The sequence below is a fragment of the Propioniciclava coleopterorum genome, assembly GCF_011393335.1.
Classification (GTDB): domain Bacteria; phylum Actinomycetota; class Actinomycetes; order Propionibacteriales; family Propionibacteriaceae; genus Propioniciclava; species Propioniciclava coleopterorum.
The window spans coordinates 1,637,279-1,751,725 of the sequence record NZ_CP049865.1; the positions used below are offsets into that span (position 1 = coordinate 1,637,279).

105 protein-coding genes, 6 pseudogenes and 1 riboswitch (2 of these 112 only partly in view) are annotated in these 114,447 nt (G+C 69.8%); of the genes and pseudogenes, 63 read left to right on the top strand and 48 right to left on the bottom strand.

What is annotated here, in order from left to right; all coding sequences use genetic code 11:
• The 14 genes and pseudogenes from G7070_RS18550 to G7070_RS07990 form a co-directional block, all read right to left on the bottom strand.
• On the bottom strand, positions 1-956 hold the 5' portion of the coding sequence (locus G7070_RS18550; protein WP_284690966.1) for a helix-turn-helix transcriptional regulator. The gene continues 517 nt to the left of window position 1, outside the view; 956 of the gene's 1,473 nt are visible here — the first part of the coding sequence; its start codon is at positions 954-956; its stop codon lies beyond the left edge, outside the window.
• Positions 839-2,188 (bottom strand): winged helix-turn-helix domain-containing protein, encoded by a 1,350-nt coding sequence (locus tag G7070_RS17725; protein ID WP_206080023.1) that lies wholly within the window; start codon positions 2,186-2,188, stop codon positions 839-841. Before G7070_RS17725 ends, G7070_RS18550 begins: the two co-directional genes overlap by 118 nt.
• Before the next feature lie 433 nt (positions 2,189-2,621).
• Entirely contained in the window at positions 2,622-3,497 is an 876-nt protein-coding gene (locus G7070_RS07935) for a hypothetical protein (protein ID WP_166233290.1), read from the bottom strand.
• A complete protein-coding gene (locus G7070_RS07940; RefSeq protein WP_166233291.1) occupies positions 3,494-3,805 on the bottom strand; it encodes an ATP-binding protein in 312 nt (103 codons plus the stop codon). The genes G7070_RS07935 and G7070_RS07940 overlap by 4 nt, the downstream gene beginning before the upstream one ends.
• 47 nt (positions 3,806-3,852) lie before the next feature.
• Positions 3,853-4,638: a hypothetical protein gene (locus G7070_RS07945; protein WP_166233292.1), complete on the bottom strand. Its 786-nt coding sequence runs from the start codon at positions 4,636-4,638 to the stop codon at positions 3,853-3,855.
• Positions 4,635-5,279, bottom strand: a complete 645-nt coding sequence (locus G7070_RS07950) for a response regulator transcription factor (protein WP_166233293.1) — start codon at positions 5,277-5,279, stop codon at positions 4,635-4,637. Before G7070_RS07950 ends, G7070_RS07945 begins: the two co-directional genes overlap by 4 nt.
• Before the next feature lie 108 nt (positions 5,280-5,387).
• Positions 5,388-5,717, bottom strand: a complete 330-nt coding sequence (locus G7070_RS07955; RefSeq protein WP_166233294.1) for a phospholipase D-like domain-containing protein — start codon at positions 5,715-5,717, stop codon at positions 5,388-5,390.
• The gene (locus tag G7070_RS07960; RefSeq protein ID WP_166233295.1) at positions 5,624-6,826 is read right to left on the bottom strand and encodes a phospholipase D-like domain-containing protein; all 1,203 of its coding nucleotides are present in this window, start codon (positions 6,824-6,826) and stop codon (positions 5,624-5,626) included. Before G7070_RS07960 ends, G7070_RS07955 begins: the two co-directional genes overlap by 94 nt.
• A 28-nt stretch (positions 6,827-6,854) precedes the next feature.
• Positions 6,855-7,400 carry an HdeD family acid-resistance protein gene (locus G7070_RS07965; protein WP_166233296.1) on the bottom strand — a complete coding sequence of 182 codons (546 nt, stop codon included), beginning with the start codon at positions 7,398-7,400 and terminating at the stop codon, positions 6,855-6,857.
• 31 nt (positions 7,401-7,431) lie between these two features.
• Positions 7,432-8,430 (bottom strand): YhjD/YihY/BrkB family envelope integrity protein, encoded by a 999-nt coding sequence (locus tag G7070_RS07970; RefSeq protein ID WP_166233297.1) that lies wholly within the window; start codon positions 8,428-8,430, stop codon positions 7,432-7,434.
• Positions 8,431-8,432: 2 nt separating this feature from the next.
• Entirely contained in the window at positions 8,433-9,320 is an 888-nt protein-coding gene (locus G7070_RS07975; protein WP_166233298.1) for a DMT family transporter, read from the bottom strand.
• 126 nt (positions 9,321-9,446) lie between these two features.
• Positions 9,447-9,617, bottom strand: a complete 171-nt coding sequence (locus G7070_RS07980) for a hypothetical protein (protein ID WP_166233299.1) — start codon at positions 9,615-9,617, stop codon at positions 9,447-9,449.
• A gap of 31 nt (positions 9,618-9,648) precedes the next feature.
• A pseudogene (locus tag G7070_RS07985) lies at positions 9,649-10,662 on the bottom strand (IS481 family transposase); the annotation flags it as partial.
• A gap of 187 nt (positions 10,663-10,849) precedes the next feature.
• Complete coding sequence (locus tag G7070_RS07990; RefSeq protein ID WP_166233300.1) at positions 10,850-11,191, bottom strand: hypothetical protein; 342 nt, start codon at positions 11,189-11,191, stop codon at positions 10,850-10,852.
• 267 nt (positions 11,192-11,458) lie between these two features.
• On the opposite strand from G7070_RS07990, the gene G7070_RS07995 reads away from it, so the two are divergent.
• Together G7070_RS07995 and G7070_RS08000 are read left to right on the top strand one after the other, a co-directional pair.
• Positions 11,459-11,662 (top strand): CopG family transcriptional regulator, encoded by a 204-nt coding sequence (locus G7070_RS07995; RefSeq protein WP_166233301.1) that lies wholly within the window; start codon positions 11,459-11,461, stop codon positions 11,660-11,662.
• Positions 11,659-12,021 (top strand): type II toxin-antitoxin system death-on-curing family toxin, encoded by a 363-nt coding sequence (locus tag G7070_RS08000; RefSeq protein WP_166233302.1) that lies wholly within the window; start codon positions 11,659-11,661, stop codon positions 12,019-12,021. The genes G7070_RS07995 and G7070_RS08000 overlap by 4 nt, the downstream gene beginning before the upstream one ends.
• Positions 12,022-12,209: 188 nt before the next feature.
• Here the strand turns inward: G7070_RS08000 and G7070_RS08005 are convergent, their stop codons facing one another.
• On the bottom strand, positions 12,210-12,755 hold the full coding sequence (locus tag G7070_RS08005) for a hypothetical protein (RefSeq protein ID WP_166233303.1): 546 nt from the start codon (positions 12,753-12,755) through the stop codon (positions 12,210-12,212).
• Positions 12,748-14,271: an RNA-directed DNA polymerase gene (locus G7070_RS08010; protein WP_166233304.1), complete on the bottom strand. Its 1,524-nt coding sequence runs from the start codon at positions 14,269-14,271 to the stop codon at positions 12,748-12,750. Before G7070_RS08010 ends, G7070_RS08005 begins: the two co-directional genes overlap by 8 nt.
• A 1,182-nt stretch (positions 14,272-15,453) precedes the next feature.
• Between G7070_RS08010 and G7070_RS08015 the strand changes: the two genes are divergently transcribed.
• The 16 genes from G7070_RS08015 to G7070_RS08090 all read left to right on the top strand — a co-directional run bounded on the left by G7070_RS08015 (position 15,454) and on the right by G7070_RS08090 (position 29,804).
• Positions 15,454-16,236 (top strand): hypothetical protein, encoded by a 783-nt coding sequence (locus tag G7070_RS08015; RefSeq protein ID WP_166233305.1) that lies wholly within the window; start codon positions 15,454-15,456, stop codon positions 16,234-16,236.
• 82 nt (positions 16,237-16,318) lie between these two features.
• On the top strand, positions 16,319-16,513 hold the full coding sequence (locus tag G7070_RS08020) for a hypothetical protein (protein ID WP_166233306.1): 195 nt from the start codon (positions 16,319-16,321) through the stop codon (positions 16,511-16,513).
• 314 nt (positions 16,514-16,827) lie between these two features.
• A complete protein-coding gene (locus G7070_RS08025) occupies positions 16,828-17,355 on the top strand; it encodes a hypothetical protein (protein WP_166233307.1) in 528 nt (175 codons plus the stop codon).
• Between the two features lie 27 nt (positions 17,356-17,382).
• Entirely contained in the window at positions 17,383-17,634 is a 252-nt protein-coding gene (locus G7070_RS08030; protein ID WP_206080024.1) for a hypothetical protein, read from the top strand.
• Position 17,635: 1 nt separating this feature from the next.
• A complete protein-coding gene (locus G7070_RS08035; protein WP_166233308.1) occupies positions 17,636-18,433 on the top strand; it encodes a hypothetical protein in 798 nt (265 codons plus the stop codon).
• Between the two features lie 9 nt (positions 18,434-18,442).
• The gene (locus tag G7070_RS08040) at positions 18,443-19,921 is read left to right on the top strand and encodes an Asp23/Gls24 family envelope stress response protein (protein WP_166233309.1); all 1,479 of its coding nucleotides are present in this window, start codon (positions 18,443-18,445) and stop codon (positions 19,919-19,921) included.
• 27 nt (positions 19,922-19,948) lie between these two features.
• On the top strand, positions 19,949-21,454 hold the full coding sequence (locus G7070_RS08045; protein WP_166233310.1) for an SCO6880 family protein: 1,506 nt from the start codon (positions 19,949-19,951) through the stop codon (positions 21,452-21,454).
• Positions 21,451-22,956: an ATP-binding protein gene (locus G7070_RS08050; protein ID WP_166233311.1), complete on the top strand. Its 1,506-nt coding sequence runs from the start codon at positions 21,451-21,453 to the stop codon at positions 22,954-22,956. Before G7070_RS08045 ends, G7070_RS08050 begins: the two co-directional genes overlap by 4 nt.
• A gap of 8 nt (positions 22,957-22,964) precedes the next feature.
• Complete coding sequence (locus tag G7070_RS08055) at positions 22,965-23,993, top strand: lytic transglycosylase domain-containing protein (protein WP_166233312.1); 1,029 nt, start codon at positions 22,965-22,967, stop codon at positions 23,991-23,993.
• Between the two features lie 165 nt (positions 23,994-24,158).
• Positions 24,159-24,326 carry a hypothetical protein gene (locus G7070_RS08060; RefSeq protein ID WP_166233313.1) on the top strand — a complete coding sequence of 56 codons (168 nt, stop codon included), beginning with the start codon at positions 24,159-24,161 and terminating at the stop codon, positions 24,324-24,326.
• 5 nt (positions 24,327-24,331) lie between these two features.
• Positions 24,332-25,519 (top strand): ArdC-like ssDNA-binding domain-containing protein, encoded by a 1,188-nt coding sequence (locus G7070_RS08065; RefSeq protein WP_166233314.1) that lies wholly within the window; start codon positions 24,332-24,334, stop codon positions 25,517-25,519.
• Positions 25,520-25,544: 25 nt separating this feature from the next.
• Complete coding sequence (locus G7070_RS08070; RefSeq protein ID WP_166233315.1) at positions 25,545-25,934, top strand: hypothetical protein; 390 nt, start codon at positions 25,545-25,547, stop codon at positions 25,932-25,934.
• Positions 25,931-27,283 (top strand): hypothetical protein, encoded by a 1,353-nt coding sequence (locus G7070_RS08075; protein ID WP_166233316.1) that lies wholly within the window; start codon positions 25,931-25,933, stop codon positions 27,281-27,283. Before G7070_RS08070 ends, G7070_RS08075 begins: the two co-directional genes overlap by 4 nt.
• 18 nt (positions 27,284-27,301) lie before the next feature.
• Positions 27,302-27,736: a hypothetical protein gene (locus tag G7070_RS08080; protein ID WP_166233317.1), complete on the top strand. Its 435-nt coding sequence runs from the start codon at positions 27,302-27,304 to the stop codon at positions 27,734-27,736.
• A complete protein-coding gene (locus G7070_RS08085; protein WP_166233318.1) occupies positions 27,733-29,181 on the top strand; it encodes a type IV secretory system conjugative DNA transfer family protein in 1,449 nt (482 codons plus the stop codon). Before G7070_RS08080 ends, G7070_RS08085 begins: the two co-directional genes overlap by 4 nt.
• Positions 29,178-29,804 (top strand): hypothetical protein, encoded by a 627-nt coding sequence (locus G7070_RS08090; protein ID WP_166233319.1) that lies wholly within the window; start codon positions 29,178-29,180, stop codon positions 29,802-29,804. Before G7070_RS08085 ends, G7070_RS08090 begins: the two co-directional genes overlap by 4 nt.
• 201 nt (positions 29,805-30,005) lie before the next feature.
• On the opposite strand, the gene G7070_RS08095 is transcribed toward G7070_RS08090, so the two are convergent.
• From G7070_RS08095 to G7070_RS08105, 3 genes are read right to left on the bottom strand one after another with little or no spacing between them, the layout of a single operon-like run.
• Positions 30,006-31,025 (bottom strand): ImmA/IrrE family metallo-endopeptidase, encoded by a 1,020-nt coding sequence (locus G7070_RS08095; RefSeq protein WP_166233320.1) that lies wholly within the window; start codon positions 31,023-31,025, stop codon positions 30,006-30,008.
• Positions 31,022-31,876 carry a hypothetical protein gene (locus G7070_RS08100; protein ID WP_166233321.1) on the bottom strand — a complete coding sequence of 285 codons (855 nt, stop codon included), beginning with the start codon at positions 31,874-31,876 and terminating at the stop codon, positions 31,022-31,024. The genes G7070_RS08095 and G7070_RS08100 overlap by 4 nt, the downstream gene beginning before the upstream one ends.
• Positions 31,877-31,924: 48 nt before the next feature.
• Positions 31,925-32,284, bottom strand: coding sequence for a hypothetical protein (locus tag G7070_RS08105; protein WP_166233322.1), 360 nt, complete (start codon positions 32,282-32,284; stop codon positions 31,925-31,927).
• A gap of 259 nt (positions 32,285-32,543) precedes the next feature.
• Here G7070_RS08105 and G7070_RS08110 point away from each other — a divergent pair, with 259 nt between their 5' ends.
• Complete coding sequence (locus tag G7070_RS08110) at positions 32,544-33,767, top strand: IS256 family transposase (protein ID WP_166233323.1); 1,224 nt, start codon at positions 32,544-32,546, stop codon at positions 33,765-33,767.
• A gap of 73 nt (positions 33,768-33,840) precedes the next feature.
• On the opposite strand, the pseudogene G7070_RS18555 reads toward G7070_RS08110, so the two are convergent.
• The 7 genes and pseudogenes from G7070_RS18555 to mobF form a co-directional block, all read right to left on the bottom strand.
• Positions 33,841-33,997 (bottom strand): annotated as a pseudogene (locus G7070_RS18555) (IS30 family transposase); the annotation flags it as partial.
• Positions 33,998-34,193: 196 nt separating this feature from the next.
• Positions 34,194-34,316, bottom strand: a pseudogene (locus G7070_RS19850) (IS30 family transposase); the annotation flags it as partial.
• A 31-nt stretch (positions 34,317-34,347) separates the two neighbouring features.
• Positions 34,348-35,580 (bottom strand): helix-turn-helix domain-containing protein, encoded by a 1,233-nt coding sequence (locus G7070_RS08115; protein ID WP_348981493.1) that lies wholly within the window; start codon positions 35,578-35,580, stop codon positions 34,348-34,350.
• Entirely contained in the window at positions 35,577-36,107 is a 531-nt protein-coding gene (locus tag G7070_RS08120) for a hypothetical protein (RefSeq protein WP_166233325.1), read from the bottom strand. The genes G7070_RS08115 and G7070_RS08120 overlap by 4 nt, the downstream gene beginning before the upstream one ends.
• Positions 36,108-36,441: 334 nt before the next feature.
• The gene (locus G7070_RS18560) at positions 36,442-37,746 is read right to left on the bottom strand and encodes a toprim domain-containing protein (RefSeq protein ID WP_246227519.1); all 1,305 of its coding nucleotides are present in this window, start codon (positions 37,744-37,746) and stop codon (positions 36,442-36,444) included.
• On the bottom strand, positions 37,665-38,453 hold the full coding sequence (locus G7070_RS18565; protein WP_246227531.1) for a hypothetical protein: 789 nt from the start codon (positions 38,451-38,453) through the stop codon (positions 37,665-37,667). Before G7070_RS18565 ends, G7070_RS18560 begins: the two co-directional genes overlap by 82 nt.
• Positions 38,450-41,935, bottom strand: coding sequence for a MobF family relaxase (gene mobF / locus G7070_RS18570; RefSeq protein ID WP_246227534.1), 3,486 nt, complete (start codon positions 41,933-41,935; stop codon positions 38,450-38,452). The genes G7070_RS18565 and mobF overlap by 4 nt, the downstream gene beginning before the upstream one ends.
• Before the next feature lie 108 nt (positions 41,936-42,043).
• Between mobF and G7070_RS19855 the strand changes: the two genes are divergently transcribed.
• Entirely contained in the window at positions 42,044-42,472 is a 429-nt protein-coding gene (locus tag G7070_RS19855; RefSeq protein WP_431977924.1) for an NAD(P)-binding domain-containing protein, read from the top strand.
• An 88-nt stretch (positions 42,473-42,560) separates the two neighbouring features.
• Positions 42,561-42,806, top strand: coding sequence for a hypothetical protein (locus G7070_RS08135; protein WP_166233326.1), 246 nt, complete (start codon positions 42,561-42,563; stop codon positions 42,804-42,806).
• Here G7070_RS08135 and G7070_RS08140 read toward each other — a convergent pair.
• Positions 42,784-44,169, bottom strand: a complete 1,386-nt coding sequence (locus G7070_RS08140) for a DUF6880 family protein (RefSeq protein ID WP_246227537.1) — start codon at positions 44,167-44,169, stop codon at positions 42,784-42,786. The two genes, G7070_RS08135 and G7070_RS08140, sit on opposite strands and share 23 nt — an antisense overlap.
• A gap of 39 nt (positions 44,170-44,208) precedes the next feature.
• On the opposite strand from G7070_RS08140, the gene G7070_RS08145 reads away from it, so the two are divergent.
• The 12 genes from G7070_RS08145 (at position 44,209) to G7070_RS08195 (ending at position 62,412) form a co-directional block, all read left to right on the top strand.
• Positions 44,209-44,517, top strand: a complete 309-nt coding sequence (locus G7070_RS08145) for a hypothetical protein (protein ID WP_166233327.1) — start codon at positions 44,209-44,211, stop codon at positions 44,515-44,517.
• Positions 44,514-44,966, top strand: a complete 453-nt coding sequence (locus tag G7070_RS08150; protein WP_166233328.1) for a hypothetical protein — start codon at positions 44,514-44,516, stop codon at positions 44,964-44,966. Before G7070_RS08145 ends, G7070_RS08150 begins: the two co-directional genes overlap by 4 nt.
• Positions 44,963-45,712, top strand: coding sequence for a hypothetical protein (locus tag G7070_RS08155; RefSeq protein ID WP_166233329.1), 750 nt, complete (start codon positions 44,963-44,965; stop codon positions 45,710-45,712). The genes G7070_RS08150 and G7070_RS08155 overlap by 4 nt, the downstream gene beginning before the upstream one ends.
• Before the next feature lie 124 nt (positions 45,713-45,836).
• The gene (locus tag G7070_RS08160) at positions 45,837-51,005 is read left to right on the top strand and encodes a DEAD/DEAH box helicase (RefSeq protein ID WP_166233330.1); all 5,169 of its coding nucleotides are present in this window, start codon (positions 45,837-45,839) and stop codon (positions 51,003-51,005) included.
• Complete coding sequence (locus G7070_RS08165) at positions 51,002-53,812, top strand: DUF8741 domain-containing protein (protein WP_166233331.1); 2,811 nt, start codon at positions 51,002-51,004, stop codon at positions 53,810-53,812. Before G7070_RS08160 ends, G7070_RS08165 begins: the two co-directional genes overlap by 4 nt.
• 5 nt (positions 53,813-53,817) lie before the next feature.
• Positions 53,818-56,973 carry an Eco57I restriction-modification methylase domain-containing protein gene (locus G7070_RS08170; protein ID WP_206080026.1) on the top strand — a complete coding sequence of 1,052 codons (3,156 nt, stop codon included), beginning with the start codon at positions 53,818-53,820 and terminating at the stop codon, positions 56,971-56,973.
• Positions 56,974-57,090: 117 nt separating this feature from the next.
• Positions 57,091-57,711, top strand: coding sequence for a hypothetical protein (locus G7070_RS17730; RefSeq protein WP_206080027.1), 621 nt, complete (start codon positions 57,091-57,093; stop codon positions 57,709-57,711).
• Positions 57,708-58,568: a hypothetical protein gene (locus G7070_RS08175; protein ID WP_166233332.1), complete on the top strand. Its 861-nt coding sequence runs from the start codon at positions 57,708-57,710 to the stop codon at positions 58,566-58,568. The genes G7070_RS17730 and G7070_RS08175 overlap by 4 nt, the downstream gene beginning before the upstream one ends.
• Positions 58,561-60,705, top strand: coding sequence for an AAA family ATPase (locus G7070_RS08180; protein ID WP_206080028.1), 2,145 nt, complete (start codon positions 58,561-58,563; stop codon positions 60,703-60,705). The genes G7070_RS08175 and G7070_RS08180 overlap by 8 nt, the downstream gene beginning before the upstream one ends.
• Positions 60,680-61,603: an McrC family protein gene (locus G7070_RS19210; RefSeq protein WP_166233333.1), complete on the top strand. Its 924-nt coding sequence runs from the start codon at positions 60,680-60,682 to the stop codon at positions 61,601-61,603. The genes G7070_RS08180 and G7070_RS19210 overlap by 26 nt, the downstream gene beginning before the upstream one ends.
• Positions 61,546-61,875 (top strand): 5-methylcytosine restriction system specificity protein McrC, encoded by a 330-nt coding sequence (locus G7070_RS19215; protein ID WP_166233334.1) that lies wholly within the window; start codon positions 61,546-61,548, stop codon positions 61,873-61,875. The genes G7070_RS19210 and G7070_RS19215 overlap by 58 nt, the downstream gene beginning before the upstream one ends.
• A gap of 297 nt (positions 61,876-62,172) precedes the next feature.
• The gene (locus G7070_RS08195) at positions 62,173-62,412 is read left to right on the top strand and encodes a helix-turn-helix domain-containing protein (RefSeq protein ID WP_166233335.1); all 240 of its coding nucleotides are present in this window, start codon (positions 62,173-62,175) and stop codon (positions 62,410-62,412) included.
• Between the two features lie 33 nt (positions 62,413-62,445).
• Here the strand turns inward: G7070_RS08195 and G7070_RS08200 are convergent, their stop codons facing one another.
• Positions 62,446-63,555 (bottom strand): tyrosine-type recombinase/integrase, encoded by a 1,110-nt coding sequence (locus G7070_RS08200; protein ID WP_166233336.1) that lies wholly within the window; start codon positions 63,553-63,555, stop codon positions 62,446-62,448.
• A gap of 553 nt (positions 63,556-64,108) precedes the next feature.
• On the opposite strand from G7070_RS08200, the gene G7070_RS08205 reads away from it, so the two are divergent.
• From G7070_RS08205 to G7070_RS08220, 4 genes and pseudogenes are all read left to right on the top strand, one after another.
• Positions 64,109-65,911 (top strand): type I restriction-modification system subunit M, encoded by a 1,803-nt coding sequence (locus G7070_RS08205; RefSeq protein WP_246227539.1) that lies wholly within the window; start codon positions 64,109-64,111, stop codon positions 65,909-65,911.
• Between the two features lie 151 nt (positions 65,912-66,062).
• Positions 66,063-67,312 (top strand): IS3 family transposase gene (locus G7070_RS08210; protein ID WP_166233337.1). Its coding sequence is split into 2 segments (ribosomal slippage): positions 66,063-66,399 and positions 66,399-67,312, totalling 1,251 coding nucleotides; the frame shifts between segments, so codons are not numbered across the junction.
• Between the two features lie 44 nt (positions 67,313-67,356).
• Positions 67,357-67,824, top strand: a pseudogene (locus G7070_RS08215) (transposase); the annotation flags it as partial.
• Between the two features lie 365 nt (positions 67,825-68,189).
• Positions 68,190-69,566 (top strand): IS256 family transposase, encoded by a 1,377-nt coding sequence (locus tag G7070_RS08220; RefSeq protein WP_166233338.1) that lies wholly within the window; start codon positions 68,190-68,192, stop codon positions 69,564-69,566.
• 96 nt (positions 69,567-69,662) lie between these two features.
• Here the strand turns inward: G7070_RS08220 and G7070_RS08225 are convergent, their stop codons facing one another.
• Both G7070_RS08225 and G7070_RS08230 read right to left on the bottom strand, forming a co-directional pair.
• Positions 69,663-70,712 (bottom strand): tyrosine-type recombinase/integrase, encoded by a 1,050-nt coding sequence (locus G7070_RS08225; RefSeq protein WP_166233339.1) that lies wholly within the window; start codon positions 70,710-70,712, stop codon positions 69,663-69,665.
• A 229-nt stretch (positions 70,713-70,941) separates the two neighbouring features.
• Complete coding sequence (locus G7070_RS08230; protein WP_166233340.1) at positions 70,942-72,249, bottom strand: ISL3 family transposase; 1,308 nt, start codon at positions 72,247-72,249, stop codon at positions 70,942-70,944.
• 536 nt (positions 72,250-72,785) lie between these two features.
• On the opposite strand from G7070_RS08230, the gene G7070_RS08235 reads away from it, so the two are divergent.
• A complete protein-coding gene (locus G7070_RS08235) occupies positions 72,786-73,460 on the top strand; it encodes a JAB domain-containing protein (protein WP_206080029.1) in 675 nt (224 codons plus the stop codon).
• Here G7070_RS08235 and G7070_RS08240 read toward each other — a convergent pair.
• The 7 genes from G7070_RS08240 to G7070_RS08270 all read right to left on the bottom strand — a co-directional run bounded on the left by G7070_RS08240 (position 73,444) and on the right by G7070_RS08270 (position 83,307).
• Positions 73,444-74,478 carry a restriction endonuclease subunit S gene (locus G7070_RS08240; RefSeq protein ID WP_166233341.1) on the bottom strand — a complete coding sequence of 345 codons (1,035 nt, stop codon included), beginning with the start codon at positions 74,476-74,478 and terminating at the stop codon, positions 73,444-73,446. The genes G7070_RS08235 and G7070_RS08240 overlap by 17 nt on opposite strands.
• 165 nt (positions 74,479-74,643) lie before the next feature.
• Positions 74,644-76,074: a class I SAM-dependent DNA methyltransferase gene (locus G7070_RS08245; RefSeq protein WP_206080030.1), complete on the bottom strand. Its 1,431-nt coding sequence runs from the start codon at positions 76,072-76,074 to the stop codon at positions 74,644-74,646.
• Complete coding sequence (locus G7070_RS08250; RefSeq protein ID WP_166233342.1) at positions 76,071-76,811, bottom strand: nucleotidyl transferase AbiEii/AbiGii toxin family protein; 741 nt, start codon at positions 76,809-76,811, stop codon at positions 76,071-76,073. Before G7070_RS08250 ends, G7070_RS08245 begins: the two co-directional genes overlap by 4 nt.
• Before the next feature lie 267 nt (positions 76,812-77,078).
• Entirely contained in the window at positions 77,079-77,507 is a 429-nt protein-coding gene (locus G7070_RS08255) for a type IV toxin-antitoxin system AbiEi family antitoxin domain-containing protein (protein WP_206080031.1), read from the bottom strand.
• 77 nt (positions 77,508-77,584) lie between these two features.
• A complete protein-coding gene (gene hsdR / locus G7070_RS08260; RefSeq protein ID WP_206080032.1) occupies positions 77,585-79,999 on the bottom strand; it encodes an EcoAI/FtnUII family type I restriction enzme subunit R in 2,415 nt (804 codons plus the stop codon).
• 170 nt (positions 80,000-80,169) lie between these two features.
• Positions 80,170-82,296 (bottom strand): GmrSD restriction endonuclease domain-containing protein, encoded by a 2,127-nt coding sequence (locus tag G7070_RS08265; RefSeq protein WP_166233343.1) that lies wholly within the window; start codon positions 82,294-82,296, stop codon positions 80,170-80,172.
• A 6-nt stretch (positions 82,297-82,302) separates the two neighbouring features.
• Entirely contained in the window at positions 82,303-83,307 is a 1,005-nt protein-coding gene (locus G7070_RS08270) for a DUF4268 domain-containing protein (protein WP_166233344.1), read from the bottom strand.
• A 555-nt stretch (positions 83,308-83,862) separates the two neighbouring features.
• On the opposite strand from G7070_RS08270, the gene G7070_RS08275 reads away from it, so the two are divergent.
• Both G7070_RS08275 and G7070_RS19860 read left to right on the top strand, forming a co-directional pair.
• Complete coding sequence (locus G7070_RS08275) at positions 83,863-84,174, top strand: hypothetical protein (protein ID WP_166233345.1); 312 nt, start codon at positions 83,863-83,865, stop codon at positions 84,172-84,174.
• Between the two features lie 74 nt (positions 84,175-84,248).
• On the top strand, positions 84,249-84,707 hold the full coding sequence (locus tag G7070_RS19860; RefSeq protein WP_431977925.1) for a TraM recognition domain-containing protein: 459 nt from the start codon (positions 84,249-84,251) through the stop codon (positions 84,705-84,707).
• A gap of 411 nt (positions 84,708-85,118) precedes the next feature.
• Here the strand turns inward: G7070_RS19860 and G7070_RS19865 are convergent.
• The 3 genes and pseudogenes from G7070_RS19865 to G7070_RS19225 all read right to left on the bottom strand — a co-directional run bounded on the left by G7070_RS19865 (position 85,119) and on the right by G7070_RS19225 (position 87,698).
• Positions 85,119-86,086, bottom strand: a pseudogene (locus G7070_RS19865) (formylglycine-generating enzyme family protein).
• A gap of 146 nt (positions 86,087-86,232) precedes the next feature.
• Complete coding sequence (locus tag G7070_RS19220) at positions 86,233-87,024, bottom strand: ADP-ribosylglycohydrolase family protein (RefSeq protein ID WP_250645995.1); 792 nt, start codon at positions 87,022-87,024, stop codon at positions 86,233-86,235.
• Complete coding sequence (locus tag G7070_RS19225) at positions 87,021-87,698, bottom strand: ADP-ribosylglycohydrolase family protein (RefSeq protein ID WP_250645996.1); 678 nt, start codon at positions 87,696-87,698, stop codon at positions 87,021-87,023. The genes G7070_RS19220 and G7070_RS19225 overlap by 4 nt, the downstream gene beginning before the upstream one ends.
• 96 nt (positions 87,699-87,794) lie before the next feature.
• Here G7070_RS19225 and G7070_RS08290 point away from each other — a divergent pair, with 96 nt between their 5' ends.
• From G7070_RS08290 to G7070_RS18590, 3 genes are read left to right on the top strand one after another with little or no spacing between them, the layout of a single operon-like run.
• On the top strand, positions 87,795-88,421 hold the full coding sequence (locus G7070_RS08290; protein WP_246227557.1) for a VOC family protein: 627 nt from the start codon (positions 87,795-87,797) through the stop codon (positions 88,419-88,421).
• A 19-nt stretch (positions 88,422-88,440) separates the two neighbouring features.
• Positions 88,441-88,782, top strand: a complete 342-nt coding sequence (locus G7070_RS08295; protein ID WP_166233346.1) for a PadR family transcriptional regulator — start codon at positions 88,441-88,443, stop codon at positions 88,780-88,782.
• 33 nt (positions 88,783-88,815) lie between these two features.
• Complete coding sequence (locus G7070_RS18590; RefSeq protein WP_246227559.1) at positions 88,816-89,109, top strand: DUF6408 family protein; 294 nt, start codon at positions 88,816-88,818, stop codon at positions 89,107-89,109.
• Between the two features lie 468 nt (positions 89,110-89,577).
• Here the strand turns inward: G7070_RS18590 and G7070_RS08305 are convergent, their stop codons facing one another.
• On the bottom strand, positions 89,578-90,072 hold the full coding sequence (locus tag G7070_RS08305) for a phosphoribosyltransferase (protein ID WP_166233347.1): 495 nt from the start codon (positions 90,070-90,072) through the stop codon (positions 89,578-89,580).
• A 175-nt stretch (positions 90,073-90,247) separates the two neighbouring features.
• Between G7070_RS08305 and G7070_RS08310 the strand changes: the two genes are divergently transcribed.
• The 4 genes from G7070_RS08310 (at position 90,248) to G7070_RS08325 (ending at position 95,147) form a co-directional block, all read left to right on the top strand.
• On the top strand, positions 90,248-91,408 hold the full coding sequence (locus G7070_RS08310) for a Gfo/Idh/MocA family protein (protein ID WP_166233348.1): 1,161 nt from the start codon (positions 90,248-90,250) through the stop codon (positions 91,406-91,408).
• 198 nt (positions 91,409-91,606) lie between these two features.
• A complete protein-coding gene (locus tag G7070_RS08315; RefSeq protein ID WP_166233349.1) occupies positions 91,607-92,455 on the top strand; it encodes a sugar phosphate isomerase/epimerase family protein in 849 nt (282 codons plus the stop codon).
• Positions 92,456-92,575: 120 nt separating this feature from the next.
• Positions 92,576-94,051, top strand: a complete 1,476-nt coding sequence (locus G7070_RS08320) for an MFS transporter (RefSeq protein WP_166233350.1) — start codon at positions 92,576-92,578, stop codon at positions 94,049-94,051.
• Between the two features lie 103 nt (positions 94,052-94,154).
• Entirely contained in the window at positions 94,155-95,147 is a 993-nt protein-coding gene (locus tag G7070_RS08325; protein ID WP_166233351.1) for a LacI family DNA-binding transcriptional regulator, read from the top strand.
• A 10-nt stretch (positions 95,148-95,157) separates the two neighbouring features.
• Here G7070_RS08325 and G7070_RS17735 read toward each other — a convergent pair whose 3' ends face one another.
• Together G7070_RS17735 and G7070_RS08330 are read right to left on the bottom strand one after the other, a co-directional pair.
• Entirely contained in the window at positions 95,158-95,586 is a 429-nt protein-coding gene (locus G7070_RS17735; protein WP_206080033.1) for a hypothetical protein, read from the bottom strand.
• Entirely contained in the window at positions 95,520-96,881 is a 1,362-nt protein-coding gene (locus G7070_RS08330) for a glycoside hydrolase family 3 protein (RefSeq protein ID WP_206080034.1), read from the bottom strand. Before G7070_RS08330 ends, G7070_RS17735 begins: the two co-directional genes overlap by 67 nt.
• A 289-nt stretch (positions 96,882-97,170) precedes the next feature.
• Here G7070_RS08330 and G7070_RS08335 point away from each other — a divergent pair, with 289 nt between their 5' ends.
• The 4 genes from G7070_RS08335 to G7070_RS08350 all read left to right on the top strand — a co-directional run bounded on the left by G7070_RS08335 (position 97,171) and on the right by G7070_RS08350 (position 101,452).
• Positions 97,171-98,559, top strand: a complete 1,389-nt coding sequence (locus G7070_RS08335; RefSeq protein ID WP_166233352.1) for an MATE family efflux transporter — start codon at positions 97,171-97,173, stop codon at positions 98,557-98,559.
• Between the two features lie 85 nt (positions 98,560-98,644).
• Complete coding sequence (locus G7070_RS08340) at positions 98,645-100,255, top strand: acyltransferase family protein (protein ID WP_166233353.1); 1,611 nt, start codon at positions 98,645-98,647, stop codon at positions 100,253-100,255.
• Positions 100,213-100,731: an SGNH/GDSL hydrolase family protein gene (locus tag G7070_RS08345; RefSeq protein WP_166233354.1), complete on the top strand. Its 519-nt coding sequence runs from the start codon at positions 100,213-100,215 to the stop codon at positions 100,729-100,731. The genes G7070_RS08340 and G7070_RS08345 overlap by 43 nt, the downstream gene beginning before the upstream one ends.
• Positions 100,724-101,452, top strand: a complete 729-nt coding sequence (locus tag G7070_RS08350; protein ID WP_166233355.1) for a hypothetical protein — start codon at positions 100,724-100,726, stop codon at positions 101,450-101,452. The genes G7070_RS08345 and G7070_RS08350 overlap by 8 nt, the downstream gene beginning before the upstream one ends.
• 13 nt (positions 101,453-101,465) lie before the next feature.
• Here the strand turns inward: G7070_RS08350 and G7070_RS08355 are convergent, their stop codons facing one another.
• Both G7070_RS08355 and G7070_RS08360 read right to left on the bottom strand, forming a co-directional pair.
• The gene (locus G7070_RS08355) at positions 101,466-101,909 is read right to left on the bottom strand and encodes a DUF2231 domain-containing protein (protein WP_166233356.1); all 444 of its coding nucleotides are present in this window, start codon (positions 101,907-101,909) and stop codon (positions 101,466-101,468) included.
• Positions 101,910-101,911: 2 nt separating this feature from the next.
• The gene (locus G7070_RS08360; protein WP_166233357.1) at positions 101,912-102,328 is read right to left on the bottom strand and encodes a COG4315 family predicted lipoprotein; all 417 of its coding nucleotides are present in this window, start codon (positions 102,326-102,328) and stop codon (positions 101,912-101,914) included.
• Positions 102,329-102,594: 266 nt separating this feature from the next.
• On the opposite strand from G7070_RS08360, the gene G7070_RS08365 reads away from it, so the two are divergent.
• Both G7070_RS08365 and G7070_RS08370 read left to right on the top strand, forming a co-directional pair.
• Positions 102,595-103,164, top strand: a complete 570-nt coding sequence (locus G7070_RS08365; protein ID WP_166233358.1) for an RNA polymerase sigma factor — start codon at positions 102,595-102,597, stop codon at positions 103,162-103,164.
• Between the two features lie 393 nt (positions 103,165-103,557).
• Positions 103,558-103,962, top strand: coding sequence for a hypothetical protein (locus G7070_RS08370; RefSeq protein ID WP_166233359.1), 405 nt, complete (start codon positions 103,558-103,560; stop codon positions 103,960-103,962).
• Positions 103,963-103,996: 34 nt separating this feature from the next.
• Here the strand turns inward: G7070_RS08370 and G7070_RS08375 are convergent, their stop codons facing one another.
• Positions 103,997-104,842: an Imm1 family immunity protein gene (locus G7070_RS08375; RefSeq protein ID WP_348981498.1), complete on the bottom strand. Its 846-nt coding sequence runs from the start codon at positions 104,840-104,842 to the stop codon at positions 103,997-103,999.
• Here G7070_RS08375 and G7070_RS08380 point away from each other — a divergent pair.
• Entirely contained in the window at positions 104,784-104,993 is a 210-nt protein-coding gene (locus tag G7070_RS08380) for a hypothetical protein (RefSeq protein WP_166230680.1), read from the top strand. The genes G7070_RS08375 and G7070_RS08380 overlap by 59 nt on opposite strands.
• A gap of 67 nt (positions 104,994-105,060) precedes the next feature.
• Here G7070_RS08380 and G7070_RS08385 read toward each other — a convergent pair whose 3' ends face one another.
• Positions 105,061-105,621 carry a dihydrofolate reductase family protein gene (locus tag G7070_RS08385; protein WP_166233361.1) on the bottom strand — a complete coding sequence of 187 codons (561 nt, stop codon included), beginning with the start codon at positions 105,619-105,621 and terminating at the stop codon, positions 105,061-105,063.
• 41 nt (positions 105,622-105,662) lie between these two features.
• Positions 105,663-106,393: pseudogene (gene cobA / locus G7070_RS08390) on the bottom strand (uroporphyrinogen-III C-methyltransferase).
• Positions 106,394-106,494: 101 nt separating this feature from the next.
• A riboswitch (cobalamin riboswitch) is annotated at positions 106,495-106,621 on the bottom strand.
• A 46-nt stretch (positions 106,622-106,667) separates the two neighbouring features.
• Here cobA and cbiB point away from each other — a divergent pair.
• The 9 genes from cbiB to G7070_RS08440 form a co-directional block, all read left to right on the top strand.
• The gene (cbiB, locus tag G7070_RS18595; protein ID WP_246227562.1) at positions 106,668-108,485 is read left to right on the top strand and encodes an adenosylcobinamide-phosphate synthase CbiB; all 1,818 of its coding nucleotides are present in this window, start codon (positions 106,668-106,670) and stop codon (positions 108,483-108,485) included.
• Positions 108,482-109,249 carry a CpaE/TadZ family protein gene (locus tag G7070_RS08405; protein WP_166233363.1) on the top strand — a complete coding sequence of 256 codons (768 nt, stop codon included), beginning with the start codon at positions 108,482-108,484 and terminating at the stop codon, positions 109,247-109,249. Before cbiB ends, G7070_RS08405 begins: the two co-directional genes overlap by 4 nt.
• Positions 109,246-110,658, top strand: a complete 1,413-nt coding sequence (locus G7070_RS08410; RefSeq protein WP_166233364.1) for a TadA family conjugal transfer-associated ATPase — start codon at positions 109,246-109,248, stop codon at positions 110,656-110,658. Before G7070_RS08405 ends, G7070_RS08410 begins: the two co-directional genes overlap by 4 nt.
• Complete coding sequence (locus G7070_RS08415) at positions 110,655-111,515, top strand: type II secretion system F family protein (protein ID WP_166233365.1); 861 nt, start codon at positions 110,655-110,657, stop codon at positions 111,513-111,515. Before G7070_RS08410 ends, G7070_RS08415 begins: the two co-directional genes overlap by 4 nt.
• Complete coding sequence (locus G7070_RS08420; protein WP_246227564.1) at positions 111,512-112,387, top strand: type II secretion system F family protein; 876 nt, start codon at positions 111,512-111,514, stop codon at positions 112,385-112,387. The genes G7070_RS08415 and G7070_RS08420 overlap by 4 nt, the downstream gene beginning before the upstream one ends.
• Positions 112,388-112,479: 92 nt before the next feature.
• Positions 112,480-112,677: a hypothetical protein gene (locus tag G7070_RS08425; RefSeq protein ID WP_166233366.1), complete on the top strand. Its 198-nt coding sequence runs from the start codon at positions 112,480-112,482 to the stop codon at positions 112,675-112,677.
• Positions 112,674-113,045 (top strand): TadE/TadG family type IV pilus assembly protein, encoded by a 372-nt coding sequence (locus tag G7070_RS08430; protein ID WP_166233367.1) that lies wholly within the window; start codon positions 112,674-112,676, stop codon positions 113,043-113,045. The genes G7070_RS08425 and G7070_RS08430 overlap by 4 nt, the downstream gene beginning before the upstream one ends.
• Positions 113,042-113,692, top strand: a complete 651-nt coding sequence (locus tag G7070_RS19870; protein ID WP_431977926.1) for a TadE/TadG family type IV pilus assembly protein — start codon at positions 113,042-113,044, stop codon at positions 113,690-113,692. Before G7070_RS08430 ends, G7070_RS19870 begins: the two co-directional genes overlap by 4 nt.
• Positions 113,692-114,447, top strand: partial view of an AfsR/SARP family transcriptional regulator gene (locus tag G7070_RS08440; protein WP_166233369.1) — the 5' portion only. The gene runs 2,265 nt beyond the window's last position; 756 of the gene's 3,021 nt are visible here — the first part of the coding sequence; the start codon lies at positions 113,692-113,694; its stop codon lies off the right edge, out of view. Before G7070_RS19870 ends, G7070_RS08440 begins: the two co-directional genes overlap by 1 nt.

A 114,447-nucleotide genomic window follows, 5' to 3' on the forward strand; every position in this document is an offset into this window, starting at 1 on the left:
CTGGCAAGCAGCAGCCGCCCCCGCATGATGGTGAGCGCGTCCGCCTCCGTGGTGGCTGCGGGCAACCGGGCATCCCCGCTGGCCTCGGCCTCAGCCCAGGCCTGACGCCAGGCGTGTTCGCGGTCGTCGTGCTCGGCGAGCAGCCGCTGCGCGGAATCGAGGGGGTCACCGCCCTCGGCCGCCATCCGCACCTCCAAGGCCGTGCACAGCCGACTGGCGTAGACCAGCCCCGGGTGCTCCGTCAGCAGGGCTCGGGCCCGGGCGAGTTCCCGCACCGCGGCGGGGCGCTCGCCGCGGAACAGCGCGCTGACGAACCGGAGCAGGTGCAGGCAGACCCGGGTGAAGGGGTCGGTCGCCTCCGCGACGGCCCGCTCCGCTGAGGGCAGGATGCTCTCCAGCTCGTCGGGGGTGTGACGCAACTGGGCGACGACGGCGAGCGCGATCCAGGCTTGCGCGGTGTGCGCGGTGACCGGTCGTCCCATCTCCTGCGCCACCGTGACGATCCGCCGGGCCAGAGCCAGGCCTTCGTCCTGGCTGCCCTGGATCACCAGGGCGAGCGCCGTGTGGGAGCCGTGGGACAGTTGCGCGTAGTCGGTGAAGGGGCTGGCCGGGTCGATGTCCCGGCTCTCCTGCAGGGAGGTCACCGCCGCCGTCGGGTGACCCGACCACAGGTGTCCGATGCCGACCAGGGTGTGCGGCAGCCCCCGGTAGGCGCACCAGCCGGGCGCATCGTCGGGCTCAAGGCCGGCCAGCAGGTGGGTGGCGAGCAGGCCCGAGCGGGTCACCTGCAAGGCATCTCCCTGGAGGCGGGCGATCATGGCCCGCACCACATGGATGTTCACCAGCGCGATGGAGCGCCGCGGCTCCGGGAGTGCGTCGATGAGGGGTTCGGCACGGGCGGCCAGTTCGCTCGCCGCCGCGTGATGGCCGCGACACTGGGCCTCGACGGCCCGCAGTGCCAGCATCTCCGCTCGCAGCGACGGCCCGTCGGGGGGATCCGCGCGATGGACCGGCACAGCGGTGTCTTGTCCCCGACGACGAACTCGACGGTCGCCGATCGGAGTGCCACCTGGACGGCCAGGGCGGCGTCCCCGCTGTCAATGGCGTGGTCCAGTGCGGTCATCGCGTCGCCTTGGCGTTCGAACCAGGCGGCGGCCCGGGAGTGCAGGTCGGCCAGCAGGGCGGGGTCGTCGCGTTCCAGCCGCGAACGCAGCATCTGCTGCAGCAACGGGTGGTACCGGAACCAGCCGGAGTCGGTGAGCTGGGCGACCAGGGGGGCCTCCCCGAGCCGCGTCCACAGTTGCGCGGAGAGCCCGGCGTCCCCGGTGAGCGCGATGGCGAGCGGCGCGTTGATCCGGTCGGTGACGCAGGTGCGGATGAGGACGTCGAACAGGTCGCTTCCCAGGCTGCGTTCGAGTTCCTCGGTGAGGTAGCCCTCAACCAGCGGCTGGGCACCGTTGAAGGAACCCAGCACCCCCCGCGGATCGTCGGTGCCCTCCATCGCCAGCAGCGCCAGCCGCAGACCGGCCGCCCAGCCGCCCGTCACCCGCTGCAGGTCGTCGAGGAGGGCGTCGTCCGCCACGGTGCCGAGCTTCGCCGCGAGCGGGCGGACCTCCTCGTGGGTGAACGCCAACTCGTCGAAGCGCACTTCGCTGAGGCGGCCGGCGAGCCGGTGCCGGTTCAGCGACAGGGCGGGCGGATGCCGGGACACCAGGACGGTGTGCAGGCCCTCGGGCGGCGCGTGAAGCAGTTGGTCGAGTCCGGTCAAGACGTCGGGAACCGCCTCGTGCACGTCGTCGATCACGAGGACGACATCGTGGCCGTCGAGCCGGTCGCGCAGCGTCGCGATGAAGTACTCGTCCACGGCGGGCGGGGGGTGCAGCCCGCCGAGGGTCTCCTCGCCGAGGGCGTCGTTGAGGGACGCGATGATCGCTGCCCAGGCGCGCGGCGCGGTCCGCACCGCGCGGTCGATGCCCACCCAGGCGACCGGGCCGGGACCGCGGTTCTGACGCGCCCAGTCGGCGACGGCGTCGGTCTTCCCCGTTCCCGGGCCGCCGGTGATGAGGGTCAGCGGTCGCGCGACGGCGGCGTCCAAGAGCGCGGTGACGCGGGGACGGGGCACGAAGTCGGCGGATGCTTCGGGGGGCGCGAGCCGGGCGCTGCCCAAGCGCGTCACTTTGTTCAGCATGACTGTGGTCCTCCCCCCCCCTGGAACGCGAACGGACGTCGATGGTTCTTGCTGGGAGGGCGATCGTGAGTCTAATCGCACGGGGGCGTCCCGTCGGACTTCGGTCAGGAGGCGACGTGCCCGGTTGCACGGGATGCCGGAGGGTGCGCCGCAGCGCTCGGGGCAGTGATCCGGGGCGCGCGAGCGTCACCGCTTCCCGCGGTGGCTTGCTGCGGGCCCCGACCACTCTCAGTGAACCAGGGGCGGGAGGAACCGGCGGAATCGGCCCCGGAGATTCCCCACATGTGGGGACAGCGGGCGGGACCGGTGGTCTCACGGATCGGTCACCGCCGCTCACGCGGGGGCGCCCCCAGGGAGAACCGGTGCGATTCCTCGCCGGAACTCACCACGACGGAGACGGCGGTGCTCCGCCCCGGGGGATGCTCACGCACCGTCACGGTGCCGTGCTCGACGCGTCCCAGGATGTCGGCGACGTCGAGGGCGAGGACATCGCCCAGGGGCGAGGTGGTCGACTCGGTGCCCAGCAAGGTGACGTTGACCCCCGCAGCCGAGCCTCCCGGACGGCCGCGTCGAGGCTCGGGTGCCGGAGCCCAGGGGAGCGGATCCGATCGCGGATGCCCTCTTCGGTGGCGGCGATGAGGCGTGCCTCCGGCTCGCCGATAGAAACGCCGCGCCGGAGTTCCTCCAGCACGGGGGCGGCCTCCGCCCGGACATCGTCGATCAGGGTCTGGTCGCGTGCGGTGGCGGCTTCGGCCGCCTGGGTGGCCAGCGCCGCGGCCGACGCGACGGCCAGGTCGCGTCGTTCGTGCTCCAGCGCGGACGCGATCGCGACCCGCCACACGATGCCGACGATGAAGGCGACGATCGGCAACGCCACGAAGGCGGCGATGGCCGCGGCATCCGCCCCGATGGACGCCCCGAACACGATTCCGGACACGATCAGGAGGCCGCCGCCGCCGACGCCGAGGCGGACGTTGCCACGGGTGGTCAGCAACCCCAGCAGGTAGGTGGGGAAGTTGAACGACCACGAGTCGGCGGGAGGACTGGCGGTCGGCACTGCCAGCAGGGCCGCGGCGACCGCGGCGGCCGCGCAGAACGCGGCCCGCGGCACCGACAGCCGGCCTTGTCCCGGCGTGGTGAGGACCAGCAGGCACCAGGCCTGCAGCGCGGTCGCCACCGCGATCGCCACTGCCTCCCCGGGGAGGGTGTCCACCAGCGTCGACCACAATCCCAGCGTCCACACCACCAGCAGCGTGTACCGCGCGCCCCGCGTCCCCAGCCCCGCCGCCTGCGTCCCGGTGTCGCTCATGCGCGCCAGTTCAGCGTCACGACGGTGGGTCCGCCGGGCTGCGAGGCGACCGTCGCGGCGCCGCCGGGAAGGCCGCGCATGCGTCCGACGATGCTGTGACTGATGCCGAACGATCCCGGCGGGACCAACTCCGGGACGAACCCGCGTCCGTCGTCGCGGATCTCCGCGGTCAGTGTCGTGGGCGCAGCATGGACGACGAACGAGCGCCGGGCGTCGGAACCCGCGTGCCGGACGCTGTTGCGCAGCGCCTCCCGCGCCGCGCCCAGGACGCCGTCGGCCACCCCAGCCGGGATCATGCCGTCGGTCACGGTGGCCTCCACCCGGCAGGACGCGTCGATCGCGGCTGCGGCGGCGGTCAGCCGTGCGACCGCGGCCCGGCAGTCCTCGCCTCCTGGGGAGGGACGCGCCAGGGGGCGGCCAGGAGGGCGAGCGCCCCCTCGGCGCTGCCGCGGAGTTCCTGCGAGGGGGCGCCTCGCGTGCGCAGCGCGGCGGTCAATACCGACAGCACCTCGTCGTGCAACATCCGCGACACGTGCTCGCGGTGCTCCGCCTCGACGCGGGCCGTGGTCTGCCTGGCTTGTCCCTGCGCCGCGGCCCGGGCGGCCGACCGGGTGGCGATCATCTGCGCCCGGATCCCCACGAAGAGGGCGATGAAGCCGATGTTGCTCATGTGGACCGGCATCGCGGCCAGCACCACCTGCGGGATGCCGCCGGTGAACAACAAGGCGGACACCGGCACGAGGACGGCGATGACGAGGGTGCCGGCGGCCGCCACCCAGGGGGTCAGCCACAGCATCAGGTAGGCGCTGAGGGTGGCGTCGAAGGCCAGGATCCACGGAAGCTGCTGGGGATCCTGGGGACCCCGGTAGCCGAGGAAGGAGGTCAGCATCAGGATCATCCCCACCGTCGGGGCGGCCCGCCAGCAGACGGCGAGCACCCGATGGGACAGCGCCCATCCCGCCCCGGCCAGGAACAGCACGGTGGCGGCCAGCAGCCCGACCCCGACATGCCACCACATCGGGTAGTCGGCGCGGGCCACCAGGAAGAACGGCGCTTGACCGAGCAGCAGGACGGCGCCGCCCAGCGACATGATCCAGCCGATGCGGCGGTCGATCCGGTGGAGATCCTCCTGGTCGATCACGGGGCCGGGAAGTCGGCGTCCAGCAAACCGTCCTCGACGGCTCGGACGAACAGGTCGTGTTTGGTTCGGGCAGGGCGGCCGGACGCCGCGTACTTCTCACGGATACGCCGCACATGCTCGATGACGGTGGAGCGGGAGACGTAGAGGAGCGCCCCGACGCGCTCGGCCGTCTCGCCGGACGCGTAGAGCGCCAGTACCTCGGCTTCCCGCTCGGACAGGTGCGCCGAGACGAACGCCTGGTCGTCCTCCACGGCGGCCGCCCAGTCGGCCGAGGCGACGGTCTCTCCACGGCCCGCCGCATGCAGGGCCGCGAGGATCGCGCGCGTCCCTTCGCTCTTGCGGATCATGCCGATCGCGCCCGCCCGGGCCGCCTCGCGGATCAGGGCGGGCCGGTCGCCGCTGGTGAAGGCGAGCACGGGGACGCCCCGGTCGGTCAGGAACCGGATGTTGGAGGTGGGGGTGGACTGGTCGTCAAGATGCAGATCCAGCAGCACCAGGTCGAGGTCGGGGTCGTCCTTCATCAGGCCGCGCACCGTGGCGGCCGCGCACACGACCACCACCCCGGGGTCGGCGGCCAGGACCCCGGCTGTTCCGGCGATGACCACGGGATGGTCGTCGACGATTCCGACTCTGACCCTCACGGCGTCCTTTCGGTGCGCTCACGCACGGGCGCCCGCCTCATTATCGCCGACGGCACACCCCGGCGAGGACGCTTTCCGTGAGCCGCCCCCGAGGGGCGGTCACGCCGCTCACAGCAGGTTGGACAGCAACCTGGCCGCCGAGTTGCGCAGCCGGCGTCCCCGGCCCCACGCCTGCACGTCCGCCAGGGTGAGTTCGGTGCAGTCGCGGAGGTCGTCGAGGAAGATCTGCTCGTGCCGTGCGGCCACCTGCGGGTCGTACACCCAGACCATGAGTTCCTTGTTGATGCGCAGGCTGCGGACGTCGAGGTTGAGCGTCCCGACCGCGCAGGAGGTGCCGTCGATGGTCAGCGACTTGGCGTGGAAGAAGCCCTTGTCCCACTGCCAGATCCGCCCCCGGCCGCCAGGAACGGCTTGAAGAAGGACTCGGCCGCCCACCACGGGATCTTCTTGTCCAGCCATGCCGTCGTCATCAGGTCGACCCGGACGCCGCCGGCTGCGGCATTGACGAGGGCGTTCATGGTGCTCTCATCGGGCACGAAGTAGGGCGACTGCAGCCGGATGCTCTCCTTCGCCCCGGAGATCGCCAGCTGGTAGGAGCGGGTGAGGGCGTTCCAGGGGTCGTCGTAGCCCTGGTGCACGGTGTGTACCAGGATGTCCCCGGCGTCCAGCGTCGGGTCGGGGTAGTAGCGGGCGTCGAACAGGTCCTCGCCGTGTGCCTCGAGCCAGCGCATGTCGAACAGCTTCTCCAGGTCCGCCACGCCGGCGCCGGTGAGCCGCAGGCCGGTATCGCGCCACGCGGGGAACCGGGAGCCGCCGTCGATGTACTCCTGCGCGACATTGAAGCCGCCGGTGTGGCCGATCTCCGCGTCCACGACGGTGATCTTGCGATGGTTGCGGTAGTTGAGCCGGGCGAGCCCTGTCATGTCGGCCTTGACGATGGCGCCCGCCTCGGCGAGGCGCTTCATCTCGTCCTTGGGGTGCTTGAGGCAGCCCAGATAGTCGTTGAGGATCCGCACCTCGACGCCGGCCGCCAACCGATCCAGCAGCACTTCGGTGATGCGGGCCGTCAGCGCGTCCTGCTTCCAGATGAAGTAGCTGATGTGGATGAACCGCTGGGCTGCGGCCAGGTCGGCGATCAGCGCGTCGAAGTACTCCTGCCCGGTCACGTAGAAGTCGCAGGTGCGCACCGGCAGGGGCGGGGTGGCGATCTTCTGGTCGGCGAGGTGGACGTTGCGCTGCACCCATGGGCGGGGATCGTCGGCGACGGCCGCCTCAACGCGTTGTCGGTGCGGCGCGTAGACCGTGGGCATGAACCGGTCGACGGCCGCGTGAACGCGTCGGGTGACGGGGGAACGTTGGGTGATCTCGGGCCAGTTCCGGCCGAAGAAGAAGTAGATGACGAGCCCGAGCACCGGGAGCGCGATCAGGAGGAGCAGCCAGGCGAGCGCCGAGGTGGGGTTGCGGTCCTCGCTGACGATGAAGACCGCGACGCAGACCCAGTACGCCAGCAGGACCACGTCGAACAGCAGCCACCACGTCAATTCCATGGGATTCGCCTCGTCGAGGGGGCCGGGATCACGCGGCGCGGGTCGCTTCGACCTTCCGGATGCGGCCGACCGCGACGAGGGTGAGACCTTCCAGGATGGTCTGGATGGCGAGCAGGGTGCCCAGCAGGGTGACGGTGGCGGCACCCAGGTTGAACAGCACGAAGAAGCCCAGGCCCACCGAGATCAGGCCGCTGAGGAACATGACGATGCGCGAGCCGGGCTCGCGGAAGGCGAGCGCCATGCGGGTCAGGCCGCTGGCGAAGAACGCCATGCCCGCCATCAGGGTCAGCGCCACCGCGCCGATGATGGGGTTGCGCAGGATGAACAGGCCCATCACGGTGAGGAACGCGCCGCCCAGGACGGCGGAGAAGAACCCGCCCGACCGGATGCGGAACAGGGCGCCGATGAGCAGTGCGATGCCGGAGACCAGGTTGATCCAGCCGATCACCAGCACCTGGACGGCCGTGGCGAGAGCCGTGTTGCCCATCAGGGCGACGCCGGCGACCACGAGCAGCAGCCCGAGGATGACGTCCCAGGCGGTCCGCTTGGCGACGGGGGTGGTGGTGGAGGACATGTGTGTTCCTTTCAGTGCGCGCGCGGACAACCTATCGGGGGTCCGCGGGGGCCGGGATCACCCACTTCGGGTGACTACCGGCCAGGTCGGAGGGGTCAGGGGCGTCCTCGGGGTCCGGGGCGTAGGCGTCATTGGCGGGGTGGGTGGCGATCCAGGCGGCCACGACGAGCACGAGCCCGGCAAACATGTTGAGGAACAGCATGAGCACGATGACGCTGCCGAACACGGCGACGGCGGGGCCGTCGGCGAAGCCGCCCAGCAGGAAGCCTGCGGCGTAGTCCATCGCGGCGAGGCCGATGGCGCCGATGGACGCGCCCTGGACCCGCACGATGGTCGGAGGGCGGTTCTCCGGCATCACGGTGAACAGGAACCAGAACAGGGCGAAGGCGCCGCCGACGGTCACCAGGAGCGACACGACGATGGTCCCCACCTCGGGGGCCGGGACGCCGATCCAACTCAGGACCCCGGCCGTGAAGCGGCGCAGCACCGTCACCAGGCTGCTGGCGACGAAGGTGAGCGCGACGAGCAGGAACAGGCCGAACAGGATGCCGAGTTCCCGGCCGAGCCGCCAGAGGAAGCCCAGCATCTCGTGGCGCACGTCGACGACATCCACCTCGGGCTGGGCCTCGAAGGTGGGCCGCAACTGCATGCGGACGCCGATCTGCAGGTGCATCACCCATTTGGCGCCCGCCCACGCGGCACCGGCCAGGCCGACGAGGCCGACGGCCTGCCAACTGTGGAAGGCCTGGTCGATGATCGCGACGATCTGGTCGCCGAGAACCCCGCCGCCGTCGATGTCGAGGTTGGTGGCGAGCCAGCCTTGGACGCCCTCGGCGAAGTTGGGGCGCAGCAGGGTGGCGGTCAGACCCAGCGCCGCGAACGCCACCATGAGGATCGGCACCATGGACAGCACCGAGAAGTAGGTGATGGCCGCGGAGAACTGGACCCCGAAGCGTCCGAAAAAGCGCTGGGCGGCAAGGCTGGCGTGGTGCACGAAAGGCCACTCCATGGCGGCCTCGACCAGCTTCATGATCAAGAGGCCACCGGGGGCGAGACCTGGCTCTCGTTCCGGGACAGGAGCGCGACGCCGGACATGGACACCGCGGCGGCAGCGAGCATGAGGACGACCCCGAGCACGGTGTAGTTGACGCCCTCGCCCAGGACGGCGACACCGAAGATCACCGCGGCCAGCGGGCCGACCACGTTGACCGCGCCCACGACGGCCTCGGCCGACCCGGTGGCGTAGCCCTGCTGCACGAAGGCCGTGCCGATGAGGGCGCCCAGGATCACCAGCAGGGCGAGCACCCAGAACACGACCGATCCGCGCCAGTCGCCGCGGGCGGCGTACTCGCCCAGGGCCTTCACCACACCGGCCTCCAGGCCGAAGATCGCCGCCCCCGCCGACGCCCACAGGAAGCTGCGCAGGCGTTGGGGGCCGAAGCGTCCCAGCAGGGCGATGCCGCTGGCCAGGAGGTAACCGACGATGGTGCCCGCGATCAGCCCCGTCTCCACGAACTCCTCGTGGTCAGGGCCCTGCCAGATGGCCAGCAGCGCGAACGCGACCGTGCCGGCGCACGTGAGGGCGACGGCGGTCCACGTCGGGCCGCTCACTGGTGTGCGGTGCAGCCGGCTGGTCAGCAGCACCGTCCACGGGACGGCCAGCACGGCGAGCGGCTGGGTGATCGTCACCGGGGCGAGCAGGAGGGCCGCCACCGCGACCAGGGCGCCGACGCCGTTCGCGGCCAACCCCAGCCACCAGCGTGGCGAGCGGATCAGGGCCCGGAACTGGTCCCCCTTGAGTTCGCCGGTCGTGCCCGAGCCCTGTTCCCCGACGGCCTGATGCTGGACGGTGGCTGCGATCGCGATGAGGAGCGACGAGACCACCATCAGCGCGACGGCGAGGGGGATGTTCTGCGGCATGCGTGTTCCTTGTGACGACCGGACCGAGACGTTGAAGCGGGCACAGAACAGGGACTGTGCCGTGCCATGCTCCCAGGAAGGAGCGGGCGTCGGATCCCCCTACCGGGTGGATCCTCCCGCGGGACGTTAGCAGTTGCTGGGGCGTTGCCCCGCCTGCACCGCGTCCGTCCAGGCGAACAGGTCGTCGATCAGGGGGGCGCCCTCGGCGATGACGCCCATGTGCGTGCGTCCGGGGTACTCGTGGGTCTCGACGACGCGTCCGGCCGCGCACAGCCGCGCGCTCAGGGTGCGCTGCATCGTGATGGGGACGACCTCGTCGTCGGTGCCCTGTGTAGTTACTCATGACGTTGGTGACGCCCGTCTGGAGGCGTGAGGCTGGGGGCTGGTCACCGGCAGCGCTGTGGGGTCGATGGTAGTTGTAGTGCAGGTTCCAGGTCGCGATCGCTTGGCGTCGGTGTTCCTCGCTGGTCCAGGGGCGGGCGTAGAGCAGTTCGTTGGCCAGGGTCCGCTGGTATCGCTCGACCTTGCCGTTGTGGCGGGGCGTGTAGGACTTGGTTCGCTGATGGCGTGCGGCGAACGAGTAGACCGCGCGGGTGAAGTCCTTGGCGCGGTAGCAGGAGCCGTTGTCGGTCACGATCCGGGTGAACCGGGTGATGCCGTGGGCGGCGAACCAGACGCGGGCGCGGAAGAGGAACCCGATCGCGGTCTTCGCGGTCTCGTCTTGGAGGGCCTCGGTGTAGGCCAGTCGGGAGAACCCATCGACCGCGGAGTGGAGGTACACGTAGCCGGGTCGAGCGCCGCGTACTTTGGCCTTGGCGGTGGCCCTGGCTGCGGCGCGGGCTTGGTCTGAGTTGATGCCGTGGATGCGCCAGCCGCCGCCGTCGGGGATGCGGCCGACCTTCTTCACATCGATGTGGATCATGTGCCCGGGCCAGTGCGCGGTGATCTTGCCGTGCTTGCGGAGCGGTTGGCCGTCGACGTCGAGGTGGTCGAGTCGGTGCAGGCCGAGTTTGTGGAGCCAGCGGGTGACGGTCGCGACCGAGATGGTGATGTCGGTGGACGCGAGTTCGCGCACGATCCGGCGCGCTGACCACTTGTTCTTCCGCATCAGTGCGATCTGCTCGACCACAGCGGTCGGGGTCTGGGTCGGGCGACATCTGGGTGCACTCGAGCGATCGTGGAGGTCGGCTTCGCCGTGCTCGCGGTAGCGGGCCACCCACTTGGCCAGGCACTGGCGTGAGACGCCTGCTTCGGCGGCGATGTGGGCGATCGGGCGATGCTGACAGCGGAGCACCAGACGCAGGCGGCCTTCGGGGGTCAAGGGGGCATTACGGTGGGTCACAGGGCAGGTCCTTCGGATCGGCGACGGTTGTCTTGGTCGACTTCCATCTTTGCCGCCGGGGACCTGCCCGTCCCTCACCCATCGCCGGGTGACACCAACCTCATGAGCCGCAACAGCTAGCCTTGAGGTGAGGGGCCGGTGGCCGGTGTCTCCCGGGGGTGGGTTCAGACAGGCCGCCGGCTCCCTTTCATTCGCGTAGCCGCTTGCGTCTCCGGGCCACCGAAGCCGCTGTTCGACCCAACAGCTGGGCCGCCTGTCGAGCCGTCAGGTCGGGACGCAACACCAGCGCATCCTCTTCCGGGGTGAAGGTTCCCGATCGGGTCGCAGCCACACGATCCGCTGCCGCGGCAGCTCGAGCAGCAGCGTTGATCTTGTCCCGCTGCGTGTGGCTGTAGATCACCGCGCGACGGTTGTTCCGGTCCCGGTTCTCCTCCGCATACACACGGTCCCGAGCCACCGCAGCAGGGTTCCGGCGTCGCCACCGCTTCATCACCACCGCATGCACCGACCGGCCCACAAGCTCGGCCACCTCGACATCACTCGCAGGGCCGTCCAAGAGGGCAAGCTCGTCCGGAGTCCACCTCTGGCGACTCACAGCAACACCCGCCGGACGAACAGACGCACTGCACAGCGGACCACGGTCGGCTCCTCGGAATTGGGGGCGTCAGCCAGAAGAGACACCAACAGGGTAGGCCCATCAACGAGAACGCCGCGCGAGACTGGGTGCGAGCCAACACTGACCGTCAGTCGCTCATCGCGGCATGAGCGAGTGATACCAGACTGGTAGCATGGCGTCATGGCCATGACGTTGCGACTGGAACCCGAGGACGAGAAGGCACTCGCCCTGCTCGCCGAAGCAGAGGGCGTCAGCAAGCAGGAGGCGACCGTTCGAGCGATCCGCGAGGCCGCCGCTCGGCGCGTCCGCGAAGACAAGGTGAGCCGGCTCTCTGCAGCCGCACGCTCACGTTACGCCGACCTGCTGGACCGACTCGGCCAGTGATCGAGTACCTGTCCCTCGAGGACGTCCTGACCCTGGTCGACGACCTTGGTGTCGGCCCCCTCCGCGACATCGGCCTGCTCGACTCTGCGGTGCACCGACCTCGCGTCACTGTGTTCGGACGCGACGCCTACGCAGGCTTGGACACCAAGGCAGCGGTCCTGCTGGAATCAGTGGTCCGAAACCATGCCCTGGTTGACGGGAACAAGCGTCTGGGTTGGCTCGCCGTCGTGGTGTTCGACGGCCTCAACGACGTTGTTCTCGACGCGCCCGATGACGAGGCCTACGACCTCGCCATCGCCATGGCCAGCGGCGCGGTGTCCTACGAGCAGGCAGCATCCCTCCTGGCCTTCTGGCACTGACGAACCCGCACAGTCCGCGCGACCGGCGGCAGATCCGCGCGGTGACGTGGCTTCGCCGAAGACCCGATGCGGTACATGAAGACGAGTCCCACCGATCTAGGCGTCAAGCGTCACGACATCGGTAACGACCGGAGGCCGCGGGAGCACCGGGGTATCAGTCCCACGATGCTTATCCGTCGCCGGGGAATTCACCGTGTGGTTGCGTCCAGTTCTTGTACGCACTGCACGCACACTTCGGCGCAGGAGCGCACGGTGTTTCCATTGACCACGATGCGGTATCCGACCCGCTCGATCCGGGCGGCCATGAGCCGCGCGAAGATGCGCTGGTTACGCTGCGAGTCGGTAAGTTCTCCGCGCCTATGCATGATTGCGTTCCGGGCTTCATAAAAGCCTCTCATGAGTGTGAACGATGGGCAAGTACCCATGTCCTCTATGTCTGCATTGAAAGTGACCTTCCATGCCCGAGGCTTGTCACCCCAGGTCTTGATCTTCATGGGATTGCAGCCGGCCGCCAAGAGCATCTGCTCAGCGTAGTGCTCGACGATGCCCGCAATGTTCGCCACGGCCAACTGTGTCGCACGGTCTCCGTAACCCGAATTCCTACCGCCAAATCGGCCCACCGCGGTGGTCTTCACCGACTCTGCGCGAGTTGCGAGATAGTCCCGAGCGATTATGTGGATGTCGCCCACCGCCTCCTCCGCGAATTCGCTCAGTTCTCGCAGGGGGTCAGGCATCCTTCCGTCCCAACTCAAACGCCCACTTGATCCAATCATCTTCGACAAGAAGCGTCGCGGCTGCGGTGTCATCGGCAGGCGCTATTGCGCCGATAGCGCGAGCCACGAACGGACGTCCGGTATCGGTCATGGACTCATAGACCTGCATCAATCCCTTCACATCGGCGAGGCCCTTCTGTGCAACCGTGAACGCAATTCCAGCGATCACTGGCTCGGGACATGACGGATTGCCCCAGACCGATTCGAGCCAGCGTCGCTGGGAGGACCCCTCGGCGTAAGACCCGTCGACGGCCCGGAGGGCTGGGGCCACCCACCAAGCTTGCCAGGGTGTTAGGTACGGGTTCTCATTCAAGAAGTCCTCGAACCAGGCAATCGTCGCGACCGCGTCCGTCGTCTTGCCTAGATACTTCGCCACCAGCGGCGTGAGGTTCTGTTCCGTTCGGAGGATCTGACCGCACGCAGTCAGCAGTTGTTCATCGGTTTCCTTCCCTCGCAGCACAGACAGCGCCCAACGCAGCAGATCGGTGAGCGCCAGTCTCTTTTCCTGCTCCTTCTGGGTTAGCGTCTGTTCTGGGCTGGGAGATAGCATCTTCTCCTGAAGGCCGAGCCACTCGGCCACAACGTTTCGCGCTGCTCCGTCTGCCACGTCGTCCTCCGCCGGCTCGATAATGATCAGGTCGTAAGGAGTAATCACCACCTCGGTCAAGTCGACCTCGACCTCCTCGGAAATCTCTCGCAGCATCTCCTCTCTGCGGCTGGATACCGCCTTGTACGTCCCGCCCTTACGGATTACGGTCTTGAGGTCGTTGAGGGCGAGTCCCACGTCGCGGCACGCGCGTTCAAGGGCGTCAACGGCATTCAATGCGGCGCTCCATGAATCCACGGCGATTCGGAAATCGTCGTTGTATCGCCAAACCGTGAGTCCCTGTCGGAGGAGCCGTCGTTCGACGATGGACAGATATGCGTCAGCCAGCACGTCAGAGGACTCGGACTGCTGCGGCAGCCCGAACGATCTACCCATCAGACCGGCGAGCAGATCGGTCAAAGCCTCGACTGCATCGGCGTCGCCTGTTCGCGCAAGAACCTCGCGAGCCAGTATCCCGTGGTCGATGTACTCATAGCACGCAGTCACGTCAGATGACACAACATACTGAGGTGGCGAGATTAATCCCAAGGGCGCTTGGAGAAACTTTTCATACGCCCCTGATGAGCGATCCGGCTTGGGAAGAACATCAGTCCACCTGCGCACGAGTGAGCGGTATAGCACACGGTCCCGCACTGACAGTTCTGCCACCGGCCGCACCCCATGGCCACTCTTTCTTACAGTCACGATCTGACCTGGTATCGGCACGAACTCCCCCATACTACGGCGGCGGGCCCAATCAGCTGCACCCGCATGGATGAGAAGCCCCTCCATGCCTGGGTCTTCCGGGATAAGCCCACGACTGGCCCAGAACTCACACTGCAGCGCGTCGTCGAGTAGTTCAACGGTTAGCAGGCCGGGCGCGATCCTCATGCAGTGATCACACCACACAAGTCGGTTGAACAGGTCGAGTTCTGGACCCTCCATCTGCCGCCCGGTGTGCTGATCGAAGGCATCTGCGGACATCCGCCTCTGGGCATGTCCGCGAGATTGCGCGCAATAAGGCTGGGCGGAACGATGAACCCTCGAACACCTTGGCGGCGCGAGGAGCTTGCGCTGTTGGACTCGTGGTCCGGCATGGCCGCCGTGCTCGCACAGCTGCTTGGACGCTCGGTTCAGGCCATCCGCAATCAGATAAATAAAGCAGCGGGCGTACGCCCAAGGGAGGGGGGCGCGACTGGCGCACTTCCGCGGGCGCATCCAACGGGAGCAGCTCAATGCTGACGCCCGGGGCAGGGCAGCGGCAGCGCGAGCGGCCGCTACAAGTTTGGTCCGTCTGGGCCCGAAGAGGACGCAGTCGTCCTGCGAGTCGACCTTTCGATCGAACCGTCGCCACCAAGATCGGCCGGACGCCCGACTCGGTCTGCAATCGGCGTCGACTGCTGCTCAGCCGGGTGGATCCCGGTGGTGAACGGACCTGACCGAGGTCACAGTTGGTCTCGTCGGTGAACAGGTAGACGGTGCCAGCCGTCTGGTCGTTTGCCTTCGCGATGCGGCCGTTCCTCAGCGGCCATAGGTTCGGTGCTCTCCGGCTGCTGCGCCCGAGGTCGGACTCGGACATCTCCTGTCGGACAGCCCAGGGCTGGGGTAGTCGGTCACCAACAACGCGGTCACAACGCTCCTCGCTGTACGGAGGCGCACCGTTGTGCCGTCCATGGACCCAGGTTCACCAAAGTAGGCGCTGCGGCCGTGGGGAGAGTCGGGACCCCGGGGACCTTCCCTGCGGCGATGTCCGACGATTGTCCCCTTTGTCGCCGACCATTGTGCCCGATAACGGACGGCGGCTTTTCGTGACCTCTGGTTGTCCGCAGAATCTGCCGCTCGCGGGGACATGGAAGGTGACACCCCTCAGTTCCCTGGGCGTCCAGCCCGACTTGGGGGACATGGGGGGACATCGCAGGGACATCCTCTGACAAGGGGGAACAACTCTCCGCGTCAAGGGGGCAGCCCGATTCTGTGGATGGAAATGCCGGTAGCACCGGTTCTGGGGACAACTCGTGGTACATCGATTTGATCCCTTTTCGTTGTGTTCATCCGCAACGGAAAGGTCTGATCATGAGCGTCGAATCCGAATTGGGTCTCGTCAGCAACCTGGAATCAACGATCGTCGCAGCGTGGCCGTCTTGGTCGATCGCCCAGCCCGTCCTCAACTTGGTGGACGACCCCCGCCGGCTGCGGGAGTGGCTGCAGGAAGCGGACCCCGCAGACGCCGACGACGTGGTGTACGGGATCGCCTGGTTGGCCTCGACCGAGGGTGGTCGCGACTGCGAGGCCGCGCAGACGTTGGCGTGGCTGCTGGTGCCCGGATCCGCTTTCCTTGCCAGCCGACTGCGGACCCTGTCGGTCGACATCGACCATGTGGTCGCCGCCGAACTGTGGCTGCTGGTGTGCACGTTCCCGCTGCAACGCCGCAAGGTGATCAGCAACCTGATGTGGGACCTGCGCGCCAACGTGTTGGCCGCCTGCGAAGCCCCCGCGACCCTGCAACGCAAAGACCCCACCTGGTACGCCACGGTCGCTTTCGCCGACAGCGACCTGATGGCCGCGATCGTCGACGAGCCTGACCCCTCGTCCTTCGACGAGTTGGTGGGCGTCCTGGACTGGGCGTGCGACCACCACGTCATCGCGGCCGCGGACCGGGAGCTGGTGCTGATGCTGGTGGAGGCCTCCCAGCATCTACGACTGCGGCAGACCCCCAGTCATGGCCTGCTCGGCAATGACGCGACCACCACCGTCGCCGCCTTGCTCGGCGTGTGCGACCGCACGGTCCGTCGCCGCTTCCGCCGCACGATTCGCGCCCTGACCGAGGCGGCACCCGCCTACACCCGTGCCGCCTGAGGCTCCTCCGCCGGATTCCCTGCAACCAGGTGTCCGTGGACGGCGTCCTTTCTCACTTCTGGAGGGTGAGGTGAATGTGCACATGACCAAGGACCTGAGGGCAACAGCGCGGCTGTTCGACGTCGCCAACACCGACGAAGAGGTGATCGACAGCCTGGAGCGGCTGCTCGACACCCTGAAGCGAGCGCGACAGGCGAAGGCCGAGCTGGCCGGGCTGCCGCCGGCCGAACTACGCGCGACGTTGATGTTCCGCGCCAACCGGCGGGCGTCCCGATGACCGCCCAGACGACCCGGCCGGTCGGGGTGGAGGAACTCCTCCGCGCTTGGCACGCCGTCCAGGACGGCGCCTTCCGTCACCCAGCCCGGCCACAGGCCGTCGCCCCGGCGGCTCCGCCACTCGCCACGGTTGGAACGCCGAAGCCCGCTGAGCGTTGGACGCCAGCGTCCGGCGAGTTGGTCGTGCCGGTCTTGGGCGCGGCGGGATCGTGCGGCGCGACCACGGTGGCGCTAGCCCTGGCGACAGTGGTCGAAGGGCGAGCGCGGGTGGTGGAGTGCGCGTCGGCGTCGACGAGTGGGCTCGCCGCCGCCAGCATGACTGAACTCGGTGTCGACGACCACGGCTGGGTCCACGGCGCCCGCGACCAAGTCCGTCTCGACCGGGCGGCCGGCGTCCGCACACACCCGGACGCCGTCCCGACACCCTCGCCGATCGACACCCCGGTCGTCACGGTCATCGACGTCGGCTGCCCAGTCGAGCGGCTCCTGGACGGGCACGACTGGCTGACCAGCCTGCTCATCGACGCAGGCTCGGTCGTGGTCGTGGCTCGGGCCACGATCCCGGGCTTGCGGCGCCTCGAGTCGACCCTGCACCTGCTGGACGCCGAGCGCACGATCGCGGCAGTCCTGGGTCAGCCGCGCCGCCGCTGGTCCCGCGCGGTGGCCCACGGTATTGGGGGTCTGACCGCGGCGTTGGTCGCCGACGGTCGCCTCGTCGAGATCCCTGAGGACCGAACCCTCGCCCTCCACGGCCTCACCCCGGCCCCGTTGCCCGCCAGGTTGCTCACCGCCGCCGGCGTGCTGCTCTCACTGATCGAAGGGAACCCCCACCATGCCCGCTGACTTCACCCTGCTGCTGCCGCTCGAGGTGTGCCCGGTCGCCCCGGGGACGCCCAGAAGTACATCGACCAGATCACCGGCTACGTCTTGTGGGGCGTCGGCGTCCTGTTTCTGCTGGCCATCGTCGTCGGGGTCGGCGCCATCGTGGCCGGCAGGTTGTTCTCAATGCCGCACGCCTCCCGGGTCGGGGTCATCTCCGTGGTCGTGGTGTTCGTCGCCGCGATCGCCTACCTCATCCTGCCGGGCATGCTCACCGGCCTCCTTGGCGTCGGGTGCATCTGACATGACCCAGCGCGAGATGGGCACGTGGCCCCGTTGGAAGCTGTACGTCTTGGTCGTCGCTGCCCTGATCAGCGCGATGGCCTTGTGCTTCGGTCTCGGCCTCGCCCTGTGGGCGATGATCCTCCCGGCTAGGGTCCCCCCGGCACCGGTGACCCCGGTGCCGGCCTCCGGCGAACTCCGCGGCGATGCCTGGCGCGACCAGCTCGCCGCCCAACCGATGCTGCAGGTCCCGGGGGCCGCGGCGTCCAACTCCGGGGTCTCGACGAAGTTGGCGCCGGTCCTGCTGGTCCCGGCCGCGGACGCCGTCGGCCCGGCCGGCGTGCCCACTGGGTTCCCGCACACCCCCGGGGGCGCGGTCGCCCAACTCGCCGCGATCGAGGTGACGGTCCTCGAGGCGATGAGCATCCCCACCGCCCATGATGTTCACGCCGCCTGGTCCCTGCCCAACGGGGTGAGCCCCGCGGAGTGGGCGATGACCCGCAACGTGCAGTCGTTCCTCACCACCCTCGGCGATCAGGGCAACGCCAAGGACGACAGTGTCCTGGTCAGCGCCACCCCGGCCGCCGGACAGATCAAGGGCACTGACGGACCCGATTGGGTTCTCGCCTGCGTCCTGCTCGACGTCCGCGCCGCGGTCGCAGCCACCGCCCGGATCGGATACGGCCACTGCGAGCGCATGGGCTGGCACGAGGGCCGCTGGCAGATCGCCCCCGGCACACCACCGGCCAAGGCTCCCTCCACGTGGCCCGGCTCCGACCTCGCACTCCAAGCCGGGTGGCGCACCTGGCAGACCACCTGAGGTACAACCGTGGGTGACCTGTTGAACCCCTTCGGGGCACTTGCCTCGGCCGCCGGAAAGGTCGTCGCCGACGCGTGGACCGCCGCGATGTTGGGCCTGTGGAACGCCGGCCTGTGGCTGCTCCGACTCGCCCTCACCTTCCTGGACTTCCTGCTCACCCCGGATCTGTCTGAGGACGGGCCCGGCGCGTGGCTGTACCAAGTCATGTTCTGGATCGCCGCCGCCTTGCTCGTGATCATGCTGCTGGTCCAACTCGGGGTCGCCGTCGCCAAGCGTGACGGCCAGGGCCTCGCCCGGGTCGCGCTCGGCCTGGGCCAATTCGTGGTCGTGTGGGCCGGCTGGATCGCCTACGGCGTCACCATCGTCACTGCCGCCGGCGGCCTCACCCGCGCCCTCATGCAAGGACTGCTCAATGTCACCAGCTGGACCGCCTGGCAACCTTGGGAACCCTTCACCCCCGCCGACATCACTGACGGCACTGTGGCCACCGTTCTCGGCCTCATGGGCCTGCTGCTCTGGCTGGCCGCCATCGGCCACTTCCTGATCATGCTGGTCCGCTCCGCCGCGCTGATGGTGCTGGTGGCCACCACCCCGATCGCGGCGGCCGGCCTGGTCTCCGAAGCAGGCAGGTCTTGGTTCTGGAAGAGCCTGCGCTGGTTCCACGCGGCCGCCCTCTCCCCGGTGGTGATGGTCCTGGTACTCGGCGTCGGCGTCCAATACACCACCGGCGTCGCCAACGGCCTCACCGGCGTCCAGGGCGCCATCGGCACCGCCATCCCCGGCGTCCTGCTCATCTGCATCGCCACCATCTCCCCGCTCGCCCTGTTCAAACTGCTCGCCTTCGTCGACCCCGCCACCACATCGGGAGCCTCCCTGCGGACATCCATGGCCGCCGTGGGCGGACTCCAAGGGCTCCTCACCGGCAGCGCCGGCAGCGGTGGTGGCGGGAGGGCGGCCGCCACCGACGAGCAAGGGCGCAGTGCCGGGGAAGACAGCGCGGGGGACGCCACCACCGGACGCTTCAACACCGCTGTCGCGGGTGGGCTCAGTCAACTGGGACCGATCGGCCAAGTAGCGTCCACCGGCTTGGGCCTGATCGCTGGCCTGGGCGCCGCCGGCGCCGCCCTCGGAGCCGACCTCACCAACCAGATGGGAGTCGGCCACAACACCTACCCGCCCGACTTCAGCCGCGCCGGACGCCGCGCCACCCACGACCGCCAGCAGTCCAGCGACCCCGGCGGCGACCCAACCCCGAACAACACCGGAGACCCGAACGACTCGGGACCAACCCCGGACGCCGACCCACCCGTCGGCGGCGGTTCGGACGCCACCCCCTTCGCGTCCCCGTCCATCAACGGCGGCACCGGCCAGCCCCCGACCTCACCCGCCCCCGCGGCTCCCGCCGCTGGCACCGGAGCCGCACCAGCAGGCGCCGGCGTCGCGGCCGGTCAGGTCAGCGCCAGCGAAGCCGCCGTCCTCGTCATCTGACCCCCCAACCTGGAAGGAGCACCCCCTGTGGCTGTCTACTCCGACTACGCCAAGGACCGCATCGGCTGGTTCTTCGGCCTCACCGGCTGGCAACTCGGCACCCTCGCCCTGACAAGCCTGCCCGTGTTCTGGGCGATCAACACCCAACACTGGCCCCTGGTTGGCACCCTCGCCCTGGGCTGGGCGCTCCTCGCCGTCCTCGTGGTCGTCCCGGTTCGCGGCCGCTCCGCAACCGGCTGGCTGCTGGCCACCGGCAAGTACGCGGTCGGCACCCTGACCGGCTGGACCCGGTTCCGATCCCGCGCCGCGGCCGGTCGCGCCGAGGACCTCGCCCAGGCCGACCTGCCCGGCGTCCTCGCAGGCATCACCATCCACGACGGCCCACCGCAGGGACCCACCCTCGCCCGCGCCGCAATCATCCAGGACAAGGCGGCCCGCACCTGGGCGGTCACCTGCTCGATCACCCACCCCGGCATCGGACTCGCCGACGCAGACTCACGAGCCCGGCAGGGCGCCGGGCTCGCCGACCTCCTCGACGTGTGCGCCCGTACCGAACTCATCGACGAACTCCTGATCCTCGTCCGAACCGTCCCCGACGACGGCGCCGAACGCGACCTGTGGATCCGCCAGCACCGCCGTCCCACCAGCCCACCGCTGGCCACCCAAGTGAACGACGACCTGGCCGCCACCCTGGCCCGCGCGTCGGTCCGCACCGAAGCGTTCGTCACGATCGTGGTCCCCGAAACCAGACTCGGTCGGGAGGCCAGGGAGGCCGGCGGCGGCCTCGAGGGCCGAGCCCGCGTTCTCTACTCGCTGATGGGCGAGGTTGAAGCCCAACTCCGCGGCGGGCTGAATGCCACCGACGTCACCTGGCTCACCAGCCCGCAGCTCGCGCTCGCGGTCCGCACCGGGTTCGCCCCCGGCGACCGCGCCGGCATCATCGAGGCCCTCGCCGAACGCGAGACGAACCCGGCAGTGAACGCGGACATCCCCTGGGCGCACGCCGGACCCTCCGGCGCCGACCCCGCCCCCCGGCACTACTCCCACGACGCCTGGAACTCGGTCTCGGCAACGATCAAGCTGCCCGACAAGGGCGCCGCCCTCGGCGCGCTCGCCCCCGTCCTGGTGCCCAACGAACCCGGCGAACGCCGCAGCCTGGCGGTCGCGTTCCCGCTGCTGCGGCAGACCACCGCCGACCGGCAGTCCGCCAACGCCGAGTGGGCCGCCGACATGGGCGCCAGCCTCCGCGCCAAGGCCGGAGTCAAGATGCGCGCCCGCCAACGCGCGGACGCCGCCAAGACCTACCACCTCGACGACAAGCTCGCCCGCGGCCACGCCCTCACCCGCCCCCACGCCGTCGCCACCGTCACCGTCGCCAAGACCACCCGCATCAGCGAGTACGGCCGCAAATTGGACGCCGCCATCCGCCGCGCAGGCTACGCCCCGCTCCGCCTCGACCTCGCCCAGGACGCCGCCTTCGCGGCCTCCAGCATCCCCCTCGGCGTCAGCCTCACCCGCCGGAGCGACGCATGAACGCCGCCCGCGGGCGTGACACCGCCCACCTGCTCGCCGACTTCGGCCACCAACTCCCCACCCTCCACAAGCCCGCGCCACCGGCGCGGGAGGCACGATTGTTCCCACCCACCCCACGCCATGGCGTCCGACAACGCGGACGCGGCTGGGCGCCGGCGTCCGCGCCGGTGTCGGTGTGGCGGATGACCTCCGACCAAGCGCCGGTGCTCTGGCCGCTGATCGCCGCCCCCGGCCTGCCACCCACCGGCGCCCAGATGGGCATCGACCACCTGTCCGGGGGCTCGTTCTACGCCGACCCAAACGGGTGGGTCCTCGACGATGCCATCCCCGTCACCAACCCCAACATCTTCGCGTTCGGAAAACCCGGACGCGGGAAGTCCGGCACAGTGAAGGCCTTCTGCCTCCGGATGATGGACTTCGGCTACCGCACCCTGATCCTCGGCGACCCCAAGGACGAGTACGAGAAGCTCTGCCGCGCGTTGGGCGTCCAGCCCTTCGCCATCGGTCACGGGCTCGGCGCCCGCATCAACCCCCTCGCCTTCGGACCGCTGGCCCAAGGCTGGGCCGACCTCCCGACCGCCGAAGCCCAACGCCGCGCGGCGATCGTGTTCGGGCGCTGGCTCACCCTCGTCCGCGGCCTCGTCGGCTCCCAACGCCTCGGCGATGCCCACGTTCCCTTCGGCCCCACCGACGAAGTCGTCGTCAAGACCGCCCTCGCGCACCTCACCGGCTACACCGCCGGCAACACCCGGCTGACCGAGACCACCATCCCGCAGCTGTGGCGCCTCCTCGACCAACCCACCGCGGAACTCGTCACGGAATGCCGGTATGCCACCGAACGCCAGTTCCTCGACGAGACCCGTCTGCTGCGGGACGCCCTGGGCCAGCTCGTGTCCGGGGCGCTGGCCGGGCTGTTCGACGACCACACCACCATCGCCGTCGACTGGACCGCCCCGATCCAGTCCCTGTCGCTGTCGCGACTCGAGGCCCTCGGCGACGAAGCCATCGGGATCGCGCTCACCTGCCTCAACAGCTGGGGACGCGGCATGCGTGAACTGGCCATGCCCGGTGACCTGCGGATCGTGGTCCGCGACGAATCCTGGAAACAACTGCGCCTGGGGCCGGACGCCGTCAAGAGCTTCGACGCCGACCTGCGACTCTCCCGCCGCGACGGCGACATCCAGTTCGCCGTCGCCCACAAACCCTCCGACCTGCTCTCGGCCGGGGACGCAGACTCCCAAGCCACCGCGATCGCCAAAGACCTGCTGCACCTGGCCGACATCAAGATCCTCCACGGCCAAGACCAAGCGGTCGGCGAAGAACTCGAACGGCTCCTTGGCCTGGGACCCATCGCCCAAGACCTCGTCACCGGCTGGGCCATGCACGGCAAAGGACGCGCCCTGTGGTGCGTCGGCGACCGCCAGTACAAGGTGGCGACCCTCCTGCATCCCGCCGAGGCCGCCCTCGCGTACACCAACGACGCGCTTGATTCAGCCCGGTAGGCCCGACCATGAGACCCGCCGCCTGGCTGCTCGCTTCCGTCCTGTTCTTCCTGCTCGGGGTCCCGCTCGGTACAGCCCTGCTGGTCGCCACCATCGCCACCCCCGCCTCGGCGTCCGTCCCCGTGGGCCCCTGCACCATCGTCGGTGCGGACGGAACCCTCGACGTCCTCGAGCCGCTGCCGGCCCCGGGGACCGAGCGGCGGGCCAGCCTCACCAACCCGCCCACCGACATCCCCGCCGAGGTACTCGCCCTGTATCAGGAGGCGGCGACCGCCTATCGGCTGCCGTGGCCGCTGCTGGCCGGGGTCGGGATGGCCGAAACCAACCACGGACACCTCACCGGCACCTCGTCGGCAGGCGCCCAAGGGCTCATGCAGTTCCTGCCCGCCACCTTCGCCACCTACGGCGTCGACGGCAACCGTGACGGAAACGCCATCATCACCGAGGACGCAGACAGCATCCACAGCGCCGCCCACTACCTCACGGCCATGGGGGCGACCGACGGTGATGACGGCGTCCGAGCAGCCCTACTGGCCTACAACCGGGCCACCTGGTACGTCAACGACGTCCTCACCTACGCCCAGCACTACGCCACCCAGGTCTGCGCGGCGGAAGAAAGCGACCTGCCCAACGGTCCCGACAGCCCCTGCCCACCCATCGGCAGCACCGCCGAACGCGGCCTCCAACCGGCAGCCCTCCGAGGTCTGCGCTGCGTCAAAGCAGCCTTCCCGTGGATTCAGTCCATGGGCGGCGTCGGCTCGCGACCCAACATTTCCGACCACCCGGCCGGACGCGCGGTGGACTTCATGATCCCCGCCTGGAACACCCCCGAAGGGCGAGCCCACGGCTGGCAAGTCGCCCACTGGCTGCAAGCCCACGCGGGCGAACTCAACGTCAAGTACGTCATCTACGACGACCACGTCTGGCGCGCGTATCGATCCTCGCAAGGCTGGACGCCCTACACCCACCCCAACGGACCGACCAGCAACCCGACGCTGCGCCACCTCGACCACGTCCACCTCAGCGTCAACGGCTGAGCGTCGCCGAAGCACCTCATCGGTCGGGAAGTCTGTCAGGCCCGGCTGCCACTTCCCTCCGCACCCGCGCCGAGCTCAGGTCGAAGTTCGTCGGCGGCACGTGTCCCTGGAGGGCCAGTTTCGTCACTTCTGGAAGGTGAGGGACTACGAGGAGGAGCACCGATCATGGAAGATACCCGGGACGACGTCGAGGACGTGGGCGGCCCGCTCACGGACGTGCCGCTGATCCTGGAGGACCTGCTCTGTCAGATCGAGGAACTCCGCGCCACCGACGGTGACGTCGACGTGATTGCCGACCTGCTTGCCCAGGTCGAGCTCCTCCAGGGCCGGTGAGCCCGATGGCAACGCGTGGTCGAAGGACTTCCGGCTACGACCGGGAGGAGGCGGACGCCGCCCGTCAGGCGACCCTGGAGACGATGCACACCCAACTGGCCGAGAAGGTCACCGCGTTGGCGTCCGGGGAGGGTTGGGCGTCTTGGCTGCGGTTCGCGAACAGCTTCCACCGGTACAGCTTCAACAACACGCTGCTGATCTGGGCGCAGAAGCCGCAGGCGACGATGGTCGCCGGCTATCGCGCCTGGCAGGCCCTCGGCCGCCAGGTCCGCCGCGGTGAGCAGTCGATCAAGGTGTACGGACCCGTCACCCGCCGCGACCCGAAGCTCGACCCGCAGGGCCGGCCCGTACGGGACGCCGACGGCAAGCCGGCGATGGAGGTCCGCGTGGTCGGGGTGAAGCCGGTGAGCGTGTTCGACGTGTCCCAGACCGACGGCGACCCGCTGCCCGAACCGCCCGAGGCGAAGCTGCTGACCGGGCAAGCACCACCGGGCCTGTGGGACGCCCTGCAATCCTTCGTCGAAGCGCAGGGCTACACGGTGTCCCGCGGCGACTGCGGCGGAGCCAACGGGGTCACGATGTTCGACACCCGGCAGGTGCGGGTCCGCGCCGACCTCGACGACTCAGCGGCCTGTAAGACGCTCGCCCACGAGGCCGGTCACGTCGTCCTCCACCACCCGGAGCAACGTGAATTGTTCGCCTGCCGCGGGGTCGTGGAGGTGGAGGCCGAGTCGGTCGCGTTCCTGGTCACTCAGGCCCACGGCCTGGATGCCTCCCAGTACACGTTCAACTACGTGGCCGGCTGGGCCCACCAGGCCTCCACCCCTGACGGGCCGACAGTCGAAGAGGTCGTGAAGGCCACCGGCCAGCGCGTGATCGGGGCCACCGACCGGATTCTTCAAGCCACCCAACCCGCCCCGACCCTCGTCGAGGAGGCCCTGGCCGACCTGTCCGTCCAGGTCGGCCGCCCCGTGGACGCCGTCGCCACCACCCGGCAACTCGCCGTGGACGCCGACACGAGTGCCTCGAAGCCGACGATGACGTCCACCCCCGACGCCTCCGGGTTGCGGGCGGCGTCCGTGCCCGTGCCCGCGTGGGAACGCGTCACGACACCCGCCTTGGACGGCGCCGCGCGGGACCGGCAGGCCTTACCGCGGCAGACCGTGGGCCCGGCGCCGGCGCTGCACCGCTGACTATCGAAGGGAGGGAAGGAACTCGATGGACTCGAACGAGACGCCCAGCCGGTACCCCTACCTGATCAGTGTGCGGGGCGGCCGCCCGGTCCCGGCACGCAAGGAGGGTCACTACTTCGTGTGCGCCTACCAAGTGTTCCTCGGCTTGTGGTGGTCGCCGCGGGAGGTGCGCGTCCTCGAGTACGACCCGCACCGCGACTTCTACCGTGAACAGCGTCAAGCGAAGGAAGCCGCCCAACCAGACGCCCCGCCCGGCACCGGACCTTCCGCGTCCGAGGTCACCGTCGCCACACCAGAGGCCGCCACCGTGGACGCCCCGGTGTGGGAGCGCGTGGACGGCTCAGGCCCGCGGCGCCCGAGCCCACCCACCACGGGTTCCCCACGGTATGTGCCGCGGCGAGCGTGGGGGCGATGAGCGTGGACGCCGACACGCTCGCCACCGACCGGGGCCACGCGTGGTTCCTCAGCGCGGAGGAGCTGGCCGCCACCCGCGCCAAGATCGCCAAGCTGCAGCAACGCGCCGAACGGAAGGGTTTCACCGGCCTGATCGACGTGGCTGCGGTCCCGGCGACGCGTTCCTCCACGTCGGCGGGTGGGCTGCCGGTCACCGTGCACGGCTTTGATGTGACGATCACCGGCGAGCCGCCCCGCTACCAAGGGTGGCGGTTCGTCGCCGCCGTGGACGCCGTCGAGGGCGGCACGATCCTGCGCTACCCGCCCGGCTCCACCGCCGAGGTGCCGAACGATCAGATTCGGCCGGGTGAGTGTGACCACTGCCACACCACGCGCGTCCGCCGCTCCACGGTGCTGGTCTCCCACGACGTCACCGGCCGGCTGCTGCAGGTGGGCCGCTCCTGCCTGAAGGACTTCCTCGGCCACAACACCCTGCCGGTGTTCCTCACCCAGGACGGGATCGCCAACACCCTCGGCGGCAGCCTGGCCGGCACTCCGTCCGCCTGGGACGTCCACAGCGTCCTCACCTACGCCGCCGCCGCGGTCGAGGCGTTCGGGTGGACGCCCGCGTCGGCGTTCGAGCATGGCCGCGTTCCGACCCGCGACCAAGTCCGCTTGGCGCTGGTGGGTGGACGCGGCGCCGACCAGCTCCGGGACCAGCTCGCCCCCCATCTGGCCGACGCCACCGCCCGCGTTCCCCGGCTCCGCGACGACCTGCTGACCGGGCTGACGGGCAGCTCCGGATACGAGGCCAACCTGGTGGTGGTGCTCCGCGGTGCCGCGGTCGACGCCCGGCACCTCGGGTTGGCGGTCAGCGCGATCCCCGCCCACCAACGCCTGCAGGCCGACCGTCAGCGCGAGACGGCCCGGCAGGACGCCGCTCAGACGGTCGACTACGCCGGCAGGGTCGGGGAGAAGGTCACCTTGTCCGGCGTGGTCCGCACGGCGATGCGGGTCGAGGGGTACACCTACCGCTCACCCGACCAGGTCATGCTCGTGGTCGACTGCGGCACCGCGGTCGCGAAGATGACCACCTCCGCCGCGTGGGCCTACCAGGTCAAGGTCGGCGACCCCCTCACCGTGACCGGCACCGTCAAGGCCCACACCGAATGGAACGGGATCAAGCAGACCGTCCTCACCCGCCCCAAGCAGCTCGACACCATCCCGGAGGGTGCCCAGCCGTCCCTCGCGGACGCCGCCCCGCCCGCCCCTTGGGAGACCGTCCCCAGTGTGCGTCTCGACGGCGCGCAGGCCGCCCAACGCTCGACCACCACCCGGACGCCGTCCCGCGGCGTCGCCGTGTCCCACTGACCGCCAAGGAGCCCCGCCATGCAGCGCGCCCGCCGCCACAACCCCTACCCGCTCACTTGGGAGATCCCACTCGGGATCGCCTGCGCGATCCTGCTCACCCTCGCCGTCGGCATCCACCTCGGCGACGCCCTCGCCCACCTCACCGCTGGCCAGCCGTGGGCTTGGCCCCAGCCCCGTGACCTGTTCGGCAGCATCCCCGCCGTCCTCGCCGCCGAACCGGCCTCGGCGGCGGTCAACCCGCGGGTGTGGGTCGTCACCGTCGAACTCCTGCTGACCGGCAGCCTCGGCTGGGCCGCCTACAGCACGTGGCAACGCTGGGGACCGTCGCGGCTCAAGGGCATGGCCACCAGCGAACAGGCCGAACAGGTCCTCGGCGTCCGCCGGCTCCGCAAGGTCGCCGCCATCGTCCGCCCCGACCTCCACGCACGCTCCCCGAGGGAGGCCCGGCGATGAGGACCCGGTTCGATCCCACCCAAGTCGGTTGGCGGATCGGGCGGGCATGGGAGCCGCGCGCGCGTGACCTGTGGTGCCCGTGGGATCGCACCGCCGGCGTCATCGGCCCCCAAGGCTCCGGCAAGACCCTCGACCTGCTCACCCCTGCCCTCCTCGCCGCCCCCGGCGCCGCCCTCGTCACCCTCACCAAGGTCGACGACCTGCTCCTCACCATCACCGACCGCAGCACCGACGACCGGCCGTGTGCAGTGCTCGACCCGTTCGGCCTCGCCCCAGGACTCCCTGAACTCGTGTGGGACCCCGTGCAGGGGTGCGTCGACCCCATGGTCGCCGAACGCCGAGCCAAAGCATTCACCGCCGGCACCATCCGCGGCGCCATCCACACCGGCAGCGGTGACAGTGCCGCCCGCTTCTACGCCTCCGAAGCCGCCAAAGTCCTCCAAGGCTACCTTCACGCAGCCGCCCTCACCGGCCGCACCCTCGACGACGTCCTCGACTGGGTGTCCAGACCCCTGTCGACCACCGAACCCGGCGAGATCCTCCGCGAACACCCCCACGCCGCCCCCTACTGGCACGGCCTCCTCCACGGCGCCCTCCACGGCGACGACCGGACCTCCAGCAACACCGTCACCACCGTCCACCAAGCCCTCAACCTGTTCTTCCAAGCCGACATCCGCCGCCGCTGCGTCCCCAGCGCGGTCCGGGCCGCAACTGACATCGCGGACATCATCCGACGCCGCGGCACCATCTACCTGCTCGGCCGGGAAGACCCCTACGCTTCGGCGTCCCCGCTGATGACCGCCCTGGCCGAACACGTCCTCGACACCGCCCTCGCGCTGGCCAACACCTCCCCCTGGGGACGCCTCTGCCCTCCGATGCTCGCCTCACTGGATGAGTTGCCGTCGACCGCTCCGCTGCCGACGCTGCGCACACGGATGGCGAACGAGCGCGCCTTGGGGATCTCGTTCATCTACGCCGCCCAAACCTGGCGGCAGCTCGCGGCGATCTTCGGCGACCAGGAAGCCAAGGCCCTGTTCGGCCTCACCAACGTGCTCGTCATGTTCGGCGGCAGCAAGGACGTCGCGTTCAACCAGGAAGTCTCCGACCTCGTTGGCACCGTCCGCGTCCCCCGCACCACGTGGCAAACCGGACGCGGCGGCCGGTCGATCTCGGGGGAGGACATCCCCATCCTGCGCGGCGAGGAAATCCGACAACTCCCCGAACGGCAAGCCCTCGTCATCGCCGAGAACAGCAAACCAATCATCGCCAAACTCACCCGCTGCCTCGACGGCACACCAGGACGCACCCTCCTCGAGCGCCAACGAGCCGCGCGTGAGCGCGTGGCCGCTGCACGCCACTGCCAGGTGTCGGCTGACGCGCGCGCCACCGCAGCCCTCGTCGCAGCCCAGCGCGGCGGCCTCACCGATGGCAGGCGGACACCGTGACCAGCTCGGCGCAACCTTCGACTGAGCTGGTGCTTGGGTTCCCGACCCCCGGTCCCCTCATTGGGACCGCCTACCGCGACCTCTACTTGGCCGCCGAAGGCAGCGACAACCAGAAAGCCGCCATCGGCGACCCCAGCCTGCTGCCCAAACCGTGGGACCCGCCCACCTGCCGCAACCCGCATCTGCGCGCCGAGCTGTGGGAATGGCTAGACCAAGTCGTGCTGTGGCTCAACCACGAGTACGTGTGGGACCCCGAGGGCATGATCCCGCCCTGCTGGCCCCACCACCCGCACGTGGTTCACGAGCTCGCTGTCCTTGCCGACCAACGCCGACGTGCCGGCATCTCCCCCGATAGCAACGGCCTGGAGGAATGGCACCGCTACACCCTGCCCGGTTTCCTTGAGCGCCTGCGCGGACGCCTGAAGAGCCACTGCGACCAAGACCACCAAGCTTGGCCTGCCCGAAGCCGTCAGGTCCGCCACACCGGCGACAGCCACACCCAACGGCGGCACGCTGCCTTCGCCGACGACATACGGCGCCTCGGCGCCTCTGAACTGATCGCCCCCGCACGACCTCGACTCACCCTTCTCAACACCGAGACCGGGGAACTGCTGGACGGGTAGCGTCCGCGAGATGGCCAGCAGAATCGCTCGGCCATCGCGCCGTGGCACGTCACCCGGCTGGTCACGAAGTCGTTGAGCATGTGCGGGAGACCGATGCAGGGACGGACCTGGGCCCGCGACTGACTGATGATCGGGCATGAGGGCAAGGCATTCTGGTGCTTCGCGGACGGCAGAGCGGCGGCGCCCGCGAAGACTCCGCCGTCAGCACTCGTGGAGGTTGTGCGCGGCCTCGTAGGCAGTGACTTCTATCCAGCAGTTCGGGCACTGATGCGCGCCAGAGCGTCCCCCACATCGGCACCGGCCGCAGGTGGGGCACTTCGGTTCCCGGCAGGTTCCAGTGCACCACTCGGTGAGCGCATCGGGGGCGAAGTCCTCAGTCTCGCAGCCATGATTGGAGCACGAGTGCCACACGCGCTCGATCTTCCCTTGACCGAACCGGTGGATCGGCGTGAGCGCGACAAACACGTGGGTTCCCTCGAAGTCGAGGACGGCCTCAGCCTTCATCTCGTGCAATTCTCTGCCGCCTTGGTAGACCATCCCCTCGGAGAAGGCGCGGCGAACAAGGCCATCTCGTGCCTCCTCAGCCAGCCGGGAGAACCCCGGCTGCACCATGCCCTTCTTGGGCGGGAATTGGTCGTAGGTGCACTGTGCGTAGATGACCCGCCCTTCGAGGTCGGCCACAGCCAAAACCCACTTGGCCCCATGCCGGAGGACGTCTCCCACATGGCGGAGCGCCGCAGAGCGGGATGCCATGGAGTTAGAGAAGAGGACCGATGCGACCAACGCTGGCGACGTGACGAAGGGGTCGAGGTCCAGGTCCTCGCATGCACTCAGCAGGATCGCGGCCGCGAAGTGGTCACTGACGGCCTCCTCCACCTTGCGTCGCATCCCTTCGTGGACGTCGTCAAGGAGCACCATCGACCATTCTGAATGCCGACGTTGAACGTAGTGCCCCAGTTCATGAAGAAGGGTGAAGTTGTTGCGACGACGGCCGGACGGGTGAAGGTAAATGGTCCTCGATCGGTGGTCGTAGTACCCGCCCCCACCGCACATGCCTGGCAGGGTGTCCAGCTCCAAGATGCTGAGCGTCGGCATCTCAGAGATGGCTCCCCAGGGCTCCTCCCGCAGATACGGCAGATCCAGCCCTTCCGCCTCATCGATCAACGCCTGGGCGATGGCCTTGTGGTCGTTCCTGCGGAGGAGCGACAGCCAGTCGGTCACGAAGCGCTCCCCGTTGATGCGATCCGACGCAGGGCGTCAAGCAACTTCTGCTGCGTTCGAGCGCTGCCGTCGTCGCGTGCGGCCAGCACGTAAGCGTCACGTGAAGCGAAGAGCCGGACTTGGGTCTCAGTCAGCCCGGCCTCTGTCGCCGTCTCGACCACGCGCTTCTTGAAGATGGGTTCTGCCAACCTGAGCCACAGGCCATAGGCCGGATCGGGACCAAGTAGTTCTGCTGGCTCTGCGTCGAGGGCCTTGGCCAAAGCGAGCACTTGTTCAGGAGTGAGCGGCCTCTCGCCCAACCAAGCGCTGCGTGTCTCCTCTGGATCAAGCTCCAAGACTGTGGCGAGGACCGTGGCCCTGCCACCAACCGCCCTTGCCTTGGTTTCGCTGAGGAAGCACTCATCGTCATCAGTACGTCCCGTGTGGAAGCACAACTCAGTCCAGTGCGCGGCGAAAGCTTCCTCGTCATCCTCGGAGCCCCAATCTTCGTCCCATTGGACTTCTTCGGGGTCTTCGTCCTCATCAAGCGCCCACGAGATGGAGCGAACGGTTGCGGCGGGGAGCAGTCCTCCCAACCGCTGACCCAGCAGATGGTTGCCAATCCCGGTTTCCCGGGTGGGCCAAGCCGTGACCTGGCAGCCGAGCGGGCTATCCAGAATGATGCCAGGGCGAAAGGACGCCTGGCCGGGCATGGTGACTGGCCAAGCGAGCACGTGATCGGGCTTCACTGCCGACACCATGACGTGGGCCAGCGTCGACCCGTCCCATGTCAGCGTCCACAGGTCGCCGCAATGAGGTTTCGAGGCGTCCGGGTCATCGCTGCGATGCGCGGTCCAGCCGATCTCAACCATCGCCCCACCTCCTCCGAATGAGCAGAAGATCCAACTTACAGGCTGGTTCTACTTGAGTCGATTGCGGTACAACGCCAGGACGTCGCTCTTCTCCGGCTGAGTCAGGTGCCCCAGATAGGAGCAGGCGAGCCCACCCGTCTTCGCCTTGAGGACGTGGTGAAGCCAGCGCGTCGACCAGTAGCCATCTTTGTCGAGCCCAAGGGAGTCTTGGTGGGGGCTGAACAGGTCCCCGTCCTGCGGTCTCCCATCTGTGGAGGACCGAGCCATACCTCGCCAAGCGTACGGATCGGCCTTCTGGGCAGCGACGCAGGCAATGGGCCGTCTGGGTTTGCCCACCTTGGCCGGATCGGTGGTGACATTGCGGTACACCCTGTACACGTCGCCATTCTCGGGGGTGTTTCCTGGCATGGCGCCAATGGTATCCACGAGCTCTGACAGTCCGAGTGATCGGACGGTGGAAATGACAGGGGAGCAATGATCAGAACCTGTGGATGGTCCTCGGCGGGGTGACGTGAAGGGGCGCACCTTCCCGGGGATGATCTGAAGTCCAAGTAGCTCTGATCAGGACCGGCGTTGACGCGCTGGTTCGGGAAGGTACGCCCATGCTTACGGTAGTCCCCGACGGGAACGAGGCCAATCAACACACCCCGGCGGGGTGGGTGGGTCGATGCTGGACGAGTTGGCTCGCGAGGGGGCCCGGCGGATGCTCGCTGCGGCGTTGCAGGCCGAGGTGGCCGCCTACATCGAGCTGCACGCCGACCAGGTCGACGAACACGGGCACCGGCTGGTGGTCCGTAACGGCTCCCACGCGGCCCGTGAGGTGGCCACCGCTGCGGGGGCGGTGCCGGTCCAGGCACCCCGGGTCAACGACAAGCGCATCGATGAGGCGACCGGGCAGCGGATGCGGTTCGCGTCGGCGATCCTGCCCGCGTTGGCACGTAAGTCGCCGCAGGTCGCGGACGTGCTGCCCTTGTTGTACCTGCACGGCCTGTCCAGTGGCGACTTCGCGCCGGCGTTGGAGCAGTTCTGCGGGTCGGCGGCCGGCCTGTCTGCGGCGACGATCACCCGGCTCACCGGCCAGTGGCAAGACGAGGCGGACGCGTTCGGTAAGCGCAGCCTGCGTGACGTCGACTACGTGTACGTGTGGGTCGACGGGATCCACGTGAAGGTCCGCTTGGAGCAGGACAAGATCTGCCTGCTGGTGATGATCGGGGTCCGCGCCGATGGCCACAAGGAGCTGATCGCGCTCGCCGACGGGTTCCGGGAGTCGTCGGAATCATGGGCGGACCTGCTCCGCGACTGCAAACGCCGCGGGATGCGGGCTCCCGTGCTGGCCGCCGAGGACGGTGCCCTCGGATTCTGGCGGGCCGTCCGGGACGTGTTCCCCGACACCAAGGAACAACGCTGCTGGTTCCACAAGACTGGCAACGTCCTGGCCGCCCTGCCGAAGTCGGCCCACCCGAACGCGAAGAAGGCCCTCGCCGAGATCTACAACGCCGAAGACAAGACCCACGCCCAGACGGCGGCCAAGGCGTTCGCCGCCGAGTACGGCGCCAAGTGGCCCAAAGCAGCCGCGAAGATCACCGACGACCTCGACGTGCTCCTCGCGTTCTACGACTACCCGGCCGAGCACTGGGTCCATCTGCGGACCACGAACCCGATCGAGTCGACGTTCGCGACCGTCCGGCTACGTCAACGCGTCACCAAGGGCCCCGGCTCGAGAGCCGCTGGCATAGCGATGGCGTTCAAGCTCATCGAAGCCGCCCAGGCCCGGTGGCGCATGGTGAACGCACCCCACCTGGTCGCGCTCGTCCGCGCCGGCGTCCCCTTCACCAACGGCAAACAGGTCGAACGACCCGACCAATCGGACCCCCAACCGAACGCCGCCTAATCAACCCATCCACAGGATTTGACAATTCCTCATGACAGGGCCCGTCCCGGTGGAGCCAAGTCGAGTTGACACACTCAGCGCTGTGGACGCTGAGGTCGCTCCCCTTGGGGAAGTAGTGGCGGAGCACGACCGTTGGTGTTCTCGTTCGTGGGGCGTTGCCACGGCGAGTGGGCGTCGCAGAAGTACACCTTGATGCCGAGTTGGTCGGCGATCTGGGCGTGCTTGGCCATCTTGGAAATGACAGGGCCGGTGGAGCCAAGTCGAGTTGACACACTCATTGGTCCGCTTCAGGTCGGCCAGCCGGATCCGCTCGTCCTCGGACAAGTAGCGCGTCGAGTACGACTTGGGCATCGTCGTGGTGATCACGGGTGGCAACTTCAACACACGACCGTCTGGATACCGGATCGACCTGCCGTTGCGCCACCGTTTCGCCGTCTTCCGGTTCACCCCGACCTGGCGAGCCGCCTCCGACAGCGACACCCCATCGGCCAGGAGCCGGCCCAGACGCTCCCGCTTGGCGTACTCCGGCGCCGGTCCCCGACGTCCCATCGCAACTCCTCAAGCTCAGGTGTTGCGACGCTCACCAGATTCCGCCTTGCTGCCGTTGGCCCCTGGGACGCATCTGGATCAACTTGCCGGCGTTGACCTCAGGATGTGGTTCGCGGGCCTGGGTGTCCGCGCGGGGAATGATCGTGGGAACTTCCGGTGGAACCTCCCACAGGGTCCAGCGGGCGAGGTGGAAAGCAGCTACTCCGTAGTGTTCGGCAGCAGCGCTGAGGGTTTGATCCCTAGTGACTCGCGGGAAGGCCTTCTCGAGGGCCTTGTCGAGCCAGATGGGTGTCTCGTTCGACACTTCGACCGGCTCTGCCGTGTTCCAGCCCCTTGCGGAGATCTGTCTGTAGAGGCTCCGGGAATGGTCTTCGTCGATGACTCCGAGCTGTCGGAAACGCACCACGAGCATCTTGATCGCGACACCCCACCTGGCTTTGAGCTGTTGCAGCACGCTCAGAGTCACTCTGCCGCCCAGACTTGCCCAGTCCTCCAGTAGGGGCCCCGCAGGAGCTAGGAATGCGGCAGCGAATCGATGAGCCTGCTTCTCGAGGCGCTTGGCCTCCTCAGGTGTCATCGGTGGCGGGACCTCAGCGTGCAGCGCCAAGTGGCCGAGTTCGTGGGAGACGGTGAACCTCTGGCGATCTCCAGGGACGTGGTGCGAGTGGTCTGTGTTCCAAGCACGGCTAAGCCGAATAAAGGGCCGACCGTTGACGCGCTGCGATAGGCCAAGATGCCGACCGAGTTCTGAGTCGAGCGGGAGGACGATGCACCCGAGCCGCTCGGTGGCGCGGACCGCGTTCCTGACAACGTCACCTTCTGGGATGTCCGCGATGCTGCGCACGTGGTCTGCAAAGGATTCAATGGCGTCCTCGTCGTTGGGATCACCGTCGAATAGAGGCAAGATGTCAGGGACCCATTGCATCCTGGACCAGGACATGAACTCGTGAGCCAAGAGGTTGTCCCCGAGGACCTGTTCGACAACCTTGGCGGACGCGTCAGCGTAGGCGCGGAGCCAGGGCTTCGTCGCTAGACCCGGTTCGTAGGGACGCATGAGGAACTCAACCGAGCAGTCAAGTGCCGAGGCAAAGGAGGCAGCGAGTTCTCGGTCGACAGGCATGCGGCCCGTTTCGACCTTGGACACGATCGTGTTTCCCTTGAGTCCGAGTGACTCGCTGAGTGCGGTCTGAGATCGTCCGCTGGCAACGCGGAGCAGTCGAACCCGCTCTCCAATGTCCCGACTCATGATCGATCCGCGGCTCATGCTGCGGAACCGGCCGCTCTGTCGTGGTCGAGATCCTGGTCGCCGAACCCCGGCAAGAAGTCCTCATCATCGGACGTGAACTTGCCACCACGGGGAGGCGTCCCGCCCGACCCGAGCAACACCGTGCTTCCGAGCACAAGTTGAGGAACCTTGTGTTCGGTGACGCCGAGGATCTTGGCTGCGAACACGTCCTGGATCGCCTGGTCGGTTGAAACGGTGTAGCCCAAGACCCATTGCTCTTCCCCGATCAGCGACTCGGGGACAGTCTTCGTCAACGCGGAGTTGGTGCCAACCAACATCTCGAAGACGCCGGCCCGGCCCTTCCTCGCCTTCTTGATTCGGTACTTCCGGTAGGTGCCCGGCTCCGACCAGACCAAGTCCCAGCCGTTGTGAGCCCGGGTTGGCGTAAGCCCGGCGGCACGAGCGCCTTGGCGTGCGCCAACCACGACGAGGCTTCGGACCATGGCGCTGGCGATCTCGTCGGTCTCATCGAACGCAGGGTGTAGGCCTGTAGCCTTCGTGACCAAGTAGCCGCTCTCCTCGATCTCGTCGCGAATCCAGTCGGCGACTCTGTGCAGCGCCTGCAGTTCGTGGGGCCCAAGGTCATGTTGAGAATGATATTCCTCAAAAAGTCACATGTCCAGGTGCGTGCCCCGAGCGTGTCGCGTTCCGTTCGGCCTTCAATCCTCCCGCGTCGTTGGTGTGGTGCCCTGCGGCGTGCTCCCGCAGCCTCTTGATCCCCCGAGGGTGGAGCGAGGGTTACGTCCGTGATCGGGTGTGTGATCCCGCTGCCTGACGTCCCGCTCATTGTCGAAGACGTGCTGATCCAGGCCAAGCGGCTGGGGGACGCCGGTGCGGCCCTTAGCGGTCCCAGCCGAGGCGGGGTGTGACGCGCCGGGCCCCGGCCTGGCGTTCGTGGGTAGCGCCGCCGCCGATGGGTGTTTTCACGATTTCGGCTAGGCCGCTGGTGTCGCGGGCGAGGCGGGTCTTGACCTGGTTGATGTCCCGCAGGGGTGCTTCAGCGGCGGCGCGGGGGTCACGGTTCCATGCGGCGACCACGTCCTTCAACGCGGTGCGGATCACGCTGGCGGGGAGGTCGAGGCGTTCGGCGATGTCCTGGGTGCCGGTTTCCCAGCGTTCGGGTGGGGTGGCGGCGGTGACGCGGAGGGCTTCGAGGGCGGCTTCGTTGGCGGGGAGGTGGACGAAGCGTTCGTCGACGAGTCGGTCGGCGAGGGGCCTCGCGTTGGCGAGCGCTTCGGCGAGAACCTCGCCGCGTCCCGTGGCCACCAGGTCGGCGGGATCTGTGCCGTCGGGAAGTTCGGCGTGGCGCGGGTCGTGGCCGTAGGGGGTGAGCATCCAGTAGTCGCGTTCGGCGGCGACGCGTCCTGCGAGGTCGGCGTCGGTGGCGACGATCGGCGTCCGATGACCGTGCTGGCGTAGTTGGGCGGCTTGGTCGTCGGTGAGGGAGGTGCCGAGGGGTGCGACGCCGACGTAGGTGCCGCCGGTGGCGAGGGTGACGGCGATTGCGTCCATCGGGCCTTCGACGATGACGGGGGTCACGTCGGGGGGAAGCGACCCGGTCGTGAAGAGTTGGTCGCCCTTGTGGAACAGCAACGTTTCGCCGGTGTTGAGGTACTTGGGGCCGGCGTGGTCGTCGGTGCGTTGGGGGTGGCGGCGTCCGACGAACCCGAGAACGATGCCGTCGTGGCGGATCGGGAAGACCGCCCGGTCGCGGAAGCGGTCGATGAGTCGGCCGGTGGAGGCGGTGGTAGCGACCCCGGAGGCGAGCATTTCGGCGTCCGAAATCCCTTGGCGACGGAGGTGGGTGACGAGGGTGGTCCAGCCAGCGGGGGCGTAGCCGGGTTGCAGGTCGGGGTGGCCGGTGAGGTCGACGCCGAACCGTTCCGCGAGGTAGGGCTGGGCCCACGAGTCGGGGTAGCAGGCCTGGTAGTAGTCGGCGGTGAGCCGATTCACCTCGGCGAGGCGTTCGGGGGTGTGGGGGCTGTCGCGCCACGCGTCCGCGCGGGCGAGCATCTTCTCGAGGTCGTGGCTGGTGGGTTCGGGTACGCCGAGGGACTCCCGGATCATCGCCTCCCACGCCAGGCTCGGGCCCTCATCGTCAGCATCGGCGACGGACGCGACAGGCTCGATCGGGTCGACGGCCACGGTGGGGGCGAGTTCGTGCGGGTCGCCGATGAGGATCGGGTTGGTGGGCTGGTAGCCGTCCCACAGGTCGGCGGGGGTTCGCCGTCGGGGTCCGGCACGCCTTCGTCCGAGCCGTCCGCGGCTGTGGGCGGGTGGGTGAGCATCGAGATTCGCCACACCAGAGCAAGGCACGCGTCGACCTGACCGTGCCCGGCCGGGGTGCTGGTGAGCAGGTCGCCGGGCATCCAGCCTTGGCGGATGCCGTGGTCGACGGCGGTGACGAGGGCGGGCCACCAGCGGCTGGCTTGGAGTTCGGCGGCCCGGTCCGCGCCCACGGTGTCGGCGAGGGATCCGGTCCACGCGGGGGTGAGGGGTTGGTCGGTGTCGAGGGCGCCGGTGACGGCGGGGGTGAGGTGGCGGGCGATCCGCCACCACAGGGCTGCGGCCGGGTGGTCGTCGGGCAGGTTCCCTTCGCTCGCCGCGGTGAGCAGCAGACGGCGGGCGTCCAGGCCGGACGCCGAGAGTTGCGCGAGGCGGCTGGCGAGCATGGGGGTGAAAGCATCGCCGGTGGTGTGGGGGGCCAGCTGGTGGAGGAGGGGTCCCCATTCCGCCATGGCGGGCTGGTGGTCGCCGGTGAGCCGGTGGTCGAGGTGGCGTTGCCAGCGGGCGGCTGCGGTGGGGAATTGCCGTTCGCCGGTGGGTCGGAGGTCGGTGTCCGGCACGTTCATGGCGGCCCGCCACACGGTGAGGTCGGCGATCGTCTGCCCGGTCGGCTGCCCGAGGCAGGACGCCAGCCACGCCGGTGTCCGGTTCTGGGGGTGAGCGCTTGCTGGTTGACGGTGTCGGCAAGGTCGGCGACCAGGCGGGCCCGCGCTCCGAGGTGGGTGCCCCATTCGGGGTGTTCGCGGAGCCGGCTGGGGACGCTGGGCAGCCACGGCAGGGGGCCTGGGGTGGTGTTGCGGAGTCCGGTTGGGTCGAGGCGCCAGCCGAGGACGGCCGCGGGATCGGTGGCGCCGGTGAGGTCAGTTCTGGCGGCGACGGTGCGGAGTTCGGTGAGGGGGTCGTGGCCGTCGGCGGCGATCAGCAGCAGGTGGGCGCGGAGTGCTGGCCAGGCGTCGCACCACGGGACGCCGGGCAGGATCTGGTCGACCTGGCGTTCCAGGGCGCGGACGGCGAGGTCACCGGCGAGGTCTTCGGCGGCCACCGTGAGGGCGTCGGCGTACCGGGCGACGGCTTGTCCGAGCCGGAGCCGCGGGTCTTCGAGTTGCTGTTGCAGCGATGTGGCGGAGGTGGGGGCGGTGTCGCGGGCGAGGATCTGTTCGAGGATGTCGGTGGCGGTCGGCGGCCGGACGGTGTCGGGGTGGATCAGCGTGTGGGGGTCGCCGTCGCCGACGACCTGGAGGTAGACGTGGTTGGCGTGCCGGCCGCGGGTGAGCATCGTGTACAGCTGTTGGCGGCCTTCGGTGCCGGTGGCCACGCCGTGCATCGTGTCGACGGACACGCCTTGGGCGGTGTGCACGGTGGACGCGTAGCCGAGTTCCACCGACGCGGCCACATAGTCGGCATCCAGCATCACGCTGAGGTGGCTGCGGGTGTGGAGGGCGCGGACGCTGCCTGTGGGGGTGATGCCGGTGATGGTCCAGCGGTCACCGTTCTTGACCCAGTCGGTGGGGCTGACCCGGAGGCGGCGGTCGTTGGTGCGGGTGATGATCACATCCCCGATCGACGCCGTGAGCCCATCGGCGAGCTCCACCTCACGCCCCGGCGCCCTGTCGTGGAGGCGGTGGGTGCGGGCGCGGGTGTTGAGTTCGGCGACCAGGTCGCGGGTGGGGGCGAGCATGATCGTGTCCAACCCGGCGGTGCGGTCGGCTTGCCAGGCGTCGAACACCTGGTTGGTGATGGTCGCCAGGTCACCGACGTGAACCCGTTGCCGGTCGAGGTAGAAGCCCAATGCTTCGGTCTGCCCGTCGCGCAGGGCGAGGCTGGCGCCGCCTTCGGCGGGGTCGGCGAAGCGGACGAGTTCGTTCAGCCGGGCGGCGCCGTGGCTGGTGGCGATGTCCCGTAGGACGCCGCCGGCGCCGATCGCGGCGAGTTGTTGGTCGTCGCCGATGAGCCGGACGCTGCCCCCGCGCGCCAGGATGTGGGCCACGGCGGCGTCCAAGCTGAGGGTGTCGGCCATCCCGGCTTCGTCGATCACCACGAGCGTCTTCGGGCCGATCTGGGCGGCCCAGTCGGGCAGTTGCTGGTGGTCGATCGACCAGGTGAGTTTGGCGAGGGTGTCGGTGTGGGAGTCGATCTGCGCCCCGAGCGCGGCCGCTGCCGCTGCGGACGGTGCGAGGCCCAACACGGTGCCGCCGGCTTCGGTCCACGCCGTCGCGAGGGCCCGCATCGCGGTGGTCTTCCCCGAGCCGGCGGGGGCGATCGCGACCTGGACGCGGGCGCCGGAGCCGGCCATCGCCCGGACGAGGGCGACCTGCCCGGCGTTCAACTCGACCCCGTTCGCGGTGCTTTCGAGGAGGGCGACGGCGATGGTGGCCTCGTCGACGACCATTCCATCGCGGCGGGCGGCGGCGTCCACGAGCCGCTGTTCGGCGGCGAGGATCCGCGGCGACGTGAACAACTCGGCCCCCGCGACCGTGTACACCGACTGCCCATCCACCCGCCGCAACACCGCCGGCTCGCGGACGCCGTCGTCCGGGACAGCCAGCGGCGTCGAGTGTTCGGCGAGCGCGACGGCGACGAGCCGGTCCACGGTCGCCTGCAACAGCGTGGTGGGGACGTTGGCGGTTCGGGCGCGGCGTTGGGCTTCGGCGCGCACGTGCCAGGACTGCCACGTCGCCCGCGACCCCTCCACAGTCGCCACGATGGACGCCGCCGTGCCCGTGAACCACGCGTCATCCAGCATCGGACCCGCGAAGCGGGTGGGGTGGAGGGCGGTGTGGATCATCCGCCGGATGCCGTCCGGTCCGCCCAAGACCTGCTCGGCTTGGGTGCGCCACGCGGTGCGTTGTTCGGTGAGGGTGCGGGGTTCGTGCTTGTCCTGCCGGGTCTCGAGGTTCGCCTGCTGCGCCAGCGCGAGGGTTTCGATCGCGGTCGGCGGACGCCCGTGCGCGGCCTGGAACTCGGAAGCCAGCTCGGCTTGGCGCTGCTCGATGCTGCGCCGACGGGCGGACCAGCGCCGGTTCAGGGCGGGGTCGACGCCGTCGATCTCGCGGACGGGACGGCGTCCAGCTTGGGTAGTGCGGTCGACGAACTGGACCCCCAACGCGTCCGCCAAGTGCCGTTCCAAGGCGGTGTTGTAGGTCTCGGACGCGGTGACCTTCGCCTTGAACAACACCCGGCCGTCGATCGACAACCAACGACCGTCCAGGGTCTGCACCTTGTTCGCCACGGCGACGTGGGTGTGCAGGTCCGGGTCACCTGCCCGCGAATCCCGGTGGGTAAACGCTGCCGCAACCAGCCCCCGGACGTTGACCTGACGGACGCCCTTCGCGCCGGTCCTGGTGAACAGGGCGTGGTCCTCGATCAGCTTGAGGGCGTCGGCGATGGCTGCGTGGTGGGCGCGTTCGATGATCGCCGCGGTGTGCGGGTCGGCGAGCGCCCACAGGGTCGACACGCTCTTGACCGGTGAGAAGGTCAGGTCGAAGCCAGCGATCGCAGTGGTTTGCGGCCGGGACAGCTTCGCGATCAACCCGGCGAGCTCGCGCGCGTCGACGGGGTCGCGGCCGAACTCGGCGCGGAAGAACTCCCGCCCCACCTCGGTGCGGATCCTGGCGCGTTCGTCGGCGGCGACCGCCGAGCGCGCCGGCGCCCCCTCCAACAAGTTGAGCGCGGCGAGCCGTTTGGCGACCTCAACGCGGAACGGGGACACGTCGTTCGCGTGGATCTTGAACGGCGACCCCAGCCGCGACACCGCCAGGTAGTCGGCCTCGGTGAGGCCCGGCCCGTGGAGGGCGTCCATCCGCTGCTGGGCGAGCGGGTGCAAGCCAGCGCCGAACAGGTTCTGCATCTGCTCGGCGGTCACCACATCGCCGGCATCCAAACCATCGATGCCGACCATCCCGGAGCCCAGCCATTGGCCGGGGGTTTCGCCGCGTTCGGTGTAGTAGGAGGCCAGTCCGAGGTGGCCCTTCTCGGTGGTGTCCTGCACGGCGACCTGCCGGGTCAGGTAGTCGTACCCCGATCCGGCGGTGATCTTGTGCAAGCTCATCACACCCTCCAGAAGTGATTTCTGAGCCTCTCCAGGGACACTTCCGGAGAAAATTGGTGCGACGCGTTCTGGGACAGTCCCGACCTGGGTGCACTAGGTGTGTGCCACATGAGGACGTCGGGACAATCGGGAGGGACATTGGCCGCCGTTGGGTCGGTCGTGACTGAGGGCGGGTCGAGTGTCGGTGCCGCGCGGGAAGGCTGCGGTTCATTGCGTGGCTGCTGGGGCGTGACGACGATCGGTTTCAGCGGTTCCGGACACATCGGCTCGCAACTGGCTCGGCTCGCGGTGGCGCAGGGCTACGACGTGATGATGAGCAACTCCCGGGGCCCGCCATCGGTTGCGGCGTTGGTCGCCGAGTTCGGCCCCACGCATGGGCCGCGACCCCGGCTGAGGAAGCTGACGTCGCCGAACTCGACTCCGAGGCGGAGTGGACGCCCCCGCCTGTCAATGGCCCTCCCGGACTGCGCTACCGGGACGCACCCCACGACACCGAACGCGCAGTGTCGTAGCGAGGTCGGTCAGCGCCACAGGTGAAGGAACGTCAGAGTGCGCGGTTATCTTCAGCCATGTGTCGTCCAGGATCGGTTCGGAGTTCGGGACGCTCGGCGAACGCTTGGCGGCCATGAAGCCCAAGCCCCCCGAGCGTCCGGTGGATCCGGCCCGTCACGTGTGGGTGCAGACCCCGTCGGGACGCCAGGCCGGACTACTGGTCGCCTGGGTCACCGGCGTCGATGGCACGTGGTGGGGCAGGGTCGCTGTCTCGGACGCCCCCGGCGAGGCCAGCCTCCAACTCCTGGCCGGCTGGCTCCTCATTCCCGTCCAGCAGGAAGTCGAGGATCCACAGGTCAGGGCAGACCAGCCCGGGTGAACTCCTGCTGCAACCGCGGGCGTCGGCGGTGGGCCTCCCGCAGGTCGGCGACCAGCGCGTCGACGCCGTCGGCCACCTCGGTGTCGCGGGTGAGCGCGCGCAGGTGGGCGAGCTTCCGGGCCGCGGCCCGGTAGTGCTGGGCATCGGCGTGCTCAAGATGATCGAGCACCTGCCGAGTGTGGATCGGCACGACTGCGAGCGGATCGACCTTCTCGTACCGGTCAGCCAGGGTTCCCCACAGGCCGGGCTCGTCCAGACCGAGCGAGTGGGCCAACTCCCACGCCAACTCGACGTCGTCCAAGGAGTGCAAGGCGAACGACACGGCCTCGGCCGGCCGCTGGTTCAGCGCGTCCATCACGCGCTCTCGGTGCTCGGGCCACGCCTGGCCGGCAGCGGCACGGACGCCGTCGGCGTGGGTAGCGGTCGGCCACCGGTCGAACACCGCCAGCCTGGCGGTGAGTTCCTCGGCCGGCCGGTGCTCGGCCAGCAGCCGGCACCACAGGCGGGCAGCGTGGACCGACTGGTGGCCCCGGTCGAAGAAGGTTGCCTGGCGTGCCCAGTCGATCGCGAGGTCGGTCTCGCCGATCTCGGCAAACGCCTCGGCGGTGTCCTCCAGCCAGGCGGCGACCTTCCGGTCACGGGCATGGGTGGTGATGATCGCGTCGAGATCCCGATCCCAGACCGCCAGCCGCTGGGCGTTGCACTCCAGCACGAACCGGGCATGCCGCAGCCCCGCCTGCTGCTCCCACCCGGTCGGGTCGGCCGTCCGCTGCAGCCACAACGCATGTTCTTCCGCTTCGGTCGGGGCGGGACCCACCGAAGCGGCGATCTCGGCGAGCCTGGTCTTGTACAGGGCCATCCCGCGGTCGCCGAGCGCCGGCCCGTAAGCGGCGGGGTCCAGGGTGAAGTAGTCGACGACGCCGTCGAACTGGAAGTCGATCATCCAGGCCACCAGCCGGGCCGGTGGGGGAGGCGCGGCGTTGGTGAGGTCGGCGTGCAGGGCGAGGAGGTCCTTGATCGCGTCGCCGATGATGCCGCTGGAGTCGTCCGCGCGGGCGATCGCCTTCAACGCGGTCGCCAGCGCACGCTGGGTCACCGGCAACACCTCGGCCGCCGGCTGCGTGTGTGCGGCAGCGCGCAGCAGGGCGACCGCCTGGTGGACGCCCTGGCCGTAGCTGTTGGCGGCGCTCCAGCGGTGCAGATCGGTCCGGGTGCGGACCAGGGGCAGCACGGCGTCGGCCAACGATCCCACGTGAACCCCTCCCGGTCGGATTGGATGACGGTCAGTCTGCCACGACCCGGTTCGCGAGAAGTCGGCGGAATTCGCGGCCGCCGGGTGTCCGCGGAGGGCCCTCCAGCTCACTTCTGGATGGTGAGAGGACTCACACCCAGGAGCGAAACCATGACCGACACGAAGACCGGAGATCAGTCGATCCGGCGCGCAGCACGGCAGGCGGCGGTCGCCGCCCAGGCTCGCCGGCGCGCGAAGACCGCCGAGCGGGACAAGCGATTGGACGCCGCCGCCCTCACCCTGATCGTCACCCTCGCCGAACGCGACGCCCTGGAACGTCGAGCCGGCGCCGCCATCCGAGCGATGCTCACCGACGGGCTCACCCTCACCGACGTCGTCACTTGGATCGACGGCGAAGCCACCCTCAAGGAAGCCACCCGCCTCGCCGGACTGGCACCCACCGGGGAGCCCCAGCCATGACCACCACCATCCACCTCAAGAACCTGATCCACGACGGCCGCTGCCTGGTCGGCTACGACGACCAGGGTGAGTACGTGGCCGGCTGGCCCGAGGTGGCCCGCGAGTCCATCCGAGCCATCAACCACCTGACCGGCCACGGCCCCATCCCGGCGCCCACGCTCTACCGCGTCCTCGGCGAACTCAAGGGCGTCGGCCACCTCCTGCCGCAGGCCTTGGCCCAGATGACACGCGGACTCCAGAAGTCGCTAGAGGTGTACCGGGTCTACGACGCTCGGGACCCGGCCGACTCGGTCCTCGAGGCCACCCTCCTGCTCAACCAAGCCCTCCGGAAGGCCGCCGAACTCGGCGAACTCCTCGAAGCCGCGCAGGCTGCCATCAGCGAGCAGGGCTACCACGACGAAGACGAGGGGGATCCCACCCTCTTCGACGGCGAGGACGACCCGCGATGAGCGACCCGATCACGACAAGGCCCGCGCGCAGCCGCTGTTGGGGGCTGCTGCTCAAGGCCGCTGTCGTGGTCCCCGAGCTGATCATCGCCAGCTTGCTGTGGTTGGTGATCATCGCCCTGCTTCCGCCGGGCGCCGGCTTCGTGCTCATGGTCGGAGGCCTGATCTTCGCCGTGGTGCTCGCGGTCGGGCTCGGCGAGGATCTCACCGTTCGGGCGTTGCACCGGGCCCGTCGTGCCACTCCCGCCGAGGCGCCGCTGCTGGCAGTGGCGTGGCGGATCGCCACCCACCAGTTGGACGCCGACGGCCTCCGGCTGCGGATCGTCAGCCACGGCCCGCCCGTCAGCACGGCCGGACGCCAGCACATCCTCCTGCGCAAGGACGTCGTCGCCGCCTACTGCACCAACCAGATCACAGCGCACACGGTGGCCGCCCTGATCGCCCAAGGCATCGGACGCCTCCGCCACGGCCACACCCGCTTCGACCTGCTCTGGACGTTCTGGACCATCCCGTGGGATTTCGTGCGCGGCCTCGCCCACGCCATCGGACGCCGCCTTGCCTGGATCCCACTGGTCCAGCTCGCGTGGCACACCCGGATCCTCGTCGGCACCATCGCCGTGATCCTCGAGGCACAGGCCGGACGCTGGCCGTCGGCGATCATCATCGGCGCGTTCATCGCGCTGAGCTACGTGGTGCCTCGCTCGCGTTCGGCTTGGGACGAATACGTCTCGGCACGCGTGTCGCCGTAATTGCATCGACGCGAATCCAGGTGGCCGGCTTGCAGGCATCCCCGTTGACTGGCTGCCAGCGAGCCACCGGTATCCCCCCGTCGCTCCGGATAGAGTGCCAAGAGCCAAAGGGGGTTTGACTTCAGTGGATGTCTTCAGTGTGCGCGACAAGGTCATCGACGACTATCGCTCCTTCACCACGGCATCCATCGACATCAAGGACGCCCGGCTGAGGGAGCATTACCAACGCGAACTCGATGGGGATCGTCAGTGGCCGGAGCCGTGGATCTCGCTGAATCCCGCGTTCGAGACTGGCGGCCGGATCGACGATCTGGTCCGCGAGGGCCTCCTCCATCCCGAATGCGACCGTATCTTCCGGGTGAAGCAGCACGTGGATGACCTTGGTAGTGCACCTTTCACCCTGCACCGCCACCAGCGTGAGGCCATCGAGGTCGCGCGTTCCGGCCAGAGCTACGTGCTCACCACAGGCACGGGTTCGGGCAAGTCGTTGGCGTACATCGTCCCGATCGTGGATCACGTCTTGCGGCAGCCCCGGACGCCGGGGGTGAAGGCGATCATCGTGTATCCGATGAACGCGCTGGCCAACTCGCAACGCGGCGAACTCGAGAAGTTCCTGCGCAATGGTTACGGTGATGGGCGCGAACCTGTCACGTTCGCCCGCTACACAGGTCAGGAGCGGGGCGAGGAACGCGACCGGATCTTGGCGAATCCGCCGGACATTCTGTTGACGAACTACGTCATGCTCGAGTTGGTGCTGACGCGTCCTGAGGAGCGCGCCCGGTTGGTGAAGGCCGCGAAGGGGTTGCAGTTCCTCGTCTTGGACGAGCTGCACACCTACCGCGGACGCCAAGGCGCCGACGTGGCGATGCTGGTGCGCCGCGTCCGGGAGGCGTGCTCGTCGCCGCACCTGCAGTGCGTGGGCACGTCCGCCACGATGTCCAGCGACGGGTCGACGCTCGACCAGAAGCGCACGGTCGCCGAGGTCGCCACTCGCATCTTCGGATCCACGGTGGTCCCGGGGCACGTCATCGGTGAAACACTCACGCGGGCTACGGCGGCGGACGCCGGGCACGACGCCACCGTTCTGGAGCAGGCGGTCACGTCCGGGTACCTGCCCGACGACTATGCCGGGCTGGCAGCATCTCCGTTGGCGTCGTGGATCGAGACGACGTTTGGCCTGGCCACCGAAGAGGCGACGGGCCTGCTGATCCGCCAGGTGCCCCGCCGCCTGCGGGAGCATGCCGCCCCCGCCTTGTCCGAGGTGACGGGCCTTCCGGTGCAGGACTGCCACGATGCGATTCAGAAGGCCCTCCTGAAGGGCTCGCGGGTCCGGCACCCCGAGACCGGACGCCCCCTGTTCGCGTTCCGGCTGCATCAGTTCCTGTCCAAGGGCGACACGCTGCACGTGTCCCTGGAGCCGGAGCAGGACCGGTTCATCACCTCGAAATACCAGGTCGCCGTCCCGTCGGCCCCGGAGAAGTTGCTGTTCCCGCTGGCGTTCTGCCGCGAGTGCGGCCAGGAGTACGCCGTCGTCAAGGCGATCACCAGGCAGGGCGAGACCACCTACGCCCCACGCGCGTCCCGGGACATCACCGCAGGCGATGCGGTAGATGGCTACCTGTACCTCTCCACGCAACTACCGTGGCCGGTCGACCCGATCGCCGAGGGTCGCCTGCCCGACTCGTGGGTGGGTCCCGACAACCTGCCGCTGGCCAACAGGGTTCGCTACCTGCCTCAGCGGGTGCGTGTCGACACCGCCGGTCACCGGGTGGACGTGGGCGGGTCGCCTGCTGCGTTCATCCCGTCACCGTTCACGTTCTGCTTGTCCTGCCAGGTCAGCTACGAGCAGACTCGCGGCCGCGACTTCTCCAAGCTGATCACCCTGGACGCAGAGGGCCGCAGTTCGGCGGTCTCGGTGCTGTCGACGAGCCTGGTGCGCGCCCTGCGTGAGGTCCCTGAATCCGAGCTTCCGGTCGAGGCTCGCAAGCTGCTGACCTTCGTCGACAACCGGCAGGACGCCAGCCTGCAGGCTGGCCACCTGAACGACTTCGTGCAGGTTGCCCAGCTCCGCGGGGCCCTCTACGCCGCCATGAAGGCGGCTCCCCGGGGTCTGACCCACGAGGGTGTCGCCGCCAAGGTCGTGGACGCCTTGGGCCTGGAGTTCGCCGACTACGCCGCCGCGCCGGACGCCGTGTACTCGGCCAAGACGCGCACTCAGCGGGCACTGCGCGATCTGGTGGAGTACCGGCTGTACCTCGACCTGCAGCGCGGCTGGCGGATCACCATGCCGAACCTCGAGCAGACCGGCCTGCTTCACGTGGGCTACGAGTCACTGCCGGAGATCGCCGCCGACCAGTCGCTGTGGTCGAGCGCCTTGGAGCCGCTGCGGGATGCGCGGGACGGGCATCGCGAGGAGTTGTGCCGGATCGTCCTGGACGAGTTCCGGAAGGTGCTCGCCGTCGACGTCGACTGTCTGACCGAACTCGGCTTCGAGCGGGTCAAGCGTCAGTCGTCTCAGGAGCTCACGGGCGTGTGGGCTGTGCCTGCCAACGAGATGGTTGCCCCGGTCGGCATCGTGTACGCGTTCCCCAGCCAGCCGGGCAGGGGCCGCAACGACCTGCACCTGACCGGCCGCTCCGCGCTGGGACGCTACCTGTCCCGCCCGAACCAATTCCCCGGCCATGCCGGCAAGCTCGTCGCCGACGATGCGCAGCGCATCATCCAGGACATCCTCGGCGTGCTTACCCGAGCCGGTCTCCTCACCGAGGCCGACGGTAGCTTCGGACGCCGCGGCTACCGGCTGAAGGCGTCCGCGTTGGTCTGGTCCGCCGGGAACGGCACGAGCGCAGCCGCCGACCCGATCCGCAAGACGGTGGACGCCGACACCGGCGGCCGAGTCAATGCCTTCTTCCGCACCCTGTATCAGGGGGTGGCCCGCGAACTCCGCGGTCTGTCGGCTCGGGAGCACACCGCCCAGGTGGGTCCCACGGAGCGCGAGGAGCGCGAACGCGCCTTCCGGAAGGGCACGCTGCCGCTGCTGTACTGCTCGCCGACGATGGAGCTGGGCGTCGACATCTCGAGCCTGAACGCGGTGGGCCTGCGCAACGTCCCGCCGACGCCAGCGAACTACGCGCAACGCTCGGGACGGGCGGGCCGGTCAGGGCAGCCGGCCCTGGTGCTCACGTACTGCGCGACGGGCAACTCCCACGACCAGTACTACTTCCGACGGTCCCAGCACATGGTCGCCGGCTCGGTCGCCGCCCCCCGGCTCGACCTGGCGAACGAAGCGCTCTTGCGAAGCCACGTCCAGGCGGTCTGGCTTGCCGAGACCGGCGAGAAGCTGGGCTCGCGGATGACCGACCTGCTGGACGCCGAGGGTCTGGCCCCGTCGCTGGTGATGAAGCCGGAGAAGGAGCGCGCGTTCGCTGACCCGGACGCCATCCGGCGGGCCACCCGGCACGCGCAGGCGATCATCGAGCCGATGCTTCCCGAACTCAGGGCCACGGCCTGGTGGCAGGACGACTGGGTCGCCGACGTCGTCCGTGCCGCGCCGCGCACCTTGGACGAGTCGTGCGACCGGTGGCGCCGCCTCTACCTGGCTGCGCTGGCCGACCAGGACGCCCAGAACCGGATCGTCCTGGAGAGCCACCTATCTCCACGCGCTCGCCAGGCCGCGACCACCCGCCGCCGCGAGGCGGAGAACCAGTTGCGGCTGCTCCGCAACGAGGACGACGAGTCGGGCCACTCCGACTTCTACACCTACCGGTACTTCGCGTCGGAGGGCTTCCTGCCCGGCTACAGCTTCCCGAGGCTGCCGCTGGCCGCCTACATCCCGGCGGTCCGGGGAGGGGTGGGTTCGCGTGACGGCGGCGACTACATCCAGCGTCCGCGTTTCTTGGCGGTCTCCGAGTTCGGCCCGGGTGCGCTGATCTACCACGAGGGCGCCCGCTATGAGGTGAACCGCGTCCAGGTGCCGCTGGCGCAGTCGGGGCAGGCGAGCGTGGACACCTCCGAGGCCCGCCGCTGCGAGGCGTGCGGGTACCACCACGACCGGCGCGCAGGTCTGGATGTGTGCGAGAACTGCGGCGAGGAACTCGGCGCCACCACGTACGGCCTCATGCAGTTGACCACCGTCTACACCCGTCGCCGGGAGCGGATCTCGTCGGATGAGGAGGAGCGACGCCGCGCCGGCTTCGAGTTGCAGACGTCCTACCGGTTCAGCCAGCACGGTGCCCGCTCGGGCAAGCTCAGTGCCGAGGTGCTGGCCGACGGCGCACCGCTGGCCGACCTGGCCTACGGCGACTCGGCCGAGGTGCGGGTCACCAACCGCGGGCGTCGCCGTCGCAAGGACGCGACCGAGGTCGGCTTCTACCTTGACCCGGTAAAGGGCCAGTGGCTGTCCGACAAGGCCGGCGCCGACGCCGAGGCCGACGACGGTGATTCCGACCCGGATGAGGCGAACTGCGTCCGGGTGATCCCGTACGTGCGGGACAACCGCAACATCCTCGTCCTGCGGCTGGCGAATTCCGTCCCCGACGAGGTCGCCACCACCCTGCGCTACGCACTCGAGCGAGGCATCGAAGCGGCGTTCCAGTTGGAGGACTCCGAGTTGGCCACCGAGTCGCTGCCCGATGACCAGCACCGCGGCCGGATGCTGTTCACCGAGTCCGCCGAAGGGGGAGCCGGCGTCCTGCGTCGCCTGCAGGCCGAGTCGAACGCGCTCGCGCTGGCTGCCCGCACCGCCCTGGAGATCGCCCACTTCGATCCGGACACCGGCGAGGACCGCAGCACGGCCGAGGCGGGCAGCGAGCGCTGTGAGAAGGCGTGCTACGACTGCCTGCTGTCTTACGGCAACCAGTTCGAGCACACCGCGATCGACCGTCACCTGATCCGCGACCTGCTGCTGCGGTTCACCAGCGCCCAGACGAGCGTGTCGGCGTCCGAGCTGCCGCGCGGCGAGCACGCTGACGAGCTGCTGGCCGCCTGCGACACTGATCTGGAGCGCGACTGGCTGCAGGTGCTGATGGCGGGCGACTTCCGGTTGCCGGATGCCGCGCAGCCGCTGCTGGATTCCGCGCGTTGCCGGCCGGACTTCCTGTACTCCGAGGCGGGGGTGGCGGTGTTCATCGACGGTCCGGTCCACGACCGGTCGGACAAGACCGCCGAGGACGCCGCGGTGGAGGAGCGCCTTCTGGACGCGGGGTATTCCTTCGTCCGGTTCACGCACGATGAGGATTGGCTGGCCAAGCTCCGCGAGCGCGCGGACGTGTTCGGGGAAGGACGGCGGGTGTGACGACCTTTGCGGTGGGGAGTCTGGTGGCGGCGCGGGGCCGCGAGTGGGTCGTGCTGCCGGACAGTTCCGACGACTTCCTCGTCCTGCGTCCCCTGGGCGGCACCGACGACGACATCGCCGGCGTGCTGCCGGCCATCGAGCCCGTGACGACGGCGTCCTTCCCGCCGCCCACCGCCGACGAATTGGGCGACCACGAGAGCGCCCGCCTGCTGCGCAGCGCCCTGCAGATCGGTTTCCGATCCAGTGCCGGCCCGTTCCGGTCGCTGGCCGGGATCGCTGTCGAACCGCGCGCCTACCAGCTCGTACCCCTGCTGATGGCGCTGCGGCAGGACACCGTCCGCCTGCTCATCGCCGACGACGTCGGCATCGGCAAGACCATCGAGGCGTCCCTCATCGCCGCCGAACTGCTGACCATCGGGGACGCCCGCAGGCTGGCGGTCCTGTGCAGCCCGGCCCTCGCCGAACAGTGGGCTAGCGAGCTGCGCGCCAAGTTCGGCCTGGAGGCCGAGCTGGTTCTGCCCAGCACCGTCCGCCGGCTTGAACGCCAGTGCATCGGGGACGAGTCCATCTTCGAGCGGTTCCCGATCACGGTCGTGTCGACCGACTTCATCAAGTCCGACCGGCGACGCAACGAGTTCCTGCGCACCTGCCCCGACCTGGTCATCGTGGACGAGGCCCACACCTGCGTGGCGGACGGCGGGCTCGGCGGCAAGGCCCGCACACAGCGCTACGAACTGGTCCGCGAGCTGGCCAAGGACGCCTCCCGGCACCTACTGCTCGTCACCGCCACCCCGCACAGCGGCAAGGATGAGGCATTCCGCAACCTGATCGGCCTGCTCGACCCGGCGCTGCACGACCTCGACCTCGACCAGACCAAGGGCCGCGAACTGCTGGCCCGGCATCTGGTGCAGCGGCGCCGTGCCGACATCCGCCAGTTCCTGGATGAGGAGACCCCGTTTCCGTCCGACCGGCAGTCCAAGGAAGTGGCGTACAAGCTGTCGCCCGCCTACCGCGACCTGTTCGACGACGTGATCGCCTACGCCCGCGAGACCGTGAGCACAGCCAACGGCGCCCGCGAGCAGCGCATCAACTGGTGGTCGGTCCTTGCCCTGCTGCGCGCCCTGGCGTCCTCGCCGCGGGCCGCCGCCCAAACCCTGGCCACGCGCTCCGCCGCCTTGGGCGGCGAGGACGCTGCCGAGGCCGATGCCCTCGGCCGCTCGGCCGTCCTCGACCTGGCCGATGACGAAACCCTCGAATCGGTCGACGTGGCGCCGGGCGCTGATGCCTCGACCGAGTCGGGAACCCCGCAGCAGCGCCGACTCAGGGGCTTCCTCAAGCGGGCGAAGGAACTGGAGAAGGCCGGCGACCGCAAGCTGGACGCCATCACTACCCAGGTCAAGGGGCTGCTCGCCGACGCCTACGCCCCGATCGTGTTCTGCCGGTTCATCGATACGGCCGAGTACGTCGCCGAGCACCTCACCCAGAAGCTCGGCAAGGGCACGACCGTCGCATGCGTCACCGGCATGCTGCCACCCGCGGAGCGCGTGGCACGCATCGCCGAACTGGCGGACGCCGACGGCCCGGTCGTGCTCGTGGCCACCGACTGCCTGTCCGAAGGCGTCAACCTGCAGGACCAGTTCCAGGCCGTCGTCCACTACGACCTGGCCTGGAACCCGACCCGGCACGAGCAGCGGGAGGGCCGCGTCGACCGGTTCGGACAGCGGCGCGACACAGTCCGTGCCATCACCTTGTACGGCCAGGACAACCGGATCGACGGCATTGTCCTCGACGTCCTGCTCCGCAAGCACGAGGCGATCCGGAAGGCGACAGGCGTGTCGGTTCCGGTGCCCGACAACAGCGACGCCGTGCTGGAGGCGCTGATGGAGGGCTTGATCCTGCGGGGGAGCGATCACCGCCAGGACACCCTCGACTTCGAGTACGACCCGAAGGCCGTCGAGCTCGACAAGGAGTGGAAGTCCGCCGCCGAGCGCGAGAAGGCCTCACGCACCAAGTTCGCCCAGCGCGCCATCCACCCGGATGAGGTGGCCGCCGAGGTTGCCGAGATCCGCGCCAACCTCGGCACGCACGCCGAGGTGCGCGCCTTCACCAAGCAGGCGCTCACAGCCCTCAAGGCCACCCTCAAGACGACCCCGCGCGGCTTCACCGCGTCCATCGGTCCACTGCCCGGCGGCCTCCTGGACGCCCTCCCACCCGGCCGCGAAAGCCAACTCACCTTCCTGAGTGACTTCCCCGTCGCCAAGGGCGAGAACGTGCTGCACCGCACGGACGCCGCCGTCGAGGCGATCGCCTCCTACGTGCTCGAGTCAGCGCTCGATCCCAGCCTGCCCACCGCCGTCCGGCCCGCACGCCGCTGCGCGGTCGTTCGGACGGCTGCGATCGACACGCGCACCACGCTGCTGCTCGTCCGCTACCGATTCCACCTCACCCTGCCGTCGCGCGCGGGGGAGCGGACGGCCGTGGCCGAGGACGCCGCCACCCTCGGCTTCACCTCCCGCGACGGCGTCCTGTCGTGGCTGGAGCCCGACGAGGTCAGCGCCCTGCTCGACGCCCCGCCGTCGGGGAACGTCAGCAACCCCGGCCAGTACCTCACGTCGGCGCTGGGCCAACTGGCGCAGGTGCAGTCGCATCTGGACGACCACGGGCAGGCGCTCTCCGAGAAGCTCCGGGCCTCGCACCGGCGGGTGCGCGCGGCATCCGGCGCCGTGGTGCGCGGGCTGGGCGTCCGGGCCGAGAGCCCGCCGGATGTGTTGGGCGTGTACGTGTTCGTTCCGGTCCCGAAGGGGTGAGAGCCATGGCAGCCGAATCATTCGTGGGCGTCCGGGTGGCCGGTGGCCTGCTTCCCGCCGAACTGTTGTCGCGGATCGCGGCGGGAGGGCTGGCCGGGCAGGCGTCCGGGGACTACCACCTGGCACCCGGAGAGACCGTCCGCGAGGCGGCGAACCGCGCGTGGGCGTACCTGACCGGCGTCTGGGCCACCTACCGGCAGGCGGCCGACAAGCTGCCGGAATCGGACCGCGGCACCACCCTCACCCGGGAGCGGTGGCTGCTGATCCTGCTGCGCGAACTCGGGTACGGGCGCGTTCCCACCACGCCCGCGGGTGGGTTGACCGCCGACGGCAAACAGCTGCCGGTCTCGCACGCGTGGGAGCACGTGCCGATGCACCTGCTCGGCCACCGGATCGAGCTGGACCGGCGCACCCAGGGCGTCGCCGGCGCAGCCACTTCGTCGCCACAATCGATGGTGCAGGAACTGCTCAACCGGTCGGACGCCCACCTGTGGGCGGTGCTGTCGAATGGGCTCACCCTGCGGCTGCTGCGCGACTCCACGTCGCTGGTCGGGTCGGCCTACATCGAGTTCGACCTGGAGGCCATCTTCGACGCTGACCTGTTCGCCGACTTCCTGCTGCTGTTCAGCGTGTGCCACCAGTCGCGGCTCGAAGTGCGTGACCCCGAGAAGGGCGCGGCGTCCTGCTGGCTGGAGGCGTGGCGCACCGAGTCGCTGGAGTCGGGTTCGCGTGCCCTCAACCAGCTCCGCGACGGGGTGATCCAGGCGATCACCACGCTCGGCACCGGGTTCCTCGCGCACTCCGCGAACGCCCACCTGCGCGTCGGGCTCGCCGAAGGCAGCCTGCGCATCGAGGACGTCAACCACGGCCTGCTGCGGGTGGTGTACCGCCTGCTGTTCACGTTCGTCGCCGAGGACCGCGGCCTGTTACTCGCCCCGGACGCCGACCCCACAGCCCGGCAGCGTTTCCGCGACTACTTCTCGACCGAGCGCCTGCGCCGCACGGCCCGCCGCCGGCGCGGCACCCGGCACGCCGACCAGTGGCGGGCGCTCAACCTGGTCTGGGATGGGCTCGGCTCGGTCGAGGGACGCCCCGAGCTTGGCCTGATCGGCATCGGCGGCCTGTTCGAACCCGGCGCCCTCGACCTGTTCCGCGGCTGCGACCTCTCGAACGAGGCGCTGCTGCGGGCCGTCCGGCACCTGAGCTTGGTGGAGGAACCGGGCTCGAAGATGAAGCGCGTCGTCGACTACCGCAACCTCGGCGCCGAGGAACTGGGCTCCATCTACGAGGCGCTGCTGGAGTTCGTGCCCTCATGGGACGCAGGCCGCCGGGTGTTCGAACTGCTGTCGGCCGCAGGCAACGACCGCAAGTCAACGGGCTCGTACTACACGCCCGCCTCGCTGATCGACTGCCTGCTGGATTCGGCCCTCGACCCGGTGCTCGACCGCGCTGAGCGCGAACCCGACCCCGAGTCGGCCCTCCTGGCCTTGACGGTGTGCGACCCCGCCTGCGGGTCCGGGCACTTCCTGGTGGCCGCCGCACGTCGGATCGCCAAGCGCGTCGCGGCCACCCGGACCGGTGACCCCGAACCACCGCCCGAGCGGGTCCGAGAAGCGCTCGCCGACGTGGTCGGACGCTGCATCTACGGCGTCGACTTGAACCCGCTCGCCGCCGAACTGGCCAAGGTATCACTGTGGCTGGAGACCCTCGATCCCGGTCGGCCGCTGGCGTTCCTGGACGCCCAGATCAAGGTCGGCAACTCCCTGATCGGCGCCACCCCTGCGCTCGTCGGGCAGGGAGTGCCTGACGAGGCGTTCGCAGCGCTCGAGGGCGACGACAAGAAGATCGTTACGGCTCTCAAGAAGCAGAACAAGGCCGAACGTTCGGGGCAGGACGACCTGTTCGGCGATGACACTGCACCCACCCTGGACGCCGCCGTCGCGGGCGAACTGGGCGCGCTGATCGGTGGTGGCCGCCCCGCGTCCTTGGCCGACATCCAGGCCCGCCACCAGCGGCTCAGGGCCCTGCAGGCCAAGCCAGCGCTGCAACAGCAGCGTCTGGTCGCGGACGCTTGGTGCGCCGCGTTCGTGTGGCCCAAGCAGCCGGGCGGGCCCAAGGCCGTCACTAATCGCAGCTTGCACGCCCTCGCGCGTGGCGAAGCGCTGCCGCCGGCCACCCTCGCGACCGTCCACGAGCTCGCCGCCGAGTACCGGTTCTTCCACTGGCACCTAGAGTTCCCGCACCTGTTCCGACCTGCCGGACCAGCCGACGGACCCGGCTGGCGCGGCGGCTTCGATGTCGTTCTCGGCAACCCGCCGTGGGAACGGGTGAAGCTGCAGGAACAGGAGTTCTTCGCCGTCCGTGACCCCCAGATTGCCGCGGCCCCCAACGCCGCAGCCCGCAAGCGCCTCATCCAAGCCCTCGAAGCGTCCAACCCGGCGCTGCACGACGCGTATCTGGGCGCGTTGCGTCGCGCCGCCGGCGAGTCACACGTGCTGCGGATCGCGGGCCGATTCCCATTGACCGGACGTGGCGACATCAACACCTACGCCGTTTTCGCAGAGGCGTGTCGGCACCTTGTGAACGACCGAGGTCGGATGGGGATCATCGTGCCGACGGGCATTGCTACCGACGCCACAACGCAGTTCTTCTTCAAGGACTTGGTGGCGCACGGGAGCCTCGCGACTCTCTACGATTTCCAGACGGGGCCCTCGCTCTGGTCCGACATCGGCCACGCTCGTTACAAGTTCTGTCTGCTCACGACGGTGGGACGGGGCGAGCGAATCGCAGCCGCCCAGTTCTCCTTCTTCAATCGTTCTGTGCAAGACCTGTACGCGCATGACAGCCGGTTTGAGCTCACCCCGGAGGAGATCCAGCTCCTCAACCCCAACACCGGCACCTGCCCCATCTTCCGCTCCCGCCGGGACGCAGAGATCACCCTCGGCATCTATCGCCGCATCCCGGTGCTGATCAACGAGAACGACCCGGTCAACGGGAACCCGTGGGGCATCAGTTTCATGCGGATGTTCGACATGTCCAACGACTCGCACCTGTTCCACACCCGTGACGAACTCGAGGCCGACGGCTGGACGCTCAACGGCAACGTCTTTGAGCGCTCCCTCGACGGGGGGGGGGATAGCTCAAATGCTGCCGCTGTTTGAAGCCAAGATGATTCATCTCTACGACACCCGCTGGGCGACCTATGAGCGCGACGGCTCGACCCGGTACATGACCGAGGGGAGAAGTCAGCGCACCTCCATGCGATTCCACGCTATTGGGTGGCTGAGGCCGAGATTGATCGCAAGCTCGATGGGCGGTGGGACCAGCGCTGGTTCCTCGGCTGGCGGGACATCTGCCGGGCTACAGACGTCCGGACGGTCATCACCACCCAGGTACCGCGCCTCGCCTACGGGGACAAGTGGCTCCTTGCCATGCCCTCGCGCGGACGAGACGAGCTGCAGGCGACCTGGGCGTCGTTCGTCTTTGACTACGCGTCTCGTCAGAAGATCGGCGGGACAGCCATGAAGTACTTCACGTTCATGCAGCTCCCCGTGCCGTTGCCTGTTCATTTCGAGTCGACAACCATCCCACTGGATCGACAGCTGCGGGCTTGGATCGAAGTGCGGGTGGATCGCCTCAACGGGTGGATCGCCGACCCCGTCGAGCGCGCCAAGGTTCGTGCCGAGCTGGATGCTCTGATGTTCCACGTCTACGGGCTCGGTCGGCCCGAAGTGTCATACGTGATGGATACCTTCCCGATTGTGAAGCGCAAGGACGAGGCCGCCTTCGGGACCTACCGGACCAAGGACTTGATCCTGTCTGCCTACGACGCGATGGCCGAGGCGAAGTCGTCAGGTCGCACCTACCAACCACCTTGGTCCCAGGAGGTTTCCGCATGACTGAGACCGTCGAACGCATGCTTCCCCTCTACGAGGCGAAGATGATCCACCAGTTCGACCACCGCTGGGCGACTTACGAGGCGGACGGTTCGGTGAGGGACGTGACTCTCGCCGAGAAGCAGGACCCGGGGTTCGCGGCATTGCCCCGCTACTGGGTCCGCGAGGAGGTCGTTCGAGACCGACTTGGGGACCGCTGGGACCGTGACTGGCTGTTGGGCTGGCGCGACATCTGCCGAAGCACCGACGTGCGGACCCTGATCGCGACCATCAACGGCGGCCGCGCAAGTCCCGAGGGAGGCACGCTGCTCGCCTTCCCGGATCCTGCCGCGGCCGCACCTGCGCTGTTGGCGATCTGGAACTCGTTCGCGTTTGACTTTGTCGCCCGCCTCAAGGTGGGCGGGACGCACCTGAAGTACTTCACCATGCGGCAGCTCCCGGTTCCTCACCCGGATCAACTGGCCGCAAAGGTCCCTTGGGGGGCGGTGTCGTGGCGAGATTGGCTGGGCTCGCGGGCTCTCCGGCTGATCTTGGACTCGGACGAGATGCTCCAAGTCAGCAGGGAGTTCGATGCCACCCTGCCCAATGACCCATGGGACGCGGATCAGCGGCGATGGGTTCGCGCCGAACTTGATGCGGGCTGCTTCCACCTGTTCGGGATCGTTCGCAGTGACGTCGACTACGTCATGGAGACGTTTCCGATCGTGAAGCGTAAGGATGAGGCAGAGTTCGGTTCGTACCGCACCAAGGAGCAGATCCTGGAGGTGTACGACGTGATGCAGGCGGCCATCGCTTCGGGCACTACGTACAGTTCGCCGCTTGACGCGGACATTCACCCTGCAGGAGGGTCCGATGACTGAATCAGCGACTGAGCCGGTTCGGCGGGCACTGCTGATCCGCACCGCTCTCGAGGTGCTCGCTGAAGCCGGAGGCCCGGTTCAGCGTGCGGAGGTCATCGCCAGGGTTGCTGAGCGGCTGGAGTTCACGCCGTATGAGCTGGAGCCGTACCGATCGAACTCCGCGCAGACGAGGTGGGACAATCACCTCACCTGGGCGAGCACCGACATGCGGGCCGTTGGCTGGATCGACAAGACGGCTGCCGGGTGGGTGATCACCGACGCCGGGCGTCGTGCGCTTGCCACCCACCCGAACGATGGGAAAGGCCTCGACGCTGAGGCTGGACAGGCGTACAGAGCCCAATACCGGGCGAACAAGGCGCGGGCCTCCCAGCCGACCCACCGATCTCTGCTGGCCGCGGCACTCGAATCGGTTGAGGCCGGTCAGTGGACTACGAAAGCCGAACTGGCAGAAGCCATCGGAGCTGATGTTGGGACGGTCGAGGCGGCACTCTACGAAGACGGGCTCGACGCATCACATCGTGTGCTCACGCCCGGGGACACGGCGTCCGGTGCTGTTCTGCTTCCGAGCGGCGAGATGGTCCCGACCCGCGCAGCGCTCGAGAAGGAAGGCGTCAAGTTCGACGAGTCTGGGATGCCCGATGAGTCGCAGCACGTCCGTGGTCAGGATCTCCGTGCGTATCTGGAAGATCGCGGCCTCGTGGCCCAACCGTCCCGTCGCGCTTGGCTCGTGCGTGGGTCCTCGGTCGACGGCCATGATCTGATCCCCGTATGGCGGCAGCAGGGTTTCACGTCGTTGCGGGCATCCAAGTTGCGGGAGGTGGAACCAGGCATCCGGCGACCCGAGCTGAAAGCGATCGTCGACGAGGATTACTCCCAGACCTCGTACGCGGCGAAAGCGGCGAAGCTGGATGAGTTCCATTCGTTCTTGTCGCGGATCCAGATGGGTGACCTTCTGGTGACGACGAGCCAAGGCGAGCTCTACGTGGGCACAGTCACGGGTCCGGCTGAGTACGTGAAGTCGGGTGACGGGTTGTCGAACCTGCGGCGGACCGTGGAGTGGGCGCCGGAGGGGTTCGACTACGGCGACCTGGCCAGTGAGATCAAGGCGCGTCTGCAGGTGCAGTACGACGTGGTGGAGATGACCCAGCAGTTGGATTTGTTGGAGAAGCTGCTGGCGGCGCAGACAGCGGTCGTCGAGGACGATGAGCCGCCGGTCCAGCCGGTCGTCACGCGCGAATTGACTCTGCCGGAAGCGACCGACGAGCTCGCTGTCAGGCTGAATGTGGATCGGGCGTGGTTGCAGGAGTGCATCGACCTCCTGCGGGACCGTCCGCAGCTGATCTTCTACGGCCCGCCGGGAACGGGCAAGACGTTCATCGCCCAGCACCTCGCCGCCCACTTGGCGGGCGACAACGTGCGTCTGGTGCAGTTCCATCCGGCGTACTCGTACGAGGACTTCTTCGAGGGCTACCGGCCGCTGGAGGAGGGCGGGTTCAAGCTCAAGCCCGGTCCGTTCCGCAAGACGGTGGACGCCGCGCGGGAGAGCCCGTCGACTCCGTACTTCCTGATCATCGACGAGATCAACCGCGGCAACCTGGCGAAGATCTTCGGGGAGTTGTACTTCCTGCTGGAGTACCGCAGCCAGAACGTCGACCTGCTGTACGCCACCGATGACGACATCGGGTTCACGTTGCCGGAGAACGTGTTCATCATCGGCACGATGAACACCGCCGACCGGTCGATCGCCTTGGTGGACGCGGCGATGCGGCGCCGGTTCGCGTTCGTGCCGCTGCACCCGTCCGAGCCACCCACCGACGGCGTGCTGCGCAGGTGGCTGGCGGCGTCCGACCTTGATGTGGGCGTCGCGGATCTGCTGGAGGAACTCAACCGGCGGATCGAGGACCCGGACTTCAAGATCGGCCCGTCGTACTTCATGCGGAAGGCCATGCACCAGCCGGGCGGTCTGGAGCGGGCGTGGCGAACGGCGATCCTGCCGCTGTTGGAGGAACACCACTACGGCGACGGCACCGACGTCCGGGCCCGGTACGGGTTGGACACGATCCGCGCCCGCGTGGCCGGCCGGGCGGCGTCCGACCAGGCGGGGAGTGGTGGTGGCGAACCCGCTGATCCTGCGTGAGGGCGACCCGCCGCGACTGGTGGAGCTGCGGCGTCCGGTCGCGGACGCGTTGGCCGCAGCGGGGGTCGTGCAGGTCACGCTGACGGATCGTCCGGGGTGGTGGGAGGTGACCCCGGGCACGCAGATCGGGGTTGTCGGCGTGGCCGGGTTGCAGGTGGTGATCGAGCCGAAGATCGACATCAACCGGCTGGTGTTCCTCATGGGGTACGCGCGGCGTCCGGACTTCTGGCGCGATGACCGGGTGCTCCTGGACGCCGACGCCGACCTGCCCGAGGCGCTGGCGGACGCGTTCGTGCGGTTGGCGAGGCGGGCGTTGGAGCAGGGGCTGCTCAAGGGGTACGTGACCGTCGATGACACGTTGGCGGTGCTGCGGGGCCGGGTGCGGGAGGCGGACCAGTTGCGGCGCCGGTGGGGGCGGAGCATCCCGTTGGAGGTGCGGTACGACGAGTTCACCGTGGACATTGCCGAGAACCAGGTGCTGTTGGCGGCGGTGGAGCAGTTGTTGCGGACGCCGCGGGTCGGCGTCCGGTATCGGGCGGGGTTGCAGCGGCTGCGCCTGCAGTTGGCCGATGTGACCGCGCCTGGGCGGGGCGGCGGCCGGCCTTCGTGGACGCCGTCGCGCTTGAATGCGCGGTACGTGCCGGCGTTGGAGTTGGCGGAGCTTGTGCTGGCGGGGCGGTCGTTCGAGCAGCGGGTGGGGGACCTCGTGGTGTCGGGCTACCTGTTCAACATGGCGACGATCTTCGAGGACTTCGTGACGGTCGCGTTGCGGGAGGCGTTTCGGTCGTTCGGGGACGTTCGCGGTTGCAGTACCGCACCCACCTGGATGAGGCGGAGACCGTGCCGGTTCGTCCGGACTTCGTCTGGTCGGCCGCCGGCGTCCCACGGGTGGTGGTAGACGCGAAGTACAAGGCGGAGAAGCCCAGCGGCTTCCCGCAGGCCGACCTGTATCAGCTGCTGGCGTACTGCACAGTGCTCGGTCTGCCGGTCGGACACCTGGTCTACGCGAAAGGGTTCGAGGACGACCGCGAGCACGTGGTGCGGAACGCCGGCGTCCGAATCGTTGCCCACACGCTCGACCTGGAGGAGCCGCCAGCCCGTGTCTTGGCGTCCGTGGCAACACTCGCCGACGAGACCGTGCGCGCGGCCGCCGTGCCAGGCCTGTGGTGACTTGAACGCACGCGGAGCGGCGCCACCCGTTCGATAAGTTGGCGCAGAAGACTGGGTCACAACGGCCTCACATTGGATTGGAGCGCCGTCGACAACCGCACCGCGCTCGCCGTCACCCGTGTCAGGTTCCGATCCCCGGCGTCCAAGAGAAGACTCTCTTCGGCCGCCGCGGGTGGCCTGGCCGCAGACGGAATGAGGGATCGTCTTGGTGCCACCCTGTCCGCGGAAGGCACTCTGAGTTACTTCTGGATAGTGAGGGCGCGCAGAGCGCCTGCCAACACACCCCGAGGAGGCCCCATGACCGCCCAGACGATCCGCAGGACGAAGAAGTCGACGAGCACGGACCAGGACCGGCAGCCGAAGTGGTTGTCTTACCCGGAGGCATCGGAGTTGTGCACGCTGTCGGTGCGCTCGCTGAAGCGTCTCACGCAGGCGGGGAAGCTGCCGTGCTACGTGGTGGGTGGCAAGGTGCTGCGGTTGAAGGCGTCCGACGTGGAGGCGTTGATCGTTCCCGCCGACGAGTGCCGCGGCTGGTAGCGGCTCCCTTCTGTTGTCTGCCCCGGACGCCGTTCATTGTGTGGCGTCCGGGGCAGCGCCCTGTTCGGCCACGGCGGGCATTCTGGCGAGGGCGGCCATGCGCTTGGCGAGGTCCTTCTTGCGGTCGTTGACGGCCTCTTGGTAGCGCATGGCGACGTGGATGTCGTTGTGGCCGGCGAACTCCATGAGTTCCTTGGTGGTGGCTCCTGAGATGGCGGCCATGGTGGCGGCGAAGTGACGAAGGTCGTGGAACCGGAAGTCGGGGCGTTCGATCTGGTGGCGGGCCTTGTAGAAGCCGTTGCCGGGGTGTGTCTGCTTGCGGGTCTTCTTGTCGAAGCGGGGGGCGTGTCCGTAGACCTGTCCCGGAGTGAGGGGCTGGTCGTCGTTGCCGGGGAAGACGAGAGCTTCGGCGTCCGTGGCAGTGAACGCTGCCAAGTGGTGGCGGGCGTCCTCGGTGAGGTGGGTGGGCAGGTAGATGGTGCGGCGTCCGGCCGCTGACTTGGGGGTGGTGATGATCCGCTGGCCGCCGACGGTGACGGCGGCTTGCTCGACGGTGATGGTGCCCTCGATGAGGTCGATGTCGCGCCGTCGGAGGGCGGTGAGTTCACCGAAGCGGAGCCCGCACCAGGCGGCGAGCAGTACCAGCAGCCGGTGCCGGGGAGGCATCGCGTCGGCGAGCGCTTGTACCTGGGCGACGGTGAGCAGGGCGATGTCCTTGGGCCTGGCGCGGGCGGTGGCGCCCTCAACGGCGACGGGGGATTCCTTGACCAGGCGACGGGCGACTGCGGTGCGGAAGATCGACTTGAGCAGCGAGTAGGCGTGCGAGCGCATGGTCGGGGCGTCGGGGAGCGTGCGATACCAGCGTTCGATGTCGGTGTGGGTGATGGACGTGAGGGTTCGCTCGTGCAGGGGCTTGAACCAGCGTTCGTGGATGTCGAGGTAGTGCTCCCGGGTGCGGTCCTTGAGTGGGCGTCCCTTCACGAGACGGTTCTCGATCCACTCCCGGGCGAACTCGTCGAAGGTGGTGGCCAGCACCTCGGTCTGGCGCCGGCGTTCGGCGGGGGGAGTCCACTCGCCGAACTCGATGAGCTTCAGCTCGCCAGCGAGCCAGCCTTGGGCTCGCTCCCTGGTGGTGAACGTCATGCCGGCGCGGTGCAGCTTGCGGTCCGGCCCGGTGTAGCGGACCTTGAACCGACCTCTGGTCTCTATGATGGTGCCGAAGCTTCGGTGCTCCGGCTTGGTCTCCCGCCGTCGAGTCGCCAATCGTCCAGAGAGTTCCCGCGGGGAACTTGTGGGGAACTTTGTGTGGTCAAATCGGCCCCCTCGGCACGCTCAGTCATTTCTCGGAACAAGCGTACTGCTGAAGCGGAAGGCCTAGTCAAGGATCGATTAGCCCGGTCTGTCACGGTCTGACCAAGTGGGGGTCGATTGGTCAATTCACTAATTCAAGTCCAGTTAGGCCCACCAGCTCCAATCCCTCTCCCACTAGGGAGAATGGAACCCCTTTCAGAAGCCACCATGGGTTTCGTGCCCAACGCGTGCCCAATCGCATCGGTTTCGACCGTTCGAGCGGCATTCGAGGCTGCGCGCGAGCACCACCGGCGGGGCGGTTGGCATCACCTTCCACGCTCGCGGGTCATAGCCGAGAGGCCGACCGCGACTCGTTAGGGTGGCTAGGAAGAGGAAGTGGGGGGCGATGGCGCCGCAGGGGTTCCAAGACAAGGTCGCGTTCGTGTGGCGCGTGGCTGACAAGCTGCGCGGCACGTTCAAGCAGCACGAGTACGGCTCGGTGATGTTGCCGCTGCTGGTGTTGCGCCGCATGGACGCCGTGCTGGCCCCGACGAAGGACGCCGTGCTCGCGAAGGCGGCGACGTTCGCCTCCATCGGCGAGGGTGAGGACGCCTTGCTGAAGAAGGTCGCGGGGCACCGGTTCTACAGCACCGCTCCGTGGACGTTCGCGTCGCTGCTGAACGACGACAAGAATCTGGCCGACAACTTGGCCACCTACATCCGCCGGCTCTCCCGGGATGCCTACCGGGTGATGGAGGCGTACAACGTCGACGACAAGGTCGCCCGGCTGGATCGCGCGGGGCTGCTGTACGCCGTGATGGCCGATTTCGCCGACCTCGATCTGCGGCCGGTGGTGGTGTCGAACGAGGCGATGGGCTACATCTTCGAGGAGTTGCTGCGGAAGTTCTCCGAGATGAGCAACGAGACCGCCGGTGAGCACTACACCCCGCGTGAGGTGATCACCTTGATGGTCGACCTGCTCCTCACCGGTGAGGCGTCGAAGGAGCTGACCGAGAACCCGATCCCGGTACGCACCGTGTACGACCCGGCCGCCGGCACGGGCGGCATGCTGATGGGGGCGATGCACCGCATTAAGGCCATGAACGACCGGGCGATCGTGAACGTGTTCGGTCAGGAGTTGAACGACGAGACGTGGGCGATCGCGCAGTCGGACCTGATGATCCAGGACATCGACCCGGCACACATGCGCAACGGAAACACCCTCACCGCCGATGCGTTCGGCACCGCCAAGTTCGACTTCATCCTGGCGAATCCGCCCTATGGGGTTGACTGGAAGGCCTACGCCGCCCCGATCAAGGACGAGTACGACAAGTTAGGTTTCCAGGGGCGTTTCGGCGCCGGGCTGCCGCGGGTCTCGGACGGGTCGCTGCTGTTCCTGCAGCACATGCTGTCGAAGATGAAGCCGTCGGGGTCGCGGGTGGCGATCGTGCTGTCCGGCTCGCCGCTGTTCTCCGGGCAGGCTGGCTCTGGGGAGTCGGAGATCCGCCGCTGGATCTTCGAGAACGACTGGCTTGAGGGCATCGTCGCCCTGCCGGACCAGATGTTCTACAACACCGGCATCTCCACCTACGTGTGGATCCTCGCCAACGACAAGGCGGACGCCGACCGCGGCCTGGTGCGGCTGATCGACGCCCGCGAATCGGGGACGAAGATGCGCAAGTCGTTGGGCGACAAGCGCAAGGAACTCACTCCGACCGCGATCGAGGGGATCGCGCAACTGTACGGGGGTGCCTTGGGCGAGTTCGCCGGCGACGCTCGGGTGAAGGTGCTGGCGAACGAGGCGTTCGGGTTCCAACGCATCACCGTCGAACGGCCCTTGCGCCGCCGTTGGGAGGTCACCCCGGACGCCCTCGCGGCACTGGAGGCCTCGAGGCCGTGGCTCGCGTGGAAGGACGCCCCAAGCCCGGGCGCCTTCGTGCCGCTGTCCGGGACGCGGTTCGCCACGGTCACTGCGCTAACCGCCGCGGTCAAGAAGCTGGACGCCGCCACGCCGCTTCCTGTGGTGCGCGAACTGGTGAAGCTGGCGGCGATCGCGGACCCGGAGGCGCCGATCATCAAGGGCAAGGCCGGACCCGAGCCCGACCCTGACCTGCGGGACGCCGAGAACATCCCCCTGCCCGCCGGCTGGCTGGCCTTCGACGACAAGGCCGGGAGAAGGCGCTGGTCGACGCCGCCGAGGCACACCTGAAGTCGGAGATCCACCCCTACGTGCCGGACGCCTGGATCGACCACACCAAGACCAAGGTCGGCTTCGAGATCCCCTTCACACGGGGTTTGACCCCGGTTCTTGGACACGCTGAATCCAGCATGTGGTGCTGGGGAAGCGAGATGATCCGAGAATGTCCAGGAAGAACTACTCCGAGGAGTTCCGTCGTCAGGCTGTCGACTTGTACGAGTCCACGCCGGGGGCCACGGTCCGCGGCATCGCCGCCGATCTGGGCATCGTGCGGGGCACGCTGCGCCAGTGGCTCGACGCGTACGGGACCGGCAAGAAGACCGCCGTGGACGGGACGCTGACGTCGAGTCCGCTGCGGTCGAACAGCCCGTCAGCGCCCGAGGGTGATACACCGGAGCAGAAAATCGCCCGGCTCGAGTTCCGGGTGAACGAGCTCGAGGTCGAGACCACCAAGCTCACCACCGAGCGCGAGATCCTCCAACGGGCGGCCAAGTATTTCGCCGGGGAGACGCGCTGGTGAGTCGCTTCCAGTTCGTCGCCGACAACTCCGCCACCTTCGAGGTGAAGCGATTGTGCGAGCTCGTCGAGGTCGAGCGTTCGTCCTTCTATGCCTGGCTCAAGGCGTCCTCGGCACGCCAGAAGCGTGCCCGGGCCGATGCCGAGCTCGCGGCGCGGATCAGGGCTGTGCATGCCGAGGACAGCACCCAGGGTGCTCCACGGATCACTGCTGAGCTCAACGACGGCGTCCCGGCCGGCGATCGCGTGAACCACAAGCGGGTCGCCCGGGTGATGCGGCTGGAGGGCATCCGTGGCTATGTGAAGAAGCGGCGGGTGCGGACCACGCTCCCAGAGCCGTCGGGGCACAAGTATCCCGACCTGCTCCAGCGGGACTTCACCGCCGAGGCACCGAACCGGCGCTACGTCGGGGACATCACCTACCTGCCGTTGGCTGACGGGAAGAACCTGTACCTGGCGACCGTCATCGACTGCTACTCACGTCGGCTCGCCGGCTGGGCGGTGGCCGACCACATGCGCACTGAACTCGTCGAGGACGCCTTGAAGGCCGCCGCCGTCGCCCGCGGCAGCCTTCAGGGTGCGATCTTCCACAGCGACCACGGGTCGGTCTACTGTTCGAAGGACTACGCCAAGCTCTGCCACCGACTCGGCGTCACCCAATCGATGGGGGCCGTCGGCTCGTCGGCCGACAACGCGTTGGCGGAGTCGTTCAACGCCACGTTGAAGCGCGAAATCCTCCAAGACGCCGCCTGCTGGAGCGACGACGCGACCTGTCGCCGGCAGACCTTCAGGTGGCTCGTCCGCTACAACACCCGACGCCGTCACACCTGGTGCGGCTACCTGTCCCCGTCCACCTACGAGGCCCGCCGGGCCGCTACGCTGCCAACCGCCGCGTAATCACACCCCGTGTCCAAGATCCGGGGTAAGGCCCCTGGGCTGGCGACTCGAAGCTGTACCTGTGCGCGGTCAAGGACGTGTACTCCAACCGGATCGTGGGGTACTCGATCGACCGACGGATGACCTCGACACTGGCTGTTGACGCCCTCAAGATGTCGGTTGCCAGGCGTGGTGGCCGCTCGAACGTAACCGGCTGCCGGGTCCATTCGGACCGAGGATCGCAGTTTCGTTCCCGCCACTTCGTGGAGGCGATCAGGGCCAATGGCCTCATCGGATCCATGGGCAGAGTCGGTGCTGCTGGTGACAACGCCGCCATGGAGAGCTTCTTCGCCTTGTTACAAAAGAACGTCCTCAACCGTCGCCGCTGGCGCTCGTTTGACCAACTCCGACTCGCCATCGTGACCTGGATCGAAGGCACCTACCACCGTCGACGCCGCCAAGCCCGCCTAGGACGCTTGACTCCCATCGAGTACGAACTGGTTCAATCAACACAGGTGGCCGTCGTCGCCTGAGACAACCGTGTCAACCAAACACGAGGCAGACCCTTTGTCGGTCGCCGGGGGTGGGTCCTCGCAGTGGAGTGCTGGTCTGAGCCAGTCCTCGATGATCGCGGTGAGAACGCCGGCGGGCTCGTTCTCGTGCGGGCAACCGAGCACCGCAGCGATGCGCAACTGCTCTGCTGAAGCCGGGCCCGTTGCCGAGTTGAGTCGTCGCACCGGTTCCCGCCAATCCGGGTAGGTCACGGGACCCATCATGCATGGATGTGGCCCTGAGGGAAGACGCCATCGACCTCGACCTATGCACGGACAGGCCGCTGGCGGGGTCTATCGCAGGAACGGTGTAAGTGGCTCTACCGCCCGGTTGGGCAGGAAGGGTCATGATGACCGGAACACTGGTGGCTGTGGAGCCACACGAGGAAGAGGCAAGCACGGTCGAGGAGCCGCGGCTGCCGGCGGCGTTCGGTGGGGACACCCTGCCGGTGCTGGGGCCGCCTGAGTACCCGCCCACGCTGACGCGCCAGGAAACCGAGCTTCTGCGCGGTCTGGTACGTCGTACCCGGGCAGGCGGTGGGGACCTGACGGGTCCCGACGGTTTGTTGAAGCACCTGACCAAGACGGTGATCGAGTCGGCCTTGGAGGAGGAGTTGGTCGACCACCTGGGCTACGACAAGCACGATCCGGCGGGCCGTAACCGGGGCAACTCGCGCAACGGCCACCGCTCGAAGACGGTCGTAACCGACAGTTGCGGCGAGGTGACGATTGAGGTGCCCAGGGACCGTGAGGGGTCGTTCGAGCCGCAGATCGTGGCCAAGCGGCAACGTCGCCTGACGGATCTGGACACGATGGTGATCAGCCTGTTCGCCAAAGGGTTGACCACCGGAGAGATCAGCGCTCATCTGTTCGAGGTGTACGGCGCCTCGGTGAGCAAGGACACCGTGAGCCGCATCACCGACAAGATCGTCGAGGAGATGAACACTTGGTGGGCGCGGCCGTTGGACAAGGTGTACGCGGCGATCTTCATCGATGCGATCGTCGTCAAAGTGCGGGACGGGCAAGTCGCCAATCAGCCGTTCTACGCGGCGATCGGCGTTGATCTGGACGGCCACAAGGACATCCTCGGGATCTGGCCGGGCAACGGCGGCGGCGAGTCGGCCAAGTACTGGCTCAGTGTCCTCACCGACCTCAAGAACCGCGGTGTCGCCGACGTGTTCTTCCTGGTCTGTGACGGCCTGAAGGGCCTGCCCGACAGTGTCAACGCCGTGTTCCCCCAAACGATCGTGCAGACGTGCATCATCCACCTGATCCGCAACACGTTCCGCTACGCCTCACGCAAGTACTGGGACCAGATCAGCCGCGACCTGACACCCGTCCACACCGCCCCCAGCGTGGCAGCCGCCGAGCGAGCTCGTGACGAGTTCTGCGACAAGTGGGGCCGCGCCTACCCCGCCATCAAGACGTTGTGGCTCAACGCGTGGGAAGAGTTCATCCCGTTCCTGGACTACGACATCGAGATCCGCAAGGTGCTGTGTTCGACGAACGCAATCGAATCCCTGAACGCCCGATTCCGGCGCGCTGTCCGGGCCCGGGGGCACTTCCCCAACGAGCAATCCGCCATGAAGACCCTCTACCTCGTCGTCAGGAGTCTGGACCCCAAGGGCACCGGTCAGACACGATGGGTCACACGCTGGAAGCCAGCACTCAACGCCTTCGCCATCACCTTCGCCGACCGCATGCCGGCCGCCGAGAACCGCTAGAAATGAAAACCGCCACTTACACCGTTCGTCGGACAGTCCCTTTCGTCCTGCCGTGACGACCCAGCGGTTAGGACACGCCGACCGAACGTTACGGGATCAGGTGAGTCTTGCACCTTCGGCTCGCGCAGCGAGGTCGGCCATGCGCGTGGCGAGGTCCTTCTTGCGGTCGTTGACGGCTTCTTGGTAGCGCATGGCGACGTGGATGTCGCTGTGGCCGGCGAACTGCATGAGTTCTTTGGTGGTGGCTCCGCTGATGGCGGCCATGGTGGCGGCGAAGTGGCGGAGGTCGTGGAAGCGGAAGTCGGGGCGTCCGATCTGGTGGCGGGCCTTGTAGAAGCTGTTTCCTGGGTGCGTCTGCCTGCCGCGCTTGTCGAATCGGGGCGCGTGGCCGTAGACCTGTCCCGGGGTGAGCGGGCGTCCGTGGGTGCCGGGGAATACCAGCGAGTCGGCGTCGCTTCGGGTGTACGTGGCGAGGTGCTGCCGCACGTCCTCGATGAGGTGGGGTGGCAGGTAGATCGTCCTGTGCCCGGCGAGGGACTTGGGGGTGGTCAGCACACGCTCGCCGGCGACGGTGACCGCCGCCTGCTCGACCGTGACGGTGCCTTCGGTGAGGTTCTCGCTGAGGGTGATGTCGCGCCGGCGCAGGCCGGTGAGTTCGCCGAACCGCAGGCTGCACCAGGCGGCGAGGAGCACCATCAAGCGGTGCTGGGAGCGCATGGCGTCGGCGAGTTCCTGGACTTGGGCGACGGTGAGGAGGTTGGTCTCCTTGGGGACGGCTCGGGAGGTGGCTCCTTCGACGCTGACGGGGGACTCCTTGACGAGTCTGCGTGCCACGGCGGTGCGGAAGATCGCCTTGAGTAGGGAGTAGGCGTGGGTGCGCATGGTCGGCGCGTCTGGGCGGGAGTGGAACCAGCGTTCGACGTCGGCGGTGGTGATCGCGGTCAGGGGAAGGTCGTGGAACGGCGCGAACCAGCGCTCGTGGATGTCGAGGTAGTGCTCCTTGGAGCGGTCCTTCAGTGGGCGCCCTCTGACCAGACGCTTGTCGATCCACTCCCGGGCGAACTCGTCGAAGGTAATGGCCTGCTCCTCGGTTCTGCGCCGGCGCTCGGCCGGAGGGGTCCACTCGCTGTACTCGATGAGCCTCAACTCGTCTGAGAGCCACCCTTGCGCACGTTCCCGTGTGGTGAACGTGATGCCAGCGCGGTGCAGCTTCCGGTCTGGCCCGGTGTACCTGACCTTGAACCGGCCGCGGGTCTCTATGATGGTTCCGAAGCTCCGGTGCTCCTGCTTCTTCTCCTTGCGCCGTGGAGCGAATCTTCCAGAGAGTTCCCCGCGGGGAACTTGTGGGGAACTTTGGTTGGTCATAACGGGCTCTTCACAATCCACGGTGTAGTCGGGGTCTGAATCCGCCGGTCTCGAGTAGTGATCTGGCGATGTAGTGGGTGAGGTTCCTGAAGCCCAGCGCACTGCCGCGGAGGTGTTCCAGCCGGCCGTTCAGGGCCTCGGTGGGGCCGTTGCTGGTGCCCGGCCGGTCGAAGTAGGCGAGGATGTCAGCCGCCCGCTTCTTCAGCGTCCGGCCCAACACGACGACCTCCGTCAACGCGCCGGGGACACCGCTGCCGATGGCTTGGATGAGGTTCTCCATCAGCTGGCGACCCTTCGCGCGGTCGGGTTCGCGGTAGGCGGCGATCATCTTCTGGTAGATGGCCCAGGTGGCTTCGACCTCGACATGGTCATCGCCGGCGAACAAGGCCTCCAGCCGGGCCTTCTGACGTGCGGTGAGGAGGTCCAGACCGGTGTGCAGGGTCCGCCGGGCTCGGTAGAGCGGATCGGTCGCGCGGACACGATGCCCATGGAGTTGTTGTTGGATGCGGCGCCGGCACTGGTCCAGGGCGTCACCTGCCAGGCGGACGACGTGGAACGGATCTAACACAGGCGTGGCGTCGGGGAGTTCCTCGGTGGTGGCGGTCTTGAAGCCGCTGAACCCATCCATGGCGACGACCTCGATCCCGTCACGCCACGCCTGCGGCCGGCTGGCGAGCCACGTCTTGAACGCCTGCTTGGACCGTCCTTCGACCATGTCCAACAAGCGGGCCGGACCAGTATCATCCCTAACCGGAGTGAGGTCGATGATCACGGTCACGTACTTGTCGCCCTTACGGGTGTGCCGCCAGACATGTTCGTCGACGCCGACCACGCTCACGCCGTCGAACCGGGTCGGGTCGTTGATCAGGACGCGCTGGCCCTCGGCGAGGACGGCGTCGTTGGCGGTGTTCCACGACACGCCAAGGCCTTCGGCGATCCGCGCGACGGTGAGGTGGGCTAGCACGAGGCCTTCCAGCGCCCACCGCAACGCTCGCCGGGACAGCTTGGAGCGTGGTTCGGCGGCCTTGCTCATGTCCTGGCGCCACACGTGGCCGCATTCGGCGCAGCGGTAGCGGCGCACGGTGACCAGCAGCAGGGTGGGACGCCAGCCGAACGGCTCGTGCGCCAGGCGGCGGACCACGGTGCCACGCGGGGTTCCCTCGCCGCCGCAGCGCCGGCACCACTGATCGGGATCGACGACCCGGCAGGCGAGTACCGCCCGCTTCGGCTCGAGGTACTGGCCGACGACCTCCAGGCCGAGCTCGTCGAGGCGAGCGAACGTGGTCGGGTCGGGGCGCGTGAAGGTAGCGTGGAGCACGTCGAGGTCTTCCAGATGGGCAGTGTGAGAACTTCCATCTTCGGGAGGCCTCGACCCTCATCCGCGGACCGACGCGCCGCCCCAGATCACCCCGCCTCTACACCCTCGATTGTGATGAGCCTCATAACGGCCCTTTTCGCCCGATCCGTCAAATTTCGAATCCATGATAATCGCACACCGTTTGCCCTAGTCAAGGGTCAATTAGCCCGCTGAGTCGCGCTCAGTCATGAATGGTCCAGACAGGTCCAAATGCAATTTCAAGTCCAGTTAGGCCCACCCTCTGAAACCCCCTCCCACTAGGGCAGGGGTTTTGACTTTCTCCCTCTCGTTGGATTCGTGCCCAACACGTGCCCAATCAGGTCCGTTACCCGCCCCCGCGGGTCTGCCGTGCCCGATCCGGCGGCGCCGATCACGACGGCGGTTGAATGGGTCCTCGGGTTGTGGTGTACCCAGGTCACGTTCGGGGGCCTCCGGTTATCCACAGATCACCCGCGGAGGTGCGCGCAAAGGGTGCGGGACGCCCGAGACTGGACTGCATGACCCCCACCCCGCCCATGAGGCTGCTGCCCGCCCACGATCGACCGCGCGAACGGCTCCTGCGCGAGGGCTCCCTCGCACTCAGCGACGCTGAGCTGGTGGCCATCCTGCTGGGGACCGGCGGGCGAGGACGCAACGTCGTCGCCCTCGCGCAGGACGTGCTCGCCCGCTGCGGCGGGGTGGCCGGGCTGGCACGCTGGGGCGTGCCTGAACTCGCGCGCCTGGACGCCGTGGGTTCCGCGAAGGCGTCCCGGCTGGTGGCCGCGCTGGCATTGGCCGGACGCCTCGGAGCGCCCGAGGAGCACCCCCGCCTGACTGACTCCGGAACCATCGCGGCCGTCGCCCAGGCTCGCCTCAACGGCGGGCGTGTCGAGCGCTTGTTGGTGCTCGTGGCCGACTCGGGGTTGCGCCTGCGCCACCTCGAAGAGGTGGCCAAGGGGGGCGCGAGCAGTTGCGGTCTGCCCGTGCGGGAGGTGCTCAGCGCGGTGTTGCGCCACGATGGCGTGGCGTTTGCCCTCGCGCACAATCATCCCGGCGGGGACCCGACCCCGACGGACGCCGACCGCGCGACCACGCAGCGGGTGTCGGATGCCGCCGCTCACGTCGGGATACGGTTCCTCGAGCACGTGGTGGTGACGGACGCCGCCTGGCGGAGCGTCAGCGCAGCGCGCTGAAGATCTCGTTGCGGGCGGCGGGCAGGATGGACTTGGCAAGCTCATCTCGGTGAAGTGCTACCCTGCGGACCTCGTTCATTCTTGCCCTGACGTCGATCAGTCGCTCGATGGCGCCCGGAAGCTGCGCCGGCGTCGGAGTCGGCACCTTCACTTGTTCGAGGAACGACGCGGGAACCCGCTGCTGCCCGGCAGTTCCTGTGAATGACTCACGGGCTCTGCTGATGAACCACTGCGTGCGTAGCAGGGCCCAGATCCATCTTGTGTATCGATCATCATGTGGCCGGAGGACGTGGAACTCGGTGGAGCCGTAGCCGACTCGGGCGTTGTAGCCCTCGTAGACCGCGGACTTCCCGTTCTGCATACTCGGAGTGATCCGGGCGAAGATGACGTCGCCTGCCTGGAACTGGCGATAACCGGACGCCAAGTCGCTACGTGCTCGCTGCTGAGACCCGACGATTGAACCCGTAATGGCATCAACCGCCTCCATCGGCACAAAGTCGATGGGGGAATCAGGGGCCAGCCGGAGGGGACGAGGCCCCACTTCCGCGAGATGGCCGAGCGGCCGCTGCGGCAGCGAGTCCAGCCACAAGCTGACCAACGCGTCGACTGAAGCCTTCGGTCGATCACCCGAATGGACTGCCCCTTCCGCAAGTTCCGTCAGGTGGGCGGCAATGCGGTCTTGTTCCGAAGTCGGGGGCAGCGGAACCAAGATCCGCAGGAAGGCGTCGATGTTGACCCGCTGCCGCCGCTGCCCGAGACCGTTGGTTGATCTGGCCATCTCCTCGGTGAACTGGTTGGATTTGAGGAAGTGCTCCAGGAAGCCCGGCGCCACTCGTACCGGATCCGGCGCGAAAGTTGGGAACTCGCTGGAAACGAAGTAGCCGTCGAATTCCGCGGGTACCAGTGCGACGGCACCCTCCCAGCCAAACAGCTTGCTGTAGACGATCTGCCCCTCAGACAAGCGGAACAGGCGGGTGTAGCTCGTGGCTGATCCCCCCGTGACGCCCTTGTCGAACAAGCCGCGCCCTCGATTCAGTACGCCACACGAGGGGTAGGTCTGTGTAGCAACGACGTCTACCGGATGCTGATCGAGTCGCAGGACTTCACCCAACGGCACCCACGGGACCGTCACAGCACAAACCCGTCGATCTCGCGCTGCAGGTCCTCGTAGAGCCTCAGCAACTCACGCTCGGTCTCGATCAGTTCGGCGACCAACTCCTTGGGCGAGCGGTGCTCGAGGTCGTCCGGTCGGTGGGGGTTGTGGAGGTCGAGGTTGTAGCCCGCTTCGCGGATTGTCGCGGCGTCGACCCGCCACGCCCGATCGTTCTCGACGCGGCCCCGCGGCGGCGTCCGCCCCACCAAGCCGCGCAGTCGGCGAACTCCTCGAAGCGCATCGGCTTGGTCTTGGTGTAGTTCTTGCGTCCCTCGGGGCGGGGATCTCGTAGAACCACACCGGCCCCTGGTGGCCCTTCTCGAAGAACAGCACGTTGCTGGGGATGATCGTGTACGGCGCGAACACGCCGTTGGGCAGCCGCAGCACCGTGTGCAGGTTGAACCGGCTCATCAGGTCGGCCTTGATCTTGCCGCCCACGCCGGTGTCGAACAGCACCGAGTTGGGCACGACGATGCCGCAGCGCCCGGTGGCGCTGCGTTCGATCCGCGCCATGACCGACTGCAGGAACAGCCAGGCGGTTTCGGCGGTCCGGTATTGCACGGGGAAGTTCTCCTGGACGAGCTTCTCCTCCTCACCGCCGAACGGAGGGTTCGTGAGCACGACATCGACCCCCGCGCGGCGCACCTCGGCCAGCCCGACGTTCAGGGAGTTCTGCTCGGTGAAGTTCGGGCGGTCGATGCCGTGCAGCAGCAGGTTCATCTGCCCCAGCAGGTGCGGCATGGGCTTCTTCTCGATGCCGCGCAGCCCGGCCTTCACCTGCTCGACCTCGGACGCCGACACGTTGCCGTTGGTCATGTGCTTGTATGCCTCGATGAGGAACCCGCCGGTGCCCGCGGCGGGGTCGAGCACGGTCTCGCCGGGGCGCGGGTCGACCTGCTCGACGATGAACCGGATCAGCGGACGCGGGGTGTAGAACTCACCGGAGTCGCCGGCGGCGTCCCGCATCTCGCGCAGCATGGTCTCGTAGAACACGGCCATGGCGTGCATCTCGTCCCGCTGGGAGAACTCCACCTTGTTGACTTGATCGACGAGCTGACGCAGGAGGTGCCCCGACAGCATGCGGTTGGTCGTGTCCTGGAACACGCGCGCGAGCGTGTCCCGTGGGTCACCAGGGCGCCCTGACCCTTGAAGGCTGCGCAGCTTGGGCAGCAGCTTGCCGTTGACAAACACCAACAACGGGTCGCCCGTCGTGTCGCTACCGGACGCCCATGCGCGCCACCGGAACTCCTCCGGGAGGACCGGTCGATAGCCCTCCTCCAGCGCCTCACGTTCCTCCTCGAGGTCGTCAAAGGCCTTGAGGAACAGCAGCCACGCCAGCTGCGGCAGGCGGTCGAGTTCGCCGTTGAGTCCGGCGTCCTTGCGCATGATCTGGCGCGACTGGTTGATCACCGCCTGCAGGCGGGCCTGGGTGGTCTTGGCCGGGGATGTGGCTGGGCTCACTGGGTTTCCTCGTCATCGAAGGCGGACAGGTAGAAGCGGCGCACGAGGGCCGCGGCGGCGTCGAGAGTGCGCTCGCTCAGGCCGATCTCCGAGGCCATGGCTGCGAAGGGCACCCGCCAGTCGCGGGGCGGTTCGGGCAGGTCGAGCGGTGGGTCGGTGGCGTCCCGTTCGGCGAACACCGCCGCCACGGCGCGGGCGAAGGCGCCTGGTTCGAGGAGGTCCTGCTCGACCAGGAGAGCGAGATCCACTAGGTCTTTCACCCGCGAGGACGGCCGCTCGTGGGCATAGATCCGCGCGTAGGCGTGCAGCTTCTCGGCGGCGTGGCGCGGCAGGTCGACGCTGCGCACGGCGAAAGGCTCGCCCCCGAGCATGGGACGGACGGCCACGGCGTCCAGGCCTTCGGTGGGCTCGGACGCCTTGGTGACGACGTCGATAGTGACCGTTTCGAACGGGCTCCGGGCTACGAAGACGTCGACCACGACGCGCCACGTCGAGGGCAGCTCGTCCTCGACGCGCACTTGCCGGGGCGGTCGGACGCCGAAAGCGCAGTCGTCGCCAAGGTCGACGTCGAGGGCCTGGTCGAGCAGGTCCTGCAGGTCGGTGGCAGTCAGGCCGGCGACCTCGGTGAGCAGCAGATCGAGATCCTTGGTGGTCCTCGCCGCGAGACCCAGGCGCAGTTCGAGGCCGAACCCGCCCTTCAACACCCACCGCGGGTCACGCGCGAGCCGGGCCAGCACCCGCTGGAAGACGTACCGGTTGCGGACGCGCTGCGGGGGGACGCCCTCCTGGGCGGCGATGTTGCGGAGCCGGTGGCTGAGGCTGACCAGCCGCGGGTCACTCATCCGTAGCAACCCGTGCGAGCGCGCGTTCGAGGCGCAGGGCGGCGCGGTCGGGGGCGTCCGCGGATGCCCGCAGCAGCCGGCGCCGTGTCGTGAGGCCTAGCCGGAGCGCGTCCGCCACCGACCTGTCGACGTGCTCCTGTGACAGCTCTGACGCTGCAGCATCTACGAGCGTGCGCAGGGGGTCGTGACGGCCCAGCCGCGACGGCGTTCGAGCTCGTCCTCGGTCAACACGTCGACATGAAGGGCGACCAGGTCATCGACGGCGCCGAACCCCGGTGGGACCGTCAGGTGCACCTTGATGGGATCGACGTCGGATAGTCCGTGGACCGATAGGGCGGACTCGTGGGACACGACGCCTCGTCCGTCACTCCACAGGCTCCAGCGGACGTAAACGTCGTCAGCATCGGCGGGCCACTCGGGCAGCCGGAAGAGCGCCCGGTCGACCCGGAGCCAGTTGCCGGCGTCGGCGTGGTACTTCTGGGCTTGGTAGGAGTAGCCGACCTCCAGCGCCTGTGCCGCCGTGAAGTAGCCCGCCTGCTGGAACGCCACGGCGTGAAGCGCCCGGCGAAGGTCCTGGCGGGGGGTCGGCATGCGGAGAGCCTACCAGACTCTAAACTCAACGGAATCTTTAGTTTCATCCTAGCTGACAGCGGATAACTAAAGATATTCTACGCGGCGTAGAGCCACGACTGGACGCGTTCAAGTTGCGCGCGGAGAACGTCGCCCCCACCGAAGATGCGGGCAAGATCGACGGGGGAGCCGAGGTCGCCCAGTGGCTCGAGGCGGAAGACCTCCGTCGTCTCCAGGTCCGTGACGCCGAACTCCTCGTAGCGGGCGAGCAGACCCTCGAGCACGGCCCGCGCTTCTGCGGTCTGGGCGGCGAGTTCGGCCGCATGTTGCTGGCGTACTTGCCGGACGCGCTCGGAGCGGGTGCGGGCCGGGCGGTTCCACGCCACCTGGAGGAGGGCGTCCAGAGGGTCGCTGTCGGTCAACCCTGCGGACTCGACGAGGCTGTCCACGTCGATGCCCTGCGCCTCCAACGAGGAGGCAAGCGCGTGCCGCGACGGGACCCGCGACCAGCGCTCCCGCAGCGTGTCCTCGTCGCCCTCGGCGGCGATCCGTTCGCGCACCCACGCACCGTACTCGGTCAGCAGCAGCCGGCCGGAGGCCACATCGGGCACGAGGCGGGCCTCGCCGACAACACGGAAGTCGCCGTCGTCCACGTACAGCTTGCGTCCAGGCGGACGTCCGGACCCGGCCTCGGGGGGGTCAAGCACCTCGAACTCAGGGACGGGTTCTTCGACCGAAGGGTCGTCGAGCGGCTCGCCGGTGACCGACCGCTCGCCGTCCGGGACCACCGGCTCGGCCCGGACGACCGCACCGTCGGCGTCCACCACCTCGCGCGTGATGTCGGTCGGGTAGCCGTCGAAGGCCGGGTCTTCGAACAACACCGTGGCGCCGACGTAGTCGATGATCTCGAAACTGGTCTTGCCCTTGTCGGGGAAGAGCCGCGTGCCGCGACCGATGATCTGTTTGAACTCCACCATCGAGCCGACGGGGCGGAACAGGACGACGAACTTGAGGTCCTCGACATCTACCCCGGTCGACAACAGGCGAGACGTCGTCGCCACGACGGGGCTGATCTTGTCCGGGTCGGTGAAGTCGCCGAGCAGCCGCTCCTTCTCACCCTCAATCCCCACGATGCGGACCACCCATTCGGGGTCGGTGGCGATCAGGTCGGGGTTCTCGTCAACCAAGGCGCGGCGCATCTCGTCGGCGTGCTCGGTATCGACGCAGAACACGATGCAGCGGGCGGTGGGGTCTCGGCGGAGGATCCCCGACAGGTGCCGCGCGGCCAACTGGGTCCGGGCCAGGAGGGCCACGACGCGTTCGAAGTCGCGCGTGGAGTAGACGCCCTCGGGCACCTCACGTCCCAGGCGATCGAGCAGCCCAGGGGCCGGCTCCCAGCCCTCGGCATCCGGGGAGAGCATGACTCGGCGCACCCGGTAGGGAGCCAGGAAGCCGTCCTCGATGCCTTGGCGCAACGTGTAGCGGTAGACGGGGTTGCCGAAGTAGTCGTAGCTGTTGACGCGGTCGCTGCGTGGTGTCGCCGTGAGCCCGAGCTGGACCGCGTCGGCGAAGTAGTCCAGGACGGCGCGCCAGGCCGAGTTCTCCTCAGCGCTGCCCCGGTGGCACTCGTCGACGATCACCAGATCGAAGAAGTCCGGCCGGAACGCCTCGAACAGCGAATCCCGATCGCCGCCGGCTGCCAGCGCCTGATACGTCGCGAAGTAGATCTCGCGACTGGTGTCGACGCCACCCCGGACACGGTTGAGCAGCTCGCCGCCGAACGCCGGCGTGAAGTCCTTGCGCATCGGCTGCGACAGGAGTTGGTCCCGGTCCGCGAGGTAGAGCACCCGGTAGTTCCGCTGGGGCCGGACGGCGGCTTCGTAGGCGCGCAGCTTGGCCACGATCTGCATGGCCGTGAACGTCTTGCCGGTACCGGTGGCCATGAGTAGCAACACGCGCCGGTCCCCGCGGGCGATGGCCGCGAGCACCCGGTTGATCGCGACGGCCTGGTAGTAACGCGGCGTGATCACCTCACCGGCAGCGTTACGCCGTCCGCGGTTGAGGGGCTGCCGAACCAGCCCGGAGTCCGCGGTCTGCAGCCGGTGGAGTAGCTGGTATTCGTCCCAGGCCACGGCCGGCGCCGCGAACTCGGACACCCGGCGCTCGCGGCCGGTCCGGAGGTTGTGCTCGATGATCTCCACGCCGTTGGTCGCATACGCGAGCGGGACGTCCAACTGCTGCGCGTACCGCAGCGCCTGTTGCAGACCATCGGAGGCAGCCCGATACTCGCGCTTGGCCTCCACGACTGCCGTCATGAGACCGGGGGCCGCTTCGAGCACGTAGTCGATCAAGCCGGACCCGAGTTCGCGCGTCACCCCGCCGAGGGTCGCCACCCGTTGCGCGGCAACAGGAAACTGCTCGGCCACCTGCTCCGACTGCCACCCGGCAGACTCGAGGGCCGGCACCACGAAGTCGCGACACGTGTCGCGTTCCTGAGGTCCGGGCCGGCGCATGACCTCAGGCTAGTGAACAAGCCGTCCGCCGTGTCGCACCCCGGACACACCGAGTCATGCCGAGACAACGTCAGCCTGATATCGGTCAACTGACCTGACAGTGGCCAACCGTCGAGCGGCATGACGTCCGCGTTCGCCGCGTCCCCACGCGTCGCCGACGGTCGTGGCTCTCAGGACCGGCCGTCCTCGGTCGTGGACACATCAACGTCACCCGCGCTGAACGCGGCGCGAACGTCCCTGAGTCGGCGTCCGTCGGGAAGCCTCCAGAAGGACCATCCATTGGTGGCTACTCCGCGGACGTGCTTCGCCGCACCACTCGGGGTGTCGAACACCCGCCCGTCGATTGAGAGCAGGCCATCCGGCGTGATGACGGCTTCGCGGTGGGCTTGGTCACCTGTCCCGGCCACGATCACCTCCCCAGCAGACAGCAGTTTGGCTCCGAGCAGGTGTTTGAGCCCCACCCAATCGCCGGTCTTGGCCTGAGGATCAACGACCTCACCCGTGTGACCGGTCGGGACCGGCCAGATGCGGAGGATCGCATCGATCATCTCCTCAGTGCGGGCATCGATGAGCTCCTCGCTCCATGGGACGCTCTCTGTTCGTTCGACCAACCGTCCTGTCATGTTGATGGTGCTGTGCTGGAGGAACGCCTTGCGCTTGGCTAGCCAGGGTCCGTTCGAGACCTTGGAGTTGAGCGAGGTGGTGAGCAGAGTCAGGTTGCCGAGGCGATGAACGTGCGCTTGGCGGTCGTCCGCCTGCTGAGGGGTCTCAACCGGCCAGTGGTCGTGCCATGCCCTGGGCAGCACGTGCTCGATGGGGAATAACGCGCGCTCGACCTGCGACTGCTTCGTCTCGGAGCGGAGATCATCCTCGATGGCCTCCAGGATGGCGCGCGTCCGCGCACGAGGAAACCGACGGAAGATCGGCTCGGTGAGAAGCGCCGACCTCACCTCCGCGTCACCGGGCCAGTAGGTGCTAGACACGTTCAGGCGAGACAGGTGGGCGATCACGCGATCGGCCAATTCGTCGGTCGGAGCGCCAGAGTGCGACCGAATCACGTCGGCGACGATGCGACCGAGGTCTGATCCAGGGAGACGAAGCAGTTGGCGACGGAGCACCCAACTCTCAGCGGCGGTGACGACGCGTTTCACCACGTGCGCCGGAACCCCGCGGCCCGGCTCGTGAAGCCAGAGGAGCAGAGGCTTGAGGACCTCGGTGCTCGTTGCCTGCATCCGGTAGACGTTGCGCTCCACCACATCCAGGGTGCCGCTGGGGCGGCTCGCGGCGACCATCCACGCTTCGTACTGGTGGGCCTGCTGCTGCAACACCGGGAGCAGGTCGACCATCCGGACCTGGGGGCGGTGCTCGATGTAGGCCTTGAACGCGGTGAAGGTGGACTGAGGACCGATCTCCTCGCCCAGACGCGCCATCAGCCACTGGTTGAGGAACAGCGAACTCCGGCTGACGAAGTATCGGCCGACGCTGACCTCCTTCGTCCAGAAGCGCGCCTCGAACGGCCAGTGCTCTCGGTAGGCCTTCTTCACGTCCGCGCCTTCAGCCTCGAGCCGCTGGAAGACGAAGTTGCGCACCAGATCAGCAGCGGTGAGCGGGGTGCCCCGAGCGTTCAGCGTCTCGAAGATCTCCTGGGAGTTCTCGGTCGCAGTGAGCTGGATGGTCACCAGCTGGAGGTCGCTAAGGAGCACCTGCGTGAGGTGTTCTGCCCTCAGTTCGAACTGGCCGGCTCCGGGGGCACCCAGCCATTGCCGAAGCACCACGGTGAAGTAGGCGTGAGCCTGCACCAGCCGCGACTCGGCGTGCTTCAACGAGGTGTGGTCGACGGGTGCCTCGGCGCTCATCACCTCTTCGAAAGCCTCGCGATCGCTGTTGAGGTGTCGCAGCTTGAGCGAGCCGTCACCCTCCAGGACGAAGGCTGCGGGGTTGTGCGTGAGGCCCTCCAACTGGCTGCTCAGGCGAGCAAGGCCGGCCTCAGCGAAGACGGACGCCGCGGCGTCCGCGAGCAGCTGGAGAGTGGTGAGCCGTTGCTGACCGTCAATGACGTTCCACGTGTTGAGTCGGACGAGTGACGCCTCATGCGCCTGCAAGACCACGGCACCCAAGAAGTGCTTGGCGCTCAGGTGCGGCGCGTTCATCCTGACGTCGACGACGCGGCAGATGTCCTTCCACAGCGGCTCCCATTGCTCCTCCTGTCGCCAGACATACGGGCGCTGGAAGAGAGGCACGAGAAAGTGCTGTGGCAGGCTGAACAACTCCAGCGGTGTCCTCTTGAAGGTGTCCACGTTGCTTCAGATCCCTTCTGTCGCCAGTGGCGCTGCGGTGGGCTGGTGGGCTGTCGCGCTCTTGAATGCCTGGGTGACTTGACGGAACCGGGTCATGGTCTCGATGAACCAGCCCGCCACCTGCGGGTGTTGCGCAGGATCCATGATTGTGTGCGTCGTGGGCCCCCAGGCAACGATCCGGGAAGCCTTCTTGCCCTCCAAGGGCTGGAAGTCCAGTGGCTCGCCGAACCCGGCCTCCAAGTCCTGACGCCTCGACTCGAACACCTTGAACGCTGCCTCGTTGCGGTCGGCGTCCGGGGAGCCGAAGTAGAGCTCGATGCGCGGTCGCGAGGGCGAGGCGAACGCGAAGGCGTACCAGATCTCACTGGCCCCGAAGGGCAGCGTCATCCAGCTGTCTCGTGAGGGCGTCCTGGCACTGGTCCAGGCCGGGCGCTCCTCGTGGATGCGCTTGAGCAGGTACGTCCAGAAGGCTTCGTACGCCTCGCTGCGCGGTGACGCCGACGCTTGGGAGGCCGCCTTCTGGGAATGGACGCGCTTGGCCCAGTCGTTCGGGTTCGCGACCAGCCGGAAGAGCGGCGCCGGCGCCGAGTCACCGATCCGAACGGCTGAGATCTCCACGCCGAAGAACCTGATCCCCTCATCGGTGTGCTCGTTGAGCCAGTCCAGCGCAGCGCGGTGCTCCTCGCGGAAAGCTGGCGCGCACCAGACGACCGTCGAAGGATCCGTGCCACCCGCATACGTCAGAAGCTGGCCGAGGTGCGAGTGGTCCGTCGTCGCCAACTGGTTCTCGACGATGACGGTGGCGCCTGATTGAAGGTCCTTCCCGATGAGGTCCAGGGAGAACCCGCCGACCGGCTTCTCGGCCTGGGTGAGTTCGAGATCCATACCCAGGACATCCGAGAGAACATCGGCGTTCTGGAGAAGCCACTGGGTGAAGTGGTGCGCCTCGTGGGGCCAAACCTCCCTGACGTCCAGGGACGAAAGCCTGCTGAGCTGGGGGATCGTGGCCATGGTCGGATGGTAGGCCACAAGCTGCTCGGGTCGACTACCGAACGCGACCCTCCGCCCTCGGCAGCGGATGACCGACCATGGCAATGTCATCTGCGTTGCGGTCGTCGGAAGCGTCGCAGAGTCGTCGATCCCACACGCCCCGGCAGTAAGGCATCAGGTAGCTGAGGCTGAGGAACGCGGCGATCACGACCGGCGACGGCCAGCGCCCGGCCTGGGCTTCGAGGACGACGGCGATGGTGTCGACGACGAACCTGGTGCGCCAGGCGAACTGGACCAGCGGGATCCAGGCGAGGCGGCGTCCGATCGTGTGGGCGAGGCCGCGGATCAGGTCCCAGGGGATGGACCAGACGGTCCAGAGCAGGTCGAAGCGGGTGTGGCCGTGGCGGAGGCGTCCGATGCCCTGGGCGATGAGGGCGGCGACCTTCTGGTGGATGAGAGCCCCAGTTCAGAAGGAGCGGCCGCGACGAGCGCAGCACCATGGACACGACGACGCCAGTCACGGCTTCCGATGTGCACCTGGTCGAGGCGTAGGCGCGTGCCCCGCAGCTTCGGCCTTTGGGGCTCACCGCCGTGCTCCCCGGACTCGTCTGCGACCCGGTCGCCGGCTGCGTCGACCCCCTGGTCGCCGAACGTCTGGCCAAGGCGTTCGCCGCCGGCACCGCCAAAGCCTCCATCATTGCGGGACACGGTGACAGCGCCGCCCGCCTCAACCCAGCCGAAGCCGACTGGGTCTTTCCGGCCTACCTCCACGCCGCCGCGTTCACCGGACGCACCCTCGACGACGTGCTCCGCTGGGTCGCCCCACGCTTGGCCACGACCGAACCGTCGGAGATCCTGCATGAAGGCCCCCACGCAGCCCCGTTCTGACACGGCCTCCCCTGAGGCGACGCACGATCTACCTACTCGGCCGCGGCGACCCCCACGCGTCGGCGTCCCCCCTGATGACCGCCCTCGCCGAACACGTTCGCGACCCGGCTCTCGCGCTGGCGGACACCTCGCCGCGGGACGGGTTGTGCCCGCTGACGTTGGCATGCCTGGAGGAGTTGCCTCCACCGCTCCGCTGCCCACGCTCCGGACGCAGATGTCCAACGAAATGTGCCCTGGGGATCTCCTTCACTTACGCCGCTCAAGCTTGGCGGCAGTTGTCGGCGATCTTCGGCGACTCCGAAGCCAAGGCCCTGTTCGGGCTCACCCAGGTGATGTCGTGTTCGGCGACAGCAAGGACGTTGCCTTCAACCAGGAGATCTCCGACTCTCGTCGGCACCGTCCGCGTCCCGCGCACCACTCTGCGAACCGGACGCGGCGCCCGCTCGATCTATGGGGAGGACATCCCGATTCTGCGCATCGAAGATCCGGCAACTCCCCGAACGCCAAGCCCTCGTCGTCGCCGAGAACAGTAAACCCATCATCGCCATCCTCAGGCGGTGCATCGAAGGCCCGACCGGACGAGCTCTCCTCGAACGTTTGCGGGCCGCTCGCGTTGCTCCGCTCCCGCACGTGGGCAGCAACTGTCATCCCTCTGCTTCGCGCGGAGTCGGGAAGGGTTCTTCGGTCCGATACTTGACGTGCGCGAGTTGCCGACCTCTCCGCGATCAGCGGACCGCGGCGGGGCGACTCTCAGGCGCGGCGGCGGCCGTTTATCGAAGGGCTGCACCACGTCTATCGGGACTGGGTGCTGGCTGTCTCCGTGCGACCCTGCGGCCATCGAGGTGGCTCTGGCGACGTACCCCCTTGAGCGTGGGCGCCGTGAACACTTGACGCGCCGGGTCAGGTTCGCTGCGCGGCCGCTGCGTGGGTATGCCGCTCGGCCGTCAGCCCGGACGCCCCACCGTGCGGAACCCCGCGTTCCCCATGGCGGAGTCGCGGGTGTTCTGAGAGCGGGCCGCGTTGCGGTACCGGTTGCAGTAGCTGTCGTGGCACAGGTAGGAACCGCCGCGCAGCACGCGGGCGTCGCCGCGGGCGGGGCCGCGCGGGTCGGTGACCGGGGCGTCGGTGTAGGTGTCGGGCGCGAACCAGTCGGCGCACCATTCCCAGACGTTGCCGACCGTCTGGAACAGCCCGTAGTCGTTGGGCGGGTAGGCCCGCACGGGGGCGGTGCCGAGGTGGCCGTCCTCGCGCGTGTTCACGGTGGGGAACGTGCCCTGCCAGATGTTGCAGCGCCACTCTCCGTCCGGACGCAGGTCATTGCCCCAGGGGAACCGGGCGCCGACCAGGCCGCCGCGTGAGGCCCACTCCCACTGGGCCTCGGTGGGGAGCGCGCGCCCGGCCCAGGCGGCGTAGGCCGCCGCGTCGTTCCAGCTCACCTGCACGACGGGGTGGTCGTCCAGGCCGTCCAGGTCGGAGAGCGGCCCGCCGGGGTGGCGCCAGTCGGCCCCCGGACGCCGAGCCACCAGGGCGTCTGGCCGGGACGTCCCACGATGTCGGCCCGGTCGGCCCGCACCAGCAGGTGGAACACCGCCGAGAAGCCGAACCGCTCCGACTCCGTGACGTACCCCGTGGCGTCCACGAAGACGGCGAAGTCGGCGTTGGTGACCGTCGTCGCGTCGATGTCGAACGCCTCGAGCCGGACCTCGTGGACCGGCAACTCGCCGTCGAACTCGTTGTGGTCACCGTTGTGGTCGCCCATCGCCAGGACGCCGGCCGGCACGTGCGCCTGCTCAATGCGGTGGGCGCCGGCCGGAGGCTCGGCGGAGGGTTGTGCGGGCGCGGGGGGCGTTCCGGGCGCGGGCGGCGCCCCGGTGGCGTCTCGGGTGGGGCCGCAGCACGCATGTTCGGACATGAGGGCAGGGTAGTCCGCGGTCGCCGGACCTTCCGCCGGCGGCCCGTGCGGTGACGTGTCCACGCGGGTGGTCCGTGCGGTGCCAGGACGGCTGCGGGTGGTCCGTGCGGTGAGGTCCCGAGCCGGGCGGACCGTCCGACGACGGGTCAATCTCGCCCGTCTCTCCCCGAGTGCCTCACCCAGCGCCTGGCTTCCTCAACTCCGCGACGGGAGTGCCCGGGCGGTCTGCCACAGCAGCCCGGAGACCCCATGCCCGACCGCGGCCTCGATCCGCCCGGACGCCCCCGGCGGCGCGCCCGCAGGCGGCTGTAGGCCAGGGCGACCGACGGCGTCCGGTGTTCGGCGGCGACGCAGTGCAGCAGGACGCGCTCGCCGGCGTCGCGCAGCGATGCCACCGTGCGGGCGGCGTCCGCCAGCGTCCAGGACAGGTCGGCGTTCTCGCGGGGGTCGTCCGAATCCAGGAGCCACACCTCGGCATGCCGCCCCGGCCCGACGCCCGCCGCGGCGAGGTCGAGGACGCCCACCCGCGAGAGCGAGACCACGGCCGTGACGCCGAGTTCGGCGCAGCGGGCCAGGTCGGCCTCGGTCCCCAGCAGGACGCCGGGGTCGTCGGGGTGCGGCACACCCAGCGGACGCTCCCGTCCGGTGAGCATCGAGGTGAGCCCGAAGCGGTCCTCGGGCTCGCCGGCGGTGGCGAGCGCCAGCCGAACCAGGTCGCGCCCGCGCAGTCCCGGCCAGCCGTGGACGCGACGCGCGAGGTCCGTGGGCAGCCCGGAGACGCCGTAGCGGGCCCCCAGCAGGGCGCCGGCGATCGCCGCGACGGTGTCGGTGTCGTTCCCGATCGCGATCGCCGCCTGCAGGGCCGCCTCCACGTGGTCGGGACCCTCCGCGTCGCGGGTCCAATGGATCGCGCTCCAGGCCGCCTGCAGCGCCGTCACGGTGAATGCGTTGGGCCTGAAGGCCTCGGGGGATGGGCCTCGGCGTCCTCGATGCGGGCCAGCCAGTCGGCGCGCGTGGCCGCCGGCAGGAGGGGGAGCCCCGCCCGGACGTCGAGTCGGCCCTCGGTCACGGCGACGCGCACCGCCTCCGACCACAGCACCGACGACTCGACGCAGAGGGGGTGCGCGTGGGTGAGGGCAGCGATCCGGCGGGCCGCGTCGGCCGTCTGCTCGGGATCGTCCAGGGCGACCAGTCCGACGACGCCGGTCCGCATCAGCGCGCCGTTGCCCGCCCGGTCGGCGGCCGCGCCCTCCGCGGAGGCGTCCAGCATGGCCGGCAGGACGCCTCCCGCGGAGCGTCGCGCCCGGCCCAGGACCGATGCGGTCTGGGCCCCGATGTCGGTGGCGCCCTCGGCCATCCAGGTCACGAAGCGGTCCGCGATGGCGGCCTCGTCGACGCCGCCGGCCGCGGTCACCTCGGCGATGCAGACGGCCATCTGGGTGTCGTCGGACCATTCGCCGGGCGCGTAGGGTCCCAGCCCGCCGCCGATCATCTGGGCGCGTCCGGCCGCGATGCGCGGCGCGAACTCGTACGGGACGCCGAGGGCGTCCCCGATCGCCTGGCCCAGCAGGACGCCGCCGGCGCGGTTGCGTTGCGTGGTGGTGAGTCGCATGGGCACACCCTTTCACGTCACTCTGACATTATCCACTCTTGCGCCCGGAGATCGCGGGGGAGGAGCATCGAACGACACCCACCGATCGGAGACGCCATGTCGTACATCCGCAGCCTGGACCACGTCGGAATGACCGTCCTCGACCTCGACCGTGCCGCCGCCTTCTTCGTCGCGCTGGGCCTGCACGAGGATGGTCGGACGCCGCTCGAGGGGCCGTTCCTGGACGCGGTGGTCGGCATCCCGGACACCCGCACGGAGATCGTCCTGCTCACCCCGCCGGGCGGTGGTCCGGGGTTCGAGCTGGCCCGCTTCGACAGCCCCGCCGGGGTGCCCGGCTCCCCGGACGCCCCCGCCAACGAGGTGGGGCTGCGGAGCGTCACCTTCCAGGTGGACGACCTTCCCGGGGCGGTCGCGCGGGCGGCGGAACTCGGCTACGGCCTCGTCGGGGGCGTGGGCGAGCACGACGGCGTGGTTGATGGCCGCGATCCGCGGCCCCGAGCGGATCGTCGTGTCACTGGCCGAGCGCCTGTCCTGAATCGGCCGCGGGTAAGAGGGCGCGCCCTGTCCGGACCGCCGCTCCGAGACGCCGGGCCGCCGCACTCCGGGTGGGCGGTGCTGATCTGCGCGGAGCGACAGGGGTGCCGGGCTGCGCTGCGCGCCGCTGGTCCCCGCGGCGCCGCCACGCGCCGCAGCAGGGACGCACTAGTTCGCGTCCCAACCTAGATAGCGGCACCATCATCAGGTGATCTCGGACAGGTGGCCGGCGGAGTGGTTGCGGGGCCTGCTGCAGGCGTCCGTGCTGGCGATCATCGCCGACGGGGAGACCTACGGCTACGTCATCGCCCAGCGACTCGACGACGCGGGCCTGGGCCGCATCAAGGGCGGGACGCTCTATCCGCTGCTCGGCCGGCTCGAGGAGGGCGGCCTGGTCACGTCGGCGTGGCGCGAGGGCAACGGCGGGCCGGGGCGGAAGTTCTTCACCATCACCGCCGCCGGACGCCGCGAGCTCGACCGGCTACGCGCCGACTGGGCGGCTTTCACCGCGATCACGAGCGAGCTGATCGGGGCGCCGCGGGAGCCATAGGGCCGCGGGAGACAGAAGGAAGGACCCACCGGGGTGAAGAGGGACTATCGGGTGCAGCCACCTCGGCACACCGTGGGAGAGAAGGCCGTCCGGTTCGCTGACGGCGTGGGCACGCACCTGGCCGGGCTGACCGGCCTGCTGCCGCGTCCGGCCGACTACCAAGGGCTGCGCCGCTCGTGGTTCCGCGACGTCCTGGCGGGCGTCACGGTGGGAGTGGTCGCGCTGCCGCTCGCCCTGGGCTTCGGCGTCGCGTCCGGCGCCGGCGCCGCCGCGGGTCTGGTCACGGCCATCGTGGCCGGCACCGACCTCTACACCAAGCTGAGCTGACCGGCTCGACACCGATGAGTGACCGGCTCGACACCGATGGGTGGCCGGCTCGAGGGCCGACTGAAGTGGTCGGCTGCGCTCCGCAGCGTGCTGCGCACCGAGTTCCGGCAGCCTGAGCGCTGGCAGCATCACGCCTCGGCCGGTGACGCCGCGGAGGCGTCCACTGCTCGGACGGGGAGCAACTTCCCGCCCCCTTTCGGTGCAGACGCCCCCGCTGGAACGGGGGCGTCTGCACCCAAAGGGGGCGGTTGGTTCCAGGAGTGAGCGGCTTGTCGCAAACGCGGGCGGTTCGTCGCAAACGGGGGCTGCTCGTGGCAGACGGGGGCGGTTGGTTTCAAAAGCGAGCGGCTTGTCGCAAGGGCGAGCGGTTCGTCGCAAACGGGGGCTGCTCGTGGCAGACGGGGGCGGTTGGTTCCAGGAGTGAGCGGCTGGTCGCAAACGCGGGCGGTTGGTCCCAAGAGTGAGCGGCTAGTTGTCCAGGCGGGTCGGGGTGGTGAGCGGCGGCAGGGACGACCAGGGGAACGCGATCCACTCGTCGGTCTGCTTCCACACGTAGTCGCACGCGATCACCGAGCGCGGCTTCTCGTACAGGACGGCCGTGCGCGACTCCGAGGCGTGCTCGTCGCAGAAGTCGCGGACCATCCGCAGCGTCTCGCCGGTGTCGGCGACGTCGTCGATGATCAGGACGGTGCGGTCGTCGAGGTAGTTCGTCGACGGCAGGGGCGGCAGGAAGATGGGCTGGGGAAGTCGCTGGTCGACGCCGGTGTAGAACTCGACGTTGATGATGTGGATGTTCTTGTGGTCCAGCGCGTACGCGATCGCCCCGGCCGGCAGCAAGCCGCCCCGCGTGATCGAGAGCACCACGTCCGGCCGGTAGCCCGAGTCGACGACCTGGCGCGCCAGATCGCGCGCCGCCTCCCCGAACCGATCCCACGTCAGGACTTCGCGCGCCGCATCACCCATGACCTCATCTTGGCAGCCCGACCCCGCGCAGGCCCACCCGTAGCGAGGGATCTCCCCGACCTTCCGCGAGCGCAACATCATGGCAAGCAAATGCAACTTGCCGGAAACGATGCACGAACACTGCCGGGCCATGGTTCGCTGACGCCACCACCGAACGACGGCGAAGGAGCTGTTCATGACGGAGAAGGTTCGTCTCGGCATCATCGGACTGGGCGCGGAGGGCGGCATGTACGCCGACTTCCTGGCCAAGGGGATGGTCCCGAACATGACCCTGGGAGCGATCTGCGACATCCTCCCCGAGAAGCAGGACCGGTTCGCCGCGCTCGGCGTCCCGTTCTTCGCCGACCACCGGGAGTTGATCGAGTCCGGGACGGTCGACGCCGTCGTCACCACGGTCCCGCACTACCTGCACCCCGAGATGGGCATCCACGCCCTCGAGAACGGCGTGCACGCCCTCGTCGAGAAGCCTGCGGGCGTGTACACCGCGCAGGTTCGCGACCTGATCGAGGTGGCCGAGCGCCACCCCGAGCTCCAGTTCGGCGTGTTCTTCAACCAGCGCACCAACCCGCTGTACAAGGACCTCAAGGCGCTGCTGGACTCCGGCGAGCTCGGCGCCCTGCGCCACACCTCCTGGACGATCACCACCTGGTGGCGCCCCCAGGGCTACTACGACCAGTCCGACTGGCGCGCCACGTGGGGCGGTGAGGGCGGTGGCGTCCTGGTGAACCAGGCCCCGCACCAGCTCGACCTGTGGCAGTGGCTGTGCGGCGTCCCGACGTCGGTGTTCGCCAAGTGCGCCTACGGGTTCAAGCGCGACATCGTGGTCGAGGACGAGGTGAACGCCCTGGTCGACTTCGGCGACGGCGCCACCGGCTCCTTCATCACGGCCACCCACGACCTCGACGGCACCGACCGCCTCGAGATCCTGTGCGACCGCGGCAAGATCGTCGTCGAGAACTCCAGCAGCGTGCGGATCACGCGCCTGACCGACGACGAGCAGGCGCTCAGCCGGAACCTCGACATGGACGCGGTCCGCCGGCTGTTCACCGGCCAGCTCGACCGCGCCGAGCTGATGACCACCGAGGAGAAGGACTACGGCAGCGTGTGGGGCGCCCAGCACGTCGAGGTCCTGCGCAACTTCGCCGCCGCCGTCCAGGGCGAGGAGGAACTGCTCGCCCCCGGCGCGGACGGCATCCACGGCGTCCGGCTCGCCAACGCGATCCACCTGTCCAGCTGGCTGGGCGAGGAGGTGTCGCTGGCGGACTTCGACGAGGACGCCTACCTGACCGAGCTGAACCGCCGCATCGCCGCCGAGGGGACGTTCCCCACCCGCTGATCTCCGCCCGGGACGCCGACCCCGACCCATTGCGGGCGTCGGCGTCCCGGCCGGAACCCACGGCTGTTCCGGACGCGACCCACGCCCCTGCGCGTGCCGTCCGCAGCACGACCACGCACCACCCGGACGCTCGCCCGTCCGGCCACCACCGAGACCGGACGCAGACGTCCGACCCACAAGTAGGAAGGGAGCAGCACCATGGCCGTGCTGGGAGTCCAGATGATGATGCTCAAGGAGCAGGTCGCCGACCAGGGGATGTTCGCGGTGCTGCAGCGCCTCGCGGACCTCGACCTGCACGCCGTCGAGGTGAGCCAGATCCCGATGGACGAGGCGAACACCGCCGACCTGGAGCGTGGCGTGGCCGAACTCGGCGTCCAGGTGGGCGCCCTGTCGGTGGCGCTCACGCCCGGCCCCGTCGTGACCGGGGACAACCTGGCCGAGCACTTCGACAAGATCGTCTCCGACTGCCGCCGCCTGGGGACGCGCTACGTCCGCATCGGCATGATGCCGTTCACCGCCATGGCGTCGAAGCAGGCGTGCGAGGCGTGGGCGGCCGAGTGCGAAGAGGCCGCGCAGCGGCTGGCCGCCGAGGGCATCACGCTGTGCTACCACAACCACCACGTGGACCTGGCGCAGTTCGACGGGGAGCGGATCTTCGACATCGTGCGCCGGGTGGCTCCGAGCCTGTTCTTCGAGGTGGACCTGCACTGGGTGCAGCGGGGCGGCATGGCGCCGCTGGCGATGCTCGAGCGCTACGCCGGCGTCTGCAAGCTGATCCACGTGAAGGACTTCCGGGTCACGCCGCTGCCCGCCGACGCGATCGAGAAGATGGCCGCCGGCGACTTCGCGGCGGGCTTCCAGGCGTTCCTCAACCTCGCCCAGTTCGCCGAGGTGGGGCAGGGGAACATGGACTGGCCGGCGCTGCTGCCCGCCGCCGAGCGCGCGGGTGCCGAGTTCCTCTTCATCGAGCAGGACGACACCTACGGTCGCGACCCGTTCGACTGCATCGCCGACTCGCGCGCCTACCTCGCCTCGATCGGCTACTGACCACCCCGGGACGCCGCGCGCCGGCGTCCCCGGCCGGCCGTCCGACCCCGGACGCCGCCCGCCCGGCCCCACCGGGACCCGCACGACCCCCTGTTTCAACGAAGAGAGAGGTACTGGGCCATGCCCGACACCAACTACCGGCCCGAGGGCGACCCGCTCGCCGGGTCCACGCAGGTCCCCGGCACCGACGACATCGCGGCCCTCACCCCCGCCGGGGTGAGCGTCCTGGACGGTGACGAGTTCGACGACGAGCGCGACTTCGTCCAGCCCCGTGGACGCCTCGGCGGCACGGTCGCGCTGGGCACCGCCCAGGCCATCGACGGGTCCGAGAGCGGGATCACCCGCACGTTCTTCCCGCAGATCATGGCCGCGTTCGGGCTCGGCAACACCGAGCTCGGCCTGCTGAACGCGATGGGCAACGCCGCCCGCATGCTGTTCGGACCGATCTGGGCGATGGTCGCGGACCGCTTCGGTCGCAAGGCCGTCCTCTTCGTCGTCACGGGCCTGTGGGGCGTGTGGACGATCGCCGCGGGCTTCGCCCCGAACTGGAACATGCTGCTGCTCATCTACGGGGTCTCGCTGATCGGCACCGTGGCGTCCGAACCGATCATCAACGGCCTGCTCGGCTCGCTCTACCGCCGCTCGGAGCGCGGCAAGGCGTTCGGCACCGTCCGGTCGGTGGCCGGCGGGCTCGGCTTCGTCATCACCCCGCTGCTGGGCCAGTTCGGCCAGAACCCCGAGGGGTGGCGCTGGGCCTTCATGACGATGGGTGGCCTGTCGGTCGTCTCGGGCGTGCTGATCCTGCTCTTCCTGCACGAGCCGCAGCGGGTCTCCGCCGCGGACCAGAGCGAGCTGAAGTCCGACGCCGGCATGTTCAAGCTGTCGGACGCCGCCAAGCTGTTCAAGATCCCCACCGTCGCGCTGATCGCGCCGATGCTGCTGCTCGTCACCTCGCTGGTGCTGTTCGGGTTCATGGGGCAGGTGTGGGCGCGCGACCTGGGCTACGGCGTCACCAACGGCGCCTACCTCCAGACGGTGTTCGCGGTCGGCTCCATGATCTCGGCGTTCGTGGGCGGCATGCTGGCCGACCGGTTCGTGCGGTGGTTCGGGCACAAGGGCCGCATCATGCTGTTCCAGATCTACTGCGTCGCGTTCGGCACGATCATCGCCCTCACCATGTACTTCGCGACGTGGTGGGACCCCGACGTCACGCCGTTGCCCAGCAAGGACGTGCTCAAGACCAACGACCCGAGCATCGCCTACTTCGCCATGGTGTTCCTGATGGGCCTGATCTTCTCGATCGGCTTCTCCGGTTGCGTGCTCCCGATGATCTCGTCGGTGTGCCCCAAGCAGCTCTCGGCCACCTCGTTCGCGGTGCTGTTCTCGTTCATCCAGGGCGGCATCAACGTCGTCTACTCGCTGGCCGTGGGCATCGTCGCCGACGCCATCGGCAGCCTGCAGCTCACCATCCTCATCGGCGTCTGCATCCCGTACTTCCTCAACGCGATCTACTGGTTCGTCTTCTACAAGGTCTACCCGCGCGACGTCGCGCTGCAGGCCGAGCGGACGCGCCTCATCGAGCAGGGCCGCTTCTAGCGACCCCGGAGCGGGGCGGGGGTGGATGCGGTGTCGTCCGCCCCGCTCCCGCGTTGGTCGGGACTGCAAGAATGGTGTTGTACCCCGGTCAGGAGAGGCCCCCATGGCGAAGGAACCCGTGCGCATGCGCGATGTGGCCGAGCGCGCCGGCGTCGCCGTCTCGACCGTCTCGCGCGTGATGACCACGCCGAACCGGATCAGCGCGGAGACCCGCAAGGTCGTGCTGGACGCCGCCCGCGACCTCGGCTACCACCACCCGCCGCCCGCCAAGACGCGCCCCGGCGGCCAGGGCGCGATCGCGGTGCTGATCCCCGACATCACCAACCCGTACTACTTCGACGTGATCCGCGGGACGCAGGAGCGCCTGCGCGACTCGGGCTACGCGGCGATGCTGTTCGACACCGAGCAGTCGGCGATCGCCGAGCTGACCTCGCTGGAGATGCTGGCCGGCAACGGCACCCCGGCGATCCTCGCGGCGACCCGGCTCACCGACGAGCAGCTCGGCGAGGTGGCCGGCACGCTGCCGATGGTCACGATCAACCGCAGCGTCCCGGGCGTCCCGTCGGTCAGCTCCGACACCGCCGCCGTCTTCGCCCAGGCGGTCGACCACCTGGTCTCGCTCGGCCACACCCGCCTGTGCTACGTCGCCGGTCCCGCCGGCTCGCAGTCGAACCGGCAGCGCTGGGAGGCCAGCGCCGCGGAGGCCGCGCGGCTCGGCGTCGAGCTGACGAGCACCATCAACTTCATCCCGCGCCACGACGCCGGGGCGGCCGCCGCCGACGCGGCGCTGGCCACGGGCGCGACGGCCGCGCTGGTCTTCAACGACCTGCTGGCGATCGGGGTGCTGGCCCGGCTGGCGGCCCGCGGCGTCCGCGTGCCGGACGACTTCAGCGTCGTCGGCTGCGACGACAGCTACGGGGCGAGCTTCTGCTCCCCACCGCTGACGACCGTCGCCTCGCCGAGCCGCCGCATCGGGCGGGAGGCCACCAGCATGCTGCTCGCCCGGCTCGGCGGCGGCCGGCCGCTGCTGGGGGACGCCGTGGTGCTGCCCTCCCACCTGCAGATCCGCGCGTCGACCGGACAGGCGCCCGCCTGAGCGTCGGAGGCTAAAGGCGCGCCTGCCACTTGTCGGTCCACACCGTCTGGTTGAACCGGCCGCGGAACGGCGAGACGCCGGTCAGCTTGTCCACCAGCCGGCGCAGCGTCGCCGGGTTGCCGTGGTAGGCGTGGACCACCGTGCGCATCATCGTCAGGTCGTGCAGGTGCGTGGTCTGGCAGAGCGAGACCAGCGCGGTCGGCACCTCCCGGGTGTACCAGGGGGCGTCCGAGCTGAGCGGGGTCCGCCAGCGGATCCGGTAGTTGTTCTCCGAGGCGTACCCCTCGACGTTGGCGACCACCAGGGCGGCGTCCACCGCGTCGCGGTAGGCGAGGGTGGCGCCCTTGGTGCGGACGCGGCCGTCGTTGAGGGTCACCTCGAAGCCGCGCGACTCGAGTTCGGCCGTGAGGGCGTCCAGGGTCGTGTCGGCCGGCCCCACGGACGCACGTCGCCCTCGAGGTAGTACAGCCGGATCCGCCGGTGCGTGCGCGGCGACAGCGGCAGGACGCCCGCGGTGTCCTTGACCAGCGTGATGCACCGGTCGGCCGCCTCGTCGCGCCAGCGCAGGTGCTCCTCGCAGCCGACCACGGCCAGGGCGTCCGGGCGACGCAGCAGCGTCCCCCGCGCCCGCCTCTCCGGCAGGTGCAGCCGGGCCTTCAACCCCAGGACGCGGCGCACGGCGTCGTCGAGCCGCTCGGGGGTGATCGTGCCGTCGCGGACCCCCGCCATCATGAAGCCGAGGTCCTCGGTGACGTCGTTGAGGAACAGGAACATGTCGCAGCCGGCGGCGATGGCGCGCGGGACGGCGTCCTCGCGCCGCATCGAGCCGGTGAGCCCGATCATGTGGCTGGCGTCGGTCATCACGACCCCGTTGAAACCCAGCCGGGTCTTGAGCAGCCCGTCGATGAGCTCGGGGCTGAGCGTGGCGGGCTGGATGTCGGCGTCGGTGAGGGTCGGGTCGAGCGCCCGGGAGTAGTGCGGCAGCGCTATGTGGCCGGCCATGATCATCTCGACGCCCGCGGCGATGTGGTGGGCGTAGATCCGGCCGAACGTGGCGTCCCACGCTTCGGGGTGCAGTTCGTTGACGCCCATCACGAGGTGCTGATCGCGCTCCTCGGTGCCGTCGCCGGGGAAGTGCTTGACGCACACGGCCAGGTCGGGGTCGGCGTCCCGCAGCCCGCGCGCCTGCGCGTCGGTCGAGCGGAGCACGTCGTCGACGGTCGCCCCGTGGGCGCGGGTGTTGATGACGGTGTTGCGCCAGTTCACCAGCACGTCGACGACGGGCGCGAAGGCCACGTTGACCCCCAGGGCGGACGCCTCGCGGCCGCCGACCAGGCCCGCGCGGTAGGGGACCTCGGTTCCGTCGGAGGCGTCGCACTGGGCCCCGTTGGCCAGGTAGGTGCCCTCCTCGCAGCACAGGTCGCCGCCCGACTCGGGGTTGGCGGCGACGAGCAGCGGGATCGGCGAGGAGCCCTGCAGGTCGTTGACCAGCGCCTGCACCTGCGCGGCGGTCCCGCCGGTGTAGCGGATGCCGCCCAGGCCGTGCCGCGCCAGGTCCGCCTCGCCCGACGCGCTGAGGCCAGGATCGAGGGTCGGGTCGGGAAAGTACATCCCCACGAAGAGCTGCCCGACCTTCTCCTCCACCGTGAGGCCGGCCAGGGTCCGCTCCACCCAGTCCACCTGATCGTCGTCGAGGCGGAAGGGGACGGCGCGCAGGTCCACCGTGGGACTCATCGTGGGATCGCTCCTTGTCGGATCGCGGCAGGACGCCCGCAGCGATGCGGTCGTCGGTCGGTGTCGGTGCTGGGGTGATTGGACCCCAGCCCAGGGCCCGAACGGAACGCCTTGCCGGGGTTTGGCCGCGATCGGACCCGCGCGGAGGCAAATGAGGACAACCCTCTACCACTTTCGAAAGCGTTATCGATAGGCTCGTGGGCACTCGCCCGTCCCAGACCGCCACCTCGAGCGAGGCTCACCAACCCGACGATTCGACGCGCAGCCGCGCGCCCGGAGACAACTCAACATGACCAGGACCCTGACCGTCGGCGCGCCCACCCGCGTGATCGTCGCGTTCACCCTTCCCCTCCTCATCGGCAACCTCTTCCAGCAGGCCTACCAGTTCACCGACGCCGCGGTCGTCGGACGCATGGTGGGTGTCGACGCGCTCGCGGCCGTCGGCGCCTCCGGCTCGCTGGTGTTCCTCCTCCTCGGCTTCACCCTGGGCGCCGCCAACGGGCTCGCCATCCCGGTGGCGCGCGCGTTCGGCTCCGGCGACATGCCCGCCATGCGTCGCCACGTCGCCCTCGGCACGCTGGCGTCGGCGGCGATCTCGGCGGTCATCGTGCTCATCGGACTGCGCTACACCCGCCCGATGCTGGCGCTCATGCAGACCCCCGACGTCCTGATGGAGGACGCCGCCGCGTTCCTGATGATCACCTTCGCCGCCGCGCCGGTGACCATGGCGTTCAACTACCTCGCCGCGATCATCCGCGCGCTGGGCGACAGCCGGACCCCGCTGATCTTCCTGATGCTGGCGTGCTTCGTGAACGTCGGCCTGGTCGTCCTGTTCATCGGGAGCTTCGGCTGGGGCGTCGGCGGCGCCGCGTGGGCGACCGCGATCTCGCAGTTGGCGTCGGTGGTGGCCTGCCTGTGGCTGATCCGCGTCCGGATGCCGCAGCTGTGGCTGTGGCGCGAGGACTGGCTGCCCAAGCGCGGCGAGACGGGCGAGTCGGTGCGCCCGGGGCTGGCGATGGGCTTCCAGATGTCGGTGATCGCGATCGGCGCGGTCATCCTGCAGTACGCCATCAACGGGCTCGGCCCGGACGCCGTCGCCGCAGCCACCGCGGCGGTGCGCGTCGACCAGGTCGCCGTCGCGCCGCTGGCGTCCTTCGGGCTGGCGCTCACCACGTTCGTCGCGCAGAACCGCGGCGCCGGCCACTGGCGCCGGATCCGGGTGGGCGTCTGGGAGATCAGCCTGCTGACCTGGCTCGTCTCGCTGCTGATGGGCGGCCTGATCTACCTGTTCGGGACGCCGGTCGCCCAGGTGTTCGTCGGCGCCGGCAACGAGGCGGTCGTCTCGCTGGCCCACGACTACCTCGTCGTGCAGGCGGCGCTGTACCCCGTGCTGGCCTCCCTGTTCGTGCTCCGCAACGCCGTGCAGGGCCTCGGCTCGAACCTGATGCCCACGCTGGCCGGCTTCATGGAGCTCGTCTTCCGCGCCGTGGCCGGCCTGCTCCTGGTCGGGCCGCTCGGCTTCTTCGGCGTGGCGATCGCCGCGCCGCTGGCGTGGATCGGAGCGGTCACGCCCGTCGCGATCGCCTGGTTCGTCCGCCGGCGGGAGCTCATCCGGTGGGAGGGTCCCGACGTCCGCACGCCGAGCCCCGGCCGCGTCCCGGTGCTCGCGGCCACCTGACGACGCCCGCCGCGGGGTCCCCGCCCCGGACGCCCCGGCGGCGCGGCGCGCGGGAATTGTCGGGGGCGGGATTTACGCTCGCGTCATGTCGACCTCGCAGGTCCTTCCCCGGCCGGCGACCGCCTCGAAGCCGACGACGCCGCGCGAGCGATTCGCGGGGCTGGACGGGCTGCGGGCGCTCGCCATCCTCGCCGTGTTCGTCTTCCACCTGCACGACGGCTGGCTGCCCGGCGGCTTCCTCGGGGTGGACGTCTTCTTCGTGCTGTCGGGGTTCCTCATCACGGCCCTGCTGGTCCGCGAGATCAACGACCGCGGCCGGATCGACCTGCGCGGCTTCTACGTCCGGCGGGCCCGCCGGCTGCTGCCGGCCCTGGCGCTGTGCCTGTTGCTGGCCACGCTGATCGCCCGGCTCGTCAGCCCCGAACTCGTCGTCGGGATCGGCCGCCAGCTCGCGGGCGCGGCGACGTTCTCCACGAACTGGCTGGAGATCGCGTCCGGGCAGAGCTACTTCGACCAGACCGCCCCGATCCTGTTCATGAACCTGTGGTCGCTGGCCGTGGAGGAGCAGTTCTACCTGCTGTGGCCGATCGTGGCGTTCGTGCTGCTGGTGCGGCTGCGTCCGGGCGCGCGCTACCTGGTCCCGCTCACGGTGGCGGCGGCCTCGACCGTGCTGATGGCCGCCCTGTTCGCTCCCGGGCAGGACGCGACCCGCGTCTACTACGGCACCGACACGCACCTGATGGGACTGATGCTCGGGGCCGCGCTGGCGTTCACGTGGACCGGCCCGCGGCGCGCCCCGGTCGAGGCGTTCGCCCTGCGGCACCGCGCCTGGCTGGGCCCGGTCGCGCTCGCCGGGCTGCTGGCGGCCATGGTGCTGCTCGACGAGTCCTCCCCGCTGACCTACCGCGGCGGGTTCGCGGTGGTCTCGGTGCTGACCGGCGTGCTGGTGCTCGCGACGATCGCGCGCGGGCTCGGCGCTCCCACCCCGCTGCAGCGCCTCCTGGACGCCCGCGTCCCGACCTGGATCGGACGCCGGTCCTACGGGCTCTACCTGTGGCACTGGCCCGCCATCGTCGTCGCGGACGCCCTCCTGCCCGGCGCCCCCGGATCGGTCGAGTTCGGGCTCTCCCGCGTCGCGGCGGTGCTGGCGACCGTCCTGGTGGCCGAGGCGTCCTTCCGGTTCGTGGAGGCGCCGGTCCTCGCCCGCGGCTACCGCGCGGTCGCGGCGGACGCCGTCGGGCGGCTGCGCCGGATCGGCGTCGCCCGCGCCCGCGCCTGGGTGGCGCTCAGCCTCGTCGGCGCGCTCGCGTTCGGCGCGCTCGTCGCGACGGCGCCGCTGCAGTCGGAGACCGCCCGCGTCCTGGTGGAGAACGCCGTGGCCGCGGAGCCGACCCTCGGCGCGCCCGGCCCGGCCGCCGGCTCCGGCGAGCCCGCCCCCGGCGCCCCCGAGCCGGGTCCGGCCGGCGCGCCCGCGCCCGGGCAGAGCGACGCGGACACCGGCACAGCCGCCACCGGCACAGCCGCCACCGCCCCCGGGCAGGGGCAGCAGCCCCCACGGCCGGCCCGAGCGCCGCGCCGGGCGGCGTGCCGTCGGCCCCGGCGGCTCCCGCGGCCCCGTCCGCGCCCGCCGCGCCGCCCGCCCAGGACTGGTCGGTGCCCGCCGGCGCCGAGATCGACGGCTTCGGCGACTCGATGATGGTGGCCTCGGCGGCGGCGCTGAAGAAGCAGCTGCCGGGCATCCGGCTGGACGCCAAGTCGAACCGGCGCTGGTCCCAGGGTCAGGAGCGGATCGTCGCGCGCGGCACCGACATCCGCCGCGCCGTGGTGATCCACCTGGGACTCAACTGGGGCACGCACCCCTCCGACGTCACCGCCGCCCTCGACGCGCTGGGCCCCGACCGGATGGTCGTCATCGTCAACCTGTACGGGACGTTCGCCCGGGTGAAGGCCGACAACGCCGCGCTCGCCGAGGCCGTCCAGGGGCGTCCCAACGTGATCGTCGCCGACTGGGAGGCGCTGGTGCGCGCGGACCCTCGGGCGGTGCAGTCGGATCGGCAGCACCCCAGCGCGCGCGGGGCCGCGCAGTACGCGGTCATGGTCGAGCGGGCGTTCGCGGATCTGTCCGCCCGGCACGCCGGCAGCGCGGCGCCCGCGGGGGCACCGCGTGGCTGAGGTCCTGGTCGTCGGGACGCTGACGGAGTTCTACGCCGAGGACCTTCGAGAGCGGGACGGCTCCACACCACGGCTCATGCCGGCGGGGGAGCCGGGCGCAGGGCCGGCCCCCGACGCCGCGGTCGCTGATCAGCCGCCCGAGGAGGTCGTCGCGGCCGTCCGCAGGTGGCAGGTCGGGCTGTGCACCCAGCTCGGCGTCCGGCTGTGGGACGAGGCCGCCGGCGTGCGCGGCGACCGCCTCAAGCCGGGGGAGTGCGGCGTCGAGGCGGTGCACCTGCTGGCCGCCTACCTCGAACGCCCGGAGCTGGATCCCCGCCGCCGCGGCCTGCCCGCGGACGCTCCGGGAACCCGCGCCGCGGCGGTGGCGGTGGCCTCGGCGTACCCCCACCGGCAGAGGTTCCCGACGCTGCTGGGCGGCGTGCCCGTCTGGCTGCCCGTCCCCGGTCCGACGGTGTTCCAGCTCGTCGGCCCCGACGGCCGGATGATGCGCTTCGGGTCGCTCGCGTCCCTGCGGCGGGAGGTGGACGACCTGGTCGCCGCCGCGGGTCTGCGGCCGGACGATCTGGCGGACGCCCTCGCCCACGACCCGCCCCCGCGGGACGCGGATCTCGACGAGGCGGGACGGCACGGGCTGGCCGCCTTCGCCGAGATGATCGGGCGGGCCGAGCAGCGCCGGCTGCCGCTGTGGCGCGCCCACCGCACCCCGCCGCCGCTCGCCTGACGTCGGACCCGCGTCAGGAGCCCCAGACGGCCGTGGCCCCGGCGTGACCGGTGAGGACGATCAGAACCAGCGCCGCCAGCGACGCCACCACGATCACCCCGCCGACCAGCACCGCTGCGGCACCCCGCTCACCGCCGGGACGCCGCACCCACAGGTGAAGCGGGACGGCGAGCGCGAGGACCAGCGTGGGCCACGGCGTCCAGGTGCCGAACTGCTGGTGGCGGGCGATCCGGGTCGACCCGGCGACCCCGATCTCGTCGGCCAGCAGGGGCCCGGTCAGCATCGCCGCGAAGGCGGACGCGGCCGCCACCACCGCCACGCCGGCCACCAGCGTTCCGAACCGCGCCCGCGCCCGGGCGGAGACGACGATCGTCAGCGCCCCCAGGGCCGCGAGCGGGACGAGGATGACGGCCGCGTGCACGATGAGGGGGTGCAGCGGGAGACCGAGCACGTCCACGATCAGGCCTTGATGGCGTCGCCGTCGCGGTTCAGCACGAACCAGACGCCCTGGAGGCCGGCACCGGCGACGTCGCGCGGGGCGGCGTCGTCCTTCCAGTAGTACAGCGGCCAGCCGTTGTAGGTGGCCTGCGTGCGGCCGTCCGCGCGCTGGAACGAGCCCAGCTTCGAGTCGTCCACGCCCTGGCCGGCGGTGGGCTTGCCGATCAGCGGCGGCCAGTTCTTGAGGCACTGGCCCTCACAGGCGCTCTGGTTGGGGCTGTCCTTGGTGAACAGGTAGAGGGTCATCCCCCGACCGTCGGTGAGGATCATGCCGAGCTGGGCGGTGTCGGTGAGCGTGAGGGCCAGGGTGCCGGCGTCCGCGCCGACCGGGGCCGCGCTCGGGGTGCCGCCCGCCGGCGTCGAGGTCGCGGCGGGCATGGGGAGGCGCCGTAGTCGCCGGCGCCCGCCTGCGGGCCCGGGGATCCCGGCGTGCTGCAGGCCGCCAGCAGTGCCAGGCCGGCGAGGGTGACCGCCGTGCGCCGGATGAGGGAAGCTGTGTTCGTGGTCATGTCGACTCCTCGTGGTCGTGGACCCGCGATGGGAGGGCCCGGCTCCCGAAAGGGATACCGGTGATACGGCCGGAGCGGGGCGAGGGATTGGCCGCGGGCGCAATCCCTGGCGCCCCCGCGGCCGTACCTCCACGCATGGAGCTGTTCTCGCTGGCCGACCGCGCCCCGGACGCAGCGCTGGTCGCCGGCCTGGCGGTCGGCGACGAGGCGGCGGCGGTCGCCTTCGTGCGGCGCTTCGAGCACCGGGTCTTCGGGCTGGCGGTGTCCGTGACACGCGACCGGGGCCTGGCCGAGGAGGTCAGCCAGGAGGCGTTCCTGCGGGCGTGGCGCGCGGCGGCCACCTACGACGTCCGGAAGGGGTCGGTGCTCACCTGGCTGCTCGTGATCACCCGCAACCTCGCCATCGACGCGATCCGGAAGCGCCGGTCCTCCCCGACGGACGCCGACGCGCTCGAACGGCTGCTGGCCACCTCGGCGCCGGACCCGACCGCCGACGCCGACACCCGCCTGGACGCCGCGGGCGCGGCCACCCACCTGCGCGACCTCCCGCCGGAGCAGGCGCGCGCGCTGGTCCTGGCCGTCGTCGGTGGGTGCACGGCCCAGGAGGTCGCCGACCACGAGCACATCCCGCTCGGGACGGCCAAGACGCGGATCCGGTCCGGACTGCGCCACCTGCGACGAGCCGTGGAGGCCGAACATGACTGAGCACATCGACGACGACGCCCTGGTCGCGCTGGCGCTCGCCGACGTCGAGCCCGAGGAGCGGGACCGCCTGAGCGCCCACCTGGACGTCTGCCCGCCCTGTCACAGCGCCTACACCGACGTCGAGGTCGCGGTGCGGCTCACGCTCGCCGCGTCCCCGCCGCTCGCGCCGCCGGCCGGGTTCTCCGGGCGGGTGCTGGCCGCGATGAACCTCGACGCGGACCAGCCGGCCGGGGGCGTCCCCTTCGGCGGAGGCGTCCCGTCCGGCGGAGACGTGTCCTTCGGCGCCGGCGGCGCGACCATTCCCACCGGGCCCGCCCCCGCGCTCAGGCGGACGGGGGCCGGGCGGAGCGGCCGACCCTCCCTGCGGGGGCCGTGCGGGGGCCGGGATCTGGCGTGTGGCCGCTCGTCGCGGCCGCCGCGGCCGGCCTGCTGCTGGGCGCCCTGGTCACCTGGGTCGCGCTGGTGCCGGGCGGCCTCGCCGCGCCGCCGCCGGCGTCCCCGAACCCGCGGCCGGCGTCCGCGCTGGTGACCGGGACCGGCGAGCGGGTCGGCTCGGTCGACCGCACGGCGCTGGAGTCGGGGGACGTGCTGGTCATCACGGTGCAGGCGCGGCCCGGGGCCAGCTACGAGTGCGTGCTGGTCATCGGGGACGGCTCCCGCGTCAGCGGGGGCGTGTGGACGCTGGGGGACTACGGTCCGGGGTCGGCGATCTGGGTCGTCCCCACGGGCGGCGCCACCGTGCGCGGCGTCGAACTGGTGGCCCCCTCCGGAACGGTGTGGTCGCGCGCCGAGCTCTGAGGCGGTCCTTCCGGTGCGGCCGGCCGTGGCCGGCTCAGAGCTCGCGCCAGCCCACGGCGTCCGGGCGGGAACCCGAAGCGGCGAACTGGCGGACGGCGCGCTCGGCGTCCGCGGCGGGGACGACGGTGTCCGCGGGGAGCGTGATGTCCTGCCCGGCCGGGTCGGGGAAGTGACGCGACGGCCCGTCGCGGTCGGGACCGACCGATTGCAGCCCCGGGTGCCCGGGCCCGGCGAACCAGTGCAGCACGGCGTCCTCGCCGTTGAAGGCGGCCGTCAGCAGCGGGTAGGCCGGCGGCGAGGCCGAGATCTCGTAGTGGTCGGCGCTTCCGCGGCCGGCCAGCAACGCGTCCAGCGCGGCGGCGTCCGGCACGTGGTGGTAGCCGGCCAGGTCGAAGACGTCGAGCGGGCGTCCATCCTCGTGCCGCGCCGGCTCGCCGGCCCGATGCCCGCCGTGAGGCTGCACCGACCCTCGCCCCGCCGCCTGGATCCCCAGGTGCCCCGACTCCGTCGTGGCGGGGTGCGGTGACTGCGCGGTCGCGACGGGGTGGGACGCCGGGTCGGCGACGTTGCCCACCATCGTGACGGGGCCGGGCGGGGACCACCACGCGCTGCGGGGCCGCGCCTGCGCAGGCGGCTCCGCGGTCAGGCGGGCGCCGTCCGGCAGCAGGGTCGGGACCTGCTGCTGGCAGTAGATGCACGTCCCGAACGGATTGTTGTGGTGGATCGTGCCGCCCGAGGACGCCGCCGCGCGCACCTGGAGCGCGGCCTTCCCCTCGATGTGTCCGGCGGCGACATAGCGGGCTTCGGGTGGGGTCTGGTCCATGACGGGCCTCCTGCCTCGGGACTGCGACGCTACGGCACCCGTCCCCGGGGCGGCCAGCCCGCGGCCGGCCGATGCCTGGGCGCGCGGCGGGCACGGGCTGTTCGAGCGGGTCACCAACCTGGTGCGGGTGCACGCGCCGGGCGCGGCCATCGCGTTCAACGCCACGCCCGAGGACACCTGGGAGGCGGCCGCCCGCTGGGTATGGTGACGCCGCGGCTGGGCGGGTTCCCGGTGGGCGGACGCCGCAGCGAAGTGAGCGGACGCCGCGGCGCCGGTCAGGCCCGCGGAAGCACCGTGTAGACCAGCCGCGCGAACTGGCCGACCCTGGTCGCCGACTCCAGCCGCAGCCGGTCGGACTCCACGCGCCGCGGCAGCAGCGGGGCGCCGCCCGCCAGGGCGACCGGCGCAACCGAGATCGCGATCTCGTCCAGGGCGTCCGCGTCGAGGAACTGCCCGGCGAGGTCCCCGCCCCCGACGACCCAGATGTCCCGGTCGCCGGCCGCCTCCCGGATCGCCGGCAGCGCGTCGCTCACCGGGCCGGACACGAACCGGATGTCGGTGCCCCGCGGGACGGGCAACGTCCGGGACGTGAAGACGAAGCACGGACGCTCGCCGTGGAACTCGGCCCAGCGCTCCGGGTGGGCGAGGATGTCGGACTCCTCCAGCACCCACTCGTAGGTGGTCGAGCCCTCGACCATGACGCCGGGGTCCGCGGGGAACAGGCCCTCGTCGGGCTGGGTGCCGTTCTCGACCGCGAAGAGCCAGGCCAGCGAGTTGTCCTCGTCGGCGATGAAGCCGTTGAGGGTGGTGGCGGTGTCGAAGATGATGCGTCCCATGCGTCCGACGCTGTCACACGCGGCTTCCCCGCGCCAGAGCGTCAGGGGAGCTCGAGCCCGACGACCTCGCCGATGACCGTCAGCGCCGGCGGCCGGACGCCCGCGGCGTCCGCGAGCGCGGGCAGCGACCCCAGCGTCCCGCGGACCACCGTCTGGCCGGGGAGCCCCGCGTCGGCGACGATCGCGGCCGGGGTGTCGGCGGCCATCCCGCGCGCGATCAGCCCGGCGCTGATCGCGGGCAGCGCCTTGACGCCCATCAGGATGACCAGCGTCCCGGCGAAGCGGGCCAGGGCGTCCCAGTCGACCGTCGAGGCGGGGTGATCGGGTCCGACGTGCCCGGTCACGACCGTGAACTGCTGCGTGATGCCGCGGTGCGTGACGGGGATGCCCGCGAGTTCGGGCCCCGCGATCGCCGACGACACCCCTGGGATGACGCGCACCGGGATGCCCGCCGCGGCGCACGCCAGCCACTCCTCGCTGCCGCGCCCGAACACGAACGGGTCACCGCCCTTAAAGCGCACGACGGTCGCGCCGGTGCGGGCGTGCTCCACGAGCAGGTCGTTGATGCGGTCCTGCGCGGTCTGAGCGCCGCGCGGGAACTTCGCCACGTCGATCAGCGTCGCGCCCGGGCGGCACTCTTCGAGGCAGGCCGCCGGGGCGAGGTGGTCGTACAGCACGACATCGGCCTCGCGCAGCGCCCGCAGCCCGCCGACGGTGAGCAGATCGGGATCCCCGGGCCGCCGCCGACCAGCACGACCTGGCCGACGCGCATAGGCGTCGCCGTGGGGGGAGCGGTGCGGCCGTCCGCCGCGGGATGGTTCTGGACCGGGGCATGAAGCGCCACGGAGCCTCCTCAGGTTTCCTCGCCCGAATGCGTAGCTCGGCAGCGGGGCGAGTTCCTGACTCACGGCCCTGGTGGGGGCCGCTCACAGTGGCGGGACCGTCCCGGAATCGCTGTCGCTCACCGGAGTTCCTCAGCACGTCGCTGCGGGCGTCAGTATGGCACACTCGCCCCCGACTCCCCGGGCCGAAAGGACGCCGACGCCATGCGCCTCCCCCTCGCCACCGCGGCCGGACTGCTGCTGGGCTGGCTGGCCGACCGGGCGCTCGGCGACCCCCGCCGGTTCCATCCCGTCGCCGGCTTCGGGCGCGCCGCCGGGATGCTGGAGGAGCGCTGGTACGCCGACTCCCGCGTCCGGGGTGCCGCGCACGAGGCCGTCCTCGTCGGGGGCGCGGTGGCCCTGGGCGTCGTCGCCGAGCGCTGCGTGCGCGAGCGACCGCTGCTGCGCGCCGCGCTGACCGGGGTGGCGACCTGGGCCGTGCTGGGTGGGCGCTCGCTCGCGGCCGAGGCCGAGGCGATCGCGGACGCCCTCGCGGCCGACGACATCACCGCCGCGCGCGGGCGCGTCCGGAACCTGGTCAGCCGCGACCCGGCGACCCTGGACGCCGCCGGCATCGCCCGCGCGACGGTTGAGTCGGTCGCCGAGAACACCTCCGACGCGGTGGTGGCGCCGCTGTTCTGGGGCGCGGTCGCCGGCGTCCCGGGGCTGCTGGGCTACCGCGCGATCAACACCCTCGACGCGATGGTCGGCTACCGCAACGCGCGCTACGAGCGCTTCGGGTGGGCCGCCGCGCGCGTCGACGACGTGGCCAACTGGGTGCCGGCGCGGTTGGCCGGCGCGCTGGCGGTGGCGTGCGCGCCGCTGGTGGGCGGGAGCCGCGCCGCCGCCGTGAGGGCGGTGCGGGAGCAGGCGTCCGCGCATCCGAGCCCCAACGCCGGCGTGGTCGAGGCCGCCTTCGCGGGGCCCTGGGGGTGCGACTGGGGGGACGCAACGTCTACGGGGGCGTCGTCGAGGACCGCGGCGAACTCGGCTACGGCGACCCGCCGACCCCGGAGGACGTGCCGCGCGCCACCCGGCTGGCGGGCGCGGTGTCCGCCGGCGCGCTCGCCGCCACGGTGCTCGGACGCCTCGCGCCGGCGCTGTGGCCGCGGCACCGGCCGCGCTGAGGAAGGCGATTTCCCCGGCGGGATCTGCCCCGCCACAAGGCATTCGGGGATCCATCGCGGTTTCTCAGGATTCTTTCAGGGTGGTTGTGAGTCCCTTCCGACTTATCCACAGAAATCGTGGAAATGCGGCGGTTGTCCACATTCGAATGGTGGACAACTGGCGCGAAAGGGGCGGCGTTCCTTAGAGTCGGGCTCGTCCCACACCCCCGGACGACGAGGACCCACCCCCATGGATGCTCACCCTTCGCCACCTTCGCGACCCCTCGTGAGGCTGCGCCGCAGCCCCGCCTGGCTGGCCTTCGGCGTGGTGGCCGTGTGCCTGGGCGGATTGTTGTCCGCATTCGTGTATCTGAATGCGGTCGAATCCCAGCCGGTTCTTCGGGTGAATCGCACCGTGTACCGGGGCGAGGTGTTGGCGGCCGCCGATCTCGATGTTGTGCAGGTGGGATCGGGCCTCGACCTGCGCACCGTGCCCGATCGCCGCATCGGGGAAGTGGTCGGCCAGGCGGCCATCACCGACATTCCCGCCGGGTCGCTGCTGATCGACGGAACGTGGGGTGCGGCCGCCCAGCCGACCGGCGTGGCACGCGTGGGCGTCCGGCTGAGCCCGGGCCGGTTCCCGGGCGGAGACCTGCGGCCGGGCACGCCGTTCCTGATGGTGGCGTTGCCCGAGGCGGCCGCCGCGCCCGCCGACCTGCCGGCCAGCGTTGCGGCGACGCTGGTCGCGGCCCCGGCGGCGCAGCCGGACGGCTCGCTGGCCTTCGACCTGTACGTGCCCACCGAGCAGGCCGAACTCGTCAGCCGATTGGCCGCCGCCGACCGGATCTCGCTGGTCCAGCAGGGGAGCAACCGGTGAGCGCCGTGGTCCTGGCCGGGGCCAGCGGTGCGCCCGGCGTGACCACCACAGCGCTCGGCCTCACGCTCGCCTGGCCCGGCGACTGCCTCCTCGTGGACGCCGATCGCTCGGCGCCGCAGACGCTGCTCGCGGGCTACCTGCAGGGTCAGGCGGCGACGGCCGGGCTGGAGGCGGTGCTGCAGGCGCACCGGGAACGGACGCCGCTGGCGGAGGCCCTCGACGGGGCGATTCGCCCGATCCCCGGGCCCCCGGGCGACGCGGGACGTCGCGGCTTCCTCCCAGGGTTCAGCCACCTCGGCGCCGTGGACCTGTTCGACCAGGCGTGGCAGCCACTGCTCGCCGAGTTCGCGGCCCAGGACCGCGACGTCGTCATCGACGCCGGACGCACCGGCCACCGCGGCCTGCCCGAGGCCCTGCTGCGGGACGCCGGGCTGGTCGCGCTGGTGTGCCGGACGTCGCTGATCGGGTTGGCGGGCGCCCGGCTCCACCTCGCGGCGCTGCTCGACCACGGGCCCCTCGACCGGGTCGGCCTGATCCTCGTGGGGCCCGGGCGTCCGTACCCGGCGGCCGAAGTGGCCGAGCAGTTCGGCGTCCCGGTGCTGGCGGAGATCGCCTGGGACCCGGCCTCGGCCGACGACCTGCACGCCGGCCACGCGTCCATGGGTAGACGTTGGCCCCGCGGTGCGCTCGCGCGCTCGTTTGCACGGGCGGCCACCCGCCTGCACGCGGCGACCCGGCGCGAGGAAGTCCGGGTGGCGCCATGACCGAGACCGGGATGCGCAGGCTCGCCGACGTGCCGCTGCTGCAGGCGGTCCCCGCCTTCACCGTCTCCCTCGCCGAGGCCCGACGGGTGGTCGCGCCGCTGCCCGCGGACGAGGTTGATTGGGGCCTCGTCGTCGCCCTGCGGCGCCGGGCGTCGGACCAGGTGGCAGAGGCGGCCCTCGAGCACGCCGAGCGCACGGGCGTGCCGCTCGGCGACGCCGACCGCCGGCTGATGGCCCGCTCGGTGCTGCGGGAGGTCGTCCGCGGGCACGCCGAGGAGCGCAGCAGGCTCGGCGATCTCTGGACGGTCGACCGCGAGCAGCGCTACGCGAGCGCCCTGGAGGACGCCATCTTCGGGTTCGGGCGCATGCAGCCCCTGTTCGAGCTCGCGGGCGCCGAGAACATCGAGATCCACGGCCACGACAGCGTGGTCGCACAGTACGGCGACGGCCACCGCGAGGCGCTGCCGCCCGTCGCGGACAGCGACGAGGAACTCGTGGAGGCGGTGCGCTTCCTCGGCGAGTCGGTGAGCCCGCCGCGTCCGTTCGACGACGCCCACCCGACGATGACGCTCGCCCTGGGCGACTCGCACCGCCTGCACGCGATCGGCTTCGGCCTGTCGTACCGGCCCTCGATCACGATCCGCCAGCACATCCTGACCTCGATCACCCTGCCCGAACTCGTGGACGGCGGCATGCTGCCCGATGAGGTGGGCCGCCTGCTCCACGCCGCGGTGCTGGGGCGCAAGTCGATCGTGATCGCCGGCGACCAGGGCGCGGGCAAGACCACCCTGCTGCGGGCCCTGATCGCCTCGATCCCCGAGAACGAGCGCTTCGGCACCCTCGAGACCGACTACGAACTCCTCACCCACCTGCAGCCCGGCCGGCGCAACATCCTGGCCCTGCAGGCGCGCGTCGGGCTCGGGGAGGTCGCCGACGGGCGGCACCTCGGCGAGTTCAGCGTCGCGGAGCTCATCCCCGAGGCGCTGCGGCAGAACCTGTCGCGCCTCATCGTCGGCGAGGTGCGCGGCGCGGAGGCGGGCGCGATGTTCGAAGCGATGCAGTCCGGAGCCGGAACGATGAGCACGACCCACTCGCATTCCGCGGACTCCACGATCGACCGGCTGGCCGCGCGCGTCGCCCAGGGCGGCGTCCTGACGGTGGGGGAGGCGTACCGCCAGATCGCGCACCACGTCGCGCTGATCGTCCACGTCCGGCTGCAGGACGACACCTGGCGCGGTGGTGTCCGCACCCGCGCGGTGTCCGAGGTCGTGGCCCTGACCGGCGCCCTGGAGAACGACCGCCCGGTCACGCACCGTGTCTACGACGCCGATCTGGCGCCGACCCTCAACGCGGAGACCCGGCTCTGGGCCGATCTGGAGCCATTCTGGGCCGACTGGAGGGGTCGATGATCCCCCTCGGCGTGCTGGGAGTCTGCCTCGCCGTGGCCGGGGCGGTCGTGCTGGCCGCCGTCGCCGCGGGGGTGCTGGTGCAGACGCCGGCGTCCCCATCATCCACAGGTCTGTGGACGAAGACTGTGGACAACGTCCGCGCCGTGCCGCGGCGCACCTGGGTGCTGCTCCTTCTCGCGGCCGTGTCGGCCGTCGCGGTCACCCTGTGGACCGGGTGGCCGATCATGCTCCTGATCGTCCCCGTCGCCGTGGTCGGCATCCCCGAACTGCTGCGTTCGCCGCCTCCCCGCGAGCTGGAGCTGCTCGAGGCCCTCGATCGCTGGGTGCGGGGGCTGGCCGCCACGATGGGGGCGGGCCGGTCGATCACCGACGCGTTGCGCGCCGGTGCGCGCAACGCCCCCGACCAGCTCCGCGAGCCGTTGGTCAGGCTCGTGCAGCGCCTCGACGACCGCTGGCCGGCGCCGACCGCACTGCTCGCGATGGCGGACGACCTCGCCTCGCCGGACGCCGACGCGGTGATCGCCAGCCTGGTGCTGGCGGTCCAGCGCGGCGGGCAGGGCGCCGTCGCCACCCTGGCCGCCCTCGCCGACTCGATCCAGGACCGGCTCCGGGTCATGCGCGAGGTGGAGGCGGAGCGCGCCAAGCCGCGGTACGTCGTCCGGCAGGTCACGCTCATCACCCTGGTCGTGCTCACCGCGGCGGCGCTGTTCGGACGCGAGTTCTTCCGGCCCTACGGGACGCCGGCGGGGCAGGTCGCCCTGGTCGCGCTCGTCGCCCTGTACGCCGGCTCGCTACTGCGCCTGCGGCGCATGACCATCCCGCGGCAGCGCGCCCGCATCCTGCGGAGCCGGCCATGAACGGGGCGGCGATGGTGCTGCCCGGCGTCCTCGTGGCGCTGGGGCTCGTGGCCTGCGTCCTCGCCTTCCGCCCCCAGCATCCGCGGCTGGCGGACGCCCTCGGCGCGCTTGACGTGGCGACCGCTCCCAGCGCCGCGCCGGCTGTCGGCCTCGACCGGCTGGGTGCCTGGTGGGTGCGGATGCGGGGTGTCGCCGCCGACGGCACGCGGTCGCGCCAGCTCGCGCTGACCGGGCGGTCGCTCACCCGGCACTACGCGCACAAGCTCGTCGGCCTGGGTGTCGGCTTCGCGGTCCCGATCGTCGTCGGCGCGGCGCTGTGGTTCGCGGCCGGCGTGGTGCCCACAGTCCCGCTGCTCGCCTCGGTCGCCGGCGCCGCCCTCGGCTTCCTCTGGCCCGACCTGCGGCTCCGCGGGGCGGACCGCACGATCGCCGACGATGCGGGCGAGGCGCTGCTGACGTACTTCGACCTGGTCACGCTGGAGCGGCTGGCGAACCGCTCGGCGATCCAGTCGCTCCACGCCGCGGCGGAACTGTCGGACACGCCGGTGTTCCGATGGATCCGTCGCGTCCTCGACCGGGCGCGCCTCGAACAGCGCGCCCCCTACGGCGACCTCAAGGCGCTCGCACGCCGGCTCGATCTCCCGGCGCTGGCCGACCTGGCCGACGTGATGCGACTCGACGAGTCGGGAGCGTCCCTGGCCACCACGCTGCGCGCCCGCGTCCGGGAGTTGCGCGACGCGCACCTCACGCAGGCCAAGGTCGCGGCCACACAGCTCTCCGAGCGCATGACCCTGTGGATGGTGCTGCCCAGCCTCGTCCTGGGCCTGTTCTTCCTCGTCCCCCCGCTGCTGACCCTGGCGGCCGCCGGCTGAGCCCCGCGCAGGCCAGCGGCGGCCCAGCGACACCCCGACCGAGCACCACCCAACCCCGAACCGAGCACCACCCACACCCCAAGGAGAGATCAATGAAGACCTACCTCTACCTGCTGATCGGACTGACCCTCGACCTGGCCCACCGCGGCCGCAGGCTCCGCGACGAGCGCGGGGTCTCGCAGTCGACCGAGCAGGCGATCCTGCTGGCGTGCGCCGCCGCCGTCGCGCTCGCGATCGTCGGCGTCGTGACCGCGCTGGTCCAGTCGAAGCTGGCCGCGATCCCGAAATGACCCGCCGGGACGAGCGGGGCGTCACGGACTCCGTCCAGTGGGCGATCCTGCTGCCGGCCGTCCTGCTCAGCGTCCTGGGCATCATCCAGGTGGGCCTGTGGGCGCACGGCCGGACCGTCGCGACCAACGCGGCCGTGGCCGCCGCGGAGCGGGCAGCGCTGTACCGAGCGTCGACGGCGGACGCCCGGGCGACGGCCGCCCGGGTGGCCCAGCACGGCGGCCTGGTCGACCTCGAGGTGTCGCTGGTCGAGTCCGCCGACCAGATCACGGTGCGCGTGGCGGGCCGCATGCCGACCTTCTTCGATCTCGGCCAGACCCGGGTCGAGGAACAGGCCTCGCGACCGCGGGAGCGGGTGACGCGGCCATGACTCCGCTTGCCAGCCGGCCTCGGCTGCCGTTGCCCGCGCACGCGGCCCGCCCCGCGCGCGGTCGCGCCGGTATCGGTGAGGTCGGCCCGCGTGATCGACCCGCCACCTCGAGGTACCGGAGCGGGCTCCCCTTCGCCCCCAGGCACGGCAAGGAGCGCCCGTTCCTCGGAGTCCTCGCGGGCCGCCGCCAGTGGTTCGATCGGCCGCGGCGCCGCAGGTGCCCACGCCGCGACGAGCGGGGCGCCGCGGCGGTGGAGTTCGCCGTGGTGGTTCCCGCGCTCCTGCTGATCGCCGGGCTGCTGATCGGCGCGGGACGGCTCGCCAACGCCCAGGTGGCCGTCCAGCAGTGGGCCGACTCGAGCGCCCGCACGGCGTCGCTGGCCCGCGACGCCGCCACGGCGCAGTCCCAGGCCCGCGCCGTGATCGCGAGCGACGCCGCGGCGTCCGGCGTTCGGTGTCGTCCCGGCTGGACGCTCGAGTTGGACACCTCCGCGTTCGCCCGGCCGGTGGGCACCCCCGGCGTGGTCCGCGCGAGCGTCGTGTGTCCCATCCCCCTGGCCGACCTGCTGGTCCCGGGGTTCCCCGGCTCGGTGTCCGTGCGGGCCGAGTCCAGTTCCACGCTCGATCGCTACCGAGGGAGACGATGATGCTGCGTCGCATCCTGGCCGCCGCCACACTGCTCGTGCTGGTGATCGCACCGCCGCTGGTGCTGCTCCGCGTGGGGTTCACCGACGTCGGAGCCATCACCGTGTGGACCGTCTCGGACGTCCGGATCCTCCTGCTCCTCCTCACCGCGCTCGCCTGGGCGGCCTGGGCGTGGTGGGCGCTGGCCGTGGCGATCGAGGCCGCGTCCCTGGTGGGGCGGCGTCCGCGGCTGCGGCTGCCGGCGCTGTCGCTCCCGCGTGCCCTGGCGGCGACGCTGCTCGCCGCGGCCTTCGCCTCGGCGGCGCCCGCGGCCCACGCCGCTCCGGCGCCTGCTCCCGCGGTCGTTCAGGCCGCGCGCGTGCTCGAGCAGCCGGTGGCCGGCCCCGAGGCCGCCGGCTCGCTCGTCCACCTGGTCCGGGCCGGAGACGACCTGTGGTCCCTCGCCGCCCACTACTACGGCGACGGGACGCAGTGGCGACAGATCGTGGCCGCCAACCCGGCCCTGGCCACCGACCCGCTGGCGCCCCTGGTCGTCGGGGAGAAGCTGATCATCGCCGACCCCGTGCGGCTGGTGACCGTCCAGCGCGGCGACACCCTCTCCGGGATCGCCCTGCGGCACCTGGGGGACGCCCACCGCTGGCCCGAGATCCACGCTCTGAACGCCTCCCGGATCCAGGACCCCGACGTCATCGACATCGGCTGGACGCTGCGGCTGCCCTGGGTGATCGCGTCCGGGACGGGCGCCGCGGCACCGCAG

What these genes read in the sequence shown, in the direction of transcription:
- G7070_RS08330 (WP_206080034.1), bottom strand. Translation starts at nt 96,881, where the DNA reads ATGAGTCCCACGGTGGACCTGCGCGCCGTCCCCTTCCGCCTCGACGAC.
- G7070_RS08155 (WP_166233329.1), top strand. Translation starts at nt 44,963, where the DNA reads ATGAGCGACCCGATCACGACAAGGCCCGCGCGCAGCCGCTGTTGGGGG.
- G7070_RS08105 (WP_166233322.1), bottom strand. Translation starts at nt 32,284, where the DNA reads ATGCCAGGAAACACCCCCGAGAATGGCGACGTGTACAGGGTGTACCGC.
- G7070_RS08380 (WP_166230680.1), top strand. Translation starts at nt 104,784, where the DNA reads ATGACGGGCCTCCTGCCTCGGGACTGCGACGCTACGGCACCCGTCCCC.
- G7070_RS08145 (WP_166233327.1), top strand. Translation starts at nt 44,209, where the DNA reads ATGACCGACACGAAGACCGGAGATCAGTCGATCCGGCGCGCAGCACGG.
- G7070_RS08305 (WP_166233347.1), bottom strand. Translation starts at nt 90,072, where the DNA reads ATGGGTGATGCGGCGCGCGAAGTCCTGACGTGGGATCGGTTCGGGGAG.
- G7070_RS08205 (WP_246227539.1), top strand. Translation starts at nt 64,109, where the DNA reads ATGGCGCCGCAGGGGTTCCAAGACAAGGTCGCGTTCGTGTGGCGCGTG.
- G7070_RS08255 (WP_206080031.1), bottom strand. Translation starts at nt 77,507, where the DNA reads ATGCCGACCCCCCGCCAGGACCTTCGCCGGGCGCTTCACGCCGTGGCG.
- G7070_RS07960 (WP_166233295.1), bottom strand. Translation starts at nt 6,826, where the DNA reads ATGGAATTGACGTGGTGGCTGCTGTTCGACGTGGTCCTGCTGGCGTAC.
- G7070_RS08015 (WP_166233305.1), top strand. Translation starts at nt 15,454, where the DNA reads ATGAGCGTCGAATCCGAATTGGGTCTCGTCAGCAACCTGGAATCAACG.
- hsdR (WP_206080032.1), bottom strand. Translation starts at nt 79,999, where the DNA reads ATGCGCCGGCCCGGACCTCAGGAACGCGACACGTGTCGCGACTTCGTG.
- G7070_RS08110 (WP_166233323.1), top strand. Translation starts at nt 32,544, where the DNA reads ATGCTGGACGAGTTGGCTCGCGAGGGGGCCCGGCGGATGCTCGCTGCG.
- G7070_RS08085 (WP_166233318.1), top strand. Translation starts at nt 27,733, where the DNA reads ATGAGGACCCGGTTCGATCCCACCCAAGTCGGTTGGCGGATCGGGCGG.
- G7070_RS19225 (WP_250645996.1), bottom strand. Translation starts at nt 87,698, where the DNA reads ATGCGACTCACCACCACGCAACGCAACCGCGCCGGCGGCGTCCTGCTG.
- G7070_RS08020 (WP_166233306.1), top strand. Translation starts at nt 16,319, where the DNA reads ATGACCAAGGACCTGAGGGCAACAGCGCGGCTGTTCGACGTCGCCAAC.
- G7070_RS08025 (WP_166233307.1), top strand. Translation starts at nt 16,828, where the DNA reads ATGACTGAACTCGGTGTCGACGACCACGGCTGGGTCCACGGCGCCCGC.
- G7070_RS08100 (WP_166233321.1), bottom strand. Translation starts at nt 31,876, where the DNA reads ATGGTTGAGATCGGCTGGACCGCGCATCGCAGCGATGACCCGGACGCC.
- G7070_RS08235 (WP_206080029.1), top strand. Translation starts at nt 72,786, where the DNA reads ATGACCCCCACCCCGCCCATGAGGCTGCTGCCCGCCCACGATCGACCG.
- G7070_RS07980 (WP_166233299.1), bottom strand. Translation starts at nt 9,617, where the DNA reads ATGCAGCGCACCCTGAGCGCGCGGCTGTGCGCGGCCGGACGCGTCGTC.
- mobF (WP_246227534.1), bottom strand. Translation starts at nt 41,935, where the DNA reads ATGAGCTTGCACAAGATCACCGCCGGATCGGGGTACGACTACCTGACC.
- G7070_RS07970 (WP_166233297.1), bottom strand. Translation starts at nt 8,430, where the DNA reads ATGAAGCTGGTCGAGGCCGCCATGGAGTGGCCTTTCGTGCACCACGCC.
- G7070_RS08220 (WP_166233338.1), top strand. Translation starts at nt 68,190, where the DNA reads ATGATGACCGGAACACTGGTGGCTGTGGAGCCACACGAGGAAGAGGCA.
- G7070_RS17725 (WP_206080023.1), bottom strand. Translation starts at nt 2,188, where the DNA reads ATGCTGAACAAAGTGACGCGCTTGGGCAGCGCCCGGCTCGCGCCCCCC.
- G7070_RS08060 (WP_166233313.1), top strand. Translation starts at nt 24,159, where the DNA reads ATGGAAGATACCCGGGACGACGTCGAGGACGTGGGCGGCCCGCTCACG.
- G7070_RS08385 (WP_166233361.1), bottom strand. Translation starts at nt 105,621, where the DNA reads ATGGGACGCATCATCTTCGACACCGCCACCACCCTCAACGGCTTCATC.
- G7070_RS19855 (WP_431977924.1), top strand. Translation starts at nt 42,044, where the DNA reads ATGAGGACGTCGGGACAATCGGGAGGGACATTGGCCGCCGTTGGGTCG.
- G7070_RS08175 (WP_166233332.1), top strand. Translation starts at nt 57,708, where the DNA reads ATGACTGAGACCGTCGAACGCATGCTTCCCCTCTACGAGGCGAAGATG.
- G7070_RS08425 (WP_166233366.1), top strand. Translation starts at nt 112,480, where the DNA reads ATGAAGACCTACCTCTACCTGCTGATCGGACTGACCCTCGACCTGGCC.
- G7070_RS08430 (WP_166233367.1), top strand. Translation starts at nt 112,674, where the DNA reads ATGACCCGCCGGGACGAGCGGGGCGTCACGGACTCCGTCCAGTGGGCG.
- G7070_RS08195 (WP_166233335.1), top strand. Translation starts at nt 62,173, where the DNA reads ATGACCGCCCAGACGATCCGCAGGACGAAGAAGTCGACGAGCACGGAC.
- G7070_RS08035 (WP_166233308.1), top strand. Translation starts at nt 17,636, where the DNA reads ATGACCCAGCGCGAGATGGGCACGTGGCCCCGTTGGAAGCTGTACGTC.
- G7070_RS19860 (WP_431977925.1), top strand. Translation starts at nt 84,249, where the DNA reads ATGACCGCCCTCGCCGAACACGTTCGCGACCCGGCTCTCGCGCTGGCG.
- G7070_RS08115 (WP_348981493.1), bottom strand. Translation starts at nt 35,580, where the DNA reads ATGAGCCGCGGATCGATCATGAGTCGGGACATTGGAGAGCGGGTTCGA.
- G7070_RS08075 (WP_166233316.1), top strand. Translation starts at nt 25,931, where the DNA reads ATGAGCGTGGACGCCGACACGCTCGCCACCGACCGGGGCCACGCGTGG.
- G7070_RS08055 (WP_166233312.1), top strand. Translation starts at nt 22,965, where the DNA reads ATGAGACCCGCCGCCTGGCTGCTCGCTTCCGTCCTGTTCTTCCTGCTC.
- G7070_RS08315 (WP_166233349.1), top strand. Translation starts at nt 91,607, where the DNA reads ATGGCCGTGCTGGGAGTCCAGATGATGATGCTCAAGGAGCAGGTCGCC.
- G7070_RS08050 (WP_166233311.1), top strand. Translation starts at nt 21,451, where the DNA reads ATGAACGCCGCCCGCGGGCGTGACACCGCCCACCTGCTCGCCGACTTC.
- G7070_RS08320 (WP_166233350.1), top strand. Translation starts at nt 92,576, where the DNA reads ATGCCCGACACCAACTACCGGCCCGAGGGCGACCCGCTCGCCGGGTCC.
- G7070_RS08200 (WP_166233336.1), bottom strand. Translation starts at nt 63,555, where the DNA reads ATGACGTTCACCACCAGGGAGCGAGCCCAAGGCTGGCTCGCTGGCGAG.
- G7070_RS07965 (WP_166233296.1), bottom strand. Translation starts at nt 7,400, where the DNA reads ATGTCCTCCACCACCACCCCCGTCGCCAAGCGGACCGCCTGGGACGTC.
- G7070_RS08270 (WP_166233344.1), bottom strand. Translation starts at nt 83,307, where the DNA reads ATGGCCACGATCCCCCAGCTCAGCAGGCTTTCGTCCCTGGACGTCAGG.
- G7070_RS08335 (WP_166233352.1), top strand. Translation starts at nt 97,171, where the DNA reads ATGACCAGGACCCTGACCGTCGGCGCGCCCACCCGCGTGATCGTCGCG.
- G7070_RS08005 (WP_166233303.1), bottom strand. Translation starts at nt 12,755, where the DNA reads ATGCCTGACCCCCTGCGAGAACTGAGCGAATTCGCGGAGGAGGCGGTG.
- G7070_RS08290 (WP_246227557.1), top strand. Translation starts at nt 87,795, where the DNA reads ATGTCGTACATCCGCAGCCTGGACCACGTCGGAATGACCGTCCTCGAC.
- G7070_RS08415 (WP_166233365.1), top strand. Translation starts at nt 110,655, where the DNA reads ATGATCCCCCTCGGCGTGCTGGGAGTCTGCCTCGCCGTGGCCGGGGCG.
- G7070_RS19870 (WP_431977926.1), top strand. Translation starts at nt 113,042, where the DNA reads ATGACTCCGCTTGCCAGCCGGCCTCGGCTGCCGTTGCCCGCGCACGCG.
- G7070_RS08365 (WP_166233358.1), top strand. Translation starts at nt 102,595, where the DNA reads ATGGAGCTGTTCTCGCTGGCCGACCGCGCCCCGGACGCAGCGCTGGTC.
- G7070_RS07995 (WP_166233301.1), top strand. Translation starts at nt 11,459, where the DNA reads ATGGCCATGACGTTGCGACTGGAACCCGAGGACGAGAAGGCACTCGCC.
- G7070_RS08070 (WP_166233315.1), top strand. Translation starts at nt 25,545, where the DNA reads ATGGACTCGAACGAGACGCCCAGCCGGTACCCCTACCTGATCAGTGTG.
- G7070_RS08310 (WP_166233348.1), top strand. Translation starts at nt 90,248, where the DNA reads ATGACGGAGAAGGTTCGTCTCGGCATCATCGGACTGGGCGCGGAGGGC.
- G7070_RS08135 (WP_166233326.1), top strand. Translation starts at nt 42,561, where the DNA reads ATGAAGCCCAAGCCCCCCGAGCGTCCGGTGGATCCGGCCCGTCACGTG.
- G7070_RS08170 (WP_206080026.1), top strand. Translation starts at nt 53,818, where the DNA reads ATGGCAGCCGAATCATTCGTGGGCGTCCGGGTGGCCGGTGGCCTGCTT.
- G7070_RS08360 (WP_166233357.1), bottom strand. Translation starts at nt 102,328, where the DNA reads ATGCCCGCCGCGACCTCGACGCCGGCGGGCGGCACCCCGAGCGCGGCC.
- G7070_RS07935 (WP_166233290.1), bottom strand. Translation starts at nt 3,497, where the DNA reads ATGAGCGACACCGGGACGCAGGCGGCGGGGCTGGGGACGCGGGGCGCG.
- G7070_RS08420 (WP_246227564.1), top strand. Translation starts at nt 111,512, where the DNA reads ATGAACGGGGCGGCGATGGTGCTGCCCGGCGTCCTCGTGGCGCTGGGG.
- G7070_RS08325 (WP_166233351.1), top strand. Translation starts at nt 94,155, where the DNA reads ATGGCGAAGGAACCCGTGCGCATGCGCGATGTGGCCGAGCGCGCCGGC.
- cbiB (WP_246227562.1), top strand. Translation starts at nt 106,668, where the DNA reads ATGCGCCTCCCCCTCGCCACCGCGGCCGGACTGCTGCTGGGCTGGCTG.
- G7070_RS18565 (WP_246227531.1), bottom strand. Translation starts at nt 38,453, where the DNA reads ATGAACGTGCCGGACACCGACCTCCGACCCACCGGCGAACGGCAATTC.
- G7070_RS08340 (WP_166233353.1), top strand. Translation starts at nt 98,645, where the DNA reads ATGTCGACCTCGCAGGTCCTTCCCCGGCCGGCGACCGCCTCGAAGCCG.
- G7070_RS08065 (WP_166233314.1), top strand. Translation starts at nt 24,332, where the DNA reads ATGGCAACGCGTGGTCGAAGGACTTCCGGCTACGACCGGGAGGAGGCG.
- G7070_RS07975 (WP_166233298.1), bottom strand. Translation starts at nt 9,320, where the DNA reads ATGCCGCAGAACATCCCCCTCGCCGTCGCGCTGATGGTGGTCTCGTCG.
- G7070_RS08180 (WP_206080028.1), top strand. Translation starts at nt 58,561, where the DNA reads ATGACTGAATCAGCGACTGAGCCGGTTCGGCGGGCACTGCTGATCCGC.
- G7070_RS08080 (WP_166233317.1), top strand. Translation starts at nt 27,302, where the DNA reads ATGCAGCGCGCCCGCCGCCACAACCCCTACCCGCTCACTTGGGAGATC.
- G7070_RS08410 (WP_166233364.1), top strand. Translation starts at nt 109,246, where the DNA reads ATGACCGAGACCGGGATGCGCAGGCTCGCCGACGTGCCGCTGCTGCAG.
- G7070_RS08010 (WP_166233304.1), bottom strand. Translation starts at nt 14,271, where the DNA reads ATGAGGATCGCGCCCGGCCTGCTAACCGTTGAACTACTCGACGACGCG.
- G7070_RS08150 (WP_166233328.1), top strand. Translation starts at nt 44,514, where the DNA reads ATGACCACCACCATCCACCTCAAGAACCTGATCCACGACGGCCGCTGC.